Raw genomic sequence first — 115,343 nt, 5'->3', positions numbered from 1 at the left:
GAGATCGGCGAGCACCTCGCCACTTGCGGGGTTCTGAGAGGCGAAATCCGCGCGCGGCTCGGTCCAGGCGCCGTCAATGAAATGCCCGAAGGAGGCGCCGCGATCGACCAGCCAGGCCAGCGCCTCGGCGGCGCTTTCCGGGGCGGGTCCGTACTCCATGCTCTCGAAGATCTCGGGCACGTTCATTGGGAAACTCCTAACGAAGTGTGAATGCTGCGACACGCCTTGGGCCGCGAATCGGGGGTTAACGCCTTATTTTCATGGAAATCCCGGCGTCGGCTTTGTGTCGGCTTTCCGTCGGCACCGCGTCGGCGCTCCGTACGATTTCGGGCCGGGTTAACAGAGCGCGCGGTGCCCATCAGCCAAGCCCATGCCGGTAGCCCGCCGAGTAGCGCCCGGTGACGTGATGCTCCAATTGCCGCTCGATATCGCCCAGCAGGGAGGAGGCGCCGAAGCGGAAGAGGTCGGGCGAGAGCCAGCGCGTGCCCAGCTCTTCCTTGATCAGCGCCAGGTAGGTCAGCGCGTCCTTGGCCTTGGAGATCCCGCCCGCGGGCTTGTAGCCGATCCGGTAGCCGGTGCGGTCGTGGAAATCCCGCAGCGCGCGGATCATCACCAGGCTGACCGGCAGGGTGGCGTTGACGCTCTCCTTGCCGGTGGAGGTCTTGATGAAATCCGCCCCGCCCATCATGGCAACCAGGCTGGCGCGGGCGACGTTGCGCAAGCTGCCAAGTTCTCCGGTGGCGAGGATGGCCTTCATATGGGCCTCCCCGCAGGCGGCGCGCATGGCCTGGGTCTCGTCATAGAGTGCCTGCCAGTTGCCGGTCAGCACGTGGCGGCGCGAGATCACAATGTCGATCTCTTGCGCGCCGGCTTTGACCGAGGCCTCGATCTCTTTGAGGCGCAGCTCTAGCGGCGAGAGCCCGGCGGGAAAGCCGGTGGAGACCGCAGCCACAGGGATGCCCGAGCCCGCCAGCGCCTCGACCGCGGTTTCGACCATGTCATGGTAGACGCAGATCGCGCCGACGCTGATCTGATCCATCCCAAGCGCCTCTAGGATCTCGGCCCGCACGGGGGCACGCCCCTTGGCACAGAGCCGCCGCACCCGCTCCCAGGTGTCATCGCCCGACAGCGTGGTGAGGTCGATCATCGTGATCGCCTTCAAGAGCCAGGCGGCCTGGTGATCCTTCTTAACGCTGCGCCGCCCCGGCAGGGTCTTGGCGCGGCGCTCTATCGCCGAGGTGTTGGCTTGGGCCGACATCACCCAATCCAGATCGAGCGCGCAGCCGGGGCTGCGCGGCTCCTGCACCTGGGGAAGTTGGGTGGTTTGCGCGGGCGCGAGGGTCTGGGTTTCCATGCCGCCAGGGTCGCATGGGCCGACTTGGATTCGCAAGCGTTGCCAAAAGGAGCGGCTTCGCCGCGCAGGTTTGTGTCACGTCCTCGCCGACAAGCGGCTGCGGGCGCTCCGGGTTAGACGCGAGGCGACGCGTTTCAGCAGCGTTCGCGCCTGCCGCTGCGGTCGGGATGCGTATTTGGAACAAGGTGAAGCATGAAGCGTTCCTCCATTCATCTTGTTCCACAGCGGATCGCGAAAAACCCGCATTAGGTTTTGAAGCGAAACGCGGCAGAACCTGCTGATGTTGTGGGCGTTTTCTTTCAACTTGATGTCTCAAGTTAAAAGCGAAACGCTGTAAATACGCAATTCAGGGCTCTAAGCCTGACGCCGCGCGTCCCAGTCGTCCATCAGGCGCGCAAAGCCATCCGCCTCTGTCCCCTCCGCCAGCGCCCGGCGCATGATCTCGGCCTGGCTGAGCGGCGCCAGCCCGCCCACCGGCGGGTCGGTGTCGAGATTGGTGGGGTAGGCATAGCCCTCGGCGGTGGCGGCGATGGCGGCATGCGCTTGCGCCTCTGAGAGCCGGCCCGCCGCGAGCAGGGTCTGCAAGGGCTCGAGGAGCGCGCGCGCCATCGCACCCCGGTCCACCGTCTCGATGGGGCGCCCGAACGCCGAGGAGACCTGCAGCAGGTTCGCCAGCCGCAGGATGTCGCTTGAGACATTGTTGCCCGCGCCATGCATCAGCGCCGGGTTGAAGAACGCCGCGTCGCCCTTCTCCAGCGGCAGCTGCACGTGGTGCTGCGCGAAATACGCCTGGAACTCGGGCTTGTTGAAGGCGATGTAGCCCTCTGGGTAGCGCTGCGAGTAGGGCAGGTACAGGGTCGGCCCGCTCTTTAGCGGCATGTCCACATGCGCCACCGCGCCCTGCAGGGTCAGCGCTGGCGACAGCAGATGCGCGTGCACCGGCCAGCGCGATGCGTCCTCGCGCGTCATGAAGCCCAGGTGGTAGTCGCGATGCGCCGTCTGCGCGGTGCCGCCGGGGTTCACCCGGTTAACCTGCGCGGTGAACTGGTAGTTCGGACCCAGCCAGGCGGTGGATACCAGCTCTAGGCAGATGTTCCCGTAATAGAGCGCAAAGCCCTCGGGGTCCGCCAGGCAGTGCTTCTGCAGCGCGTTCCAGACCCGGTCATTGGCGCCGGGCTTGGCGAAGTGGTCACCGCCGCCCGCGCCGGACTGGCGCTCTTGCTCGATCATGCGCGTGAAGAGATCCGTGGCGCGGTCGAGTACCGAGAGGTCGTCATAGGCGCCCTTGATCACCACGATGCCCGGCCCCGCCAGGAAGGCGCGCGCCCATTCGCCCATCAGGGCCGCCTGCGCGGTCGCGTCCATCGCCCGGATCGCCGCCCCATCATAGATCAGCACGCTGCGGACCACCTCGGCCGCGTTCGGCCAGTCCGCGGGGTCGGTCGCGGCCGGGATCTGCGCGGCGAAGGCGTCGATGTCGCCCGCCTCCAGGTCGAACCAGTTGCTCTGGGTGGCGAAGGAATGCGGCGCTTTGTTCATGGTCTCTCTCCCTTGCTATGCAGCCTAGGCGCTGCGTGTGCGTTGGGGCAAGGGGGGCGGATTGAACCTTGCACGGGTGACGGAATTCGGCCCGTGCTTTGAGCCATGATGGAAATGCAATCACGAGCGGCCGCAGGGTTGGCGGCGCGGCGCGAGGGGCTGACGCGTTTGACGCAAGTCCTCGTTCGCGTCCCGGCCAGGACGGAACTGCTGCGAGATCCTGCGCGCGCGGCTCTGTCTGGCGCTTTCGACGGCCCGACCTCCCCGCGACGGTCGCATCTATGGGTGTGCAAGACATGGAGGACGGCGCCAAGGTTATGGTCCTGATTTGGCGGAACTTCTGGGGTGAGCGGCTAGGGGCATATTGGCCTGGAGCGGGCGTTGGAGACTTGCCGCCCCGGGCTTGACCCGGGGCCTCCACCTTGAACCGAGTACAACGCGGGCAGCGGCCGACCTGGAGGTCGCTTGCGCTTCAGTTCAATCAACTTCGACGTCTCTGGAAACCGAAACGTTCCAACGAGACGCGCGGTTGCAAAAGCGGCCTCCTGGGGGAGGTCGGCCGCTGCCCGAGGCAAGCTCGGGCGGTTGCTCTGCTTGGGTTCGGTTGCGTCTGGTGTCGGCAGGCGTTGTCAGGGCGGTGCGCGTGTTGGCAACGCCCACTCCAGCCCAAAACTGAGAGGCTGGTGAAACTGCGGCACAAGGCAATTCGTTCGACAAAAGCCGAAGATCTTTGGGAAATGTTAGCCGAATCGGCCGAATAATGGGCCCGGGTGGGCGCCGCGGCGCGCCTCGATAAACCTCAGTGTGGCACGAGCCGCCAGACCTGCTCGCGGCCTGCGCAGCGTTGTCCCAGGCGGCCCGATATGGCCTGATCCGCCAGCGGATCTACCTTGTGGGTTGCGCCGTAGAGATCCGTGATCTCGCTGCGGGGCACCGAGAAGGGCGGGCCGTCCATCATCGCCTGGTCATAGGCGAAGCTGATCAGAAGCTGCGGTGCGCGCTTGGTCAAGGCGACCATGTGGCTTGCGTAATCCGCCCGCATCCGTGGCGGCAGCGCCACCAGCGCGGCGCGGTCATAGACCGCGTCCACCGCGCCCAATGTGGTGGCATCCAAAGCGAAGATGTCGCCCTCAAAGATCTCGATGCCGGCCGCGTTGTATCTTTGCAGCGCGCCGTGCTGGGAGACCTCCTCGGCGCCGCCAAGCGCCGCCATCATCGCGGCAACGGCGATGGGGCTCAGCTCAGCGCCGACGACCGCAAACCCCTGGTCGCGCAGCCAGATTAGGTCCACCGATTTGCCGCAGAGCGGCACGAAAACGCGCGCGCCGGGCGCCAGGGCCAAGCTGGAGAGATGCGCCACCAGAAGGGGGTTCGGGGCTTCCTCATGGAAGCCCGTCCGGTCGTCACCCCATCGCGCGTGCCAGAAATCGTGTTCCATCGGTGTGGCCCCTGCTTGCACCGGCGATTTAGGGCCAATCGCGGCGGCCGCCAAGGGAGAATCTATGGCGGCGCGGCGGCGATTTTCGGCAGCAAAAGCTCGACCTCTGCGCCACCGCCCCGCAGGTTGCGCGCCGTTGCGGTGCCGCCGGATTGTTCGGCAAAGCCCTTGACCATTGACAGCCCCAGCCCCGAGCCCTTGCCCACTGGCTTTGTCGTAAAGAAGGGATCGAAGGCGTATTCCAGCGCCTCGTCCTCAAAGCCGGGGCCGTTATCCAGCACCGCGATGCCCACAAAGCCCGCGCGGTCACGCTGGTCGCGCCCGGTCGCGCTGCCCTCGATCAACCGCACGCGCAGCGCGATGCGGCCCACCCCGTTCATGGCGTCCGCCGCGTTGATCACCAGGTTCAGGAGCGCGCTTTGCAGAAACGCCCGGTCGGTGTCGATACGCGCGTTGCCGGCGCTGCTCTCGACGCTGAACTGGACCGAGGCGGGCATGGTGCGGCGCACCATCGTCTCGAGCTCCTGCGCGACGGTGATCGCGGCGAAGACCTCGCGCTGCATCGGGGCCTGGCGCGAGAACGTCAAGAGCTGCGAGGTCAGCGCCGTGGCCCGCTGTGCTGCGGTATGGGCGTCGCGGATCAGCTTGTCGCGCTCGCACGGGTCGGTCTCTTCGGCGTGCAGCTCCAAGTTGCCTAGGATCACCGTGAGGATGTTGTTGAAGTCATGCGCGATCCCGCCGGTCAGCCGCCCCACGGCATCCATCTTGTTGGCCTCACCCGCCCGCTGCCGCGCGGCCTCGATGGCCAGCAGGCTGGTACGCACGCTCCAAAGCGTCTTCAGATGGAAGGCCTGGATGCAGATGAAGGCGATGGCCACGGCCTGCTCGGTGGCGCTGGGGGCCGTGGCGCCGAAATAGATGGTCATCCAAAACCAGGTCAGCGGCACCTGCATCATCAGGATGTCCAGGACTTGCGCGTAAAGAAACCGGATCCGCCCGGACCAACCGAACATCACAGCGGCGATCAAATAGAGCAGCGCCGAGAATTGCAGCGCCGGGACGCCGGTGTTCCACATATAGATCGTCAGCACGATGCCGCAGATGATCTCGAGCGTGCTGCCGAGGATGACCAAGAGGTAGTTCCCTGGGGTCTGCGCGTTCGAAAACCGGCGCGCGGCGATGTAGTCCACAAGCACCGAGGCGGCGAACGCCACCCACCAGCGGATGTACCAGGGATCCGCAAGCACCTGGGCAAAGTAGCTAGAGGCCACCAGCAGCAAGACGATCCGGAACAGCCAGTCCAAGACGTGGCGTTGGCAGTGCCGTCTGAGAAACTCGCGCTCCTCTTCCAGCAGTTTATCCAGCCAGCCGCGCAACTTAAACACAACCTCGGCGTGGGGTCCCTCGACGGCCGCGCCTCCGCGACGCAGCGTTACGCTCTGTCTTAAACATGTTGATCAAATCTCGGTTCAAAATCGCACCTAACCCCTCAGGCCAATGCCTGCACCACTTACGCTACATACTACCTACACGCATATCGTGTTCTAATGCGATGAATAACCGCATGAGGGGCAAAGACTGCGCTGTGTTTTGCCTTGGCGCAAGGCCCGCCTGGGCCCGTGCCCTTTCAAACCAACGCCCGGCGCTGTAGCCTGCGCGCAGCAGATAATGGGAGAGGAGCTCACTGCCCAATGTTCACCCGACTGAAAATTTCCGTTGCCGCGATGGCCCTGGCCGCGACCGGCGCCGCCGCGCAGGACAGCATCACCATTGGGATGCAGCTTGAGCCGCCCAATCTGGACCCGACCGGGGGAGCGGCGGCCGCGATTGACGAGGTTGTCTATGCGAATCTGTTCGAGGGGCTGACGCGCTATCAGGCGGACGGCTCCATCGCGCCGGGCCTGGCCGAAAGCTGGACGGTCAGCGCCGACGGGCTGACCTATAGGTTCAACCTGCGCAGTGGCGTGACGTTTCACGACGGCACAGCCATGGATGCCCAGGACGTGAAATTCTCGCTCGACCGTGCCCGCGCCGAGGACAGCACCAACGCGCAGAAGGCGCTGTTTGCGGGCATCGCCGCGGTGAATGTCGTGGATGACACCACCGTCGAGGTGGTGCTGGGCGCGCCCAATGGCCAGTTCATCACCAACATGGCCTGGGGCGACGCCGTCATCGTGGCCCCCGAGAGCATCGAGACCGCCGCGACCGCGCCGGTGGGCACCGGCCCGTTCAAGCTGGGCCAATGGGTGCAGGGCGACCGCGTGGAGCTGGTCGAGAACCCCGACTATTGGGGCGACAAGCCCAGCCTGAAATCGGCGACCTTCAAGTTCATCTCCGACCCCAACGCGGCCTTCGCCGCGATGATGGCGGGCGATATCGACGCCTTCCCCGGCTACCCCGCGCCCGAGACTCTGATCCAATTCGAGGCCGACCCGCGCTTTCAGCTGCTGATCGGCTCGACTGAGGGCGAGACCATCCTGTCGACCAACAACAAGCGCGTCACCGACATCCGCGTGCGCAAGGCCATCGCCCATGCGATCAACCGCCAGGAAATCATCGACGGCGCGATGTTCGGCTACGGCACCCCGATTGGCACGCATTTCGCGCCGCATAACCCCGACTATGTCGACCTGACCGCGCAGTCCGCCTATGACCCCGACATGGCCAAGGCCCTGCTGGCCGAGGCGGGCGCGACGGACCTGACGCTGACGCTCAAGCTGCCGCCGCCCTCCTATGCGCGCCGCGGCGGCGAGATCGTCGCCGCACAGCTGCGCGCCGTGGGCATCGAGACCGAGATCTCCAACCTGGAATGGGCGCAGTGGCTGGAGCAGGTGTTCAAGGGTAAGGATTATGACCTGACCATCGTCAGCCATACCGAGCCGATGGATATCGGCATCTATGCCCGCCCGGAATACTACTTCCAGTACGACAAGCCCGAATTCCAGGCGCTGATGGTCGATCTGAACCTGGCGACGGAGCCCGCGAAACGCAGCGAGATCCTGGCCGCCGCGCAGAAGATGCTCGCCGATGACTACGTCAACGGTTACCTCTTCCAGCTTGCGCGCACCGGCGTGGCGGATGCCAAGATCCGGGGGCTGTGGCCGAACTCGCCCACCCAGGCGAATGACCTCACCGGGGTCAGCTGGGCCGAGTAAGGCTTGATCTAAATGTGCCCGCCGCCGCTGTCGCGTCGGCGGGCGCTCTTTTGAGCCCGTACTCGCCGCGCTGGACTTTGCAAAGCAAAGTCTCAGCGACGGCTGCGTGCGGGCGGTTGGCGCCCAGCCCCACCGGAGGCGCACAACATTCGGGGCCATCGCCGCATGCAATCGCGGCATCCGTATTTTTGGCCAAGAAGAAGAGCACAGCGCCTGGGTTGAACCGGCCGCGGGTTTTGCGGGCCTGCTTTGGATCGCGCCAGCCTTGCCGAACTCCTATCGCACCGCAGCGGCGCCCTCGGACAGGGCGGCGAGCTTGGCATAGGCGATCTCTGGGTCCACCGCGCCAAAGCCCGCGAAGGTCCCAAACCCGCAATCGGAGCCCGCGATCACGCGGTCGGCGCCGATGATTTCCGTAAATCTTTCAATGCGTTGCTGGACGACCTTTGGGTGCTCGACAAAGTTCGTCGTCGTGTCCACGACCCCCGGCACCAGCACCTTGTCATCGGGGATTTCGGCGCGGCGATCCCGAAACACCTCCCATTCATGGGCGTGGCGCGGGTTCGACGTCTCAAACAGCAGATAGCGCGCTTTGGTGGACATCAGCGTCGCGAACACCTTGTCCATGCCGATGTCGCAGCAATGCGGGCCTTCGTAATTGCCCCAGCAGATATGCACGCGCACCTTCTCGGCGGGCACATCCGCCAGCGCGTGGTTGAGCGCCTCGACATGCATATTGGCCACCGACACGAACTCATCATCCGACAAATCGGTAAACAACATATGACGCGACAGAGCGAGGTCGGGGCAATCAAGCTGCAGGTCCAGCCCCGCAGCCACGATCGTCTCGTATTCTGCCTTCATCGCGTCGGCCAGCGCGGCCAGGTAAGCCTCGCGGTTGGGGTAGTAATCGTTTTGCAAAAACAGAGAGATAACGCCGGGAGAGGCGGCGTTCATGAAGCCGCGTTCCAGCCCATGCTCGGCCATCGCCGCCTTGAGATTGGCGATGTCCTTTTCCAGCTCGCCCTGGCCCTTGGAGCGGACCTCGCCCACGCACATCGGGCGGGCATATTTGGGCGTGCCGCCGTCATTGGCTAAGCGCTTGAGAAAGCTGGGAAACATCTTGAGATCCGCCGGCGCGTTGCGGGGGCTGTCGCCGCCGAACCCGGTGTAGCGGTCCTTGACGTAAGTGGCGTAGCTGATCTTGGAGGTCTCGCCGTCCGAGACGATGTCGATCCCCGCATCCTTCTGTTTCCGCACGGTTTCCGACACGGCCGCGGTCATGGCCGCGTCGAACGCGGCCTGGTCGAACGGCTGCTCTCGCTCGCGGGCAAAGATGAAGTCCACCACCTCTTGGCTGCGGGGCAGGGAGCCTACATGCGTGGTCAAAACGCGGGTCATTTTGGGCCTCTTTCGTTCGGTCGGCAAAGTGTCGGCTTTTGGTCGGCCTTTTGTCGGGCACATGCGCTCATTTCGTCAGGCTCCGCCCGTCGAAGCGCCAGGGAATATCGCAGGCCCCGGTCTGGCAGGCCCCCGCCGTGCCGGAGGTCATCAGACCGGGTTGCCCGTTCGGCAGGGCCACAATCTGGAAGCCGATCGCCAGGATGCCCTCGGGGCGGCCGTAGCCGCGGGTGGATAGGAACAGGTCGATCAGGCAGTTCGCCGCGCCGCAATTCGGGCGCGGGCCAAAGCCGCCCTGGCAGGTGATGTCTCCCCAGTCGATGACGTAATCCCCGCGCCCGTCGCGGTCGAAATCGGCGACGCCCATCTGGCTGGTGTCGAATTGGTAGCTGCCGTTGCAGCCCTGGGAGAGGTACTGCTGCATCACTGGCGGCAAGCCCGCGGGGGGCGCGGTGGCCGGGGCGGCGGGCGCCACAGGTTGGGCCGCGGTTTGGTTGCGGTTCATATGCGCCGCCAGTCGCGGCGGCAGCGGGTGCCCCATCTCCAACCAGCGATAGATGCAGGGCGTCAGCCCCTCCGAGAGCGCCCGCGCCAGCCCGTCCGCGGCGTAGCGCCGGGCCGCGCCGGTGCCGCTGTCGATGGTGATCGAGGTGGCGTCGAAGAGCTCCAGCACGCCGGGGCCGTAGAACCGGGTCAGCCCGGTCCAGGCGCCGTAGAAGTCCGAATACTGCATCGCGGGCAGCGCGTGGCGCGCCCCATCCGTGGCCAGGCTCGGGCGCGGCAGGTCCGGCGACACGCCGAAGGGCGACAGAAAATCGGTCGAGAAGCTGATCGCCAGGTCATAGGGCGTGTCGGTGCGCAGCGATTCGTGGTCCCCGGTCTCCATCAGCGGGCGCCCCTGCGGCGAGGGCGCGGTGCAGCTGAGCGTCACGGCGCCGTCGGCGGTGAAGGCCGCGCCGTAGATCAGCGCGCCCGTGTCGGTGGTCCGCGACTGCCAGGTCTGCGCGGCGGCGGCATGGGCGGCTAGGACGAAGCCGAGCGCAAGGATAGCCTTTGGTATCGTGCCATCCTTTATCATGTCATCCCCTCCAGGTCGGGCCAGCGGGATCGCCGGTGCCGGTGACCCGATAGAGCCCCGCGTCGCCGGACATGGAGGGCAGCGCGGCATGGGCAAGCCCGGCGGGCACCGACATCGTATCCCCCGGGGCCAGCGTGTCCGAGCCGCCCGGCCATGTCACGCGCCAATGCCCGCGCACCGGCATCAGCACCGTGGGGCGGTCGCGGCTCTGGGGCGCGTCGCTGGCCGAGCCGCTTGTGATGAAATCCACCTCGAACCCCGGCCTGTCGCGCAAGAGCCCCGCCGCGCCGATGACCTTGCAGGGCGCGCGATCCGCCAGCGCCACCATGTCCCAGTAGCGGGCCACGTGGTTGGGCAGCACCTCGGCGGTGCTGGGCTCGGGCCGCTTGGCGAGCTCCCGGGGCGTCATCAGCGGCATGGGCGATACGCCCGGCGGCAGGGCTTCGCCCCTCTTGCTGTCATAGAGCTTGCCGGTCTCGGCCAGGATCAGGCCATGCGCGGCGGCGTCCTCGATCACCTGCGGCGCCCACATCACGCCGCCGCCAGCGTCGTCGCCGCCCAGGATCGCCATGACCATCCCGTAATCGCTGCCGATATTCTCGAACCCCCGGAAGATGCCCGTGGGGATGTTGAAGATGTCGCCGGGCTCCAGCGTGACCTCGCCCGCGTCGCCCCAGCGCCCCCAGAAGAAGCGCCAGCGGCCCGAGAGGACAAAGAACGCCTCTGCCGTGCGGTGGTCATGCAAGCTGTTGCGGCAGCGGGGCGGCTGGCCCGCGGCACCGATGTTGAATCCATGCGGGGTTGCGATGTGCACGTGCTGGTCGGGGCTCTCCGAGACCCCGCCGCCGATGACGGTGAAGTTCTCTTTATGGTCAGAGCCCGGCGTGTGGGCGTCGATGAAGGCGGTCCTGCAAGGGATCAGCGCGCCGTAGCGGACGATCTGCGGTGCCGTGTCCATTTCGTTCCTCCCGCCCCGGACCTGACCCGGGGCCTCAACGTCAATCCACCACGAGGTCCCGGTTCAAGTCCGGGACGGCGCGGTTGCGGCCCCTAGGAGCCGCCTAACAAGATCTGCTTCCACACCGCCGTCTCATCAAACAGCGTGAACTCTCGGCGCAGGCCCCAGGGGCCGAACTCGGCATGGGTGGCGCCCATCACGTAGACATCCGCGCCGGTGGGCGCGCCAAAGCTGCCCCAGCCGTCATGCGCCCCATGCAGCCCCCAGCGCAGCGCGGCGCGGGGCGGCATCAGGGGGTCCTCGCGGCCGATCTGGTGCTCGACGGTGAAGCGCGCATTGGGGAAGGAGGCCCGCAGCCCCATCCAGAACTCATCCGCGTCACCGGTCGAGAGCCCGGACACCCCGCCGGGGTATTCCAGCGCGCAGGCGCGGTCGTAAGCCTCTGGGATCGCGGCCATGTCCGCCCCCATGATCCGCGTCAGGATATCCGCCAGCCGTTGGCCCCATGGGTTGTCATTGCCGCGCCCCGTGTAGGGACCCGGCACGTCAATTGCGGGCGTAAATGGCCGCACGGCGGTCTCAGGCCCGCCCTCGCGGGCGATCAGGTCGGCGGCGTAGTCCCGTGGCTCCCAGCCAAGCTGCCGCACGATGGCGCCCTGGTCGCGGATCAGCCACTCGTCGTTGATCTGGCCCGCGATCGCGTGGCAGTCGGCGATGATGCGGTAGTCCAGCCGCGTGCCCGTGGCCTTGCCATAGACCCCGTCGCCCGAATGGGTGGCCGTGGAGTGGATGCGGTGCGACGACAGCATCCCCGCCTCGGGCGAGCCCGACCAGATCACGTCCTCGCCGTAGAGCGCCCGATCCGGGAACTCCGCCAGGGTCGCCATGGTCGCCGCGATCACGCCCTGGTTGCCCACCACCACCGAGTCCGGCGAGCGCACCAGGATGTCGGCTGCGTAATAGTCATGCAGGGTCGCGATGCCGCGCTCCTCCCAGATCTCCTTGGTGATCCCGATGATGTAGTCGGGGAAGTCCTTGAACTTGGGGTCAAAGCCCTTCATGGCTCGTATCCTTCCGGTATCCGGGCCGAGCCGCGCAGCACCAGCGGGCCGGGGATCATGGCGCGGCGCGGCGGGCTTGCGGGATCGTCGATCTGCGCCATCAGCGTCTCCACCGTGGCCGCGACCATGCGGTTGGCGGGCTGGCGCACCGTGGTGAGGTCATAGGCGGGCCAGGCGGCGGTCGGCACGTCGTCATAGCCCACAACGGACACGTCCCCCGGCACCGCGCGCCCCAGCTCGAACCGCAGCACGTCCATCACCGCGAAGGCCATGTGATCGTTGGCCACAAAGACCGCGTCGGGGGGATCGGGGCGCGAGAACATCTCGAGCGCCGCCGCCCGCGCGCTATCCATGTGGAAGTTGCCAACCGCGCGGGCGTGCAGCGCCACGCCCGCCGCCTGCAGCCCGGCCAGAAAGCCCAGTTCGCGGTCGCGCTGGGTCGAGGCGCCCTCCCAGCCCGCGATATAGCCGATGCGCGCATGCCCGCCCGCCAGCAGGAACTGCGCCACCTTCCGCCCCCCGGCGATGTTGTCAGAGGTCACCGCCGAGAGCGACGGGTCGTCCTGCGTCCGGTTGAACAGCACCACCGGCACCCCGGCGTTGCGGCAGCGCGTCAGCAGGTCCGAGGACAGCGCCACCGAGGCGGCGATGATCCCGTCCACCTGGTAGTCCAGGATCTCCTCCATCACCTGGTCGATGTTATCGGTCAGCGTGTTCGCCATGAAGACCAGCACGTGATAGCCCTGCGCCTGCAGGGCGTTGGAGAGCCGCTCCAGCGCGTCGGGGTAGAACTGGTTCTCCAGATAGGCCACCACCAGCCCGATCATGCGCGTGCGCCCCGAGACCATGGCGCGGGCCAGCGTGTTGGGGCGATAGCCCAGCTCGGCGGCGGCCGCGCGCACCTTCTGCACGGTCTTGGCGCTAGCAGACGCGCCGGGGGTGAAGACCCGGCTGACCGCGGATTGCGAGACCCCCGCGCGCAGGGCGACCTCGGCGGAGGTGATCTTGGCACTCATACCGGCACCTCCCTCGGGAAGGCCAATCCCAACGCATCGAACGCCGCTTGGCGCATCTGCATGGCCAGCGGGTCGTGGAAGAGGGGCAGGGCGCGTGTTCTGTTTTCGCCGTCTAGCCATCCCTCTTGCAGACGCCAGCCTTCGAAAAAGAGGCGATCCATCTGGGTCTTCGCATGGAAAATTAATCCCTTGAACTGGCCCTCACGGCTGACCGTGCGATCGAACTTTGCCTGCGCCGGGTGTTTTGCGATCAGATCGGCGTTGGCTTGTTCCTGCTGGGCGACCGAAGCATCGACTTTCTCCGCATCGATATCGGCCATATCGTGCATCGTCTCGACGACATCCTGCGGCATGGTATCCAAACATCGCTCAAGCCCGGATTGAAACCGAGCGTCTTCCTGGATGGACATCCCCCAGGCCCGCGGCTGCGCGCGCCAGAGCAAAAGCTCGGCCCGCGCGCTCCATGCCCCGTTCTCTACAAGCTCAAGCACCTCCAAGAGCGGCAAGTGCTCTGGCCTTACGAAGGCGTGTCCGGCACCATGCGCGGCCTGGATGTTTGGCTCGGGAGGGGCGGGCGGCGGCGGTGAGATGCGCTTGACTATAAGTTGGCCGTCGCGCGCGGGCGCAACGAAACGGGTGCCATCGCGTTGCCGGTATTCGATCTCGCGGCGCTGGGCGAGCACAGAGAGCACGACCCATGCAATGTCGTCCCAGCGCGGCCAAACCTTTGGATCACGCGCGGGTGTTCGCCGCGACGCCCCCCACTTCTGCAATGACGCATAGCCCAAACTCGCAAGCGCCATGCAACCGAACTGCCAGGCGGTCAGGGCTTGATCGTTCCAGCCATCTGGGTCCTGCTTCGGCAAAGCCTGCGTTAGATACTCTGCCGCGACCGGGCGCATATGTTGGGCGAATGCCGTCACAGCCCGGCCTCCTGTGCGATGGGCGCGATATGCCGCGCTTTGTTGAACTCGGCCATTCGGGCCAGCACGTCAACGCCGATCTGCGCGTAGAGGTCTAGCAGGTCCACCAGCACCCAATTCTCGCGGATCAGCCCGTCCTCCATGCGCCAGAAGTCCAGGCTGCGCAGCGTGACCTCCTGGCCGCTGGGCGCGATCCCCATCCAGCCGTCGCCAGTGATGGTCAGCCGCATGTTGGGCCAGCCGGTCTCGCAGACATACGCGCCCTGCGCCACCCAGTGGCTCATCAGATCGCCCATCGCGTCCAGCCTGCGGTCGGGCATGGCGCGCAGGAAGGGGATCTGGTGCCAGTGCCGGAAGCCCGCGACGCCGCGCCCGGTGCCGATGCCTGCGGGCCCGTACCAGTTGAACTTGGGGTGCCAGTGGCGCTCCAGCCGCATCACGGCGGGGTCCGGGTCGGCGGGGTGCTTGCACAAATCGGTGAGCATCGCGATGACATGGTTCATCGCCGCCGCGCCAGAGCCCCGCGGGGCCAGCCCGTCCTGGGTCATCGGCCCCGGCGTGCAGAGGTACGCGCCGAGCTGCGGCGCCATCGGCCAGGCGCGCGCCTGCATCATCAGCTCGGGGAGGTCCCAGATCGCCTGCATCTCGACCACGCGGTCGCCTTCGATGCGAAAGAACTCGTGATAGCGCATATGCGCCAGATGCCCGGTGGGCGGGATGCCGAGGAAGGGGGCCAGGAAGGTTCCCATATAATTGCCCATGCAACCGACCCAGTGCTGCTCCTCCGATGTGGTCCCCGCCAGCACGATCATGTCGCGGCGCTCCAGGTCGGGCAGGGCGGCCTCTAGCTTACTGAACACCTGTTCATAAAATACAGCCCCGCCCAGATCCCCGAAAGGATGGCACATATGCACCGCCGCATCGGGTGCCACCACCTGCAGCAGCGCCGCGGCCACGCCCTCGCCACGCGCCGCCGCCCGCTGAAACGGGGCAATCACATCGCGTATTTTCTCGGGGGTCATCTTCTTCGGTTCTCAAATATCCCGGGGAGGGTCTGGGAGGGGCAGAGCCCCTCCCAGTCGGTCGGATTTTGCGCATGCAAAATTCGAAACTAAGCTCATTCCGCCGCCTCGCCATAGGGCACGTTGCGCCCGCCATAGCGCCGCACGCGGATGTTGCACTGCTCGGCATGGCCCACGAAGCCCTCCAGCATGCAGAGCCGCGAGCCATAGGCGCCCATCTGGGCCGCCGCCGCGTCGGTCTCGATCCGCTGATAGCTGTGGGTTTTCAGGAACTTGCCGACCCAGAGCCCGCCCGTATAGCGCCCGGCCTTCTTGGTGGGCAGCGTGTGGTTGGTGCCGATCACCTTGTCGCCATTGGCCACGTTCGTCCGGGGCCCCAGGAACAGCGCGCCATAGCTCTGCATATGCTCCAGGAACCAGTCGTCGCGGTCGGTCATCACCTGCACATGCTCATAGGCCATCTCATTGGCGCGTTTTAGCATCTCGTCATAGGTCTCGCACAGCACCACGTCGCCATAGTCGCGCCAGGACGCCGCGGCGGTCTCGCGGGTGGGCAGGATCTGCAGGATGCGGTCGATCTCGGCCAGGGTCTCCTCGGCCAGCCTGGCGGAGTTGGTGATCAGGCAGGCGGGCGAGTTATAGCCGTGCTCGGCCTGGCCCAAAAGATCGGTGGCGCAGAGCTCGGCATCCACGCTCTCGTCGGCGATCACCATGGTCTCGGTGGGGCCCGCAAAGAGGTCGATCCCCACGCGCCCGTAAAGCTGGCGCTTGGCCTCGGCCACGAACGCATTGCCGGGGCCCACGAGCATATGCACGGGCTCGATGCTCTGCGTCCCCAGCGCCATCGCGCCCACCGCCTGGATGCCGCCGAGGCAATAGATCTCATGCGCGCCGCCCAGCTGCATCGCGGCCACGATGGCCGGGTGCGGCTTGCCCTCGACCGGGGGCGCGGAGGCGATGATGCGCGGCACCCCTGCCACCGAAGCGGTCAGCACCGACATATGCGCGCTGGCCACCATCGGGAACTTGCCGCCGGGCACATAGCAGCCGACGGATTGCACCGGGATATTCTTATGCCCCAGGATCACCCCCGGCTCGGTCTCGACCTCGATATCGGTCATCGAGGCGCGCTGGGCCTCGGCGAAGCGGCGGATCTGGCGCTGGGCGTATTTGATGTCCTCCATGTCGCGGGCCGAGACCTGGGACATGGCGGCCTCGATCTCGCCATCCGAGAGGCGGAAGGCCCCGGGCGCGTAGCCGTCGAATTTCTGGCTGAGGTCGCGCACCGCTTCATCGCCCCGGGCCTTGATATCGGCCAGGGTCGCCTCGACCACGCCGCGCACCTTGCTGTCCTCTTCGGCCTTCTCGGCCTCGGTTTTAGAGCGTTTCAGGTGTTCAATTGCCATGTTTTTCCTTTGTTGTGCCGTTCGCTCTTTGCGAGAACTGCCCGCCAGGGTTGGGCGAGCATTGTGTTGCCAAGCGAACCATCCTGCGCTCCGCGCGTTCGCGGTTCAAAAGGTCCCCCGGACCTTTTGTCGGCTTTGCCGAACCACCGATCACCCCTTCACAGCCCCCGCGGTTAGACCGCTAACGATCTGGCGCTGAAAGAACAGCACCAGGATGAAGAGCGGGATTATTGCCGATACCGCCGCCGCCACCGCGAACATCACATTGCCCTCGGTATAGGTCGTGCCCAGATAGGCGGCGATCTCGGGCACCATGGTGCGGTTGTTCTCGCTGAGCAGCATCGAGGTCACCGCGAAGTCGTTATAGGCCAGCAGGAACGAGAACAGCCCCGTGGTGATCACCCCCGGCCACATCACCGGGATGATCACGAAGCGGAAGGCCTGGAACTGCGTGCAGCCGTCCACCTTGGCGCTCTCGTCCAGCTCCTTGGGGATGCTCTGGAAGAACGAGTGCAGCATCCACAGCGTGAAGGGCTGGTTGATCGCCACCAGCACGATGATCGTGGTGGGCAGGATGCCCCAGACGTTCCATTCGAAGAACGGCAGCATGTAACCCGCCACCAGCGTGAGCGGCGGCATGGCCCGGAAGATCAGCGCCGCGATCAAAAGCCAGAACGTATAGCGATAGCCCGAGCGCGACAGCGCGTAGCCGCCCAGCGTGCCAATGGTCAGCGAGGTCAGCACCACGCAGAAGCAGATGATGAAGGTGTTGATGACGTTGCGCCAGAACTCCTGCTGCACCCAGGAGCCGTGATAGCCCGCGCCGGTGAAGGGGCGCCCGTATTCGGCCGTGGTGCGCTCGCCTGTCAGCGCATAGGTCCAATCGGCGATGGAGAAGAAATCAAGCTCGACCTTGAAGCTGCCCCAGGCCGTCCAGATGAACGGGAAGGCGGCGGCGACCAGCCAGGCCAGCGCGAAGGCATAGATCGTGACGCGCAGCCCCAGGGGGCGTCTCTGAGCGGCTCCCGCCATCTTACACCTTCCCCTTGAAGTCGCGCCAGCTGCGCACCAGCACCGGCGCCAGCAGGATCGCCACGCCAATGATCGTCATCACCGAGGTCGCCGAGGCCGAGGACAGCTGCCGCGTCTCGCCGCTGAGGTCGTTGTAGATGAACCACGAAAGCGTGTTGGCATGGGCCGAGGCGTTGAAGGCCACGACGGGCTCGAAGACCCGGAAGTTGTCCATCAGCTGGATCAGCGCCACGAAGGTCACCAGCGGCATCAGATGCGGCACCACCACATAGCGCACCTGCTGCCAGCGCGAGGCGCCGTCGATCCGGGCGGCCTCGATCTGGTCCTGCGGCAGGGTCTGCAGCCCCGCGTAGAAGATCACAAAGGCAAAGGGCGCCGCGTGCCAGATCCCCCAGATGATGATCGAGATCCACATCAGCGAGGTCGAGGCCTTGAGCGACAAATCAGGGTCGCCGGCCAGGTATTGCAGCGCCGAGCCCAGGATCCCGCGGCTGTCAAACATCCAAAACAGCACCAGCCCGCCGATCAGCGGCGTCACCACGAAGGGCAAGAGCGAGAAGAAGATCATCAGGCCGCGCAGCCGCGCGTGCAGCGCGTTCACCGCCAGCGCGATCATCAGCCCCAGGAGGATCACGAAGGGCGTGACAACGAAGGTGAAGACCAGCGTGAAGGCCATCGCGCGGTAGAATGGCAAATTATAGAGCCGGTCCCAGAAGTCCCCCCCGCCTGACGCGGTGGCCCAGATCTCGGCCACCTCCTGCACCGCCAGGTGCCCGCGGTCGAAATAGATGTCCAAACCGACGAACCGCCCCAGCGGCTGCGCGGCGCGCTTCTCTGCCGTTGCGGCGTGGTCCACGGTGGTCTCGGTGGTGCAGCCCACCAGGGGCGTGCAGGTCTCGACCTCTTTGAGCACCGCCTCGTGGGGGGCGAAGATCGACTGGGTCAGCACCGACACCATCGAGAAGCCGATGAAGAACAGCATCGCCAGGCCCGTGGGCAGGAAGAACCAGAAGAAGGTCGCGTGTTTCATTGCGCTCGCATCAGGTCAAAACGTGGATGAAGGGAGTAGGGTGGGCAATATTGCCCACCCTACCGCAGGCCTCGCAGGTCTTACTGCAAGAAGCCCTTTTCCTTGGCCGCGGCCACATAGGCCGCCTCGACATCCGCCAGGGTCTGCTCGGCGCTCTCCGAGCCGTTCATGAAGTCCGGCAGCTCGGCGCCCAGGGCGGTGTGCATCAGCCCCATATAGGGCAGCATCGGGTAGGCGATGGTGCCCATCTTGGCGGCCTCGAACACGCCCACGGCGGCCTCGGTCGGCTCGTAGCCGTCGATCAGCCACACCGCCTGGGTGCGCACGTCCTCATCGCTCATCAGGTCGGGCCGGATGCCGTTCATCAGCGCCACGAAGGTCGCCTCGGCCTCCGCGTCAGAGATGTTCTTGGCCACGGTCCAGCCGTCCCACCAGAGCGTGGAGGCCGGCGTCGTGCCGCCGCCCACGGTCATCGGGCCGGCCACGGCGTGGCCGTTCTTGACCTCTTCGGTGACGCCCTCGGCGGTGGTCTGCGTTGCGGCGCGCGAGCCCCACATGTTCAGCAACGCCACGTTGCCCGCGCGATACTCGGCGTTGGTCGCGTTACTGTCATGGGTCAGGAAGTCGGGGTTCATATAGCCCGAGAGCGCCTTCATCATGTTCAGCGTGTTCACGCCCGCCTCGGAGTTCACGCTGGGCTCGGCGGTGCCCGCCTTAAAATGCGCGCCGCCATAGCCCAGGAACATGTTGTTGAACTCCTGCGCGAGGTTCCAACCGGCTTTATAGGCGCCGCCGATGGGGTTCTCCATGATGCCCTTGGAGCGGATCATCTCGGCCGCCTCCAGCATCGCCTCGTAGCTCGCGGGCGGCGCGATGCCAAGATCCGCCAGGATGTCCTTGCGGTACATCAGGTGCTGGGCGTTGGCCATAAACGCCACGGCCATCACCTTGCCGTCGATGGTGATCAGCTGGTTCTTGGACAGCGCGCCGCCATGCTTGGCCACCAGATCATCCAGCGGGCGGATCACGTCCTCGTTCATCAGCGCCACGATGGAGGAGTTCGCGATGATCGCCGAGGTGTACTCCGCCGGGTCGCCCTGCATGCCGGGCACGTTGATCTTCTGGTGGTCCGCGGTGAGGTTCGTCGAGACCTCGCCGCCGCTGCATTTGGCAGCCTCGGCCCCCACGGTCTGGATCGCCGGGAACTCGTTGCCCACGATGGACACGCGCGCGCCAATCTCGCAGCCATGCCCGCCCGCAAGCGCGGTGGTGCTGGTGAGCGCAAGCATCGCGCCGGTCAGTGCAAATTTCTTCAGAAACATAAAATCCTCCCTGTTTCCGCTTCTTTGAGGATGCGCCTTGCAAGCCCGCACCCTGCTCTTATTCGGGGATCAATCCCCAATTCGCGCGCCCGTTTCGCCATCGAACAGGTGGCAAATCTCGGGTGGCACCGCGATCGAGACCATGTCTGCGATCTCGGCGCGGAACGACTTGTCGGCCTTGACACTTACCAGCGTGCCGGCGATGCGCACGGTGACGGCGGTGGCCTCGCCCAGAAGCTCCATGGTGTAGATCGGCGCGTTGATCTGGCCCTGGCCCTGGGTCGCCAGCGCGGCATCCTCGGCGCGAAAACCCAGCGTCGCTGGGCCGTCCGGCGCCCGCAGGCCCACGATCTCGACATGGGGGGCGGCGAAGGTGCCTTTCGCGATCCTGCCCTGCATCAGGTTCATCGCCGGGTTGCCGATGAACCCCGCCACAAAGGTGTTGGCCGGGCGGTCATAGATATCGGTCGGGCTGCCTACCTGCTGCACCACGCCCTGCTTCATCACCACCACGCGGTCGGCCAGGGTCATGGCCTCGATCTGGTCATGGGTGACATAGACCGTGGTCACGGCAAGCTCGTGGGAGAGGTTCTTGATCTGCGCCCGGGTCGAGACCCGCAGCTTGGCGTCGAGGTTTGACAGCGGCTCGTCCATTAGGAACACGTTGGGCTCGCGCACGATGGCGCGGGCCAGGGCCACGCGCTGGCGCTGACCGCCAGAGAGCTCGGCGGGCTTGCGGTGCAGGAAGTCGTCCAGCTCGACCATTGCCGAGGCCCGCCGCACCCGGTCGTCATGGCTGCTGGCGTCGATCCCGCGCACTTTGAGGGGGAAGCGGATGTTCTCGTAGACCGACATGTTGGGGTAGAGCGCGTAGCTTTGGAACACCATGGCCACGTCGCGGTCCTTGGGCTCGAGGTCGTTGACCACCTTGCCGTCGATCAGGATCTCGCCCTCGGAGGCGTCCTCGAGCCCCGCGATCATGCGCATCGTGGTGGTCTTGCCGCAGCCCGAGGGGCCCAGCAGCACCAGGAACTCCTGGTCCGCGATGGTCAGGTCGAACTTGTCGACCCCCACGAAGGAGCCCCAGCGTTTCGACAAGCTTCGCAGCTGGATCTCGGCCATCCGGTGCAATCCCCCCATGTGCCGGGTGTGGCCCCGGACTCAGTTTGCATGCGTATGCAAAAGGCTAGACTCAGCGCCCGGGATTTGGCAAGTCTTTTTTGCAAGCGTATGCAAAACGGTGGGCGCGCATGGGATTCCAAGCAGAAAAACAGGTGGTTCTGGACCATTACGCCGCCCTGGACGCGGGCGCGGACATGCCCGCCTGCGGGCCCGATCTGCTGTGGCGCGGCTTCCACCCGTTCGGCGAGATCATCGGCGCCGCGGCGGTCTCTGAGCAGGTGTGGCGGCCCATGCGGGCCGCGATCACCTCGCTACAGCGGCGTATGGACATCTTCTTTGCCGGGGAGAATTACCTGCCAGCGGGCGGGCGCTGGGTGGTGTCGATGGGCCACCTCATGGGGCTCTTCGACCGCCCCTGGCTGGGCCTAAAACCCACCGGTAAGATCGTGATGCTGCGCTACGCGGCCTTCCATCGGGTCGATGGCGGGCGCGTCGTGGAAGAGGCGATGTATTTCGACATTCCCCACCTGATGGTCCAGGCCGGGTACCGGCCGTTCCCCGGCCAGACCGCGCAGCACCTGGTCCAGCCTGGCCCGACGACACATGCCGGCCTGCTGCACGAGGATCGCGACCCGAAGGAGGGTCGCCGCACGCTGGCCGCGATTGAGGCGATGATCAACGACCTCGGCACCTGGCAGCTTGGCCTGCCGCTGGAGGAGGAGCTGCGCCGCACCTGGCACGAGGACATGCTCTGGTGGGGCCCCGAGGGCATCGGCGCGACCTACACCATCCCGCGCTACGCCCAGCAGCACTCCGCGCCCTTCCGCGCGGCCTTTTCAGAGCGCTCCTCCACCGGCCATATCGCGCGGCTGGCCGAGGGGCATTTCGGCGGCTTCTTCGGCTGGCCCAACTTCACCGCGCGGCTCACCGGGCCCTTCATGGGGCAGGAGCCGGACGGCAAGCTGGCGGAGTTCCGTGTGATCGACCTCTACCGGCGGCAGGGCGACAAGCTGGCCGAGAACTGGGTCGTCATCGATCTGCTGCATTTCTGGAAGCAGCACGGCTGGGACATTCTTGGGGAGGCAACGGGGACATGAGGATCGACGCGCATCACCACCTATGGGACTTAAGCGCGGTGGACTACCCCTGGCTGATGGAGCGCGGCGCGCGGCGCTTCTTTGGCGACCCGACGCCGATCCAGCGGGACTATCTGATCGAGGAGTTCCGGGCGGAGGCCGCGGCGCAGGGCTTTGCGGGCTCGGTGCATATCCAGGTCGGCGCGGCGGATGGCTGGGCCGAGGCACGGTGGGTGCAGGGCGTCGCCGACGCCAATCCCGATTGCCCCCTGGCGCAGGTGGTGTTCTGCGACCTGACCTCGGACGGTCTGAGCGCGCAGCTTGACCGCTTCCAAACGCTGGCTTCCGTGCGCGGCGTGCGCCAGATCCTGGGTCGCGCGCCGGGCGAGGATGCGGTGACGGGCACGAACGCGCTCTTGGCCGATCCCCGCTTTCTGGCGGGGGTGCAGGAGGCCGGTCGGCGGGGGCTGAGCTTTGATCTGCAACTGATCCCGGAATTGATGGCAAGGACAGCCCGGGTGCTGCAAGAGGCGCCCGGAACCCAGGTGGCGCTCTGCCATGCGGGTTCGCCGCATGATCGCAGCGCCGACGGGCTGGCCCGCTGGGCCGAGCAGCTCAAAGCGCTCTCGGCGCTGCCGCATGTGACCTGCAAGCTCTCAGGATTGGGCATGTTCCAGCACGACTGGACCCAGCAGGATTTCGCCCCCATCGTGGCGACCTGCCTGGAGCAGTTCGGGCCCGAGCGCTGCATGTTCGGATCGAACTTCCCCGTAGACAGCCTCTATTCCGACTATGCCGCGCTGGCGCGCGCCATGCGCGAGCTGGTTCCGCAAGCGGCGCATCAGCTGGTCTTTGGGGGCACCGCGCAGGGCTTTTACCGCCTGATTTAGATCGGCAATTTTGTGGCGCTCGGGTCACAAAACGTAACAAGCGGCAACCCGCGGTAACGATCCGCGCAAAAACGTGAACCTAAACGACGAACAATGTTTGTAATGCGACATTTTTTGTCGCAATAATTTGCTGAACGGTGGAGTGGGCAGGAAGCCAATGGACCGGACGGACACCAGTGACCCGAGTTACTTCCACAAGGTCGTGGACTGCCAATGGGCCTGCCCCGCGCACACACCCGTTCCTGAATACATCCGGCTGATCGCGCACGGGCAATATACCGAGGCCTTCATGATCAACTGGGAAAGCAACGTCTTCCCCGGCATCCTTGGGCGCACCTGCGATCGGCCCTGCGAGCCCGCCTGCCGCCGCGGCCGGATCGAGGAAAAGCCCGTCGCGATCTGCCGCCTCAAGCGCGTGGCCGCCGATAACCGCGGCGTGGTCGACCACCTGATGCCGCAGATCCCGGCGCAAAAGAACGGCAAGCGCGTGGCATTGATCGGGGCGGGGCCGGCCTCGCTGACCGTGGCGCGGGACCTGATGCCCCTTGGCTATGACGTCACGCTGATCGAGCGAGACCCCCAGGGCGGCGGGCTGATGCGAAAGAACATCCCCTCTTTCCGGCTGCCCGTGGCGGTGCTGGACGAGGAGGTCGGGCGGATCCTGGATTTCGGCGTGACCACGCGCTTTGGCGAGGAGATCACCAGCCTTAAGGCGGTGCTGGACGAGGGGTTCGACGCGGTGTTCGTGGGCACCGGCGCGCCGCGCGGCAAGGACCTGGCCCGGGTGCCGGGCCGCGCCGAGGCGGATGCGAACATCCATCTTGGCATCGACTTTCTGGCCTCGGTGGCCTTCAAACATGTCGAGCGCATCGGCAAGCGCGTGGTGGTGATCGGCGGCGGCAACACCGCGATGGATTGCTGCCGCACCGCGCTGCGGCTGGGCGCCGACAGCGTGACCGTCACCGTGCGCAGCCCGCGCGCCGATATGAAGGCCAGCGACTGGGAGATCGAGGACGCCGAGCGCGAGGGCATCCCCATCCTGGACAACCATTCGCCCAAGGAATTCGTCACCGAGAATGGCAGGCTCAAGGCGGTGGTCTTCGAGAAGATGCGCGCCGAGTATGTGGACGGGCGCCGCAAGCTGATCCCCACTGGCGCGCCCGACGTGGTGATCGAATGCGACGACGTGCTGATGGCGGTGGGGCAGGAAAACTCCTTTCCCTGGATCGAGCGCGACCTGGGCATCGCGTTCAACGAGTGGGAAGAGCCCGCCGTTGACAAAGAGACCTTCATGTCGACCCGCCCGGGCGTGTTCTTTGGCGGCGATGCGGCCTGGGGCCCCGAGAACATCATCTGGGCGGTGGCCCATGGCCACCAGGCGGCGATCTCCATCGATCTGCATTGCCAGGATCGCGATCTGCAAGATCGCCCCCCGCCGGAAACCAACCTGGTGAGCCAGAAGATGGGCATCCACGAATGGTCCTATGACAACGACATCTCGGACGAGGCGCGCAACCTGGTGCCGCATGCCGACCCGGCGCTGGCGCTGCGCGACCTGTCGATGGAGGTCGAGCTGGGCTTTGACGTGCAGCAGGCCTTGGACGAGGCGATGCGCTGCCTCAACTGCGACATCCAGACGGTCTTCACCGATGACAAATGCATCGAATGCGATGCCTGCATGGATATCTGCCCGGTCGACTGCATCAACTTCACCCAGAACGCCGAAGAGCCGGAGCTGCGCGACGGGCTGCGCGTGCCGGCGCTGAACCATGCCCAGGACCTCTACGTGTCGGGCGATCTGCCCACGGGGCGGGTGATGGTCAAGGACGAGGACGTCTGCCTGCATTGCGGGCTCTGCGCCGAGCGCTGCCCCACCGGCGCCTGGGACATGCAGAAGTTCCTTCTCAAAGAGGCCAAGGCGGCACCGATTGTGCCCGCGGACCCGCAGGAGCAGCCCTATGCCGCCGAGTGAGCCTGTCGTAAACGAGTTCGTCCTGAAATTCGGCACCGTGAACGGGTCGGGCTCGGCCAGCGCGAACCTGCTCTGCGCCAAGGCTTTGTTCCGGATGGGCATCCCGGTCAGTGCCAAGAACATCTTTCCCTCCAACATCCAGGGCCTGCCGACCTGGTACGAGATCCGCGCCTCGCAGGCCGGGCATACCGGGCGGCGCGAGGGCGTCGACGTGATGGTGGCGATGAACCCGCAGAGCTATAAGCGCGACAGCGCCGAGGTGCTGCCCGGCGGCATCCTGATCTACGATTCGACCTTCCCGCGCGACTTCGGCCGCGATGACATCCACGTGGTCGGCATCCCCATCGCGCGGATCGTGGCCAAGCACTGGACCGACACGCGCCAAAGGCAGCTGTTTAAGAACCTGCTTTACGTGGGCGCGCTCATTAGCCTGATTGGGCTGGATAACGAGGTGGTGGAGGCCTCAATTGAACAAGCGTTCAAATCCAAGCCCAAGCTGATCGCGCCCAACCTAAAGGCGCTGCATCTGGGGCGCGACTGGGTGGCGGAGAATGTCGACATGCGGGCGCGGGTGCGCGCCGCCAGGACCGACAAGACCGACGGCAAGATCATGATCACCGGCAACGAGGCCGCAGGGCTCGGCGCGGTCTATGCCGGGGCCACCGTGGCGACCTGGTACCCGATCACGCCCTCGACCTCGCTGGTGGAAAACTTCGAGCGCCACGCCGAAAGGTTCCGCCGCCGCGAGGATGGCACGCTGAATGCCGCGGTGATCCAGGCCGAGGATGAGCTGGCCGCCATTGGCATGGCGATCGGCGCCAGCTGGAACGGCGCGCGGTCCTTCACGGCGACCTCCGGGCCCGGGATCAGCCTGATGGAGGAGTTCATCGGGCTGGCATACTTTGCCGAGATCCCGCTGGTGCTGTTCAACGTGCAGCGCGGCGGGCCCTCGACGGGCATGCCCACGCGCACGCAGCAATCCGACATCCTGACCTGCGCCTATGCCAGCCATGGCGATACCGGGCATATCCTGCTGATGCCCTCTGACCCCAGCGAGTGCTTCACCATGGCAGTCGACGCGTTCGATTTCGCCGACCGCTACCAGACGCCGATCTTCGTGATGAGCGACCTGGACGTGGGGATGAATGACTGGGTGGTGGACGCGCTGGAATGGGACGACGCGCGGCGGCCGGACCGCGGCAAGGTGATGGATGCGGCGATGCTGGAGGAGGCGGAGTTCGCCCGCTACCGCGACGTGGATGGCGACGGCATCCCCTATCGCACCTATCCCGGCACGCATCCCGACAAGGGCGCCTATTTCACCCGCGGCACCTCGCATACCGATACCGGAGGCTATACCGAGGACGCGCGCATCCATGCCGAGATGTTGGACCGCATCAAGCGCAAGATAGACGGCGCGGCGGAGGCGCTGCCGCAGCCGGTCGTCTCTGAAGACGCCGCGACCCGGCTGGCGGTGGTGAGCTTCGGCGCGACCGACCTGGCGGTGCGCGAGGGGCTGGACCTGCTGGCGGGCGAGGGGCTGGCGATGAACCATATGCGGCTGCGCGCCTTCCCCTTTGCCAAGGCGGTCAAAGAGTTCGCGGACCGGCATGACTACCTCTTTGTGATCGAGCAGAACCGCGACAGCCAGATGCGGCACCTGCTGCTGGCCGAGGCCGAGATCGCCCATGAGAAACTCATCGCTTTGCCGAACATGGACGGGATGCCGCTGACGGCGGCCTGGGTGCGGCACGCGGTGCGCGAGGCGATGGGGCGGCTGGGGCTGCTCTCGGCGCGGATCTCGGCGGAGTAGGCGGGGTGCGGTCCTTGGACACAGGCGCAACGCCGATTTCTTTTAAAGAAATCGGACCGGAAGCTTTCAAAGCTTCCGGCGACGGGAGGCAAAGCTGGTAGACCCACATGACCCATATCCTTAAGCCCAAATTCCGCCACCCCAACCTGCCCAAGAATGGCGTCGGGTTGACGCGGCGCGACTATGAGGGCGTCGTCTCGACGCTCTGCGCGGGCTGCGGCCATGACAGCGTAACGGCGGCGATCATCGAGGCCTGCTTTGAGATGGAACTGCCGGCGCATCGGGTGGCGAAGATGTCGGGGATCGGCTGCTCGTCGAAGACGACGAATTACTTCCTGAACCGCAGCCACGGGTTCAACTCGGTGCATGGGCGGATGCCCTCGGTGACGACTGGTGCGAACCTGGCGAACCGCGGCCTGGTGTATCTGGGCGTCAGCGGGGATGGCGACACGGCCTCGATCGGGTTGGGGCAGTTCGCGCATGCGGTGCGGCGGCGGCTGAACATGCTCTATATCTGCGAGAATAACGGCACTTATGGGCTCACCAAGGGCCAGTTCTCGGCCACCAATGATCGCGCCAGCAAGAACCGCAAGGGGCTGGACTCGCCGTTTGACTCCATCGACCTGTGCAACGTGGCCATCGAGCTGGGGGCGGGTTTCGTGGCGCGGGCCTTCTCGGGGGACAAGGCGCAGCTGGTGCCGCTGATCATCGCCGGGCTGAAATATCGCGGCTTCGCGCTGATCGACGTGATCAGCCCCTGCGTGACCTTCAACAACCACACCAGCTCGACCAAGAGCTACGACTATGTGCGCGACCACAACCACATGGTGGGGCGGCTGGACCTGGTGCCGGAGGCGCGCGAGATCACCGCCGAGAGCGCCCCGGGCGTGACGCAGAACGTGACGATGCATGACGGCTCGCAGATGGCATTGTCGGCAGTGTCGGAGGATTACGACCCGACGGACCCCGAGACGGCGATGCCGGAGCTCGCGCGGTTCAAGCGCCAGGGCCGGGTGGCGACGGGGCTCTTGTATCTTGATGAGCGGCAAGAGGACCTGCACGACCTGATCGGCACGGCGCCGGGGCCGCTGAATGAGGTTCCCGCGGAGGAGCTCTGCCCTGGCTCGGACGCACTTGAGGCGATCAACGCGGCACATCGGTAGGTGGGTTCTGGTCTGAAGCGGGCATTGGTGCGCTGCAATTTTCTTGCAAGAAAATTGCGAAACTCTTCCAAGAGTTTCTTCAGCGCGCCCCGAAATGATCACTCGATCCGAACCTCCTATCGGCGCGCGGGCCCACTTTCCTTGGAAGGAAAGTGCAAATCTCTTGCAAGAGATTTGGCGCCCGAAAGCCCGCTTCAGGCCACCAGTTACCTCGCAGCCGTTAGTCCCGAACGCCTGCGAATTGCGCCTGCCAGCCTTCGCGTTCCTCATCGGTGATCTTGCGGAAGAGGTTCTCTGGCACAGAAAACCCATGCCCTGCGGGCAAGGCGTTCAGGGCGCTCTCCACATCCGTGGGCCAGGCGTCGTCACAGGCCATCGCGGTCCGCAGGGCCGCCGCGGCGTCCGGGACGAAGGGCGCCGACAAAACCGTGTAAAGGCGGATCAGGTTCAGCGACAGCCGCACGATGGCCGCTGCCCGCGCCGGGTCCTCCTTAAAGGCGGCCCAGGGCGCGGCGTCCTGTAGGTACTCGTTGCCCGCCGCCCACATGGCGCGCAGCTCGGTGGCGGCCTTGCGGATCTCGATGGCCTCCATGTGGCCCTGATAGGCCCCCAAGCGGCGCGTCAGCTCTGCCATCAGCGCGTCTTCTTGCGGGCCGTAGGCGCCGCCCTCTGGCACAGCCTCGCCAAATTTGGAGCGGCAGAACTTGGTGACCCGGCTCACAAAATTGCCCAGCACATCCGCCAGGTCCTTGTTCACCGAGGCTTGGAAGTTCTCCCAGGTGAACTCGCTGTCGGAGTTCTCTGGCGCGTGGCTCAACAGCCACCAGCGCCAGTAGTCGCTGGGCAGGATCTCCAGCGCCTGGTCCATGAACACGCCGCGCCCGCGCGAGGTCGAGAACTGCCCGCCATCATAGTTGAGGTAGTTGAAGGACTTGATGTAATCCACCAGCTTCCAGGGCTCGCCAGAGCCCAGGATCGTCACCGGGAAGCTCAGCGTATGAAAAGGCACGTTGTCCTTGCCCATGAACTGCACATAGCGCACATCCTCGGCGCCCTTGTCGGTGCGCCACCAGCGCGCCCAGTCCTCGCCCTTGCCCGCATCGACCCATTCCTGGGCGCAGGCGATGTATTCAATCGGCGCGTCGAACCAGACATAGAAGACCTTGCCCTCCATGCCCGGCCAGGGCGCGTCGCCCTTCTGCACGGGCACGCCCCAGTCCAGGTCGCGGGTGATACCGCGGTCCTGCAGCCCGTCGCCGTCGTTGAGCCATTTCTTGGCAATCGAGGTGGTCAGGATCGGCCAGCCCTCGCGGCTGTCAATCCACTCCTCTAGCCGGTCCTTCATAGTGGATTGCCGCAGATGCAGGTGCTTGGTCTCGCGCATCTCCAGATCCGTCGAGCCCGAGATCGTCGAGCGCGGGTTGATCAACTCCACCGGGTTCAGCTGCTTGGTGCAATTGTCGCATTGGTCGCCGCGGGCGCTCTCAAAGCCGCAATTGGGGCAGGTACCCTCGATATAGCGGTCGGGCAGGAACCGCCCATCCGCATGGGAATACATCTGCGTCTCGGAGACCTCGGCGATCAGCCCGGCCTCGTCCAAAACCCGCGCGAAATGCTGCGTCAGCTTGCGGTTCTGCGCGCTGGAGGAGCGCCCGAAATGGTCAAAGCTCAGCCGGAACCCGTCCGAGAGGTCCTTTTGCACCTGCCACATCTCGGCGCAATACTCGGCCACCGGTTTGCCCGCCTTTGCGGCGGCCAGCTCGGCGGGCGTGCCATGCTCGTCCGTGGCGCAGAGGAACATCACCTCATGCCCCCGGGCGCGCATGTAGCGGGCGTAGAGGTCGGCGGGCAGCTGCGAGCCCACCAGGTTGCCCAGATGCTTGATCCCGTTGATATAGGGGATCGCCGAGGTGATGAGGACCCGTGCCATGCCAGAATTCCTTTGCGGCGGTTGCGGCGCGTCTCTAGCGCAAGGGGCGGGAAGGGGCCAGGGGTGGTTTGTCCATCTCCGCACGCTTGGGTGGCTTGATCTTAATGTGTCGGCTTCGCCGACGCTGGTTAGCTGGGGTGCAGCCAGACGCGCGCCGGGCGGTTCGCACCGGGCCGGAGCGCGCGTCTCAATCCTCGCCGCCTTCGCGCAAGCGCTTCATCAGCCGCCCGATTAGGAAGCTAGTTCGCGGGGCATAGATATAGGGCGTGCGCTCGGTGGCCGTTGGACGCCTGCGCATCCGCAAAAGGCCAAAGACGATCAGCGCGACATGCCCGGCACCCACGAAGAGGAACAGCGCGCGGGGGCCGTAGGCCTCGATCAGGCTCGACGCGGCGAGCGGCGCCGCAATCGCCCCCAGCGCGAAGAACAAGAGCAGCGCGGCGCTGAGCTCCACGCGCTCGTCGCTGCCGGCGAAGTCATGCGCATGCGCGGTGGCGACCGAGTAGATCGGGACGGTCACGAAGCCAAAGAGCCCCGCCGAGAGCATCACCGACAACGTGCCCTGCGCGCTGGCACCTATCGTCACCGCCGAGGCCAGAATGGCCGCCACCGAGAGCCAAATCAGCACCCAGCGGCGGTCGTATTTGTCCGCCAGCCAGCCCGTGGGGATCTGCGCCAAGGCCCCGCCCAGCACGAAGGACGCCAAAAACCAGGCGATCTGCCCGACCTCCAGCCCGACCTCCTGGCCATAGATCGGCCCCACCATGCGGAAGGCGGCGCCGGTCAGGCCCGCCACCAGCACCCCCATCACCGCCAAGGGCGAGAGCCGCCAGGCCAGCGCCGGGCGCAGGCGCGGCGCGGTGGGGATCTCGGGCTGCTTCAGGCGGGTCAGCGTGAGCGGCAAGAGAGAGGCGCAGCACAAGAGCGCCAGCAGGTTGTAGGAGACGTAGCTGGCGGGCTCTAACACGCCGATCATAAGCTGCGCGGCCAGCGAGCCGCCCAGGTCCACCACCCGATAGGCGCCCATGGCGCGGCCCCGCGTCTCGTTGGTGACCTTGGCCTGCAGCCAGCTCTCCACCACCGTGTAGCAGCCCGCGATGCAGGCCCCGCTGGCCACGCGCATCAGCGCCCAGGCGATGGGGTCCACCACCAGCATATGCGCCAGCAGCCCGATGGCCCCCGCCGCGGTGAAGGCCGCGAAGGCGCGTGAGTGCCCGACGCTGCCCATCAGCCGCGGCGCCCACCAGCAGCCCACGAAGAAGCCCACGAAATGCGCCGATCCCAGCAGGCCGACCTGGGCCGTGCTGAACTCCAATTGCAGGCCCGAGAGCGCATCCAGCGGCCCCAAGCCACCAGAGGACATCTGCAAAAGCACAACCGAGAGAAAGAGCGCGGCGAAGGAAATCAGGAGGCGCATGGGACCGAATATGTGTAGCCTTGGGGTCTTATGCGCCTCTGGGGACGGTGCCGCCCGCCCAATTGCGACCGCGGGCGGCGAATTTGTTATGATCATTGGGCATAGATGAGCCTCATTTTATCTGAGGTGGTCTGGCTTCTCGCATCTCCGTGCCGGGGATCGGGACGCCGATGCGGGCGCCATGATGCGCGCGGCGGCGAAGGATGTGATTCCCTCTGTCCGCCAGGTGCGATAGACTGACCCAAAATCAGAGGCGCAGTATGAGCGTATGAGCAGGATTACCGCTATCCTTTGTTGCCTGATGGCCTGGGGGCTCTCGATGGCCGCCCACGCACAGGAGTTCACCGGCCTGGCGCGGGTGGATGCCGCGCGGTCCGGGGTGACGGATCTTCGCGCGGGCGCGGAGCTGCGCCTGGGGCTCAGCCAGCCCGTGCCGTTCCGCGCCTTCACCTTGGACAACCCGCGGCGCCTGGTGCTGGATTTCTCGGTCGTGGCTTGGCAGGGGTTTGACGCGGCGGGTTTTGACCGGTCCGTCGCGATCAGCGATATCCGCGTCGGCACTATCAGCGCGGGCTGGTCGCGCATGGTGGCGGCATTGGACGCGCCCATGAAGGTCGCCTCGGCCGAGCTGCGCACGACCGGCGCGGCGGAGCTTGTCGTCGCGTTGGAGGAGGTCAGCGCCGAGCAGTTCGCGGCGTCAGCCGGCGCGCCGCCCAGCGACAACTTTACCCTGCCGGAGCCCGCAGAGCTTGTCGCGCCGCGCGCGCGGCCCGGCGGTGAGCGCCCGGTTGTGGTGGTGCTCGACCCCGGTCACGGCGGGATTGACCCCGGCGCCGAGCGCGGCGAGGCCGTCGAGGCGGACCTGATGCTGCAATTCGCCCGCGAGCTGCGCGAGGCGCTGCTGCGCGCGGGGGGCTTTGAGGTGGTTCTGACGCGCGACGCGGATGTGTTCGTGCCGTTGGAGATGCGCCTATCCGTGGCCCGGTCGGCGCAGGCGGATGTGTTCCTTTCGCTGCACGCGGATGCCCTGGCGGAGGGGCGCGCCAGCGGTGCCACGATCTATACGCTGGCGGGGGAAGCCACTGACATCGCGTCAGAAAAGCTGGCCGAGCGCCATGACCGCGCGGAGCTTTTGGCGGGGGTGGACCTGTCGCAACAGGACGACGCGGTGGCCAAGCTGTTGATGGACCTGGCGCGCGCGGACACCTGGCCGCGCACCGACCGGCTGGCGGATGCTCTGGTGGAGGGGCTGCGGTCGAATGTTGGCGATCTGCACAAGCGGCCCCGGCAAAGCGCGGCGTTCTCGGTGCTGAAGGCGCCGGATGTACCGTCGGTGCTGATCGAGCTTGGGTTCATGTCATCGGAGCGCGACTTGGCGAACCTGCAGTCCCCGGAGTGGCGCGCCCGCGCGGCGCGCGGCATTCGGGACGCGCTGCGGGTCTGGGCGAAGGAGGACGCCGCGGAGGGCGAGCTGCTGCGGCAATAGGCCGGGCGGATCGGGCGGTCGGATGGTTCGGGCGGTTGCGGCGGGCGCGACGCGCCCAAGTTCATGGGGCGAAACGCCGCCGCGGGGCGGAGGGTTGCCGAAAATTTACGGCATCTTCATGATTCGTGCGGGAAAATGAACTTGGGTGGGTGCCCCCGGGGCGCCGCAAACCGCATCATCCGGCATCATTGCGCCGTCGCGCAAGCCACACTGTGTGCCCGTTGCAGTCTGGGTCCTCCGGCACGTAGCGCAGTTCTTCAAAGCCATGGGCGTCCAGCAGGGCGCGGTATTCCTCTGGGTCCAGGCTGGCGTGGAAGACCGGCTGTCCTGCGGCGTGTCCCATGACTTCGCCTTCCTTGTGCCCGGCGGTGAACATCAACGCAGCCCCGGGGGTCGTGTGGGCGGCGAAGACCGCGAACATGCCGCGTTGGTCCTCGGCGCAGAGGTGAAAGAACGAGTTCCAGGCCAGCACCGCATCAAAGCGCCGCCCCAGGGCTAGCGTGCGCATATCGTCTTGGATTGCCTCAGCGCCCGGAACATTCTGGGTAAAAAGCGCCACCATCGCGGCGGCGCCGTCGACGCCGGTCACCTGCGCGCGGCGGTCCATCAAGTAGCTTGCGATCGGGCGGCCCGAACCGCAGCCCAGATCCAGAACTCGGCGTGGCGGCGGGGCGATGGCCAGCATGCGGTCCAGCCAGGCGCGCTCGAACAGGCTCTTGCCGCGCTGCTTGTCGAAATCCGCGGCGACGCGGTCATAGGTGGAAAGGATATGCTCGGGGCCCATCTGTGACAGCTATGCAGGTTGCGCGGCCATCACAAGGCGCGGGTGCCGCCAACCGCACCGAAAGCGTGAATTCGCCTATGTTTAACGAAGTCTGATTTTGACCCTTCGCGCCGGGCGCTCTATAAGAGGGAAAGGCGTAAAAACGGGCCGAGCATGTTGCGTTTCATCCTGAACTTCTTCGGCGCGATCTTTAGCTTCGCGACCATCGGCGCATTCTTTGCGGCGGTGTTGGTCGGTGGCGTGCTGTGGACCTACAGCCAGGACCTGCCAAATACCGAGCAGCTGGCCCGCTACGCCCCGCCCACGATCAGCCGGATTTACTCGGGCGAGGGACGTCTGATGGACGAGTTCGCCCGCGAGCGGCGGCTCTACGCCCCGCCCGAAGAGATCCCGGACCTGGTAAAGCAGGCCTTCATCAGTGCCGAGGACAAGAATTTTTACACCCATAAGGGCTATGACCCCCGCGGCATGGCGGCGGCGGGGCTGGAGTTCTTGCGCGGCGGGCGCCTGCGCGGGGCCTCGACGATCACCCAGCAGGTGATGAAGAACTTCCTGCTGGATGGCTCGCGCCGGGCCGAGCGCAAGGTCAAAGAGATCATCCTGGCGGCCCGCGTGGAAAGCACGCTGAGCAAGGACGAGATCCTGACGCTTTACCTCAACGAGATCGACCTGGGCGTGCGCAGCTTTGGCGTGGCCGCCGCCGCGCAGAGCTATTTCAACAAGACGCTGGACGAGCTGACCATCGCCGAGGCGGCGTTCTTGGCGATCCACCCCAAGGCGCCCTATAGCTACAACCCCGCCAGCAATTACGATGAGGCGCTGAACCGCCGCAACAACCTGGTGCTGCGGGAGATGTTCGAGAACGGCTATGTCACCGCGGCGGAATACGAGACCGCGCGCAACACGCCGATCCGGACCGTGCAGATGGGCGAGGTCGAGAGCTTTAAGGCCGGGCTGCCCGCACGCGACTATTTCACCGACGAGATCCGCCGCCAGCTGAGCCAGGAATTCGGCGAAGAGGAGTTCTTTAACGGCGGGCTGTCGATTCGCGCCACGATGGACCCCGAGCTGCAGCGCGAAGCGGCGGTTGCCCTGCAGAAGGGGCTAGAGCGCTACGACCGCGATCTCAAGATCTGGCGCGGCACCGGCAAGACCATCGACCCCGCGCTGCTGGATGACGAGGCCGCCTGGCGCAAGGCGCTGGCCGAGACCCAGGTCGCGCGCGACATCCAGCTTAACGGCAAGTGGTTGCCCGCGGTCGTGCGTGACGTGGCCGCGCAAAGCCTGACCCTCGGCATAGAAGGCTGGCAGGAGGGCGACCCGGCCCCGGTGGTGCCCCGCAAGGACATCGCCTGGATGAAGGGCGATTTTTTTGACAATTTCGAGCCCGGCGATGTGGTTCACGTCCGCCATTTGACCGAAGACAGCAACGGCGCCTTCATCCGCTGGACGCTGCGGCAGGTGCCGCAAGTGCAGGGCGGGTTCATGGCCATGGATGTGCATACCGGGCGCGTGCTGGCGATGCAGGGCGGGTTCAGCTATCAGAACTCGGTGTTCAATCGGGCCACGCAGGCGCAGCGCCAGCCCGGCTCTTCCTTTAAGCCGTTCGTCTACGCCACGGCGCTCGATAGCGGTTTCTCGCCCGCCACGATCGTGATCGACGCGCCGATCGAGGTGGAGAGCAATGGCGCCATTTGGCGACCCAAAAACGCCTCGAACCAGTTCTACGGGCCAACGCCCCTGCGCACCGGCATCGAGCGCTCGCGGAACCTAATGACCGTGCGCCTGGCCGAGGAGATCGGCATGGACACCGTGGCGGGCTATGCCGAGCGCTTCGGGGTCTACGAGAACCTGCAGCCATTCCTGGCCAACGCGCTGGGCGCGCAAGAGACCACGCTGTTCAAGATGGTCGCGGCCTATGCGATGTTTGCCAATGGTGGCGAGCGGGTGGAGCCGACGCTTGTGGACCGGGTGCAGAACCGCTGGGGCGAGACGGTGTACCGCCATGACCAGCGCATCTGCGAGGATTGCCAATACGCCTCGCTGGAGCCGGGCATCGCGCCGCGTATTTCGTCGAACCGCGAGCGGGTGATGAATGCCGTCACCGCTTACCAGCTGACCTCGATGATGCAGGGCGTGGTGCAGCGCGGCACGGCGGCGGGCAAGGTCAGCCTGGACGTGCCGGTGGCGGGTAAAACCGGCACAACCAACGATGCCAAGGATGTCTGGTTCGTGGGCTTCACCAACAACATCGTGGCGGGCTGCTATATCGGCTATGATCGGCCGAAATCGCTGGGCCGCGGGGCATCGGGCGGCGGCATGTGCGGGCCGGTCTTCAACCAGTTCATGACGAAAGCCACCGCGAAATACGGCGGCGGCAAGTTCTCGGTGCCACGGGGCGGGCGGTTCATCAAGATCGACCGCTTCACCGGCGCGCGGCTGCCGAACGAGGCCAGCGGTCCGAATGTGGTGGCGGAGTATTTCCGCGACGGCGAGGAGCCGCTTTTCGGCATCGCCTTTGACGGGGGCTTTGCAATGGGGTCAAACCTTCCGCTCTTCGCGCCCGGCGATGGCGGCACGGACCAGCAGGTGCTTACCTCGGACGGTGATGTGGTTCTTATCCCGAAGAAGGCGGATTTCGGGTCGCTGAGCTCGGGCGGGTTGTACTAGTCCTCGTGGACACTGACCGGAATCTTCCGCGCCCCTTTGGGGTTTGAGGAATTTTCGCCCCGCTTGCGTTGTTTGAGCTTAAAATAGGCGGCTATTCCGGCGCTCAAATGCCATATCTGGACGAAGTTTCGACTGAAACCGAGACGTTCTGTTGAGTGTCCGCTTGCCCTAGGCGCAACCAAATCTCTTGCAAGAGATTTGCAATTTCCTTGGAAGGAAATTGGCGCCTGCGGCTATCGTTACGCCCACTTGCTCAGCTTGGAATGCGTTGCTATCAGGATCGCCTCAGCCGAGGGGGCCCATCATGCGCGCCGAGATCCAGAACACCGTCGATGCAATTCAGAACTCGCTGGAGCTTTTGCGCCAGCGCATGGATTTTGCCACGGCCCAGCACCGGCTGGAGGAATTCAACGCCCGCGTCGAGGACCCCACGCTATGGGACGATCCGGAGAAGGCGCAGAAGCTGATGCGCGACCGCCAGGCTCTGGTGGACCAGCTGGACACCGTCGCGGGCATCGAGCGCGACATGAACGACAATGCCGAACTGATCGAGCTGGGCGAGATGGAGGACGACCAGGACGTCATCGCCGAGGCCGAGGCCGCGCTGACGCGGCTGGCCGCCAAAGCCGCCAAAAAGGAAATCGAGGCGCTTCTGAACGGCGAGGCCGATGGCAATGACACGTTCCTAGAGATCAACTCTGGCGCCGGCGGCACCGAGAGCTGCGATTGGGCGTCGATGCTGGCGCGGATGTATGTGCGCTGGGCCGAGAAGAAGGGCTATAAGGTCGAGCTGCAGTCGGAAAGCGCCGGCGAGGAGGCCGGCATAAAATCCGCGGCCTACAAGATCTTTGGGCCCAACGCCTATGGCTGGCTGAAGTCGGAGAGCGGCGTGCATCGGTTGGTGCGGATCTCGCCCTATGACAGCTCCGCGCGGCGGCACACCTCCTTCAGCTCTGTGAAGGTCTATCCGGTGGTGGACGACAATATCGAGATCGAGGTGAACCCCTCCGATATCCGCATTGACACCTATCGCTCTAGTGGGGCCGGGGGGCAGCATGTGAACACCACCGACTCGGCGGTGCGCATCACCCACGCGCCCACCGGCATCGTGGTCACAAGCTCGGAGAAGTCCCAGCACCAGAACCGCGACATTGCGATGAAGGCGTTGAAATCGCGGCTTTACCAGATGGAACTGGACAAGCGTTCAGCGCTTGTAAACGAGGCGCATGAGAGCGCCGGGGACGCGGGCTGGGGCAATCAGATCCGGTCCTACGTGCTGCAGCCCTACCAGATGGTGAAGGACCTGCGCACCAACCATGAGACCTCTGACACCTCGGGCGTGCTGGACGGCGACCTGGATGCGTTCATGGCCGCCACGCTGGCGCTGGATGTCAGCGGCAAGAGCCGGGCCGAGGCCGCGGCGGACGACTAAGCCTCAAGCCAGCCGTTTCCAAAATATGTGCTTCCGCACGCTCTTTCTCTTGCAAGTCTCGCCGCGACGTTCTTTGCTATGCGTAGTATCTAACGCCCTGTGGCGCCTTGCGCATCTGGGAAGAGAAGAAGCGGAACGATGGAACTTCATGAGCTAACGGCGCGTGCGCTGTCTGAGAGGATCGCGGCGGGGGACGCGTCCTGTGTCGAGGTGATGCGCGCCACGCTGGACCGGATCGGGGCCGTCAATGACGCCGTGAACGCCATCGTCTCGCTGCGCGACGCGGACGCGTTGATGGCCGAGGCGGCGGCGGCCGATGCCGCGCCGCGCACGGGCTGGCTGCACGGGATTCCAATTGCGGTCAAGGATCTGGTTGCCACAAAGGGTCTGCGCACCACCAAGGGCTCGCCTTTCTTCGCCGACCACGTCCCGGACGAGGACGACCTGCTGGCCGCGCGCCTGCGCCAGGCCGGGGCGATCATCATCGGCAAGACCAACACGCCGGAGTTCGGGCTGGGGTCCAACACGTTCAACCCGGTGCATGGGCGCACCTCGAACCCCTACGACCCGGAGCGCAGCTGCGGCGGGTCCTCTGGCGGTGCCGCGGTGGCCCTGGCCTGCCGCATGCTGGCCGTGGCCGACGGCTCTGACATGATGGGCAGCCTGCGCAACCCGGCGGCCTGGAACAACGTCTACGGGATGCGCCCCAGCATAGGCGTGGTACCCAATCACCCCGGGGGCGAGATGTTCCTGCACCCGCTCTCCACGCTCGGCCCGATGGCGCGCGATCCGATGGATCTGGCGCTTCTTCTCAGCAGCCTGGCCGGGCCGGACAGGCGCACGCCGGACGGGGCGGCCTTCGATGCCGCCCGCGTGGAGCCCGCGGATCTGTCGGGCATGCGCATCGGCTGGCTCGGCTCTTGGGGCGGGGCCTATGCCTATGAGGACGGCATCGAGGCCATGGCCGAGGCAGGCTGTGCCGTCCTGGAGGATTTAGGCGCCGTGGTCGAGCCCCTTGCCCCGCCATTCCCCAGCGAGGCGCTTTGGCAGGCCTGGTGCGTGCTGCGATCCTGGTCGCAGAGCGCCGGGCTCAAGCCGCTTTGGGATGACGCGTCCAAGCGGGACAACTTCAAGGCCGCGGCGCAGTGGGAGATCGAGACCGGGCTGGCGCTGAGCGCCTACGAGGTGCATCGCGCGTCCGAGATCGCCTCTGACTGGTACCGTCGCGCCGCGGAGCTGTTCGGGACCTATGACGCCCTGGTGCTGCCGACCACCCAGGTCTGGCCGTTCCCGCACGCGGTCGAGTACCCGACCGAGATCGCCGGTCGCGCCATGGACACCTATCACCGCTGGATGGAGGTCACGATTCCGGTGGGCCTTATCGGGCTGCCCGCGATCAGCCTGCCGGTGGGGTTCGGCGCGGCGGGGCTGCCCATGGGGATGCAACTTTTCGGCCCGCGCGGCTCGGACGCGCGGCTTTTGTCGATGGCCATGTCCTATCACGCGGCCACGGACTGGCCCGGCGCGCGGGCGCCGGTGCTCTGAGGGCGTTATTGCTGCGAAAATTCGGTCAAAATTAACCGAATCGGCGGAACAATGAGACCGGGAGGGCGGGCCCGCGGGGGCCGCTACTGCGCGGGAGGTTGGCGCCCGGGCAGGGTCACCAGGCAGAGCGCTGCGGCGAGCGCGGCGCAGCCCGCGGCGATCCATGAAATCGTGACAAGCCCTGCTGTGCTGGCAAGGACCTCCGACGGCGGCGCGCTGTGTTGCGCGAAACTCGCGGTGCCTCCTGCCGAGTGATAGCGGCTTGCCGCCAAGCTCCCCAGGGCGGCGATGGAGATCAGGCCGCCGATCCGCGACACCGCGTTGTTGATCCCCGAGGCCGTGCCGGAATGTTGCTCGTCTATTGCGGTCATCACGGTCGCCGATAGCGGGGCCGCAACAAATGACATGCCAAAGCCTATCCCAATCATCGCGGGCAACACCCCCCACCAGAAATCGAGGCGCGGCGCCACCGCGCCCAACAGGAAGAAACTGATCGCAACTATGCTCATGCCAAAGCCCAAGACCAGCCGCGGCCCATAGCGTTCGGCCAGCCCACTGGTGCGCCGCGACAGCAGGCCGACAAAGACCGACAGCGGCGCCAGGGCAAGGCTCGCGGTGATCTCGGTCAATCCCCAGGCGCCAACCAGGACCACCGGCAGGAAGAAGATCACGCCGATGAAGCCCAGCCAATGGAGGAAGATGGCCAGATTAACCACCGCAAAGGTGCGATCGCGAAACAGGCCAAGGTCCAGCATCGGGGCGGAAATGCGGGCCTCGACCCAGACGAAGAGGGCCAGGATCGCGGCACCCGCGATGCAGGGGGCCAGGCGGATCTCGCCGCCGCCCTCCGCGCCGGTCAGACCAAAGGCCAGAAGCCCAAGGCCAATGACCGCAAGCGCGGCCCCGATAAAGTCGATCTGCTCGCCTGGGCGACCCGCGTCGCGCTCTATCGCGCGCCACAAGAGCCACAGCGCAATGGCAGCGAAGGGCAGGTTGATGGCGAAGATCCAGCGCCACATCTCGGCACCGCCAAAGGTCAGCGCCAGACCGCCGATGATCGGCCCCAGCGCGGTCGAGACCGAGGCCGCCGCCGCCCAGGTGCCGATCGCGCGCGCGCGTTCTGCGCGCGGATAGGCGCGTGCCACGATCGCCATCGACCCAGGCACCATAAGTGCGGCTCCAATGCCCTGGAAGAAGCGCGCCGCGACAAGGAACTCTGGGCTCGGCGCGAAGGCGCAGGCCATCGAGGCCAGAACGAAACCCACGATCCCAAGACTGAACATCCGCGCCAGGCCGAAGCGGTCGCCAAACGCGCCGCCGACCAGAATGAACGCGCTGAGCGTCAGCATATAGGCGTTCGAGATCCATTGCGCCTGGGGCAGCGAGGCCCCCAAAGTATCGCGCATGGATGGGATCGCGATGGCGATCACCGTGCTGTCAATGAACCCCATGGCCGAGGCCAGCACGGCTGCGATCAGGACCAAGTGCCGGCGGTCCGCGCGGCAGAAGTTTGGGACAAAAACAGGCGCCGGCCCCGTTGAGGACGGCGCCCGCGCGTCAATTGGCTCTGACAATACCTATTGCGCTGCGGTTTGGGGCGCGGTGGCGGAAGCGTTGGCCGGTGCTGCAGGCTTGCTCGCCGCGGGGGCGGCGGCCTTGGCCTTGTCCTTGCCCGCCAGCGGGTCGTCCTGGCGCTGCACGGAGCCTTCGAAATGGGCGCCGGATTCGATCGCGATGGTCTTGTGGATGATATCGCCCTCGACGCGCGCGGAGGAGGTCAAGCGGACCTTCAGGCCGCGGACCCGGCCAATCACGCGGCCGTTCACGACGATATCGTCGGCCACGACCTCGCCCTTGATGGTGGCGCCTTCGCCGACGGTCAGCAGATGGGCGCGGATGTCGCCCTCGACCGTGCCCTCGACCTGGATATCGCCAGTCGTCTTAAGGTTGCCAGTGATCGTAAGATCCGCCGAGAGCATGGACGCGGGCGGTTTCGGCTTTGGCGCCGAGCTCGTCATGTCCACCGCGGGGCGCGCGGGGGCCGCCTCTGCCGGGGTCGCTTCGGGTTTGTCGTCTGCTTTCGGGCCGGGCTCGTTGATTCTGCTTTTAGAAAACATCTCTCGCTGCCTTGATGTAAGTCATCGGGTTGACGGGTTTTCCGCCCACACGGACTTCATAGTGGAGGTGGGTGCCGGTTGAACGGCCAGAATTCCCCATATCACCGATCCGGTCCCCGCGCGAGACCCTTTGGCCTACTTTTACGCGAATTTTCGCCAAGTGGGCATAGCGCGTCTCGATCCCAAACTCGTGCTGGATCTTAATCAGGCGGCCATAACCCGAGGACCAATCGGCCTTTGTCACCACGCCATCGGCGGTTGCATAGATCGGCGAGCCATGAGCCGCCGCAAAGTCGGTCCCGTTATGCATCCGGCCCCAACGCGGCCCAAAACCGCTGGTAAAGCGGTATGCGCCCTTCACGGGCAGGGCGAATGGGGTCTTTTGCAGCGCGATGCGATACAGGTTCATCCGGTCCATTTTGCCCAGGATGCCGTTCGCCCGGCGCTCGTCCAGGCCTGGCTCTTCGCCCTTGGTCGAGAACTTCAGCGGCGTCAGCGGTCCGCCCTGTCCGGAGTAACCGCGGCGAATTGCCTCAAGTATCGAATTCGAGTTCAATCCGGCCCGCGCAAAGATATCGTCCAGCGGTTCGATGGAAACGCTCACCGCGTCCTCAAGCTGGCTAAAGATCGCGTCGTTGCGCTCTTCGGCCAGGCGCCTGTCGAGCAGCATGTCATCGACGGTCAGCGTGGCCTCGGCGGCAAGGGCGGCCATGGCGTCGCGCTCTTCGGCGGCGAGGTTCAGCGCGTCGGTTAGGAAATCAAGCGTTGCGGTGGTGTCTTTGGAGCTGGCGGCGCGCGCCACTTCGACGGCGCCGTCGGCCAGGGCCTCTGCCTCGGCCATTTCGGCCCGGGCGACATCGCGTTCCTTTACGGTGCGGCGCAGCGTGGACTGGATCACGTTGATCCCGGTTTCCAGCTCCTTCAGGCGCTCCTCGGAGGCCAAAAGCGCGGACTGCATAACCGAGATCTGGTCGAGCGCCGTCGAAAACCGCTCTTGCGCCTTGCGGGCCTCAAGAGCGCGGGCATCGCGTTCCTGGCTGAGCGTGTTTAGACGGTTCTCGTAGAGAATTTGTTCACGGGCGGCTTGATCGCGAAGCGACCCGGAGCCGATGGAATCCATAAGAAGGATCGCCGTTGCGATGATGGACCATCCGACGAAAACAGCGCTTCCCGTCCAGGCAAAGGCCTGGGTCCAAGCGCTGAGCCGTATGAACTTTGTATCATCATCCGAGCGTAGGAAGACCCGCTGCTCGGGAAACGCACGCTGAACATACGCATTCACGTACTTACCAATTCGAGACATACTGCGACGCGTCCCCGTTTCCCCAATCGATCCGGCGCACGCCCTTCCCCAAACGGGTCGACACCTTCCGCTGGTGCTTAGCTGTTAGGTCTTTATGCTGCAAGAAGTTTGCGCAAATGCTCGAAAATGCACGCCAATTTGGCTTTGCGTGGGCGAAAAATTGCCGAGCGTTGCGCGAATGCACGGGTGCGCGCGGCTGGCCGCTAGAGCGCGCGCGCGGCCTCAAGCACCGCGTCGACATGGCCGGGCACCCGTACCTTGCGCCAGATCTGGGCAATGTTGCCGGCCCCGTCGATGAGGTAAGTTGCGCGCTCTATGCCCATATATTTCTTGCCATACATGGCCTTCTCGACCCAGGTTCCGTCGCGCTCGCAGACGTCGCTATCGGCGTCGCTGACCAGGGCCACCGACAGGCCGTGCTTGTCGCGGAACTTTTCGTGCTTGGCCACCGTATCCTTGCTGACGCCAATGACGGTCGCGCCCGCGGCATCGAACGCCTCGGCCATCTCGGTAAAGCCGATTGCCTCTTTCGTGCAACCTGGCGTGTCGTCTTTGGGATAGAAATAAAGTACCACCTTCTTGGGGCGCTGCTCTGAAAGCGTCAGGGTCCCGCCGCCGTCGCGGGGTAGGGTGAAATCGGGCGCGGGCTGGCCAGTCTCGAGCATGGGGCGATCCTCCTTGAACGCGTTTGGTCCAGGTTCTAGGGCATGAGGGTGAAATGAAAAAGGCAGTTTTGGCAAGGTAGATGAGCGGCGAGACGGACACAGACCCCATTCCCAAAAAGCGCCGCCGCAAGGGCAGGCGTCTTGTGTGGGCGTTGGTGGTGGTGGCGCTGCTGATCGGGGCGCCGCTTGCCGGGCTCAGCTTATTCGGCGCCAAGTTCACAGCCCCGCAATGGCTTTCGGATCGGGTGGCGGCGCGGCTGAACGCCGAGATCGGCGTGGGCCGACTGGATCTGGGCACGGTGGAGTTCGTCTTTGACCGGCGCATCGTGCCGCGCATTCAGATGCGGCATGTCGGCCTTTTTGACCAGAACGGCACCGAGGTGGCGCAAGTCAACCAGGTGACCGCGCGGCTGTCGCCCTCTGAACTGCTCGGTGGTGTGGCCAAGATGGACTCGATTGAGGTGGCCGGCGCGGTGATCACGGTGCGGCGCGGCGCCGATGGCGCAATCAACCTATCCTTTGGCGCCGGGGCGGGCACGCAGGGCGACCTGGCCAGCGTCTTGGACGCGATGGATCAGGCTTTTAGCGTCGCGCCGCTGGCCTCGCTGAAGGAGGTGCGCGCCGAAGAGCTTACAATCAGCCTGGAAGACGCGCGCAGCGGCGGGCATTGGCAGGTCACCGGCGGCCAGATCTTATTGCAGCACAACGCCGATAGCCTGGACGTGACCGTCTCGGCCGAGGTCTTTAATGGCACCGAGGATCTTGCCAGCACGGTGATTGGTTTCAGGACCGAGAAAGGCTCTGCCCGCGCGACGCTGACGGCCACGTTCGAGGACGCCGCCGCCGCCGATATCGCCGCGCAATCGCCGGTGCTGGCATTCCTAGAGGTCTTGGACGCGCCGATCTCGGGGGCGCTGCGCACATCCTTCGGCGAAGATGGCAAGATCGAGGATCTTGCGGGCACGCTCAACATCGGCGCGGGCGCTCTGCAGCCTTCGCCGGATACGCCCCCCATCGCGTTTGACTTCGGCCAGGCCTATGTGGATTACGATCCCGACACCGAGACCTTGGCCTTCACAGAGCTCTCCTTCCAAAGCGAGGCCGCAAGCGTCACCGCCGAGGGCACGGCCTTGCTGCAAGGCGTCGCCACCGGCTGGCCCGAGGCCCTGATCGGGCAGTTTCGGGTCTCGCAGCTAGAGCTGCAACCGCAGGACTTTCTGGCCGAGCCCATGTCATTCGACCGCGGGGCCTTTGATTTCCGGCTGCGGCTGGATCCGTTCTCGGTGGATATCGGCCAGGTGTCGCTGGGCCCGCCCGAGCGGCGGCTGCTGACCTCGGGGCGTATCCGCACCGATGACCAGGGCTGGCGGATGGCTCTGGATCTGAACCTCAACGAGATGTCGCTGGAGCGCATCCTTGGGCTTTGGCCCGTGGCCCTTGCGCCGGGGGCGCGCCGCTGGGTCGACAAGAACGTGTTGGCCGGGGACATCACCGATCTGGCCGCCGCGCTGCGCATTGGCACGGAACGCGAGCCCCTTCTGTCGCTGAGCTTTCTCTACGATGATGCGCTGATCAAGGCGGTCGACTTCCTGCCGCCGATCAAGGGCGCCGCTGGCTATGCCAGCCTAGACGCCAACAGCTTCACCATCGTGGCCGAGCGCGGCACGCTCACGGCGCCGAATGGCGGCGAGGTGGATGTTGCGGGCACGGTCTTTCGGATCGGGGATGTCGGACCCGGCGTGAACCGCGCCGAGGTCACTATCCGAACGGAAAGCAGCATCCCCGCGGCGCTGTCGCTGATCGACCAAGAGCCGCTGCGCCTGATGGAACGGGCCGGGTTTGGTGTCGATATCGCTGAGGGTCGCGCCATCGTCGACGCGGCCCTAGAGTTTGACCTGGTCAATGACCTGGCCCTGAAGGACATCGCCTATAACGTGACGGGCAAGCTGCGCGAGGTGTCCTCTGACACGCTTATTCCCGAGCGCGTGGTGCGGGCACAAGAGCTGGATTTCCGCGCTGATCGCGAGGGCTTAGAGATCACCGGCGCGGCCACCCTGGACGGTCTGCCCGCATCTGGCACCTGGACGCAAAAGTTCGGCACCGGGAGCCAGGGGAGCTCCCGAGTGGAGGGGACGGTGGAGCTTAGCCAAGCCTTCCTCGATACGTTCAATATTGCGCTTCCGCCCGGGTCGATCTCTGGGCAGGGCGTGGCGCAGATCGCGTTGGAATTTGTCGATGACGCGCCGCCCGAATTCGCGTTGTCCTCGGACCTCAACCAGGTGCGGTTGCGGCTGTCGGCGCTGAACTGGTCGAAGCCGCGCAATCAGACTGGCCAGCTTGAGATCTCTGGTCGGCTGGGGGACGTGCCGCGCATTGACCGGCTGGAAATCAACACGCCGGGGCTTTCGGCGCGCGGGGTCATCGACCTTACCGAGAGCGGCGGGCTGGCCAGGGCGCAGTTCGACCGGGTGCGCGTGGGCACATGGCTGGATGGGCCGGTGACCCTAACCGGGCGGGGCGGCAACCGTGCCCCCGCCGTGGCGGTGACGGGCGGCCGGATCGACCTGCGCACCGCCGAGATCGGCGGCGGCGAGGGGGCTGACGAGGGCGGACCGCTGTCGATGACGCTGGACCGGCTGACCATATCAGAGGGCATCACGCTGACGGGTTTCCGCGGTGACTTTAAGCCCGGGCGCGGGATGGATGGCAGATTTTCGGCGCGCGTAAACGGCGCCGCGCCGATCCGGGGCACGGTGGTGCCAACACCCGCGGGGGCCGCGATCCGCATCATCAGCGACCAGGCGGGCGCAACGCTGGCCGCCGCTGGCATTTTGCGCAACGCGCGCGGTGGCGCGATGGACCTCACGCTCAACCCCAGTCGCATTGCGGGGGTCTATGATGGCCGTTTGAGCATCAAGAACACGCGGATTATTGAGGCCCCTGCGATGACGGAGCTTTTGAACGCGATCTCTATTGTGGGGCTCTTGGACCAGTTGAACTCCGGCGGGATCGGGCTGTCTGATGTCGAGGCAGAGTTCCGCCTTAGCCCCGAGCGGCTGGTCCTTTATGGCTCCAGCGCGGTTGGGCCTTCGATTGGGGTGTCCCTGGACGGGACGTATGATCTAAAGAATGACCGGCTGGACATGCAGGGCGTCATCTCGCCGGTCTATTTCCTGAACGGGATCGGCCAGATATTCTCGCGCGGGCGGGACGGGCTGTTTGGGTTTAACTTCCGCCTGCGCGGGGTGGCCGAGAACCCCTCGGTCAGCGTAAACCCGCTTTCAATCCTGACCCCCGGTGCGTTCCGCGACATCTTCCGGAGGCCACCGCCCACGCCGTCGCAATAGGCCCGGCTTTCTTGGGCGCGCGCGGTTGTGATCGCCCTGGCGCTTTGGTCTCGCCATCTCCAAAATGAAGAGAACAATGCGCCGGGATTTCCGAATGCGACACTTATCGTCGGTTCTCGTGCATCCATCACCTGTGCGCCGCGCCATGCTGGGGCCAACCAAGGAGACGCCCCAATGAGCGATGCGAGCCCACGCCGCCGCCGATCAGGCGGCCGCGCCGGAAACACCCGCCGCACCAGCCCCGATGTGATCCGCCAGATGCCGTGGCGGGTGCCGTTGAACCCCGATCGCCCGACCGAGCCGCTGGACGAGGAGGGCGTGGAGCGCATGCATAACGCCTCGATGCGGATCCTCGAAGAGATCGGCATCGAATTCCTCAACGAAGAGGCCTTGGAGATCTTCCAAGAGGCGGGCTGCAAAGTCGAGGGCACCAATGTGCGCATGGGGCGCGATTGGGTGATGGAGATGGTGGGCAAGGCCCCGTCAGAGTTCACGCTGACGCCCCGCAACCCCGACCGCACGATCACGGTGGGCGGTAAGCACATTCTATTCGGCAACGTCTCCTCGCCGCCGAACTACTGGTCGCTGGAGACCGGCAAGACCACCGGCACGCGGGCGCAATGCGCCGACCTTCTTAAGCTGACGCAGTATTTCAACTGCATCCATTTCGCGGGGGGCTACCCGGTGGAGCCCGTCGACATCCACGCCTCTGTGCGCCACCTGGACGTGCTCTATGACAAGCTTACGCTGACCGATAAGACCATGCACGCCTACTCGCTGGGCAAGGAGCGGGTCGAGGACGTGCTGGAGATGGTGCGCATCGCGGGCGGGCATTCCGAGGAGGAGTTCGCCGCCAGCCCCAAGATGTACACCAACATCAACTCCACCTCGCCCTTAAAGCATGATATCCCGATGATCGACGGCTGCTTGCGCTGCATCCGCAAAGGGCAGGCCGTGGTGGTGACGCCCTTCACCCTGGCAGGGGCGATGGCGCCGGTGACCATGGCGGGCGCGGTGGCGCAATCGCTGGCCGAGGCGCTGTCGGCCATCGCCTTGTTCCAATACGTCCGCCCCGGCTGCGCCTGCGTGATTGGCACGTTTACCAGCAATGTGGACATGAAGTCCGGCGCGCCCGCCTTTGGTACTCCGGAATACATGCGCGCCACGCAGATGACCGGGCAGATGGGGCGCTATTACGGGCTGCCGATCCGCTCCTCCGGGGTGTGTGCCGCGAATGTGCCGGACGGGCAGGCGATGTGGGAGACCTCCAACAGCCTCTGGGCCTCGGTGCAGTCGGGCACCAATATGATCTACCACGCGGCGGGCTGGCTGGAGGGCGGGCTGATCGCGAGCCCTGAGAAATTCGTCATGGACTGCGAGGTCCTGCAGATGATGCAGCGCTATATGGAGCCCGCGACCTGGTCCACCGAGCCCGAGGACCTGGCGGTTGATGCGATCCAAGAGGTCGGCCCGAACGGGCATTTCTTCGGCTGCCAGCACACGCAGGACCGTTACGAGACCGCGTTCTACGAGCCGTTTGTTAGCGATTGGCGCAACTACGAGGCCTTTGATCTGGCCGGGAATGTCTGGACCGCCGAGCGCGCGGGCAAGCTCGCCAAAGAGATCCTGGCCAGCTTTGAGGCGCCCGCGATGGATGACGGGATCCGCCAGGAGCTTGCGGAGTTCGTGGAGCGGCGCAAAGCCGAGGGCGGCGCGCCGACGGATTTCTGAACATTCTGGGCGTGTAGGTCCGTGCTGGGACGCCGGGAAACAAACGTATCGGAAGCGGGCCCGCTGTTTGGGCTATGCGCGCCCGGCCTCGGCGCTCAACAGCAGCGGGTCGATCCCCATAGAGCCCAGGGCGGCAACCCATTTGCCGTTATCATCATCGCCGAAGACGATCTCGGGGCTGGCCTCGCATGTCAGCCAGCCATTGCTGTGGATCTCGTCCTCTAGCTGACCCGGCCCCCAGCCGGCGTAGCCAAGCGCCAGGATGCGCCGCTCTGGCCCGCCGCCTTTCGCCATGTCCTCTAGGATGTCCAGCGTGGCGGTCATGCCAAAGCGCGCGTCGATGCGCAGCGTGTTGTCGTCGGTGCGGTAGTCGTTTGAATGCAGCACAAAGCCGCGCCCATGCTCTACCGGCCCGCCGTAATGGACCATCGTCTCGCGCTCCTTGTCGCCGCGCGGGATCTTGAGCTGCTTGAGCAGGTCGGTCATCTTCAGCCCCGGGGCGGGCTTGTTGATGATCAGCCCCATCGCGCCGTCCTCGGAATGCGCGCATAAATAGATCACGCTCTTTTCAAAGCGCGGGTCGCCCATACCGGGCATCGCCACCAGCAGGTGGCCACTAAGATCGACGGAATCGGAACACTCGGACATGGCCCTAACGTAACGGAGGAATCGCGCCGTTGCACGCGGTGTGCGATTTACCACACGGGTTCGTGCATCGCTGGTTTGTGATTTCCGCTTTATGGCGGGCTCGTTAAAAGGAAGCATATGAAAACTCTCCTCTCCACCGTGCTCGCCATCCTGCTGCTGATCGCCCCACCGGTTCAGGCCGGATACCATGGCATGACTGTTGACGATGTCGCGGATTTCGAGATCCTGCCGGGGTGGCGCACCAAGGACGGCACGCGCATGACGGCGCTGCGGATCACCCTGGCGCCTGGCTGGAAGACCTATTGGCGGGCGCCGGGCGAGGCGGGTATCCCGCCGCGCTTTGACTGGGCGGGCTCTGAGAACCTCGCCTCGGTGCGGTTCTTCTGGCCGGCGCCGGATGTGTTCGAGCAGAACGGCATGCGCTCGGTGGGCTACGCGCGCGAGCCGGTGCTGCCGATTGAGCTGACGCCAAAGCGCGCGGGGCAGGCGATTGCGCTGCGCGCGGATGTCGAGATCGGCGTCTGCGAGGATGTCTGCATCCCGGTGAACATGCGCATCGCGGCGGACCTAGAGGGCGCGGGCGCCAGCGACGCGCGCATCCGCGCGGCGCTGAACGCCCGCCCCGAGACCGCGCGCGAGGCGGGCGCGGTGCAGGTGCGCTGCCGGATCGACGCAATCGAGGACGGTCTGCGGGTGACCGCCTCGGTGCAGATGCCGGCGCTTGGCCCCGGCGAGGTGACGGTGTTTGAGCTGCCCGACCAGACGATTTGGATCGCCGAGGCGCAGACCAGCCGGGACGGCGGGATCCTGACCGCGACGACCGAGATGGTCCCGGCCAATAATCGCCCCTTTTCCTTGGATCGCAGCCAGGTCCGCATCACCGTTCTGGCCGCGGGTCGGGGCGTCGATCTGCAAGGCTGCAAGGGCTAGAGCCGCTCACTCGGCGTGGGACATGCGACTTTTTCTTGCCGCTGCTTCCGGCCTGTCTTGAATTGTTCTAGAGAGCGCGCATGAAGCTCTCGGAATTCGACTTTGACCTGCCTGAGGACCTGATCGCGACGCGGCCCGCCCGCCCGCGCAGCTCGGCACGTCTTTTGGTCGCGGGTCCCAGCGCGCTGCAGGACAGCCGCGTCTCGGCGCTGCCGCAGTTCCTGCTGCCGGGCGACCGCCTGGTCCTGAACAACACCAAGGTGCTGCCCGCCCGGCTGACCGGCGCGCGCCACCGCGATAGCGCGCAAGGGGCGGTGTCGGCCAGGATCGAGGCCACCCTAATAGAGCCCACAGCCGGCGGCCATTGGCGCGCGCTGCTCAAGCCGCTCAAGAAGGTGCGCGACGGCGAGATCATCGATTTCGGCGCCGATCTGCATGCCAAGCTGCTGCGGCGCATGGATGGCATCGCGGAGCTTTCGTTCAATCTTACGGGCGCGGCGTTTGACGCCGCACTTGCCAAGGCGGGCGCGATGCCCTTGCCGCCTTACATCGCCGCCAAGCGGGCCGCGGATGAGGCCGACAGGCACGATTACCAAACCGTCTGGGCCGAAAAGACCGGCGCGGTCGCGGCGCCGACCGCGTCGCTGCATTTCGACGACGCGCTGCTGGCTGAGATCGCCGCCCGCGGCGTCAGCTTTACCCATGTGACGCTGCATGTCGGCGCCGGCACCTTCCTGCCGGTGAAGTCCGACGACGTGACCGATCACAAGATGCACGCCGAATGGGGCGAGATCAGCGAGGCCGCGGCGCAAGAGATCAACGAGACCCGCGCCCAGGGCGGGCGGATCATCCCCGTGGGCACCACCGCGTTGCGGCTGATCGAGACCGCGGCCCGTTCGAACGGCACCGTGCGGCCCTGGATGGGGGACACGGATATCTTCATCCGGCCCGGCTATCAGTTCAATGCCGCGGACGCGTTGATGACGAATTTCCACCTGCCCAAATCCACGCTCTTGATGCTGGTCTCGGCGCTGATGGGGCGTGAGCGGATGCTTGCCATCTACGCCCATGCCATCGCCGAGCGGTATCGCTTTTTCTCTTACGGGGACGCATCACTTTTGCTACCGGGGGCGTTGAAGCGACACGGTTGAGTCGCGCAATTGATAGCGCTCGTCGCGGATCCAGTTCACTAGAGTAAAAAAACACCCGCAAGGAGATGCGGCGATGCTAAAGGTCTTGGGCAATTCCTGGGCGCTGCTCCTGGGCATGGGGTTGCTGATGGTTGGCAACGGGGTGCAGGCGACGCTGATGGGCGTGCGCGGCGCGATGGAGAATTTCTCGACCTTCGAGCTGTCCATCATCACCTCGGCCTATTTCGCGGGATTCCTTTTTGGCTCGCGCCTGACGCCAGAGCTGATCCGGCGCGTGGGCCATGTGCGGGTTTTTGCGGCGCTGGCCTCGTTCATCTCGGCGGCGTTGGTGATGTTCCCGGTGGTGGCGGATCCGTGGTTCTGGACGGCGCTGCGGGTGATCATCGGGTTCGGCTTTTCGGGCGTCTATGTCACGGCGGAGAGCTGGCTGAACAACGCCGCGACCAATGAGACCCGGGGCCAGACGCTGTCGGCCTATATGGTCGTGCAGATGCTGGGGATCGTGTCGGGCCAGGTCATTCTGGGCTATGGCGACCCCTCGGGTTTTGTCTTGTTCATCATCCCGTCGGTGCTGGTCTCGATCAGCTTTGCGCCGATCCTTTTGTCGGTCTCGCCCACGCCGGCCTTTGACAACACGCACCGGATGTCGCTGCGCGAGCTGTTCGCGGCCTCGCCGCTCAGCTTTGTGTCGATGGTGCTGCTGGGGGGCATCTTTGCGGCGCTGTTTGGGATGGGCTCGGTCTATGCGTCGATGATCGGGCTGAGCGTGGGGCAGGTCTCGACCTTCATCGCGGTGATCTTCTTTGGGCCGATGGTGATGCAGTATCCAATCGGGTGGTTGAGCGACCGCATGGACCGGCGGCAGTTGATCTTTGGCATGGGGCTGTTGGGCGGGCTGGCCGCGACGGTGGGCTTTGTCAGCGGCACGTCATTCCCGCTGCTTTTGACGCTTGGGTTCTTGATGGGGGCGACGGCGAACCCGCTGTATTCGCTGCTGCTGGCCTATCTGAACGACTACCTGGACCCGGATGACATGGCGGCGGCCTCGGGCGGGCTGGTGTTCATCAACGGGCTGGGGGCGATCACCGGGCCGGTGATCACGGGCTGGTTGATGGGGGTGATCGGGCCGCATGGGTTCTGGCTTTTCATCGCGATCTTGATGTTCTCGATCGCCAGCTACTCGCTTTACCGGATGACGCAGCGTGCGGCGACCCCGGTCGACGAGACCAGCGCCTATGTGTCGGTCATGCCCACGGCGTCCCCTGTTGCGGTGGGGGCGGCGCAGGAATGGGCCATCGACCAGGCGGAGGATGTGGACAACACTTCGGATCAAGTATCGAATCAGTGACTTGTCTGGATGTAAAAATAATGTAACGCTGGCCCTAGCCCTGGGGTTCGGGCCGTGTTTCCGATGGGGCACGGCGACAATGTGGGTGAGGAGATAAGGGTATGGCAGGCCCTGACGAGATACTAAATTTCTGGCTCGACGAGATTGGCGAGGCCGGATGGTACAAGGGTGGCGACGCGCTCGACGCCGAAATTTGCGACAGGTTCGAGGACGATTGGAACCGCGTCATGACGGGGGCCAATTCGCTTTGGCTGACATACCCGACCGGGACGCTGGCCTATATCGTGCTGACCGATCAGTTCTCGCGCAATATGTTCCGCGGCACGGGCAAGGCCTTTGCCAGCGACAAGGTGGCCCGCGCGGCGGCGAAGGCGGCGATCTATCGCGGCTGGGACATGCAGATCGACGGGATGGCGCGGCAGTTCTTTTACATGCCCTTGATGCATTCGGAATGCCTCAGCGACCAAGAGCGCTGCGTGCGGCTGATGAAAGAGCGGATGCCGGATGGCGGCGCGGCCAACCTAGAGCACGCGCGGGCGCATCGCGAAGAGATCCGGCTATTCGGTCGCTTTCCGGCGCGCAACGAGGCCCTGGGGCGGTCGAACACCGGACCGGAAACGGAGTTTCTGGCGGATGGCGGCTACCGTAAGGCGCTAGAGATCGTTCGCGCGGCATAAGAACGCCTTAGGCTTGGGGCTGCTTGGACAGCGTCTTTTGAAGCGCCTTAAAGTCGAGCTGGCGAAAGGTCTGGGGCCACTGCTCGCGCTCTTCGGGCGACATCCCATTATACGTGTCAAGCACGCGCCGCGCGCGGTCTAGGACGCCGTTTTGCGCCTGCGCGACCATGTCCGAGACGCCGACCTTCTCCAGGAATTCCGCGTATGCGGCCCTATAGCGGTCCAACGCCGGCGCGGGCGGCTGAAACGTGTTGGTGAATCTCATCTTGGGCAGCTGGTAGCCGACTCGGTTGGTCTTGAATGTCGCGCGCAGGTCCGAGGGGCGACCGCGATCCAGGATGGCCAAGTATTCGGCCTGGCTCCGAAACATGCGGTGCGCAATAAAGGCAGGGTCTAGCTGAGAAAAAAATCGTCGGCGCGGAAGGGCTGGCGCCAAGTCAGTTTCCGGCCATTGCCGTTCCAAATTTTCGTAAACGGCCAGAGCGGTCTGACCCCATGGGGGTTGAAGTCCTTGACTGTGATCTTCGAACGGAAGGCTGATTTTACGAGACGGTCTGGATATCCAACCAGTTCAGGGCAAAGCGTGGCCGCGAAGGGCTCCAGGTCGCTGATCAGGTTAAGCCAGCCGAATGCCGCAATTGCGGGGTGCCCGGCGGCGGCGATGACCTGTTGAATGGGCGTCTCTATGTCTGTTGGGACCCAAAACTCGTCCACATCCAAGAACATCGTGTAATCGCCGCGCTTAGCTTTGCGCGCAATCCGCTTGCGGGCGGCTTTCAAGATCGCGAGTTGGATATCAAAACCAACGCGATGCTGACGGTCAATTGCGTCCGCGTTGTATACGGTCAGCTCTGGGACGTGGCTCGCGATGGTGCGCGCGATCTCCTCGGACTGGTCCTGGGAGCGGTTTATGTGGAGCTCGATCCGCGAAACCCCGAAATACAGGTGATGAAATATCCATTCGGGCAGGTAGGCGGCTTCGTTTCTGGCGGCGGTCACCAGAACGACCTGAGGGGTGTCGGCGCGGCGCTTGTCTTTTAGTGGCATACCAACACGTTTGATCTTGAGGCGAAAAAGGTTGGTCAGGCCCTAGCACAAGGGTTAGGCTGGGTCACGCGCCGACGGGGCGGAACGGCAAAGAAAAGCCATGCGGTATACGCATTGCGGCAATTCGCCTAGTGCCGTTGAGCGCGGCGTGGATATAGTTTAACGTTAAACTAGTTTGGATCGTGTGAGATTGGGAGGATACCATGGCCGCCAAGAAATTCGATATGATCGTGATCGGCGCAGGCCCCGGGGGCTATGTGGCTGCGATCCGGGGCGCGCAGCTAGGGCTGAGCGTTGCCATCGTCGAGCGCGAGCATATGGGCGGCATCTGCCTGAACTGGGGCTGCATCCCGACCAAGGCCATGCTGCGCTCGTCCGAGGTGTTCCACCTGATGCACCGCGCCAAGGAGTTCGGGCTGAAGGCCGACGGTATCGGCTATGACCTGGACGCGGTGGTGGCGCGGTCGCGCTCGGTGGCCAAGCAGCTGAATGGCGGCGTGGCGCATCTGATGAAAAAGAACAAAGTCACGACCTTCATGGGCGAGGCGTCGCTGCCCGCCAAGGGCAAGGTCTTGGTCAAGACCGACAAGGGCTCTGAAGAGCTAACCGCCCAGGCCATCGTGCTGGCCACCGGCGCCCGGGCGCGCGAGCTTCCGGGGCTGGAGGCCGACGGCGATCTGGTCTGGACCTACAAGCACGCGCTGACCCCAACGCGCATGCCTGGCAAGCTGTTGGTGATCGGCTCTGGCGCCATCGGGATCGAATTCGCCAGCTTCTACAACACCTTGGGCGCCGACACGACCGTGGTCGAGGTGATGGACCGGGTGCTGCCGGTGGAGGATGCCGAGATCAGCGCCTTCGCCAAGAAGGCCTTTACCAAGCAGGGCATGAAGATCATGGAGAAATCCATGGTCAAGCAGCTCGACCGCGCGAAAGGCAAGGTCACCGCCCATATCGAGACCGGTGGCAAGACCGAGAAGATGGAGTTCGACACGGTGATCTCTGCGGTGGGCATCGTCGGCAATACCGAGGGGCTGGGCCTGGAGGCCCTGGGCGCCAAGATCGACCGCACCCATGTGGTAACGGACGCCTATTGCCGCACCGGGGTCGAGGGGCTCTATGCCATTGGCGACATCGCGGGCGCGCCCTGGCTGGCGCATAAGGCCAGCCATGAGGGGGTCATGGTGGCCGAGCTGATCGCGGGCAAGAACAACGTGCATCCCGTCAAGCCAGAGAGCATCGCCGGCTGCACCTATTGCCACCCCCAGGTCGCCTCTGTGGGCTTCACCGAGGCCGCCGCCAAGGAGAAGGGCTATGACGTCAAGGTCGGGCGTTTTCCCTTTATTGGCAACGGCAAGGCCATCGCGCTGGGCGAGCCCGAGGGCATGGTCAAGACGGTGTTTGACGCCAAGACCGGCGAGCTTTTGGGCGCGCATATGATAGGCGCCGAGGTGACCGAGCTGATCCAGGGCTATGTGGTGGGTCGCCAGCTGGAGACCACCGAGGAGGACCTGATGGAGACGGTTTTCCCGCACCCGACGCTCAGCGAGATGATGCATGAGAGCGTGCTGGATGCCTTCGACCGGGTGGTCCACATCTAGGCTTGGCGCGGCGGGGGTTAACCATACCTTAATGGCGCGAGTCCCCTCTCAGGCGCGAATCAGAGGTTAACCCCTTATTTTATTGCTGATTCAGGTGTCGGACTTTTGTCGGCATAGTGTCGGACTTCCGTCGGGCAGGGTGCCCGATATGGGCGTGGTTAACAGAGCGCGCGCAGGGCGTAGGCGCGGTGCCTGCCGGCCCAATGTCAGCGCTGAGGCACCGGGCCAGGCCCCGGGTCAGGCCCCGGTTTAGGCCCCAGGTTAGGCCTGTGGCGCGGAGCGTGGGGCCAACCGGTTGGCCAATTTTTCGCCCTTCAAACGGCCAAGAGCGCAGGCGCGCATTGAAAGCGCGGCCCCGACCGGTCTAGAATTTCATAGATTGAATGGAGGAATTGATATGATCCGAATTTTTGTCATCTGCGTTGCGCTGACACTCTCTGGCCCGGCCGCTGCTCAGCAGGTCCTGACCGAATACTACGCCTTGCTGAGCCCCACCGATATGCGCAACTCGCGCGGGGTCCGGCTGACCGATTTATGCGCCATCGTGCAGCAGGATCGGGCGAATTTTCACCGCTTTGGGCTGGCGGATGACATCGACGATTGGGACCCGATCTTTTCCAGCCGGGAGGCCCGTGCGGCCATCTCGGGGCGCTGCGTGGTGCAGCGCGGCTTTCAGTATATCCCCAACGATCTGGCGCGCGGCATTGCGCGCTATGTCTATGTCCGGGTGTTCGGGCAGGGCGGGCGGATCACGCAGGTCTTTGTCACCGAGGGCGCCGGTTAAGCAAACGCTGTTAAAAGGAGCGCCTTCGGCGCGCTCTTTTGCCCCGTGCTCGCCTCCGGCTCCGCGCGGGCGGGGTTGGGCGCATCGTGACGCAAAAAAGAACCGTCAGGTGATGCCGCGCGCGAGCTGCCGGAACAGCTCCAGCGTTTCGATATTCACCTGGCCGTCGCCCGCGCGGAACCCCGTGTCGGCGGCGGTCTGCACGATGACGACCCGAGCCGGGCGGTTGATGTAGATATACTGCCCATAGATGCCAATGGCGAAGAACTCGCCCGCAACAGCGCTGGGGGGCAGCCACCACTGCATCCCATATCCCAGCGCGCCATTCGGCGTGGCCGCGGTTTCAGGGTCGGGCGGCGGCGCGGATTGCGCGGTGCTGCGCGCCACCCAGCCCGCCGACACCACCTGGTTGCCGTTCCACGCGCCCTCTTGCAGCATCATCTGCCCGATGCGCGCGTAGTCCCGCGCCGATAGGTTCAGCCCGCCCAGCACGAAGGGCTCGTCATGGTCATCGCAGAGCATGAAGCCAGGATGCTCGAACCCGATGGGGTGGATAATATGCTCTGACAGAAGGTCCATCATCCGCGCGCCCGTCAGCGCTCGGATCGTCATGCCGATCACATGCGTGTCCACCGAGACGTAATGCGAGTAGGTGCCGGGCTGCCAGCGCCGCCCCAGCGTGGCCGCAAACCCGTCGATCGAGCCGCCCACCCCGATCACCCGCCCCAGCCGGTTGATGTCGGAATGGTAATCCATGTAGTCCTCGTTGAACGCCACCCCGCTGGTCATGTTCAGCACCTGGCGCAGCGTCACGCCGTCATAGCCGCTGCCCTGCAGGCCGGGGACGTGGTCGGAGACGGAATGCTCCAACGCCTCTGGCGCGATCAGCCCCTTGTCGATCAGCGCGCCCAGAAGGATCGACAGCACGGACTTATTCATCGACCACGAGATATTCGGGTCGCTGGGCCGGGTGCCCTGGAAATAGGCCTCGTGCCGGATCGCGCCGTCCTTGAGCACGATCAGCGACTTAAGATTGCGGTCCCTGATGTGATCGCCCAGGCTGCGCGGCTGGTCGCTGATCGTGAAGTGCTGCGGGATCCGGCCGAAGGCCTCGGGCAGGGGGCTGGGCTCGGCGCGCGGGAAGGGGAGCGTGTTGAAGAGCTTGTCGAGATTGGAGAAGTTCCAGACGATCTTGCCGGGGTCAAACAGCGTGTTGACCCGCGCCAGCCGCCTTATGCCGTGCAGGTCCAGCCGAATGGCGCGCGCCGCCAGGATGCGGGCCGTGTCCAGAAGTGCCGAGAGTTGCATGCGGGCCTGCTCCTTGCTTTTTGAACAGATGTTCAGATCTTTCCCGCCCGCGCAAGCCGCATGCGCTTGACCTTGCCGCGACCAGGGCAGACGGTCCGCCCATGACGCAGCGAGAGAACACGGATTGGCGCCTGGTCTGGTTGATCTGGGCCGCGGGGCTGGGCATGGCCGCGCAATACGGCAAGATCAGCGTGATCTTTGGCCGCCTGCCAGAGGTCTACCCGAGCGCGGGCGCGGCGCTGGGTTTCGCGGTGTCGCTGGTGGGCTTCGTCGGCATCCTGCTGGGCGTGGCCGCCGGGCTGTTGGTGGCGCGGGTGGGCTTTCGCCGCGCGCTGCTGGCGGGGCTGATCGGCGGCGGGGCGCTGTCGATGCTGCAGGCGCTCTGGCCGCCCCTGCCGGTGTTCCTGGGGCTGCGCCTTCTGGAAGGCGCGACCCATCTGGCGATGGTGGTGGCCGCGCCCACGCTGATCGCCGAGGTGACCGCGCCGCGCGACCAGGGCCGGGCGCTGACGCTTTGGGGCAGCTTCTTTGGGGTGGCCTTCGCGGTGCTGGTCTGGGGCGGGCTGCCCTTGGCCCAAGCCCATGGGCTGGGCGCGCTGATGGCGGCGCATGGGCTTTACATGTGGCTGATGGCGGGGCTCTTGTGGTTCGTGCTGCCCACGGTGGTGCAGGCGCCGCGGGGGGTGAGCGTCGCCGAGCTTGCCCGCGCGCATGGCCAGATCTATCGCTCGCCAAGCATCGGCGCCCCGGCGGCGGGCTGGCTGTTCTACACGTTCTGCTTCGTCAGCACGCTGACGCTGGTGCCGCCCTACCTGGCGCCGGAGTGGCGGGCGCTGACCATCGGGGCGATGCCGCTTTTGTCGATTGTGTCCTCGCTGACGCTGGGGGCCTGGGCGCTGCGCCGCCTCAGCGCGGTGTCGGTGGTCGTGGCGGGGTTCCTGGCCAGCGCGGGCTGCGTGATGGCGTTGCTGGTCTGGCCCGGCGCGCCCTGGGCGGCGATGGGTTTGGGGGCGTCGCTTGGGCTGGTGCAGGGGGCGAGCTTTGCCGCGGTGCCGCAGCTTAACGCCCGGACCGAGGACCGGGCGCTGGCCAATGGCGGGCTGGCGCAGATGGGCAACCTGGGCAACACAATCGGCACGCCGGTGGTGTTGGGTGTCATTGCCGTTGCGGGCTATGCGGGCTTTATGAGCGCGGTGCTTGCGATGCTTTTGTGCGGCGCGGGGGCGCATATGGTGCTGGCGCGGCTTAGGTCTCCGCGCCGCTGACGGCGGCGGCGATGCCGCTGGAGCTTAAGGCTAGGCTCCACATGCATTTGCACTGCACAGCGGTCGCGAACCGATCAACGTGGAACGCTTGGCTGCGTGGCGTCACACAGGACGCGGCGGCGGAACTTGGGCCTTTGTGAGGGCCCCCAAAGGCCTCCAGAAATTATCCACAGAAAACTTGCCGATTTCCCGGTGACGGGCGGTCAATGTTCTGGTAATGTTCCTATTGTGCCATTGTGTTTCGCGCCCGCAGAGTTATCTCTTTCAGGGTCCATCTGGGAGTTCCCATGCCTGAGTTAAAAAAGATCGAGGTGCGCGGTGCGCGCGAGCATAACCTCAAGGGCATCGATGTGGATATCCCGCGCGATGAGCTGGTGGTGATCACCGGGCTTTCGGGCTCGGGGAAATCCTCGCTGGCCTTCGACACGATCTATGCCGAGGGGCAGCGGCGCTATGTGGAATCGCTCAGCGCCTATGCGCGGCAGTTCCTGGATATGATGGAAAAGCCGGATGTGGATCACATCTCGGGGCTGTCGCCCGCGATCTCCATCGAGCAGAAGACCACCAGCAAGAACCCGCGCTCCACCGTCGGCACGGTGACCGAGATCTACGATTATATGCGCCTGCTCTTCGCGCGGGTCGGCACGCCCTACAGCCCCACCACGGGCCAGCCCATCGAGGCGCAGCAGGTCCAGGACATGGTCGACCGGATCATGGAGATGGAGGAGGGCACGCGCGGCTATCTGCTGGCGCCCATCGTGCGCGACCGCAAGGGCGAGTACCGCAAGGAGTTCCTGGAGCTGCGCAAGCAGGGCTTCCAGCGGGTGAAGGTGGACGGCGCGTTCCATGACCTGGACGACCCGCCGAAGCTGGACAAGAAGTTCCGCCATGACATCGACGTGGTGGTCGACCGGCTGGTGGTGAAGGAGGGGATCGAAACGCGCCTGGCCGACAGCCTACGCACCGCCTTGGACCTGGCCGATGGGATCGCCATTCTGGAAACCGCGCCGAAGGATGCAGAGCCGGAGCGGATAACCTTCTCTGAGAATTTCGCCTGCCCGGTCAGCGGCTTCACCATCCCCGAGATCGAGCCGCGGCTGTTCTCTTTTAACGCCCCCTTTGGCGCCTGCCCGGAATGCGACGGGCTGGGGGTCGAGCTGTTCTTTGACGAGCGCCTGGTGGTGCCCGACCAGGGGATCACGCTGGCCAATGGCGCGCTGGCCCCCTGGCGCAAGGGCAAGTCGCCCTATTTCCTGCAGACCATCGAAAGCATCGCCCGCAATTACGAGTTCGACAAGAACCTCAAATGGAAGGACCTGCCGGCCCATGTGCAGCAGGTCTTCCTTTATGGCTCGGGCGACGAGGAGATCCAGTTCCGCTATGACGAGGGCGGGCGGGTCTATCAGGTCTCGCGGCCGTTTGAGGGCGTGATCCCGAACATGGAGCGGCGCTATCGCGAGACCGACAGCAACTGGATCCGCGAGGAGTTCGAGCGCTACCAGAACAACCGCCATTGCGGGGCCTGCGACGGGTATCGCCTGCGCGAAGAGGCGCTGGCGGTCAAGATCGGCCCGCCAGAGCAGCTCTTGCATGTCGGCCAGGTCGTGCAGATGTCGATCCGCGAGGCGTATGACTGGTGCGAGAAGGTGCCCGCCAGCCTGACCAAGCAGAAGAACGAGATCGCCCGCGCGATCCTCAAGGAGATCCGCGAGCGGCTGGGCTTTCTGAATAATGTGGGGCTTGAATACCTGACTTTGTCCCGCAATGCCGGGACCTTGAGCGGCGGCGAGAGCCAGCGCATCCGCCTGGCCAGCCAGATCGGCAGCGGGCTGACCGGCGTGCTTTATGTGCTGGACGAGCCCTCCATCGGGCTGCACCAGCGCGACAATGACCGCCTGCTTGGCACGCTGAAGAACCTGCGCGACCAGGGCAACACCGTGATCGTGGTCGAGCATGACGAGGAGGCGATCCGCGAGGCGGATTACGTCTTTGACATCGGCCCCGGCGCGGGGGTGCATGGCGGCCAGATCGTGGCCCATGGCACGCCCGCCGAGATCGCCGCCCATCCCGACAGCGTCACCGGCGCCTACCTGACCGGCGCGCGCGAGATCGCCGTGCCCGCCACCCGGCGCAAGGGCAACAAGAAGAAGCTCAAGGTGGTGGGCGCCACCGGCAACAACCTGCGGGACGTCACCGTGGACTTCCCGCTGGGCAAGTTCGTCTGCGTCACCGGCGTCAGCGGCGGCGGCAAGTCCACGCTGACCATCGAGACGCTGTTCAAGACCGCCAGCATGCGCCTGAACGGCGCGCGCCAGACGCCCGCGCCCTGCGAGACCATCAAGGGGCTGGAGCATCTTGACAAGGTCATCGACATCGACCAGCGCCCCATCGGGCGCACGCCGCGCTCGAACCCGGCCACCTATACCGGGGCCTTCACGCCGATCCGCGACTGGTTCGCCGGTCTGCCCGAGGCCAAGACCCGCGGCTACAAGCCCGGGCGCTTCAGCTTCAACGTCAAGGGCGGGCGCTGCGAGGCCTGCCAGGGCGACGGCGTGATCAAGATCGAGATGCATTTCCTGCCCGACGTCTACGTCACCTGCGAGACCTGCCAGGGCAAGCGCTATAACCGCGAGACGCTGGAGGTGAAGTTCAAGGGGCACTCCATCGCCGACGTGCTGGACATGACCGTCGAGGACGCGCGCAGCTTCTTCAAGGCGGTGCCGTCGATCCGCGACAAGATGGAGGCGCTGCACCGGGTCGGGCTGGGCTATATCAAGGTCGGCCAGCAGGCCACGACCCTGTCAGGCGGAGAGGCGCAGCGGGTGAAGCTGTCAAAGGAGCTGTCGAAACGCTCCACCGGGCGGACATTGTACATCCTCGACGAGCCCACCACGGGGCTGCATTTCGAGGACGTGCGCAAGCTTCTGGAGGTGCTGCACGAGCTGGTCGAGCAGGGCAACACCGTGATCGTGATCGAGCATAACCTGGATGTGATTAAGACCGCCGACTGGATCATCGATATCGGCCCCGAGGGCGGTGACGGCGGCGGGCAGATCGTGGCCGAGGGCACGCCCGAGCAGGTCGCCGAGAACCCCGCCAGCCATACCGGACGCTACCTCAAGCCGATGCTTGAGACCGCCAAGGCACGGGTCGCGGCGGAATAGCCAGCCGCTGCGCCTAGGCGACCTTTAGGTCCAACCCGCTTGCGGCGGGCTCCACCAATGGGCGCCCATTCTTAGTATGCGTGGCGATCAGCGCCTCGGCCTCGCGCCGCTTTAGGAAGCGGAACCGCGACGTGGCCCATTCAAGCCCATGCCGCTCGGTCGCCTTGGTCAAGGCGCGGCGCTTCATCGGGCTGAGGCTGCGCAGGGTCATCTTGCCCAGATAGAGGCTTTCGCTTTGCAGGCCGCAGGCGGAAATCGCCGAATGCTCTGCCAGCAGGAAATGCACATATTCCACCGAGTGCTCTGGTATCACGTGGCGGATGCCGGGCAGGCCCACCAGGAACCGGGCCGCGACCATCACGTTCGGCGTGCCAAAGCGGCGCAGCGCGATGCGCGAGTTCAGCATCACCCGGTGGTCGGGGCTGAGCAGCAGCGACCGAAGCGGCACGCCGGGGCCAAGGCTGCCGGCTGGGATCAGGACCGGTTGCATGCGCGGGAAGGTCTCTAGCATCTGCCGGCAAACCCGCCGTTGCGACGTCCAAAGCACCTCGCGCAGCGCGCCGTCGACCGTGGGCAGGCGCATGCCGATCTCGACCTCGCCCGCCGGGATCGGACCGAACTCGGTGTCGATCGGCACGCCGGATTCAAAACACGTTACGAAGGTCGTGTAGTCCAGCGCATTGGCCCGGGTTGGGTTGCTCTCGGAGATAACGGTCAGCTCGGTGCCCGGCGGCGGGATGTTGCCCTGCCATACGACAGCCTGCGTCGTCGATGGGTTGAGGTTGTTGCTAAAGATCACGCCCGACATGACGTAGGTGACGCCTTCGCCATCCTCGAAGGTGATGGTGTAGTTCGGCGTGAGGGGCGTGCCCGCGGCGTAGGTTGTGCCGCCAAAGGTCACGCCGGCGTCCAGGACCTGGTCGCCCTCGGCCTCGTCCCAATCCGCATCCGTTGGGTCGTTGATGTTCACGATCTGACTGCCGCCGCCGCCGAGCCATATCAGCGTGTCATCGGGGTTCAGATTTGACAGAAACGTGCCGTCTTCGTTCGGCACAGTGCTGAGGTTCGATAGTTCGAACAGAAGTACCTGATATACTGCCATTTTTCCCGGACCAACGCGGACCTGATGCCGGGTTGGTCAGCCTTCTGCTGATATTTTTCGAACAATTGGTTTCAAATTCGGGCAATAAAGCGGGTGAATTGCGGAATTGTCGTGTATCTGGCACCGATTGCGTCGGGCCATTAACCAAAGATGCCGGGCCAATGCCAAGTTTTTGACCCTTGAGGCCCGCCGCCAGATGCAGCGATTCAGGTCCTTAGGAGTGCGCTATAAGGCAGCGAACAGGCGCGGTTCCGTGCCAGAAAGCGCCGAAGTTGGTCGATAGGCGCCGCGTTACTCCGCGGCGCGCATCGCCAAGCGCTTTAACAGCGCTTCGTCGCTTTCGTCTTCGGCATTCGAATCACCGGCAAGGGCGGGCTCATCTTCGAGGAACTCTTCGCCCACAGGGCCCGCCTCTGACGCGTTGATGGCCTCGCCAAACCCCCAGATCAGCTCTGGCGAATTGACGCGCTTAGCCTCGCGCCCCAGCGCGTGGTCCTGCCCGATACGGCTGGATTTTGGCATCACAAGCCGCGTGCCGGTGCGCACCGCGCCATAGGCCGCGGCCCCGAACCAGACCCGCAAGGCCAGCATCGACGGCGTGAAGATCAGCGTCAGCACCGTGGCCACGCCCAGGCCGAACACCACCGCCGTGGCCAGCGATTTCCACCAGAGCGCGGTGGGCGAGTCGATCGAGTAGCCGCCGCCGATGAAATCCACCGAGAGGCCGAACATCATCGGCGCCAGACCCGCCATGGTGGTGATCGTGGTCAGCAGGACCGGGCGGATGCGCACCTCTGCGGTGCGGATGATCGCCTCGATCCGCGGCATGTATTTGGAGTATTCCTGGTAGGTGTCGATCAGCACAATGTTGTTGTTCACCACGATCCCCGCGAGCGCGACGATCCCTGTGCCGGTCATGATGATCGAGAAGGGTTGCTGCATCACCATCATGCCGATCAGCACTCCGGTGGTTGACAGCACCACCGCCAGCAGCACCAGCACCGAGTTGTAGAACGAGTTGAACTGCGCCAGCAGGATGATGAACATCAACCCCAGCGCGCCGATGAAGGCGCGGCCCAGGAAGGCCTGGCTTTCGGCCTCGTCCTCGGCGTCGCCGGTCCATTCGTATTCGATGGAGGCGGGCAGGGGGCTTTCTTCGGCCTCAAGCCATGCCGTCAGCACCTCGATGCGTTCATTCGGGTTGATGACCACCGTGCGCAGCTCGGCGCCGTTTGGCGCAGAGGCGGTCTCGGTGACCAACCGGAACTGGCCCTCGTTGCCCACGATCTCGTAATTGCCGGTCTCGCCCGCGTCGATCTGCTCGTCGGTGAGCTGCTCTAGAACGGCCACGGCGACGGTGTCGGAGTTCCCGTCGGCATCGGCCTCGGTGTCATAGACCGCCTTCACCAGATTGTCGCCCACGCCGGCCTTCACGTCATAGAAGCGCTTCTGCCCGATCCGGCTGATATTGCCGAACTTGGCCACAGGCTTGCGCGAGATGAAGTTGGACATCGGGATCAGCCCGTCGTCGGTGCGTACCTTGAGGGTGTCCAGCGTGGCCAGCACGCGGTCCTGCTCTGGCAGGCGCACGCGGATCTCGATCTCGTCGTCAGAGTTGATCGGCGTGTAGGTGTCCAAGAGAAGCCCGCGCGTCACAAGCTGCACCATGCCGCCCACGATGGCCACGTCGGCGCCGTAGCGCCCGGCCTTTTCGACATCGACGTTGATCTCCCAGTCGATGCCGGGCAGGGGGGTGCTGTCCTCGACATCCACCAGGCCTGGCGTCGCGTCGAAGCGCGCGCGCGCGATGTCCGCCGCGGCGCGCAGATCGCCCCAATCGTCGCCCTTCAGCCGCAGATGCACCGGCTTGGCCGAGGCCGGGCCGACGCCGAGATTGAGGATCTCTGTCTGGATGCCGGGGATCTGGTCGAGCTGCGCCTGTATCTGCTCGAGCACGAAGTTACCGCTATACTCGGGGTCGATCTCTTCGACCTCGAAGGGGATCAGCCCCAAGAGGCGCGTCTGTTGCACGACGCGGGGGCGGTCCTCCCAGCGCACCAGCTCCAGCTGGATCTGCCCGATCGTGTCCAAGGGCCCCGAGGCGCCGCCGGTATTGGCGTTCAGCCCGCCCGCGCCCGCAAAGGCAAAGGCGTTGTCGATGCCCGTGATGCCCAGGATCGCCTGCTCGGCCTGGTTCACCAGCGCGTCCTTCTCGGCAATCGAGAGGTTGCCGCGGGCCTGCACAAAGACGATGCCCTGCTCTGGCTCGGTGGAGACAAAGAACTCCACGCCATAGTTATTCTCGGAGAACAGGCTGAACGTCGCGACGACCACAAAGCCCACGCCGATGATCGACACCACCGGCATGATCGGGTTGCCCGCGATGAACTTGATGAAATAGCCGAAGGGCTTGCGGCGGTAGCCGGATTTGATCGTCTTGGCCTCGCGCTCGATCTTCACCGAGCCCAGCGTGATCGAGGCCAGGATCGCGCCCGTCAAGAAGATCAGCGCGGCCACCAGCATCTCGGACATCGTCGCGCCGCGCAGGAGCGCGATCGCCCCGACATACATCACCGCCCAGCTGATCGGCACCAGCAAGGCGCGGACCACCCAGGAGCAGCTCCGCCGCAGCCATTGCGAGGCGTTCTCGAACGCGCGGCTCATCCGGCCCGCGACCCCGCCCATCACCGGCAGGTAGATCAGCGCCACGATCAGCGAGGCCGAGAGCACGAAGATCAGCGTCACCGGCAGCATGCCCATGAATTCGCCCGGCACGCCCGGCCAGAACAGCATCGGCAGGAAGGCACAAAGCGTCGTCGCCGTGGAGGACACAATGGGCCAGAACATCCGCTTGGCCGCCTCCAGATAAGCGGTCATCGGGCCAGAGCCCTCGCGGATGCGCCGGTCGGCGTATTCCACCACCACGATGGCGCCGTCCACCAGCATGCCCACCGCCAGGATCAGCCCGAACATCACGATGTTGCTGATCGCCACGCCCATCACGGCCAGGAAGGCGAAACACAGCATGAAAGAGGTCGGGATCGCGAAGCCCACCAGCAGTGCCGAGCGCGTGCCAAGGGCGGCCAGGACCACGATCATCACCAGCGCAATCGCGGTCAGCACCGAGCCCTCAAGCTGGCTGACCATCGAGCCCACGGTGATGGACTGGTCGTTCGACGTGCCCACGGTGATGGCCTGCTGCAGCTCTATGGGCCAAGAGGCGCGCTCGGCCTCGACCTCGGCCTGCACCAGGGTCGAGGTGTCAATGATGTTGAAGCCCTTGCGCTTGACCACCTGCAGCGCCACGGTTTTCTCGCCGTTAAAGCGCGCCGTGCCGACGCGGTCCTCGAAGGTCAGGCGGATATCGGCCAGATCGCCCAGGGTCACCACGCTGTCGCCGTTGACCTTGACGGGCAGGTTGTAGACGTCCTGCGGCTCGTCAAAGCTGGACGGGATCTTGACCGAGAACGCACCCGAGGCACTGTCGACCTCGCCCGCCGCGATCAGCTGGTTGTTGTTCACCACCACGTTGATCAGGTCACCGGCGGTGACGTTGTAAGCCTCCAGCCGCAGCGGGTCGATCACCACCTCTAGCATCTCATCGCGCTGGCCGGTCAGCGCGGCCTCCAGCACCGGATCCAGGCTCTCAAGTCTGTCCTGCAAGTCCTTGGCGACGTTCAGCAAAGTGCGCTCTGGCAGCGCGCCAGAGAGGTTCACGATGATGATCGGGAACTCGGAAAAGTTGATCTCGTCAATGGTGTATTGCTCGGCCCCTTCCGGGAACTCGGCCTCGGCCTTGCTCATCCGGTCGCGGACCTCGGCGATGGTGGCCTGCTTGTCCCAGCCGAACTCGAACTCCAGCACGATATTGGCATAGCCCTCCACCGCGGTGGCCGTCATCTTGTCGAGCCCGTCTAGGTCGGCAAGCTCGGTCTCCATCGGCTTGACCAAGAGCTTCTCGCTATCCTCGGCAGAGATGCCGGGGAAGGGCAGCGAGACCACCAGCGCCGGGATGTCGATATCCGGCTCGCCCTCTTTGGGCAGCACCGTGTAGGAGAACACCCCCGCCGCCAGCGACAGCAGGATGAACGCGATGACCATGCGGGCACGCCCGCCGGCCCAATCGACGAGGCCGTTCATCGGCTGGCCCCCTCCCTATAGGTGGGCGTTATGGCGACGCCCTCCGTCACGTATTCCTGGCCCACCACGATGATGCTCGCCGCCTGGGCCAAACCACTTACATAGAGCCCCTCCGGGGCGTCGCGCAGGATCTCCACCGTGGCAAAGCCGGTGATGTCCTTGTCCTCGACCGTGCGCACGCCAAGCGCGCCCGCATCATTCAGCGTCAGCGCCGATTGCGGCACCAGATGCGCCAGCTTGCCCTCGGATTGGATCACGATCTCGGCGGTCTGGCCGTCGCGGATCGAGAAGTCATCATTCGGCACGGTCACCTCAACGCGGAAGGTGCGCGTGGCCTGGTCGGCGGCGCGCGACAGGAACGTCACCTGGCCCACGACCTCGCTGCCAGAGGCCAGCCGCGCGCCCGCAAGCGCGCCCAGCTTGACGCTGTCCACCTGGGTCTCGGGCACAAAGCCCACCAGCTTGATCGGGTCGAGCTGGATGATCGTGGCGCAGAGCCCGCCGGGCTGCAGCAGCGCGCCAAGCTCGGCGGTGTCCGATTCCAGCAGGCCCGCGAAGGGGGCCCGCACCTCGAGCCGCTCGATATCCACCTCGGCAGAGGCCACGCCCGCATTCGCCGACTGGATCCCGGCCTGGGCGCCCTCGACGCCGGATTTGGCGGCCTCGATGCCCGCATTCGCGGTCTCGATCTGGCTGAGCGCCGAGATCACGCCCGCATCGGCGCTCTCGACGCCGGATTTGGCGGCCTCGATGCCGGCCTTGGCGGTCTCGACCTGGCTCTTGGCGCTTTCTACGGCGGCCTTGGCGCTTTCGACCTGACCGATGGCGGATTGCACGGCGGCCTTGGCGCCCTCAAGCTGGCCCTTGGCGGATTGCACGGCGGCCTTGGCGCTTTCCACGTCGCCCTTGGCGGCCTGCACCACGGCCTTGGCGCCCTCGACCTGGCCGCGCGCGGCGACCACGGTGGCCTTGGCGCTCTCGATCTGGCCCTTGGCGGTCTCAACAGAGGCCTTGGCGCTTTCCACCGAACCCTGGGCGCTGATCACCGCGGCCTTGGCGCTTTCGACCTGGCCTTTGGCGGTCTGCACGGCGGCCTTGGCGCTTTCGACCGAGCCGCGCGCGTTCACAACAGAGGCCTTGGCGCTTTCAAGCTGGCCCTTGGCGGCCTCCACGCTGGCCTTGGCGCTTTCGACCTGGCCGTCGGCGTTGACGACGCCTGCCTTGGCGCTCTCAATCTGGCCCTTGGCGGTCTGGACGCTGGCCTTGGCGCTCTCAACGCGGGACATGGCGGTTTGGACCCCGGCGCGGGCGCTCTCTAGCCCGGTCTTGGAGGCCTGAACCCCAGCGACCGCGGATTGCAGGCTGGCCTCGGCGCTGGCAACGCGGGTCTCGGCGGCAAAGCCGCCCTCGGCCAGTCTTGTCGCGGCATTCGCATTGATGCGGGCCTCGTTCAGGCGGGCCTCGGCCTCGAGCACTCGCGCCTCGGCTTCCGGCAGCCGCGCCTTGGCTTCTTCCAACGCGGCTTCGGCGGCGGGGACGGAGGCCACGGCCTCGGCCAGACGCGCCTCGGCGGCGGGGATTTGGGCCAGCGCCTCGGCGCGGCGCGCGACCGCGGTTGGGATCGCGGCCCGCGCCTCTACCAGGCGCGCCTCGGCGGCAGGGACGTTCGCCAGCGCCTCGGCAAGCCGGGCCTCGGCGGTGGGGATCGACGCCATTGCTTCGCGCAGGCGGGCCTCTGCCGCGGGGATCTGAGCGCGCGATTCGCTGAGCCGCGCCTCGGCGGTTGGGATCGAAGAGCCCGCCTCGGACAGGCGGGCCTCGGCGGCGGGGATCTGCGCCAGCGCCTCGGTCAGGCGGGCCTTGGCGGTTGGAATCGAAGCCTCGGCCTCGACCAGGCGCGCCTCGGATGTTGGGATGCGGGCCATCGCCTCTGTCAGGCCAGCCTCAGCGGTTGGGATCTGCGCGCGGGCCTCTAAAAGGCGGGCCTCGGCGGTGGGGATACCGGCCATGGCCTCGGCCAGGCGGGCCTGGGCGGCGGGCACGTTCGCCTTTGCCTCGCTCAAACGCGCGCGAGCCTCGGGGACGCGGGCGCGGGCCTCGGCCACGCGGGCCTCGGCGGCGGGCAGGGTGGCCAGCGCCTCGGCTAAACGCGCGCGGGCCTCGGGCAGGCGCGACTTTGCCTCGCCAAGCCGGGCCGTGGCCTCGGCCAGGGAAACCTGGCTTGTTCCGGGGTCAATCGAGCACAACAGGTCGCCGGCGGCCACGGTGGCGCCCTTGCGCAGGGGCTCGGAGATCACCGTGCCGCTGGTCTCGGCAAGCACGTCGACCTGGCGCGCGGCCTCGGTCTGGCCGCGCACAAGCACGACCTGCTCGATGGTCTCGGCGTTGGATTGGATGGCGACGACCGACACGCGGTCCACCGCAGGGGGCTCTGGTGCGGCCTCGGGGGTCTCGGTGGGGTCCCCGCCCGCGGCAAAGGCCACCACGGCCTCGCGTTCGAACACCATCAAATACAGGGTGGCAGAGACCAGCACCGCCGTCATAATCGAGAAAAACCGCATCCTGGACCTCTCAACCCGTTCTGGGACGTAGCGTAAATCTATCCGGCGGACATATGCGCTTACTCCTCAGTCACAAGGGGCAATAGCCGGAAAACTCACGCTGCAATACGCTAAACTGTTCAGTTCAGTTTAAACTTTTCTGAAATTGGCCGCAAGGCACGGCTTGCCGCAGGCCAGGCCCGCCCTTGGCAAGGGGAATTGCTTGCGTGTAAGAGGGTGAAAACCCAGCTCGGAGAATGTCGTTGAGCGAGACCGACAGCTTTATCGAAGAAGTCAGCGAAGAGGTGCGCCGCGAGCGCCTGTTCGGTTATATGCGGCGCTACGGCTGGATCGCCATCTTGGCCGTCGTGGTGCTGGTCGCAGGGGCGGCCTATAACGAGTACCGCAAGGCGCAGGACCGGGCGGCCGCGCAGGCGCGCGGCGATGCCATCCTGGCAGCGCTAGAGGCCGAGGCCGGCGCCGCGCGTTTGGACATCCTGCAAGGCGTCGAAGACGCGGATGCCGCGGCCCCGATCGTGTCCATGCTGGCGGCCTCCGAGGCGCTGGCGGCCGACGATCCCGCCGCCGCCGCCGCCGCGCTGGAGGCCATCATCAACGACGCCTCCCACGCGCAGCTGTACCGCGACCTGGCGACGCTCAAGCACGCCATCCTGACGGCGGGCAGCACCGAGCCGGACGCGCGCATCTCGGCCCTGGCCAACCTGACGCGCCCCGGCGGCGCCTTTCGCACCCTGGCCGAGGAGCAGATCGCCATCGCCGAGGTTCAGAAGGGCGACAGCGCCGCGGCGATCACGCGCCTGCAGGCGCTGGTCAGCGACATCGAGGCGACCGAGGGCTTGCGCCTGCGCGCACGGCAGTTGATTGTGGCCCTGGGGGGCACGCTGGAGCCGTCGTGAACGCGGCAGCATGGCACGGCGGTAGAGTTATATGTTAGACCGGGGCGATCCGGTGCAGGTGGGGAGCGGCAGCGACAATGGAACGCATGAGGGTGAATAGGGCCGGCGTGGGTCTTTCCTTGGCCTTGGCCAGCGCGCTGCTCCTGGCGGGATGCAGCGATGACGTCGTGATCCTTGAGGGCGAGCGCCTTTCGGTGCGCGCGCCCAACTCCGCGCCCTCGGTGCAGACGCTGTCATCCTTGGATGGTGCGCTGCCAGAGATCGACATCTCCTTCACCCCGCCCGCGACCAGCAGCGGCGACGCCTGGACGCATCCCGGCGGCAGCGCCACGCATCTCTCGGAGAACCCGGCGCTCAGTGCGGCACCGTCGCTGATCTGGACGGCCAATATCGGCCAGGGCAACAGCCGCAAGCACCGCATTACCGGCGACCCTGTGGTCGCGGATGGGCGCGTCTTCACGCTGGACAGCCAGTCGCGGCTGACCGCGGTCTCCACCGCGGGCGCGCAGCTTTGGTCGGCCAGTCTTGTGCCGCCGGAGGAGCGCGAGCAGGACGCCTCGGGCGGCGGCGTTGCCACCGCGGACGGCGCGGTCTTCGCGACCACGGGCTTTGGCGAGGTTGTGGCGCTGGAGGCCGCAACTGGCCGCGAGCTTTGGCGGCAGAACCTCGACGCGCCGGCAACCGCCGCGCCGACCGTGGCGGGCGGGCTTGTCTACGCCGTTGGGCGCGACAACCGGGCCTGGGCGATCGACGCCGAGACCGGGCGCGTGAAGTGGCAGATCCCCGGCACGCCGGACGTCTCTGGCATTGTGGGCGGAGCCGCGCCCGCGGTGACCGAGCGTGTGGCGATCTTCCCGTTCGGCTCGGGCGAGCTGGTGGCCGCGCTGCGCCAAGGCGGGGTGCGGCTTTGGGGCTCGGCGGTCTCTGGCAGGCGTAAGGGGCGCGCCTACGCGCTGATCACGGATATCGCCGCCGACCCGGTGGTCTCGGGCGACGTCATTTACACCGGCAACCAGTCGGGCCGGGCCGTGGCGCTTAGCCTGCATTCGGGCGAGCGGATCTGGACCGCACGGGACGGCGCGCTGGGCTCGATCTCGGTGGCGGGCGGCTCTGTGTTCTTCATCTCGGACCAATCGGAGCTGGTGCGGCTCTCCGCCGAGACCGGCGAGAAGATCTGGGGCACCGAGCTGCCCTTCCTGAAGCGCGAGCGCGCGCGCCGGGCCAAGGCGATCTTTGCCCATTACGGCCCGCTTCTGGCCGGGGACCGGCTTTGGGTGGCCTCCGATAATGGCAACCTGACCGCCTATGACCCCGAGACCGGCGCCGAGCTGAGCACGACCGCGATCCCGGGCGGCGCGGCCAGCGGTATGGCCGTGGCCAGCGGCACGCTCTACGTGCTGTCGGGGCGCGGTCAATTGCACGCTTTCCGTTAGGAAAAAAGCGCGTTATAAGCCGCGTCTTGCGCCGCATGGGCGCGATGTCTCGAGGCTCTCATGTCGTTCACTCTCGCCATTGTGGGGCGCCCCAATGTGGGCAAGTCCACGCTGTTCAACCGCCTTGTTGGCAAGCGCCTGGCGCTGGTCGATGACCAGCCGGGCGTGACGCGCGACCTGCGCGAGGGCGCGGCCCGCCTGGTCGACCTGCGCTTTACGGTGATCGACACGGCCGGGCTCGAGGAGGCCACCGACGAGAGCCTGCAGGGCCGGATGCGTGCGCTGACCGAGCGCGCGGTGGATATGGCCGACATCTGCCTGTTCCTGGTGGACGCCCGCGCCGGCGTGCTGCCCGCGGACCAGGTCTTTGCCGACATCCTGCGCCGCCGGGCGCGCCACGTGATCGTGGGCGCCAACAAGGTCGAGGGCGCCGCGGCCGAGGCGGGCGTGCTGGACGCCTATGGGCTGGGGCTGGGCGAGCCCCTGCGGATCTCGGCTGAGCATGGCGAGGGGATGACCGACCTCTACACCGCGCTCCTGCCCATCATCGAGACGCTGACCCCGGTGGATGACGAGCCCGAAACGGATGTGGATGCCGAGGAGGACCCGCAAGGGCCGATGAAGCCGCTCCAGATCGCCGTTGTGGGGCGCCCCAATGCGGGTAAGTCCACGCTGATCAACAAGATCCTCGGCGAGGACCGCCTGCTGACCGGCCCCGAGGCCGGGATCACCCGCGACGCCATCTCGGTCACCGCCGAATGGGGCGGGCGCGAGATGCGCATCTTTGACACCGCGGGCATGCGCAAGAAGGCGCGCGTGCAGGAAAAGCTCGAGAAGCTCTCGGTCTCAGACGGGCTGCGCGCGGTGAAGTTCGCCGAGGTGGTGGTGGTTCTGCTGGACGCCGCGATCCCCTTTGAGCAGCAGGACCTGCGCATCGCCGACCTGGCCGAGCGCGAGGGCCGCGCCGTGGTGGTCGCGGTCAACAAGTGGGACGCCGAGGACAACAAGCAGGCCAAGCTGAACGAGCTGCGCGAGGCCTTCGAGCGGCTCCTGCCGCAGCTGCGCGGCGCGCCTCTTGTCACCGTGTCGGCGCTGACCGGGCGCGGGCTGGACCGCCTGCAGGCGGCGGTGCTGAAGGCGCATGAGGTCTGGAACCGCCGCGTGGCGACGGCGCGGTTGAACCAATGGCTGACCGGCATGCTGGAGGCGCACCCGCCCCCCGCACCCGGCGGGCGGCGCATCAAGATGCGCTACATGACCCAGGCCAAGACCCGCCCGCCTGGCTTCGTTGTGATGTGCAGCCACCCCGACAAGGTGCCGGAAAGCTACTCGCGTTACCTCGTCAACGGGTTGCGCGAGGATTTCGACATGCCCGGCACGCCGATCCGGCTGACCGTGCGCGGGCAGGGCGACAAGAACCCCTACAAGAACCGCAAGAAATCGACGCCCTCGCGCCTGCGGAAACATCTGGGGAAGGGCCGCGCGGACGAGTGACAAGCGGTCGCCTGCTTTTGGCCTGACGCGGGCATTGGTGCGCCGCAATTTTCTTGCAAGAAAATTGCGAAACTCTTCCAAGAGTTTCTTCAGCGCGCCCCGAAATGATCGCTCTATTCCACCCTCTTACCGGCGCGCGCGCCCACTTTCCTTGGAAGGAAAGTGCAAATCTCTTGCAAGAGATTTGGCCCGTCCAAACGCCCGCTTCAGGCCAACCTTAGATACCGCCCCTTCGCGCCGACTATGAGCAATGAGCACTGCACTGGAGCTCAAAAGAGCCGAACGCATGCCACGGGCGATGCGTTACAACCGGCGGCCCCACAGGTCGTACTCCCCGGCCTCGTCCACCTCCACGGTGAGGATGTCCCCAGGGGCCAGCCCCTCGATCGCCTCATCAATGAAGAGGTTCCCGTCGATCTCCGGGGCGTCCGCCGTGGTGCGGCAGGTGGCGGCGTCTTCGTCCACCTCATCGACGATCACCTGCAGGCGCTGGCCCACCTTGGCGGCAAGCTTGGCCTCCGAGATCGCCTGCGCCTTGGCCATGAACCGATCCCAGCGGTCTTGCTTGATCTCGTCCAGGACGTGATCGGGCAGCGCGTTGGACCGCGCCCCCGCCACGTCCTCGTATTGAAAGCAGCCCACGCGGTCCAGCTGGGCCTCGTCCAGCCAGTCCAGCAGCACCTGGAACTCGGCCTCGGTCTCGCCGGGGTAGCCCACGATGAAGGTCGAGCGCAGCGCGATCTCGGGGCAGATGGCGCGCCACTCGGCGATGCGCTCCAGTGTTTTCTCAGCCGCCGCGGGGCGGGCCATGCGGCGCAGCACCCCCGGGTCGGCGTGCTGGAAGGGGATGTCGAGATAGGGCAGGATCTTGCCCTCGGCCATCAGCGGCACGACCTCAGCCACATGCGGGTAGGGATAGACATAGTGCAGTCGCACCCAGACGCCCAGCTCTCCTAAGGCCTCGGCCAGGGGCACGAACGGGGTCTTGTGGTCGCGGTCCTTTAGATCCGTCCCATAGGCAGAGGTGTCCTGGCTGATCACCAACAGTTCCTTCACCCCGGCCTCGACCAGCCGCTGCGCCTCCCGCAGCACCGCCGCCTGCGGGCGCGAGACCAGCCGGCCGCGCATATCGGGGATGATGCAGAACTTGCACTTGTGGTTGCAGCCCTCTGAAATCTTTAGGTAACTATAGTGCCTTGGGGTCAGGCTGACGCCGCTGGCCGGCAAGAGGTCCACGAAAGGGTCCGGGCTGGGCGGCACGGCGGCATGCACCGCGTCCAGAACCTGCTCGTATTGATGCGGGCCGGTCACCGCCAGCACCTGGGGATGCGCGCCGGTGATGTATTCAGGCTCCGCGCCCAGGCACCCGGTCACGATCACCCGCCCGTTCTCGGCGATGGCCTCACCGATGGCGCCCAGGCTTTCCGCCTTGGCCGAATCCAAGAACCCGCAGGTGTTCACCACCACCGCGTCCGCGCCCTGGTAGTCCGGCGAGATGCCATAGCCCTCGGCGCGCAGCCGCGTCAGGATGCGCTCGCTGTCGACCAGCGCCTTGGGGCAGCCAAGCGAGACCATGCCGATGGTGGGCTGGTCCTCTCTGCGGGCGGCGCCGGATGTGGTACCTGCGTCGCGCGGGACGCGCGCATTAGCCAAGTCGGGGCGAAGATCGGGTGGGTTCTGCGACATGGGGCCCGCTATAGGGGCCCTGCGGCCCAAGGGGAAGGACCGACATGAAACGGATGCTGCTGATCTGCTTGCTGATGGCCGCCTGCGGGCGCGGCGCGCCCGAGCCGACAGTGGCGCAGGAGTTCAACCCGCCGCTCTACCCCGGCGAGAGCCAGGCCACGCGCGCGCTGGTCAATAAATGGGCCGACCATTACGACATCCCGTGCAGCCTGCTGCACCGGGTGATCCAACGCGAGAGCGACTACCGCGCCGGGGCCCGCAACGGGCCCTACTGGGGGATGATGCAGATCCTGCCAGAGACCGCACGCGGGATCGGGTTCCAGGGCGCGAACGCGAACCTGCTGGATGCGGATACCAACCTGGAATGGGGGACGAAGTACCTGCGCGGCGCCTGGTTGTTGTCCTATGGTGACGAAGCTGCGGCGGTGGGCTGGTATGCGCGCGGCTATTACTACGAGGCGCGCAACCGCTGCATGCTGGTGGCTACCGCGCTGCGCGACCGGGAGGTGCGCAAGCACTGCCCGAATGGCTCGGCGGGGTTGTGATTGGCTCGCTTTTTTGTCGGCTTGGGTTGTCTGGCATCGATTGCGCGGGGTTGGTTGCTTATGGCCTGGAGCGGGTATTAGAACCCGCCGCCCCGGACTTGACTCGGGGCCTCCCCCTTGAACCAAGCGCAACGCGGGCAGCAGCCGACCTGGAGGTCGCTTGCGCATCATCTCCGCATGTCGTCCGGTTCTGATAAACGCAATCGTTTCATTGGTATGCGACGTTGCAAAAGCGGCCTCCTGGGGGAGGTCGGCCGCTGCCCGAGGCAAGCTCGGGCGGTTGCATTGCTAGGATTCTGTAGTGTCTGGTGTCGGCAAGCGCTGTCAGGGTCGTGCATGTTGGCAACGCCCGCTCCAGGCCAAACACTGCGGCTTCCCAGAGCGCTCTCGCATTGTTTCCTTGTGACGCCGCCAATCCGCGCTATCCTAACCAAAACAGCGGCGGAGTGAGCAGAATGCGCTGGATTTTTAGGATTGTGACTGCGGTTGTCTTCGTTGCGGCGCTGGCCGTGGGGGCGCTGTTTTTGTTGCCCGCGGAGCGGATCGCCGGGCTTGTCTCCGACCAGTTCAAGGCCGCCACGGGCCGCGACCTGACCATCGCTGGCGACATCCGCCCCACGCTCTTGCCGGAGCTTGGCATCTCCACCGGCGCGGTTTCGATCGCCAATGCGGATTGGGGGCAGGGCGGCCCGTTGCTGCAGGCCGAGGGGCTGACGGTCGGGGTGGATTGGGGCGCACTCTTTGGCGGGGCGATCCAGGTGACGCGGGTCCAGGCCGAGGCGCCGCGGATCACTCTGGAGGTCGCAAAGGACGGGCGCGGCAATTGGGCGCTCGCGCAGAGCGCCGACGAGGCGAGCACCGGTGCCCCCAGCGCCACGGGCAGCGAGGCAAGCGTTCCGGCGCTCTCGCTCGACAAGGCGGTGATATCCGGCGGGCGGGTTGTGTTCATCGATCATGCGTCAGGCGTGACGACCGAGCTGAGAGACATTGATGCGACGGCCAGTTTGCCCGCCTTTGACGGCCCGGCCACGGTATCGCTGCGCGCGGTCATGAACGGGCAGGCTTTCTTGGCCGAGGCGCGCCTGGCGTCGCTGTCTGGGTTCCTTACAGGCGGCGCGGTGGGCACCGAGCTGCAGGCCAAGGTCGGTGGGGCGTCCCTCGACTTTGACGGCGCCTCTGGTCTGAGCCCATTGGCCGCGGGCGGGCGCATAAACGCGGATCTTGCGGATCAGGGCGCGCTCTTTGCGCTGATCGGCGCGGCGGCCCCAGATCTGCCGCGCGGCTTGGGCCAAAAGATCTCGGTTGAGGGTGACATGACCTTTACCGAAGACAAGATCACGCTGCGGGACGCGGCGGTCGCGCTGGATCACAACCTGCTGGTGGGGGCGGCCGATGTCGCGCTTGGCGGGCGTCCGCATGTTACCGCGCAGCTGTCGGCGGCGGCCTTGGATTTCTCGGCCCTGGCAGGCGCGGAGGATGCGGGTGCCGCGGCGGAGCGCGCCGCGGCAGAGGGCGCCGCGACGGCGAGCGCAGGCTGGCCCACGGACCGGATCGATGTCAGCGCGCTGCAATCGGTGGATGCCGATGTGGTGCTTGCCGCCGAAAGTATCGACCTGGGGCGGGCGACGCTTGGGCGCACCAGCATCCGCACGGCGCTGTCCGATGGGCGGGCTGTGACCACGATCCGCGAGCTTGCGGCCTATGGCGGCGCGGTCTCCGGGAGCATGGTCGTCAACAGCCGCGGCGGACTCTCGGCGCGCGCGAATCTGCAGGCGGCCGGCATCGCGATGCAGCCTTTGCTGCAGGAGATGGCGGGCTATGACCGGGTGCTGGCAAGTGGCGATCTGACGCTGAACGTGCTGGCGGTCGGCGATGATATGGCCACGCTGATGCGCTCGCTGTCCGGGGACGGCGCGCTCAGCCTGGGGCAGGGGGAGCTGCGCGGGCTGGACCTTGTGGGGATGCTGCGCAACCTGGATGCGTCCTATGTGGGTGAGGGCGCGCGCACCATCTTTGACGCCATGACAGGCAGCTTCACATTAGAGGGCGGCGTTCTTCGCAACGAGGACCTGGTGCTGAGCGCGCCGCTCTTGATCGCCAAGGGCGCGGGCGTGGTCGATATCGGCGCAATGGGGCAGGAATACCGCCTGGTGCCCGCCCTTCTGGAGGGGCAGGGCAATGGCGGGCTGCGCGTGCCGCTCTTGATCAGCGGAACCTGGGCGGATCCCAAGTTCCGGCTGGATCTGGAGGCCCTGGCCGAGCAGGAGCTGGCCGACGAGGTCGAGGCAGTGAAGGCGCAGGCCGAAACCGTCGTGACCGACCGCATCAATGAGGAGCTGGGCACGAACCTTGAGGGCTTGAATGACGCCGACGAGGTGCTCAAAGAGGACCTGCGCAACCGCGCTGAGAAAGAGCTTGAGGACGCGGCGGGCGGGTTGCTGCGCGGATTGCTGGGCGGGGACTAAGCGGCGCGCGATCGGTCGGGTTGGCCTGGAGCGGACATTGGTTCGCGGCAATTTTCTTGCAAGAAAATTGCGAAACTCTTGAAAGAGTTTCTCTCCCGCGCCCCGAATGGATCCTCTATGCGCAACCTCTCGCCAGCCGCGGACCCAACTTTCCTTTGAAGGAAAGTGCAAATCTCTTGCAAGAGATTTGGCCCGTCCAAACGCCCGCTCCAGGCCAAAACCATAGCTGTCGCTTGGGCAATATCTGTAAGCTGCCGTCTTTCCGCGCCGAAGATCGCCGTCTAGCGGCGCCGGTCGCGGCGCGAGGACATCGGTTGGAACGCCACGCCGACATGGGCCTCGCAATAGGGCTTGCCCGGTTGCACCGAGAGTCCGCAGAACCAGAAGTCATCCGTCGCGGGGTCGCCGATCGGCCATTTGCAGGTGCGCTCGGTCAGCTCCATCAGGCTGATCTTCTTGGCCTTCTTCTCGACCTCGCGGACCGAGGCCAGCGCCTCGGGGCTGATCTCGTTGGCGGAGGGCTGCGGCGGCAGGGGCTGGCCCGCGGGGATGATCGCCTTGCGCGTGATGGGCGTCACCGTGGCGGGCTTTTCCTCGGCGGCGGGCTTTGCCGCCTCGGGTTCGGGCTTGGCCGGTTCCGCCTTGGCCTCGCGCTCTTTCGCGGGCGCCTCCTTTTCCGACCCGGCGCTGGCCGTGGTCGTGGCCCGGTTGGACAGGCCCAGCCGATGCACCTTGCCGATCACCGCGTTGCGGGTCACGCCGCCCAGCTCCTTGGCGATCTGGCTGGCGGACTGGCCGTCATTCCACATGGTTTTAAGGAGTTCTACGCGCTCATCGGTCCAGGACATGGGTTTTCCTTGCTCGGGGTCGGCTCAGTGTTGGCCAAGGCCGCTTTATTTAGGCGTGCTGCGGGGCTTAGTCTAGCCCTGATGTTCCCTTCGTCGCAACGGGGCGCAGCGCCGCAGGGCGCGCGGCGCGGGCCTCGCGCCAGGCCAGCAGGAGCGCCCCCGCGATGATGACCCCGGCGCCCGTCCAGGACACCGCGTCCGGCAGCACGTCAAAGAACAGCGCGTCATAGAGGGTTGCGAAAACCAGCGTGCCATAGCTGAAGGGGACGATCAGGCTGGCCTCGGCGCGGGACATGGCGTTCACATACATCGCCTGCGCCGTGGCCATCACGATGCCGATGCCAGCCATCGCCGCCCATTGGGCGGCCGTGGGGCTCTGCCAGACGAAGGACACCGCGATGCTGGCCAGCGTCAGCCCGATGGCGTTGTTGACCAGCAGGATCTGGAAGGCGCCCTCGCGCGAGGACAGCAGCTTTACGCAAATGATCTCGGCCCCAAAGAACATCGCCGAACCCAGCGCCAGCAGCGCGGCGGGTTGGAAGGTCCCCGGCCCGGGGCGCAGCAGGATCAAGGCGCCCACAAGCGCGATGCCCGCGGCAAGCCAGCGATAGGGCCCGACCCGCTCGCCCAGGAACGGTATGGCCAGGGCCATCGCGAAAACCGGGTTGAGAAAGGTCAGCGCGGTAGCGTCGCTCACCGGGATAAAGGCGACGGAAGCGAACATGCAGGTCACCCCGACCCAGCCAAAGCTCGCGCGCATTAGGTGCAGGCGCAGCCTGGGGCGCTCGAAGCGCGGGCGCATGACCGCGGCGACCATGCTGATCGCCAGAAACGCGAAGAGGAACCGCGCGTGGCTCACCTGGAACGCGGGCAATGCCGGGCCCAGCACGTCGCTTTGCAGCGCCTTGGCCAGGATCATGGTGCCCCCGATGAACACGGTGGCCAGCAGCATGAAGGCGATCGCGCCTGGGATGTTCGGTTGCGGCGGCGGCATGAGAGGCGGTCCCTGGGTGGATGTGTCCGGGCGTCGCGAAGCGGCCCGGACCTGCGCGCGACCATACTCTCTCTGCGCGGGCGGACCAGCCCGAATTGCGGCGAGACACGGCCTCGGCCCCGCAAATGGCGGGCGCTGGCGCGCGACAGCGCCCGCCTCAGATTGCTGATGCAAGTGCATGGCGGGGCGCTATAGTATAGACAGCACCGCCGCCGCGAGGAGACGCCAGATGCAGACGCCAGAAGACTTCACCAAGTTCTACTATAAGAAGGTCGGGCTCGGCGAGGGCTGCGGCTGCGCCGAACGCGTCATCGACATGCACGAGTTTGACCGCGCCGGGGGCATCAACATCGGTCACGCGCCGCGGGTCGGTTTGCTGCGCCGAATCTGGCGGGTGCTGACCCGGCGCGCTTAAGGGCCCCTGCGGATCGAGCCGCCGATGACGCCTGCCGGGGGCCAATAAATAGCGCGCCATCACGTCGCGCGAGAATCGCCCGGGCGTTGGTTGACCCTTAACCATTGCAGGGGTAAGCGTGGTCCCGCAAGCAACGCCATGCGGCCAGCGCGTAAGGAGCCTTTCGGTGCAATCACTCGCTTCTGATTACCTCCCGATCCTTGTATTCCTGGCGCTCGCCGTGGGCCTGGGCCTGATTCTGATCCTCGCGGCGGCCGTCGTTGCGGTGCGCAACCCGGACCCCGAGAAGGTGTCCGCCTACGAATGCGGCTTCAACGCCTTCGACGACGCGCGGATGAAGTTCGACGTGCGCTTCTACCTGGTCTCGATCCTGTTCATCATCTTCGACCTAGAGGTGGCGTTCCTGTTCCCCTGGGCGGTGGCGTTCAAGGATGTCGGGCTGGTGGGTTTCTGGTCGATGATGGTCTTCCTGGCGGTGCTGACCGTAGGCTTCGCCTATGAATGGAAGAAGGGCGCGCTTGAGTGGGAGTGACGCCCCGGCGCACGCCCCAATTCGCCCATAAAAACGCCCCTTTGTTTGGTTAACCTGCCCCTGAACTAGTTTTCAGGAGGGTTATCCTCATGTCACTCGATGTTCTATTTTACCGGATTTTCCGCAATCGGCGCATGATTGTGCTTGGCGTGCTTCTGCCGGTGCTCGTCGTATGTCTTGCCAATTCGATGTCGGATCACAGTCATCCGATTCTGATGGGGCTGGCGATCCTGATCCCGGCCGCGCACGCGATCCGATATCCGAATGTGGCGGGCGAGACGATCAATGTATCTTTGACCCTTAGCGTCTGCCTTGCGCTGGCGGCGACGATATCGCCAGAGCTGTCGCTCGCCGCGGTCTTGTCCCGCGTGTTCTGGCTGTTTGTGGCGGCATTCCTTGTCTTCATGGCACTGACGATTTTCATGCCATTCTTGTACCTTTTTGGCGCAGAGACACCCGTGGCCACGCGGACTGTCGCGACCTCAAAGCTTGATCCAGCGGCGCTGCGGAACGCGATCACCTATTATCCAGGGCGCGAGGACGCCCGGGTGACCTGCGGACCCGCAGACGAGAAGGGCATCTTTGACGTCGAAACCCGATTGTTGGTCGACAAAATGGATTTTGGTTGCGATGTGACGGACGAGGATCAGCCGCAAGAAGACGAGGATATCGGCCCTGAAGATGCAAGAATCTTCAACGATATGCGCGAGGGGCTCCTGCGCACCCAAATGAAAGCGATGGTTTTTAGCAGCTCTGACGAGCATCATGAGGTCTTCGTGATCGCCGGTGAAGGCGAGGAGGTCATCGCTGTGCGCCACGAGTTCCAGGCCCTTAAGCGCGGCGGGACAAAGGTCATCTACCAAGAGCAGGGGGATGTGGTGCCGCGGCAAATGCTGCTTTCGATGTGGCTTAGCGACTACGTCGCGGATTATTTGACCGACGAGATCGATCGTGCCGAGGGGCGCTCCTCTCGGGCCAATCGCGCCTTTGCGAACAGCCAGATGATCGTCGATATCGCAAGGTTGATGATGCCAGGACGGCGGGGCGGTGGACCGGAAGCGCCCGCGACCAGCGACGCGGGCTGAGACGCGCGCGCGGCAGCGCGGCTTGATATTTCTGTTTTGCGTTAAGCCTTCCGCAAGCTGAATGCGCCAAACGAGGCGGACGGTGTGCGGTTTGGTCCGTTGACCCTCTCGGCGCCGCGCGATAGACCGAGCCAAGAACCCGCCATGTCGACGATGGGATGCACCATGACCGTTGCCACGAACCTCCATCAAGCTGGTCCCGATCGCGAGGCGGCGATGCCCGCGATCAATCAAGAGCTTCAGGACAAGGGGTTCTTGCTGACCTCCACCGAGGACATCATCAACTGGGCCCGCACCGGGTCGCTGCACTGGATGACCTTTGGCCTGGCCTGCTGCGCGGTGGAGATGATCCATGTGGCCATGCCGCGCTATGATGTGGAGCGTTTCGGCACCGCCCCGCGCGCCTCGCCCCGTCAGTCTGACCTGATGATCGTGGCCGGCACCCTGACCAACAAGATGGCGCCCGCGCTGCGCAAGGTCTACGACCAAATGCCGGAGCCGCGCTATGTGATCTCGATGGGCTCCTGCGCCAATGGCGGGGGGTACTATCACTACAGCTACTCGGTGGTGCGCGGCTGCGACCGCGTCGTGCCGGTGGACATCTATGTGCCCGGCTGCCCGCCGACGGCAGAGGCGCTGCTTTACGGCATCCTGCAGCTGCAGCGCAAGATTCGCCGCACCGGCACGCTGGTCCGCTAGGCCAAGTTAGATTTGCGAGGAAACATGTCCGACGCCCTGAACGAGCTTGGAGCCCATATCGAAGCCAAACGGCCCGATTGCGTGCTGTCCTGGGCGGTGACCCTGGGCGAGCTGACGGTAGAGATCTCGCCGTCCTCACTGGTCTCCTTCACCGAGTTCCTCAAGACCGACCCGCGCTGCAAGTTCTCGTCGCTGGTGGACATCACCGGGGTCGACCACCCGGCGCGCGCGGCGCGGTTCGACGTGGTCTACCACTATCTCTCGATGTACCAGAACCACCGCATCCGGGTGAAATGCGCCCTGCGCGAGGACGAGATGCTGGCCTCGATCACCGAGATCCACGCCTCGGCCAACTGGTTCGAGCGCGAGGTCTATGACATGTTCGGCGTGCTCTTCACCGGCCACCCGGACCTGCGGCGCATCCTGACGGATTATGGCTTCCGCGGCTATCCTTTGCGCAAGGACTTCCCCACCACGGGCTATACCGAGGTGCGCTATGACGAGGCGCAAAAGCGCGTCGTCTACGAGCCGGTGAACCTGGTGCAGGAGTACCGGCAGTTTGACTTCATGAGCCCCTGGGAGGGGGCGGAGTACATCCTGCCTGGTGACGAAAAAGAAGCCGCAAGCTAGGTGCCGAGCTGGGCCTATATGATCCTTGCGGTGCTGACCGTTATCCCGTTCTGGATCATTTTGCCCAAGTTCCGCCTGCCATCCTGGTGCACCATCTTCTCGCTGACGCCCTTCACGGTGATCCCGCTTTTGTGGGTGATGGCCCTCCGCGACCGCGTGAAAATCCCGGGGCTTGAGAGGTGAGCACGCCCACGCTGATGTTCTGCACTGGTGCGACCAAGGCCGGGACCTCCTGGCTGCACCGCTACATCTCCAACCACCCGGAATGCCACATGCGCGGCATCAAGGAGCTGCACTATTTTGACGCGCTGGAGTTCCAGGACTGGAAGACCTGGATAAAGATGGTGGCGGGGCGCCGCGACACGGCGCTGCGCGAGGCCGAGCGCGCCAAGAGCGAGGCGCAGCTGATAAACAAGCGCCGGGTGGCGCATGACGCACAGGCCTGGCTGGATGTGCTGGAGCGGCGCGCGCAGGATGACGACGCCTATATGGCCTACCTCACCGAGGGGCTGTCTGAGCAGCGCTTGGTTGGGGATTTCACGCCGGCCTATGGGCTCTTGCCGCAACGCGGGCTGCGCCACATGGCCAAGCTGGTGCCGGATGTGCGCTTTGTCTACCTGCTGCGCGACCCGGTGCAGCGGCTGTGGAGCCACGCGCGCATGATCGCCGGGCGCCGCGCCGAGACGCCGGACGAGATCCCCGGGCGCGCGGTCAACATCGTCAAGCGGACCCTGCGCGGCAAAGAGGAAGAGATCGAGAAGCGCTCTGACTACATCCGGCCGCTCAAGCGCCTGCGCGCCGCGGTGGATGAAAGCCAGATCCACATCGCCTATTACGAAGAGCTGTTTAACCGCGACGCGATTGCCGAGCTCTCGAAGTTCCTTGGGATCAGCCACGCCTGGGCGGATTTCGACAAGCGCATCCTTGAGAGCCCCAAGGCCGAGATGGAGCCGGGGCAATGGGAAGCGGTGCGCGAATTCCTGGCCCCGCAATATGACGGCGTGCGCGAGATGCTGGGCCGCGTGCCTGATCTTTGGGACAAAAATCCCGGCTAGCGGCCCGGCGATGCGTTGGCGCCAAAATTCATGGGCCAACCCGCCATTTAAACCGAATTTTCATAACCTTAACGGTAAGCCTTGCTCAGTGTGCACACCGGCGACGTGGGCCGGCGCGCCGCAAGATTAAGTGCGTGCCCGCGGCGTTTTGGGGGATGCACTCGCCCGAAAATGTCGCTAAACCCGTGGCGAGCCAGCTGAGAGATGCGAGTTATGGACGGACAGTTTACCGACGCCCTGACCGGCGAGCAGAAAATCCGCAACTTTAACATCAACTTCGGTCCGCAGCACCCCGCCGCGCACGGCGTTCTGCGCCTGGTGCTGGAGCTGGACGGCGAGATCGTCGAGCGTTGCGACCCGCATATCGGCCTGCTGCATCGCGGCACCGAGAAGCTGATGGAAAGCCGCACCTACCTGCAGAATCTGCCCTATCTCGACCGGCTGGATTACGTGGCGCCGATGAACCAAGAGCACGCCTGGTGCTTGGCGATCGAGAAGCTGACCGGCACCGAGGTGCCGCGCCGGGCCTCGCTGATCCGGGTGCTTTATTCCGAGATCGGGCGCATCCTGAACCATATCCTGAACGTGACCACGCAGGCGATGGATGTGGGCGCGCTGACCCCGCCGCTTTGGGGGTTCGAGCAGCGCGAATTGCTGATGGAGTTCTACGAGCGCGCCTGCGGTGCGCGCCTGCACGCGGCCTATTTTCGGCCGGGCGGGGTGCATCAGGACCTGCCGCCCGAGCTGATCGACGATATCGACCGCTGGGCGGATCAATTCCCCGAGACGCTCTCTGATATTGACGGGCTCTTGACCGAGAACCGGATCTTTAAGCAGCGCAACGCCGATATCGGCATCGTGTCCGAACAGGACATCCTCGATTGGGGCTTCTCTGGCGTGATGGTGCGCGGGTCGGGCCTGGCCTGGGATCTGCGGCGCTCGCAGCCCTATGAATGCTATGACGAGTTCGAGTTCGGCATCCCCGTGGGCAAGAATGGCGACTGCTATGACCGCTACTTGGTGCGAATGCAGGAGATGCGCGAGAGCCTGAAGATCATCAAGCAGGCCTGCGAGAAGCTGCGCAACGAGCCCGGCGATATTCTGGCCCGCGGCAAGATCACGCCGCCAAGCCGTGGGGATATGAAGACCTCGATGGAGGCTTTGATCCACCACTTCAAGCTTTATACCGAGGGCTTCCACGTCCCCGCCGGAGAGGTCTATGCCGCCGTCGAGGCGCCCAAGGGCGAGTTCGGCGTCTACATGGTCTCGGATGGCAGCAACAAGCCGTATCGCGCCAAGCTGCGCGCACCGGGCTTTTTGCACCTGCAGGCGATGGACTATGTCGCGGGCGGGCACCAATTGGCCGACGTCGCCGCGATAATCGGCACGATGGATGTCGTGTTTGGCGAGATCGACCGTTGATCATCGTGGCACCGACGCAAAACCGACGTAATACCGACGTGATACCGACGTCGCAAAAAGGGGTCTAATCCGCTATGCTCCGCCGCTTGCATCCCGAACAGCCCGACGGCTTCGCCTTCACGCCCGACAACCAGAAATGGGCCGAGGCGCAGATCACCAAATACCCGTCAGGGCGGCAGGCCTCGGCGATTATTCCGCTCCTGTGGCGCGCCCAAGAGCAAGAGGGCTGGCTGTCCCGCGTCGCGATCGAGCATGTCTGCGACATGCTGGATATGGCGCATATCCGTGGGCTCGAGGTCGCGACATTCTACTTTATGTTCCAGCTGCAACCTATTGGTTCTGTGGCGAATATCCAGATATGCGGTACCACGTCCTGCATGATCTGCGGGGCCGAAGATCTCGTGGCCGTCTGCAAGGAAAAGATCGCGCCAAAGCCGCATCAGCTTTCCGCGGATGGCAAGTTCACCTGGGAAGAGGTCGAGTGTTTGGGGGCCTGCGCCAACGCGCCCATGGCGCAAATCGGCAAGGACTATTACGAGGACCTTACAACGGCGCGCTTTGCCGAGATCGTTGATGAGCTTGCCGATGGTAAAGTGCCCACGCCGGGGCCGCAGAACGGGCGCTACGCCTCGGAACCCGTGACCGGCCTGACCAGCTTGTCCGGCTACGAAGAAACCGGACACACCAAAATGAATGCCTCGGTGCAGCTGGCCAGCGATATCGGGGACACCATAAAGCGCATTGACGGCACCGAAGTGCCGCTTTTGGCGCCCTGGCAAGGCAAGAGCGCGGGCAAATCTTCGGGCGCCAAAGCGAAGACGCCCAAAAGGGCGGATGAGCAGACCGCGCCGAAGAAAGCCAAACCTGCCGCCAAGGCGGAAGAGCCGCCCAAAAAAGCGGCAAAACCTGCCGTGACGTCATCTGCTAAGGCAGAGGAACCCAGCGCCGAGGAACTTGCATCGAAAAAGCCCGCCGCGCTGGACGCCCCAAAGGGTGGCAAGGCCGACGATCTCAAGAAGATCAAGGGGATCGGCCAAGGTCTTGAGAAGTCTCTGAATGAGAACGGAATTTTCCACTACGACCAGATCGCCAAATGGACCGCGGATGAGGTGCTCTGGGCCGACTATGGGCTTGCGAGATTCAAGGGCCGCGCCACGCGCGATACCTGGGTTGAGCAGGCGAAACTCCTGGCCGCTGGGGAGGAGACAGAGTTCTCCAAACGCGCTAAGTATTAACCGTGATTAATCGAACGGAATAATACGGGGGAACTAAACCATGTCGACAGGGGAGAACAATTGGTCGCTTGGCCGGATCTTGGTGATCTCGGCCGCCGTCGGCGGTGTCGTGCTGCTGCTCTTTCTCATTGCGCTGGGTTTCAAATTCTTTGGCGCTTTGATCTGGGGCATCATCGTCGGCGTTATCGTCTTCTTAATTCTATGGCTGAATTTTGGTGGCCCGGAGGACGTCGAGATCGGTCACAGCGGCGCGACCACTGGCGGCACATCGGGTGCGGCATCAAATGCCAGCGCTGCATCCAATGCGGCGTCCAATGATGTCGGTGATGAACCCGCCTCGACTACCGAGAGCGCGGCAACCTCAGAAGAAAGCGCTGCTGAAGACGACGCGGCCACATCGACTGCAAGCGATTGCGCTGCAAGCGAGGCGGGTTCCAGCGAGACTTCAGGGTCTGTTGTGGCACCCTCTAAGGCCCTGCCAGGTCAGGAAGATTTGGCCGCGCGCAAGGGAAGCTGGAAGTACGAGGCAAACGCATCGGACAGCGGGTCCGGTGACAGCACTGACGCCGCCAATGACACAAGCGCGGAGGTCGCGACGGCAGCGCCAAGCACAGGCGATGGAGACAGCGGCGATGGCGCAGAGGCGGAGCCGGAACTCTTCTCCTCGGCACCGGCGGATGCGGATGATCTAAAGTCGATCAAGGGCGTCGGCCCCGCGCTGGAGAAAACGCTGAACGAGCTCGGGATCTACAAGTTCGCGCAGATCGCGACCTGGGGCGGCGCAGAGATCGCTTGGGTCGATGCGCGGCTGAAATTCAAGGGCCGGATCACCCGTGACGATTGGGTGGAACAGGCCAAAACACTGTCGGCGGGCGGCGAGACAGAGTTCTCGCAGCGCGTGGACAAGGGTGGGGTCTATTGAGGGCTGAATGACGACGGAAGCCTCGGATCGAGATAAGGCGCTGGCGCGGCAAGGACGGCTTGTCGCGCTGGTGATCGCAGCCACAATGGTGCTCTGGATCGGGGCGCAGTGGCTGGGAAGCGCGATGGGCTGGCAGTCCCGTTTCGCGTTCCTGTTCGATCTGGCGGCGTTGGCGGCGTTCTTTTGGGCTCTCGTGGTGACATATCAGATCTGGCGGAAGCGCCGGGAGACATGAGGACGACACATGCTGAGCGATAGCGACCGCATTTTTACCAACCTCTACGGGATGCACGACCGCACCCTGTCCGGCGCCAAGGCGCGCGGGCATTGGGACGGCACCGCGGGTCTGATTAAGAAGGGCCGCAACTGGATCATTGACGAGATGAAGGCTAGCGGGCTGCGCGGCCGCGGCGGCGCGGGTTTCCCCACCGGCTTGAAGTGGTCCTTCATGCCCAAGGAGAGCGACGGGCGCCCGGCCTACCTTGTGGTGAACGCCGACGAATCCGAACCCGGCACCTGCAAGGACCGCGAGATCATGCGGCACGACCCGCACACGCTGATCGAGGGCTGCCTGATCGCCAGCTTCGCGATGAATGCCAACGCCTGCTATATCTACATCCGCGGTGAGTATATCCGCGAGAAAGAGGCGCTGCAAAACGCGATTGATGAGGCCTACGAGGCGGGCCTCTTGGGCAAGAACGCCGCCAAATCGGGCTGGGATTTCGACCTTTACCTGCATCACGGCGCCGGGGCTTACATTTGCGGCGAAGAAACCGCGCTGCTTGAAAGCCTTGAGGGCAAGAAGGGCATGCCGCGCATGAAGCCGCCCTTCCCGGCGGGGGCCGGTCTTTACGGCTGCCCTACCACGGTGAACAATGTGGAATCCATCGCCGTTGTGCCCACTATCCTGCGCCGCGGCGCAGAATGGTTCGCGGGCTTCGGTCGCGCCAACAACACCGGCACCAAGCTTTTTGCGATATCCGGCCATGTCAACGCGCCCTGCGTTGTGGAAGAGGAGATGTCGATCTCCTTTGAGGAACTGATCGACCGGCATTGCGGCGGCATCCGCGGCGGCTGGGACAACCTCAAGGCGGTGATCCCCGGCGGGTCCTCTGTGCCTTGCCTGCCCGGCAAGATCATGAAGGAAGAGTGCATCATGGACTTCGACTGGCTGCGCGAGCAGCGCTCGGGTCTGGGCACGGCGGCGGTGATCGTGATGGACCAGTCGACCGATATTATTAAGGCGATTTGGCGGCTCTCGGCGTTCTATAAGCACGAGAGCTGCGGCCAGTGCACGCCCTGCCGCGAGGGCACGGGCTGGATGATGCGCGTGATGGACCGCCTGGTGAAGGGCGACGCGGAGCCCGAAGAAATCGACATGCTGCTGGACGTGACCAAGCAGGTGGAGGGACACACGATCTGCGCGCTGGGAGACGCCGCGGCCTGGCCGATCCAGGGCCTGATCCGGCACTTCCGCGACGAGATCGAGGACCGCATCAAGGCCAAGCGAACGGGCCGAGCAAGCGCAGTGGCGGCGGAGTAATCCAGCCAGACGACCGGTGCTGGCCGAGAGCGGGTGCTGGAAAGCCGCCGCCCCGGACTTGATCCGGGGCCTCTCCCTTGACCCAAGCGCAACCCGGGCAGCGGCCGACCTGGAGGTCGCCTGCGCAGCGGTTCAGTCTCGCGAGTGTTCTTCTAAAACGCCTGCGTTCCAATGGGTTGCGACGTCGCAAAAGCGGCCTCCTGGGGGAGGTCGGCCGCTGCCCGAGGCAAGCTCGGGCGGTTGCATTGTGTGGGTTCCGCTGCGTCTGGTGTCGGCAAGCGTTGCCAGGACGGGGCGCCAGATTTCCGACGCCCGCTCCCAAGCCACAGGCCGCCGACCGCGCCAAGCGACCGCAGGTTTCGCGCCGCTCCACGAGCGGCGCCGTCGCTTGGCATAGTCGCATTGGACATCACCGCTGCAATCTGCCAAAACCCCAGCCAACGCAGCGACGGACGACCCTTATGACCCGGCTTTTCCTCATCGGCCTACTGACACTCAGCCTCGCCTCCTGTGGCGTGGCGCGCAATATCGGCAACACCGTGGGCGTCGGGCAGGGTGCGTCCAAGCGCACAACCGTCGAAGGGAATGGCACCCGATTTCGGGCCCGCGCGAATGTGCAAAGCGGTGATCGGCGGGCGGTGACAATCACGGTCACCCCTGTGGCGGCCGACCCGGACGGCGCGAAAGAGGCGGGGCGCTATCAGGCGACGCGGTATTGCCTGCTGACCTATGGCGGGTCCGACACCGAATGGACGATCGGCCCCGACCAACCCATCGAGGAACTGCCGGTGGAGAACGACACGCTGACCCTTGAAGGCCGCTGCACCCAGAAGTGACCGCCATGAAGCAGCCGGAGGGTCACCACCTGGCGCAGTTCAACTGGGCGACGCTGCGCTACGACGTCAAGGACCCGCGCGTCGCCGAGTTCACGCGCAACATTGCGCGCATGAACGCGCTCGCCGAGCGCATCCCGGGCTTCATCTGGCGGCATTTGGACGATCCAAAGCAACTCCGGCGCCTGGCCCATACCGGCACCTTCAAGCGCACCCCGCGCTTTACCACCACGCTTTCGGTCTGGCGCGATTTCGAAGCGCTAGAGACCTTTGCCTTTAAGACGATCCACAAGCGATTCTATGACAAACGCGCCGAGTGGTTCGAGCCGCATGAGGGCGCCTACCACGTGCTGTGGTGGGTCCCAGAGGGGCACCGGCCGACGATCCCCGAGGCGGTGGAGCGGGCCGAGCATCTGCTTTCGCAGGGCGACACTGCCGCGGCTTTCGGATGGCGCTATTTGTCAGGGTAGTTTCTCGGCTGCAAGACTCCTGCTATGGTTGACGCAAGCTACGGAGGAGTGACCCAAATGACATCAGCAACGGCTCCGTCGGGCGGCATGTACCGCACCATCATGGCCTATGGCAGTGTGATTGGCGGGGTTCTGGGAGCACTGCTCGCGGCTTGCTTGGTGTATTGGTACTGCCTGCCGGGCGCGTTACTGGGCCCTGAGCCGGGCGGCGGTTTCGGCATGGCCCTGCTCGAGATTTTGGTGTTCCTTCTCAACCTCTTGGCACTGTTTTTGGCGTTGGTCGTGGGCGCGGTACTTGGCGGCATGCTGGGCGCGGCCCTGGCGCCGCTGGTGAACATCGCGGCGGTTCTGGCGCTGCTCTTTGCGCTTTGGCACGCAATTTTGTGGCTTGCGGGCGTGATCAACAATTGCGCCGGCGGCTGGGCCTGCTGACGGCTCTCATTCGATCAAAGACGCGCGAGAATCAGCCGATTCCGCCGCGCCGCGCTTGAACTTGGCCGAGAATCACGGCTTTGCTAGCGCTGCCCGCAGCACCCATGACGACGAAAGCGACGAGTATGACCATTTTTCGTGTTGCCGGCCTTGCGGCTGCGGCTAGCCTGGCGTTGCCGGCCTTAGCGCAGGGCCTTCCCCCGATCACTCAGAATGACCGCATTATGGGCGAGCTTGTCGCCGGCGAGGTCGGCTACCAGATCCAAAAGCACTGCCCCGACATTCGGATGCGCCGACTTCGCGCGCTGGGCAAGCTGAACCGCCTGGCGGATTACGCGCGCGACCAGGGGTATTCTGACAAGGATTTCGACGCGCTCAGCAAGGATCCCGAGGCGCGCGCGCTGCGCGACGGGCGCGTGGACGCCTATCTAAATGCGCAAGGTGTGACGAAAGGCGACGTCGATAGCTACTGCCAATTGGGCTATCGCGAGATCGAAGCGAAAACCTTCGTGGGGCGCCTGCTGCGCTAGCACTAGCGCCCCCAACAAGCGTACGAGGAGGGCACCGGTGAGCCAAAGCGTTGTGGCGCCTAAGGTCGGGAGTTTGCTGGCCGCATCCCTCCTGACCGCCTGCGCTCTGCCGCGCCCGCCCTACGACGGCACCACCAAAGAGACGCCTATTGCGTTGGGTGGTAGTAATCTGGTCACGGTTTTCGTCTATCCCCGCACTGCGCCGCAAGGGGTCGCCCAACAGGCGGCTCTTGCAAAGAAGCGGCCCTGCTGCGAAAGAGCGTTTGGAACACGCATGGTTAGAATAACCAAGGCACAAGACGGCAGCTTTGCCGTGCCGCATGAATGGGAAATCGAAGGGACCTGCGGATGAGCGACCTGCGCAAGATCAGCATCGACGGCCAAGAGCTTGAAGTCGATGGGGCGATGACCTTAATCCAGGCCTGCGAGCAGGCCGGCGTCGAGGTGCCGCGTTTCTGCTATCACGAAAGGCTGTCCATCGCCGGCAATTGCCGCATGTGCCTGGTCGAGGTCGTCGGGGGACCGCCAAAGCCCGCCGCGAGCTGCGCGATGCAGGTGCGCGACCTGCGCCCCGGGCCCGAAGGGCAGGCGCCGCAGGTGAAAACCAACTCGCCTATGGTCAAGAAGGCCCGCGAAGGCGTGATGGAGTTCCTTCTGATCAATCACCCGCTTGACTGCCCGATCTGCGATCAGGGCGGCGAATGCGACTTGCAGGACCAGGCGATGGCCTACGGCGTGGACTTCAGCCGCTTCCGCGAGCCGAAACGCGCGGTGGACGATTTCGATCTGGGGCCGCTTGTGGGCACGCAGATGACCCGCTGCATCTCTTGCACGCGCTGTGTGCGCTTCACCACAGAGGTCGCGGGGCTGACCACTATGGGCCAGACCGGCCGCGGCGAGGATTCAGAGATCACCGCCTATCTGGGCGAGACGCTGGATTCGAACCTGCAGGGCAATATCATCGACCTCTGTCCGGTTGGGGCCCTGACGTCCAAGCCCTATGCCTTCACCGCGCGCCCCTGGGAGCTGACCAAGACCGAATCCGTGGACGTGATGGACGCGCTTGGGTCTAATATCCGCGTGGACTGCAAGGGCCGTGAGGTCATGCGCTTTCTGCCGCGCAACCATGACGGCGTGAACGAGGAATGGATCTCGGACAAGACGCGCTTTGTGTGGGACGGGCTGCGACGCCAGCGCCTTGATCGGCCTTACATTCGCGAGAATGACAAGCTGCGCCCGGCCACATGGCCCGAGGCGCTTGGCAAGGCCGCCGAGGCGCTGAATGGCGCGTCCAAGATCGCGGGTCTGGTGGGCGATCTGGCCTCGGTAGAGGCCGCTTATGCGCTGAAAGAACTCGTTGAGGGCAAAGGCGGCGCGGTCGAGTGCCGCACCGATGGCGCCAAGCTGCCCGCGGGCAACCGCTCGGGCTATGTCGGCACAGCCACGATCGAGGATATCGACGATGCGCAGCGGATCTTGCTGATCGGCACCAACCCGCGCGATGAGGCGCCGGTGCTGAACGCGCGAATCCGCAAGGCCTGGCTGAAAGGCGCGCGCGTCGCGCTTTTGGGTGAGGCTGTCGATCTGACATATGACTATGCGCATTACGGCTCGGACCGGGCGGCGCTGGCAGACCTGGCAAAGCAGGACCATTCGGACAAGCATGACGTTCCGGGCGTAATCGTGCTGGGCCAGGGCGCGATCACCGGCGCCGACGGTGCCGCTGTTTTGGCCACCGCCATGCAGCTGGCCGAGGCCGCGCAGGTTAAGCTGTTGATATTGCATACCGCCGCGGGACGCGTGGGCGCGATGGACGCGGGCTGTGTGACCGAGGGCGGCGTCGAGGTCGCGCTGGACGGCGCGGATGTGGTCTATGCGCTGGGCGCGGACGAGATGGACATCCCCGCCGGCCCGACCGTGATTTACCAGGGCAGCCACGGCGACCGCGGTGCGCATCGGGCGGATATCATCCTGCCCGCCGCGGCCTATACCGAAGAGCAGGGGCTCTTTGTGAACACCGAAGGCCGCCCTCAACTGGCCTTGCGCGCAAGCTTCCCGCCTGGTGAGGCGAAGGAAAACTGGGCCATTCTGCGCGCACTTAGCGCCGAATTGGGGGCCGCGCTGCCCTATGACAGCCTCGCGCAGCTGCGGCAAAAGCTTGTGGGCGACGTCCCGCATTTGGCGCAGATCGACCAAGTGCCCGAAAACGCGTGGCAGCCGCTGCCCGCGGGCGCTTTGGGCGATGGCGCGTTTACCGCCGCCGTGCAGGATTTCTACCTCACCAATCCCATCGCGCGAGCCTCCAGCCTTATGGCCGAGCTCAGCGCGAACGCGCATGCGCGTTCGCAATCGGCCATCGCCGCGGAGTAGGGGATTGTCCTGCCGGAACGGGGCATTGGGTGCGCTGCTGGGGCTGACGGTTCTTGCGGCGTGCTCGGAGTCTTCCCCAGAGACGCAAGCCGAAACGCCGGCCCAAACGCTGTTCAATCTAGAGAGCGCGGCGATTCAGGCGCGGCTTGATGCCGCGCCGGAGTATCTCGGCATAGAAACTCGGCTGCTTGATGGGGATTTGGTAAGCTTTCTAGTGCAGATGAGAGATGCGCGTTCTGAAAGGGACGTGGCGGATTATGCGGAATGCGCCGCGGCGCGGTACGCGCTTATCCGAGGCTACGGATTCGCGCGACATGTGCGCACAAATGTGGTTGAAGAGGCTGGTCTTTGGCGGGCAGATGCGGTTTACACCATCTCACCTGCGCTGCCGCAGGGGCTGAGCACGATCGACGCCGAAGTGAAGGTGGCGAATTGCACAGAAACGGGGATACCCACGGTATGAGGACCCATGGCTGAATTCTTTCAAACCGGCCTAGGCATTGGCATCATCATCGCGGCGCAGTGCCTGTTGGTCATCGGCTTCGTGATGATCTCGCTGCTCTTTTTGGTATATGGCGACCGCAAGATCTGGGCCGCGGTCCAGATGCGCCGCGGGCCCAACGTGGTCGGCGCCTGGGGGCTGCTGCAAACTGTGGCCGACGCGCTGAAATACGTCGTCAAAGAGATCGTGATCCCGGCGGGCGCGGACCGCACCGTGTTCATGCTGGCGCCGCTGCTGTCCTTCGTTCTGGCGATGATCGCCTGGGCGGTAATTCCGTTTAATGACAAGTGGGTGCTGGCCGATATTAATGTCGCCGTGCTCTATGTCTTCGCCATTGGATCGCTTGAGGTCTACGGCGTGATCATGGGCGGCTGGGCATCGAATTCGAAATACCCGTTCCTGGGAAGCCTGCGTTCGGCGGCGCAGATGATCTCTTACGAGGTATCTATCGGCTTCATCATCATCGGTGTGATCATCACCACAGGCTCGCTGAATTTTGGCGACATCGTGCGCGCGCAGGACGGCGCCTATGGGTTGTTCTCGTGGTACTGGCTGCCGCATCTGCCCATGGTGGTGCTGTTCTTCGTCTCGGCGCTGGCAGAGACGAACCGCCCGCCATTTGACCTGCCAGAGGCGGAATCAGAGCTCGTTGCGGGGTACCAGGTCGAGTACTCTTCGACCCCGTTCCTGCTGTTCATGGCGGGCGAGTACATCGCGATCTTCCTGATGTGCGCGTTGACATCGCTGCTGTTCTTCGGCGGTTGGCTAAGCCCGGTGCCGTTCCTGCCCGACAGCCCGCTTTGGCTGGTGGCGAAGATGGCGTTCTTCTTCTTCCTCTTCGCGATGGTGAAGGCGATCGTGCCACGCTACCGCTACGACCAGCTCATGCGCCTGGGCTGGAAGGTGTTCCTGCCGCTGTCGCTGGCCTGGGTGGTGATCGTGGCTTTCTTTGCGCAATTCGGAGCGTTCGGCGGTGCTTATGCCCGCTGGGCCGTGGGAGGCTGATATGACCCAGATCGATTGGACCCGCGCCGGTAAGTACTTCTTGCTGATGGACTTCCTTAAGGGCTTCCAGCTTGGGCTGAAGTACTTCTTTGCGCCCAAGGCCACGGTGAACTATCCGCACGAAAAAGGCCCGCTTAGCCCGCGATTTAGGGGCGAGCACGCGCTGCGCCGCTATCCCAATGGTGAAGAACGCTGCATTGCCTGCAAGCTTTGCGAGGCGATCTGCCCGGCCCAGGCAATCACCATCGACGCCGAGCCGCGCGAGGATGGCTCGCGCCGCACAACGCGCTATGACATCGACATGACCAAGTGCATCTATTGCGGCTTCTGCCAGGAGGCCTGCCCGGTGGATGCCATCGTCGAGGGCCCGAATTTCGAGTTCGCGACCGAGACGCGCGAAGAGCTCTATTACAACAAGGATAAGCTCTTGGAAAACGGTGAGCGCTGGGAGGCCGAAATCGCGCGGAACCTGGAACTTGACGCGCCCTATCGCTGAGAGCACCTGAACATGAGCCGCCGCCAACATATCCTCATGACTGCACTCGGGGCCGCGATCTTCGCGGGGCCGGGCATGGCTGCGAACGCGGCCGGGCCCGCGGATGCTGGGTGGAACGCCGGTCGCGCGGCGCTCTTTGCCGATGTCTGCATGGGCGCTGCGCCGGATTTCAACAGTTTCGACGCCAAGGCAAGATCGGCCGGGTTGGTCGAGACCGAAAGTGGTTGGACCGACGGCGCGGATAATGTGATGAATGTGGTCGCGCATGACGGCTTTTGCAGCTGCCTGATGGCGGTCGCCGCCCCAGAACCGGAGGCGATGACCAACTCGCTGTTCGAGCGCCTGCTTACGGATTTCGGCGACGGCTTTAAGGGCGCCGAGGACGGGCTCGCCGCCGTCGCGCCCTTCGACCGCGACGGTGTGGAGGTTGTCGCGATCATCGAGCCGCGCAAGGTGCAAGGCGCGTCCTGGATCTTGGCTCGGGCCACGGTCGTGGGCGCCTGTGGCAACGCCGAGGTGTCCCAATGAGCGACCAAAACCCCTTTGAGGCCATGATGCGCGCCGGCCAGGACTGGGCCAAGGCGATGGGCCCGGCGCTGGAGGCATTCTCGCCCGAGGCTTTAGAAAAGCTCTGGCCGACCATGCCCAAGGAGATGATGGAAGCCTTCATGGGCAAAGGCTTAAACCCAGAGGGGCTGGACGCTAAGACCCGGCTGCTATTGACCCTGCAGGGACTGACGATTCAGGGCGCCATAGCGGAGCCGCAGATGCGCCTCACGATGCGCCACGCGCTTGAGGCGGGGGCCACGGAGCAAGAAATCAATGAAACAATTGCACTGGCCGGGCTGTTCGGCGGCGCGCCCGCGATGACCAAAGCAATGCAGATTTTCGCCAATGTCCAAGACGGACAGGAGGGTGAGGCATGACGTTTGCCGACTTCACATTCTACGTGTTTTCGACGCTGACTCTAATCGGGGGCTTCTTCACCGTGGTAAGCCGCAATCCGGTGCATTCGGTGCTGTGGTTGATCCTGTCCTTTCTGTCCTCGGCGGGGCTGTTTGTTCTGCTGGGCGCAGAGTTCGTCGCCATGCTGCTGATCATTGTCTATGTCGGCGCGGTGGCGGTGCTGTTCCTTTTCGTGGTGATGATGCTGGATGTCGACTTTGCCGAGTTGAAGGCGGAGATGGCCAAGTACATGCCGCTGGCGTTGCTCATTGGCGTGGTGCTGTTGATGGAGCTGGGGCTGGTTTTCGGCACCTGGACCGCCAGCGATGGTGCCGAGGCCGCGCGCGCCGCGGTGACGCCCACAGACGTGCATAATACGGCGGCGTTGGGGCAGTTGCTTTATGACGACTACATCCTTTTGTTCCAGCTCGCCGGGCTGATCCTGCTGGTGGCGATGATCGGGGCCATCGTGCTGACGATCCGGCACCGCAGCGACATCAAACGCCAGGACATCTTGGCCCAGATCTATCGCGACCCTGCCAAGGCCATGGAGGTGCGCGACGTGAAACCGGGGCAGGGGCTCTAACATGGGGCAGAGCATGGGCCTTTTGGCGCCGCTCCTGCCGCTTCTGGGCGTCTTGGCCCTTGTGATCACCGCCGTTCGTAGACGGCGCGAAAAGAAAAAGAGGTTCGAGGGACGAAATGGTCGGACTTGAGCATTACCTGACGGTCGCCGCGGCGCTGTTTGTGATCGGCATCTTCGGGATCTTCCTGAACCGTAAGAACGTGATCATCCTCTTGATGTCCATCGAGCTGATCCTGTTGGCCGTGAACATCAACTTGGTGGCGTTCTCCAGCTTCCTGGGCGACCTGGTGGGGCAGATCTTTACCTTGTTCGTGCTAACGGTCGCGGCGGCAGAGGCCGCCATCGGCCTGGCGATCCTCGTCTGTTTCTTCCGCAACCGTGGCACTATCGACGTCGAAGACGTCAACGTGATGAAAGGCTAAAGGCTTATGGAAACCACCATACTTTTTGCCCCGCTCGTTGGCGCGCTGATCTGCGGATTTGGCTGGCGCATGCTGGGCGAGCATGCCGCGCAATGGGTCGCAACGGGCCTGTTGTTCCTGGCCTGTCTGCTCAGCTGGATCGTGTTCCTCGGCCATGACGGCGTGACCGAGCAGATCACGATCATGCGCTTTGTGGAATCCGGCACGCTCAGCACGGATTGGTCGATCCGGCTGGACCGGCTGACCGCGATCATGCTGGTGGTGATCACCACGGTCTCGGCGCTCGTGCACCTATACTCGTTTGGCTACATGGCCCATGATGAGAATTTCGATGACGCCAAGGAAAGCTATCGCCCGCGCTTCTTCGCATATCTGAGCTTTTTTACCTTCGCCATGCTGGCGTTGGTGACCTCGGACAACCTGGTGCAGATGTTCTTCGGCTGGGAGGGCGTGGGCGTCGCCTCATACCTGCTGATCGGGTTCTACTTCCGCAAGCCAAGCGCGAATGCCGCGGCGATCAAGGCCTTTGTGGTCAACAGGGTGGGCGATTTCGGATTTGCATTGGGGATATTCGGTCTCTTCATGCTCACGGATTCGATCAGCTTCGACGTGATCTTTGAGAAGGCGCCAGAGCTGGCGCAGATGACGATCCCGTTCCTCTGGCAGGAATGGAACGCGGCGAACTTGCTGGCATTCCTGCTGTTTGTGGGCGCGATGGGCAAGTCGGCGCAGCTGATCCTGCACACCTGGCTGCCAGACGCGATGGAGGGGCCGACGCCGGTGTCGGCGCTGATCCACGCGGCAACCATGGTGACCGCGGGCGTGTTCCTGGTTTGCCGCATGTCGCCCCTGATGGAATTCGCGCCGGGCGCCACGCAGTTCATCGTGTTTCTGGGCGCAACGACGGCTTTCTTTGCCGCCACTGTCGGCTTGGTGCAGAACGACATCAAACGCGTGATCGCCTATTCGACCTGCTCGCAGCTGGGCTATATGTTCGTGGCCGCGGGGGTCGGCGTCTACTCGGCGGCGATGTTCCACCTCTTCACCCACGCTTTCTTTAAGGCGATGCTGTTTCTGGGCGCGGGCTCGGTCATCCATGCGATGCATCACGAGCAGGACATGCGTAACTATGGCAACCTGCGCCACAAGATCCCCTATACGTTCTGGGCGATGATGATCGGCACGCTGGCGATCACCGGCGTGGGCATCCCGCTGACCTATGTCGGGTTTGCTGGGTTCTTCTCTAAGGATGCGATCATCGAGAGCGCTTTCGCCGCGGGCAGCGGGGTTGGCACATATGCGTTCATCCTTCTGGTGATCGCGGCTCTTTTCACCAGTTTCTACTCTTGGCGGTTGATGTTCATGACGTTCTACGGTGAGGCGCGCGGCGATAAGCATACCCATGACCACGCCCATGAGAGCCCGATGACCATGCTGGTGCCGTTGGGCGTGCTGGCGCTTGGCGCGGTGTTCGCGGGTATGATCTGGTTGAAGCCGTTCTTTGGCGACACCGCGGATGTGAATAAGTTCTTCGGGGTGCCCTACCACGCTGAAGAGAAGCATGCCGGCGTGACCGGCGACACGATGCTCTTGGGCGCGGGTGGTGAGGACGGCCATGCCGAAGAGGCGGCGCATGGCGACGAGGTCGCAGGCTGGACGCCAGGCGGCGGCGCGATCTATGCGCATCCCAGCAACCACGTGCTGCATGACGCGCATTACGTGCCGGTTTGGGTGAAGGTCTCGCCCTTTGTTGCGATGCTGATTGGGTTCGGTTTTGCTTGGCTGTTCTACATTCGCGCGCCGCATCTGCCCGGGCAGTTGGCGGCGAACCAGCGGCACCTGTATCAGTTCCTGCTGAACAAATGGTACTTTGACGAGCTCTACGACTATATCTTCACGCGGCCGGCCAAGGCGATTGGCGGCTTTCTGTGGCGGCGCGGGGATGGCAACGTCATCGACGGCTTCCTGAACGGGATGGCCCTGGGCGTTGTGCCCTTCTTCACCCGCTGGGCCGGTCGATTGCAGTCGGGTTACATATTCACTTACGCCTTCATGATGGTGATCGGGATTGTGCTCCTGGTCTCCTGGATGACGCTGGCGGGGAACTGAGATCATGGACAACATCCTCTCCATCATCACCTTCCTGCCGCTGGTGGCGGCGGCAATCCTAGCGTTGTTTCTGCGCGGCGACGATGCGGCGGCACAGAACAATGCCAAATGGCTGGCGCTTATTGCGACCTCTGTGACGTTCTTGATCTCGCTGTTCTTGATTGCGCAGTTTGACCCGGCTGACACGGGCTTTCAGTTCGTTGAGGAACGCGACTGGCTCTTGGGCTTGAAGTACAAGATGGGCGTCGACGGGATCTCGATCCTATTTGTCATGCTCACGACCTTCCTGATGCCGATCACGATCCTGTCCTGCTGGGGCGTGACGGATCGGGTGAAGGAATACATGATCGCCTTCCTGGCGCTTGAAACATTGATGCTGGGCGTGTTCTGCGCGCTCGACATGATCCTGTTCTACCTCTTCTTCGAGGGCGGATTGATCCCGATGTTCTTGATCATCGGCATCTGGGGCGGCGCGAACCGGATCTACGCGGCGTTCAAGTTCTTCCTCTATACCTTCATCGGTTCGGTGCTGATGCTGGTGGCGATGATCGCGATGTATATGGACGCGGGCACCACCGACATCCCGACGCTATTGACGCATAACTTTGGCACTGAGAGCTTCCACCTCTTGGGCATTCACGTGGTCGGCGGCATGCAGACGCTCTTGTGGGTGGCGTTTTTTGCCAGCTTTGCGGTGAAGATGCCGATGTGGCCGGTGCATACCTGGCTGCCGGACGCGCATGTTCAAGCGCCGACGGCGGGTTCGGTCGTGCTGGCAGCGATCCTGCTGAAGATGGGCGGTTACGGGTTCTTGCGGTTCAGCCTGCCGATGTTCCCGGTGGCTTCTGATCTGCTGGCGCCGCTCGTGCTGTGGATGAGCGCGATTGCCATTGTCTACACCTCGCTGGTGGCATTGGCGCAGGAGGATATGAAAAAGCTGATCGCTTATTCCTCCGTGGCGCATATGGGCTATGTGACGGCGGGGATATTCGCGGCGAATCAACAGGGTATAGACGGCGCGATCTTTCAGATGATCAGCCACGGCTTTATCTCGGGCGCGCTCTTTCTGTGCGTGGGGGTGATCTATGACCGGATGCACACGCGCGAGATTGATGCATATGGTGGCCTGGTGAACCGCATGCCGGCCTATGCTTTGATCTTCATGCTGTTCACGATGGCCAATGTGGGGCTGCCGGGCACGTCCGGCTTCGTCGGCGAGTTTCTGACCCTTATGGGGATATTCCAGGTGAATACCTGGGTCGCGGCCTTCGCCACCACCGGGGTTATCCTGTCGGCGGCCTACGCGCTGTGGCTTTACCGAAGGGTAGTGATGGGCGAGCTGATCAAGGAAAGCCTAAAATCGATCACGGATATGACCCCGCGAGAGCGGTTCATCTTTGCGCCCTTGGTCGTGATGACGATCCTATTGGGGGTCTATCCCAGCCTGGTGACGGATGTGATCGGGCCCTCGGTTGCGGCCTTGATCGCAGAGCATCAAACGGCGCTGGCCGAGTATCCAGGCGCCTTGACCCAAATCGTTGAGAGCACGGGGCACTGACATGACCAATGTTGATTTTCAGATCGTGCTGCCGGAGGTGATCCTCTGCCTCTTCGCGATGGCGGCGCTGATGTTCGGCGTCTACACCGGCAAGGACAAGACCGCGCCGTTGATAAACTGGATGACGGCGGGGGTCTTCGTATTGCTCGCCTTGATCATCGGGATCAATGGCGCCGGTTCCAACGAAGCCTTCGGCGGGATGTTCGTCGACGATGGGTTCTCGCGTTTTGCAAAGGTGGTGATCTTGATCTCCGCCGCCGCGATCCTGGTGATGTCCGAGCGCTACATGCAGAAGGCTGGGCTGCTGCGGTTTGAGTACCCGCTTCTGATCGCGCTGGCGGTCGTGGGCATGATGGTGATGGTCTCAGCCGGCGACCTGATCGCGCTTTACATGGGGCTGGAGCTGCAGTCGCTGGCGCTTTATGTCGTCGCCTCTTTGCGCCGAGATAGCGTGCGATCGACCGAGGCGGGTCTGAAGTATTTTGTTCTGGGGGCGTTGTCTTCCGGGCTGCTGCTTTACGGCGCTTCGTTGACCTACGGGTTTGCGGGCACAACGATGTTCTCTGGCATCGTGACGGCGGCGACGGACGGGCATGTCTCGATCGGGCTACTGTTTGGCCTGGTCTTCATCCTGGCCGGTCTGGCGTTTAAGGTCTCGGCGGCCCCGTTCCATATGTGGACGCCGGACGTCTACGAGGGCTCGCCAACGCCGGTGACGGCCTTTTTCGCGACGGCGCCAAAGATGGCGGCGATGGGGCTGTTCGCCCGCGTTATGCATGACGCCTTCGGCAATGTGACGGCAGATTGGAGCCAGGTCGTGGCCTTTCTCAGTGTTGCATCGATGTTCTTGGGCGCGGTGGCCGCGATTGGTCAGCGCGACATCAAGCGGCTCATGGCCTATTCGTCGATTGCGCATATGGGCTTTGCGCTGATGGGGCTGGCCTCGGGGACTGAGTTCGGCGTGCAGGCGATGCTGGTCTATATGGCGATCTATGTGACCATGAATGTCGGCACGTTTGCGTTTATTCTGTCGATGGAGCGCGATGGGCAGGTGGTCACTGATATCTCGGCCCTGAACCAGCTCTCAAAGCAGCAGCCGCTCAAGGCGCTGGCCCTGTTGGTGCTGATGTTTAGCCTGGCGGGTGTGCCGCCCTTGGTGGGCTTCTTTGGCAAGTTCTACGTGCTGCAAGCGGCGGTGCAGGCGGATATGGCTTGGCTGGCGGTAGCCGGAGTGATCGCGTCGGTGATTGGCGCGTTCTATTACCTGCGGATCGTGTATTTCATGTATTTCGGCGAGGAGACGGACGGGCTGGACGGCGCCAGCAACCCGGCGGAATGGGCACTTTTGATGGTGTCGGCGGCGATCATGGTCTTTGGGGTGGTGAACCTCTTTGGCATTGAGGGCCCGGCGATGGCGGCTGCGGCGGCCCTTGTCCAGTAGCGATTGGCCCCACGGCTATGCACGGATCGTCTTAGAGGAGACCGATTCGACCAACGCAGAGGCGGCCCGCCGGGCCGCGAGCCTTGCCGGGCCGGCTTGGATCCTGGCGCATCGCCAGACCGAAGCGCGCGGGCGCCGGGGCCGCCCCTGGGAAAGCCCCACGGGAAATTTTGCCGCCACGCTGGTGCTGCACCCCACCGAACCGCCCGAGCAAGTCGCGTTGCGCAGCTTCGTCGCCGCACTGGCGTTGCACGAGGCCTGCGTGGCCGTGACCGGGCGCCCAGAGGGTTTTAGCCTCAAATGGCCCAATGATGTGCTGCTGAACGGTGGCAAGCTTGCGGGGATTTTGCTGGAGTCGCTGGGGCAGGGCCCACGGCTGGACCACCTGGCGATTGGAATCGGGGTCAACTTGGCGCAGGCCCCTCAGGTCGAGGACCCCAAGGCGCTGCGTCCGGTGGCGTTGGCCGAGACGGGGGCCGTCGTTGCGCCGGAGGAGTTCCTCAACCATCTCGCCAGCGCATACGCGGCCTGGGAGATACGCTTCACAGGTTTTGGATTTGCGCCGATCCGCGAGGCTTGGCTGGCCCGCGCCGCCCGCCTGGGCGACACAATAACGGCGCGCACCATGCGCGAAGAGACCACCGGGACCTTCGAGACGGTGGACAATTCCGGCGCTTTGGTCTTATCCACACCGAAGGGCCGCGTGGCGATCCAGGCGGCGGACGTGTTTTTCTAAAGGCTTTCCAATGCTGCTTTGCATCGATACGGGCAACACCAACACGGTCTTCTCGATCTGGGACGGCGCGCGGTTCCTGGCGACCTGGCGCGCCTCGACCGAGCATCAGCGCACGGCGGATCAGTATTATGTCTGGCTGTCGACGTTGATGAAGGCCAATGACCTCACGAATGTAATGATCGACGAGGTGGTGATTTCGTCGACGGTGCCGCGGGTGGTGTTCAACCTCCGGGTCCTGTGCGCGAACTACTTTGACTGCCGCCCGTTGGTGGTCGGCAAGCCGGAATGCATGCTGCCGGTGCCCTACCGGGTGGAGGCGGGCACGCGCCCCGGCCCCGACCGGCTGGCGAATGCGGCGGCGGCCTTCGACCGGCACGGCGGCAACGTGGTGGTGGTGGATTTTGGCACGGCCACGAATTTCGACGTGGTGGGCGCGGACGGGGCCTATGTCGGCGGGGTGATCGCGCCGGGGGTGAATCTTAGCCTGGAGGCGCTGCACGCGGGCGCCGCGGCGCTGCCGCATGTCGACATCTCGCAACCGGAGAAGGTGATCGGCGAGAACACCGTGGCCTGCATCCAGTCGGGCGTGTTCTGGGGCTACACCGGCCTGATCGAGGGGATGACCCGCCGCATCAAGGACGAATACGGCGCGCCGATGAAGGTGATCGGCACGGGCGGGTTGGCGCCGCTCTTTGCCCAGGGCGAGGCGTTGTTCGACACGATCGAGCACGATCTAACGATGCACGGGCTGACCGTCATCCACCAATATAATAAGGAAAATGCGTGAGCAGTGAACGGCTGATCTATCTCCCACTCGGCGGGTCCGGGGAAGTGGGGATGAATTGTTATGTCTATGGTTACGGGCCCGAGAACAACGAGCGTTTGATTGTTGTGGACCTTGGGGTGACCTTCCCGGACATGGACACAACGCCGGGGGTGGACTTGATCCTGCCGGAAATCTCGTGGCTCGAGGCACGGCGCGACCGGATCGACGGGATATTCATCACGCATGGGCACGAGGACCATATCGGCGCGCTGGGGCATCTGTGGGCGCGGCTGAAAGCGCCGGTCTATGCGCGCGCCTTCACGGCGCATCTGGGGCGCATGAAGCTGGAAGAGCAGGGCCATTCCGGCGAGGTGATCAAGACGCGCGGCGCTTGGCCCGAGCAGCGGCAAACCGGCCCATTCAACGTGGGGTTCTTGCCAGTCTCGCATTCCATACCCGAAAGCTCTGGCTTGGTGATCGACACGCCCGCGGGACGGGTTGTGCATACGGGCGACTTCAAGCTGGATCGCTCGCCCGGCGTGGGCGAGCCCTATGATCCCGCTCTTTGGGCGGAGGTCGCGCGGCCTGGCATCCATGCCTTGGTTTGCGATTCGACGAATGTGCAGTCGCTGCACGAGGGCCGCAGCGAATCCAGCGTCGGCCCGGAAATTGAACGCCTGGTCAGTTCTGCCAAGGGCGCGGTAGCGGCGACCACTTTTGCCTCCAACGTGGCGCGGGTGAAAACCTTGGCCGAGGCGGGCACCCGCGCTGGCCGCTCGGTGGTTCTGCTGGGGCGCGCGATGCGGCGCATGATCACCGCGGCGATTGAGACCGGAGTGCTGACGGATTTCCCCCAAGTGGTCAGCCCCGAGGACGCGCAGCAAATCCCGCGCGAGAACCTGATGCTTCTGACAACGGGGAGCCAAGGCGAGCGTCGCGCGGCGACGGCGCAGCTCAGCCGTGGCAAGTTTCTGGGCCTGCAGCTTAAAGAGGGTGATCTGTTCCTATTCTCGTCAAAGACGATCCCTGGGAATGAGAGCTCGGTTCTAAGGATCATTAACAATTTCAGCGAGATGGGCGTGGACGTCGTGGATGATAGCTCGGGGCTGTATCACGTCTCGGGGCATGCGAACCGTCCGGATCTTTTGGCCGTGCATGAGGTGCTGGACCCAAAAATGGTGATCCCGATGCATGGCGAGCACCGGATGCTGCGGGCGCATGCCGTGCTGGCTGAGAATGGCGGGCGCGCGGCGATCATCGCGCCAAACGGCAAGATGCTGGACCTAACCGGCGACGTGCCGCAGGTGGCGGACTATGTCGAGACCGGGCGCGACTATCTGGACGGCGATGTTCGGATCGGCGCGTTGGACGGGATCGTACGCGACCGGATCCGCATGGCCCTAAACGGGCATGTGTTGGTCAATGTGGTCCTGGACGAGGACGACGAGCTGCTTGGCGACCCGTGGTGCGAGACGATGGGGCTGGCCGGGACCGGTCGGTCGAATGCGCCCGTTGTGGATGTCCTGGAGCATGACTTGGGCCAGGCCATCGCGCGTGCGGGGCAAAAAACCGTCGCTGATGACGCCGCGATGGAGGATCTGGCCAAGAAAACGGTGCGCAGATCCGCGCAGGAAGAGATCGGTAAGAAGCCCGAAGTGACGGTCATCATCTCTCGGCTGTCATGATCCAGAATCTGCGAGGATAGGCGCTCCAACAGGGCCCGAACCACAATGATGCCATAGTTTCGCCGGATTTCTGCGAAACAATGGCATCATTCGGTGTGAGAGGCCTGTATGCGTATCCCAAAGTTCCTTGGTTCTATTATTGTTTGCGTGGCAATCTACCCGTTGGTCTTGCTTGGCGTATGGGCTCTGGTGTGGCTGGGCGTCGTCGCGACAAATCTAGAGATGCCAACGGACACGATGCCTCTGGTCTACGGGTTGTGTTTTGCTGTCCTAACGGTCGCTCTGATCGACCTTTTGGGCTACGTAAGCGTGATCATGGGACTGGTGGCCATCGCAAATCTGATCGAATACGCGCAAATCGTGGTGCCTGGACGCAGCGCCTCTGCGATTGACTTTATCGCGGGCCTTGCGGGCATCATTGTCGCCGCGCTGCTTGTGTGGGCCGCGCGAACGCTTTTGTCCCGAGGCGATCACAGCGGGCCGGAATTGAGCATGAGCGCGGACGCAGAGCAGCGGATCTAGCCCCGCCCTTTGATCCTGACGTCGAGCTGTGAAAAGAACGCCTCGACCTTCACGCGGGCGCGATCTGGGTGCCGAAAGCTGATCCCAACACGGCCATCGCGCTGCCATCGCAAGAGCGCCTCGAACACGCCGACATCCTCGATCTCGATGCATTGCACGCTTTCAAGCTGCTGTGGAGCGGCGTCGACATCATAGCTGAGGCAGGCACCATCATAGGACAGGTCCAGCACATGGCCGCTGATCGGTGCTGGGAACGCGTCAAGCTGGCAGGGCAGGTGCAACGGTGCACGTTGGTTGCTAAACCACGGTTCGATTGCCGACATCACCAGATCCCCAACCTCATTACGACCAACATCCGCGCACGGAGCGCGGCACAGCTGCTGCGCCTCGCGCGGCACGAGACTTTTAGGCCGAAAACGTTACCGATTGGTTTTCGCGCGCCTGTCTAGGACGTGCGGCGCTCGTCAAAGCTCATCGCGATAAACGAGGGCATATGCTCGCCCATCCCAACAACCGTCCCTGCCTTGTGCCCGCGATCGTCGCGTTCCTTACCACGCCCGCGCGAGCGGCTGCGGCTTTCGCGCTTTGGCTTGTCCTCGCGGACCTCTGGCTTTGGCGCCTCGACCGGGGCGGAGGTGGCGGTGGCGGCGGCAGGTGCTGCCGATTGCGCCGGGTTGTCGATGCGTGGGATCGCTTTCGCGATCAGCTTTTCCACCGCGTCCAGCGCCTTTTCGTCGCGCGGCTCGCAGATCATGATGGCCTTGCCCTCGCGGCCCGCCCGACCGGTGCGGCCGATACGGTGCACGTAGTCCTCGGGGTGGCCTGGGACATCAAAGTTGAACACGTGGCTGACAGAGGGCACGTCCAGCCCGCGCGCCGCCACATCTGAGGCCACAAGCAGCTTGAGCGACTTGTCGCGGAAGGCGTCCAGGGTGCGCGTGCGCTGCGATTGGTCGAGATCACCGTGGATGGGCTCGGCGTTAAAGCCGTATTTCTTCAAGGACTTGGCGACGATGTCCACATCCGTCTTGCGGTTGCAGAAGATGATCGCGTTGGTGCAGGTTTCGCCCTCGGCCTCGATGACCGCGCGCAGCGTCTTGCGCTTCTCGGATGCGGCGCGGTCGCGCCGCGATCCCTTGAACATCACAACAGCCTGTTCGATCGTCTCTGATGCCGTCGCCTGGCGGGCGACCTCGATCTTGACGGGATTCGATAGGAAGGTGTTGGTGATCCGCTCGATCTCTGGCGCCATGGTGGCCGAAAAGAACAGCGTCTGCCGCGTGAAGGGCGTCAGGCTAAAGATACGCTCGATATCGGGGATGAACCCCATGTCCAGCATTCGGTCAGCCTCGTCCACGACCATGACCTGCACGCCGGTCAGCAACAGCTTACCGCGCTCGAAATGGTCAAGCAGGCGGCCCGGTGTCGCAATTAGCACGTCCACGCCCTTGTCGATCAGGAGGTCCTGTTCCTTGAACGAGACCCCGCCGATCAGCAAAGCCTTGGTCAGCTTGACGTTCTGGGCATAGGTGTCGAAGTTCTCGGCCACCTGCGCGGCAAGCTCACGCGTGGGGCAAAGCACCAGCGAGCGCGGCATCCGCGCGCGGGCGCGCCCCCGGGCCAGCATGGTGATCATCGGCAATGTGAAGGACGCAGTCTTGCCGGTGCCGGTCTGCGCGATTCCCAACACGTCCTTGCCCTCAAGCGCGGGAGGGATAGCGCCCTCTTGGATCGGTGTTGGCGTTTCGTACCCGGCCTCGGTAACGGCGCGGAGTACTTTGGGGCTTAGCCCCAAGTCTGAAAAAGAAGTCATAAGTGCCTTTCGGTTCGGCGGCTCAGTGGATGGCCGCTAAACCAGCGCGGCCCGGCGGACCGCATTGCCCACCTTCATCTCAAGGGTGACCTAGGGGATTGGCCGGGTTCGGTCAAGCCCTGCATACGGTCGCGATTCACATACTGTCGCCAAAACAGGTACAATCGCCACAATAACTGGGGATTACGGCGCAGGTTTCCACAGTCGTAATATTCCCAACCTCTCGCCTTATAGCCGGCACAACTTTGCATTTGATTAACCACGCACAAAGCGGGAGACTACCCATGGAATTTGTTCCATATCTGATCCCGGGCGCTGCCACGATGGCCGTGCTCGGTATGGTTTATTTGATTTTCGTGTTCTGGGTCAGACGCCCGGGGCGCCGCGCGGATCTAGAGGCGCGTGGCGGACAGGATCTAGGCGAGCTTTAGGTCCGTCCCGAAGACCGTATCGATAGCACCCGTCGCGGCTGCCGCGGCGGGTGTCTGATTTTTGTGGTCCTAGTTTGCCGCGACCACCGCGGCGTCGATCATGCGATAGGCCTGATAGGTGGTCGGGTCGTCGATCAGCTCTAACTGCCCGCGGATATGCAGCTTTGAGAACTCGGCCATATCCTTCATGGGCTTCTTCAAGGTGACCTCTAGCGAGGGCCCATACCCGCCGTTGCCACAAAACGGGCAGTCGGCGGGGTCGGGCACCAGCAGGAAGAACTCGATATAGGCCTGCGCCTGGATGGGGACGTAAAAGCCGGCGATGTCGAAGTTCCTCGATTCGGCTGCGGCCAGCACATCCGCCGAGAAACTCTTTTTGGCCTGCCAGATATCCCCGTCCAGCTCTTCGGTGATCGTCACGCCTTGCAGGACCTGCCAGTTGCGCATGGCATCTGCATGAGCCGTCGAAGCCAGAAGGCTAGTGATTATGGCCAGCGTGGCCGTGGCTATCCGCATCCGCTGCCTCCACTTCGACGTGCACATCCAGGTGGAGATCATCGCCGAACTCGAGCTCTAATTCAAACTCGTCCCCTTCAGATAGGGCCTTTGCGACGTCATGCAACTCGATAAAGAGCCCGCCGGGGGCCAGTTCCATCTCGGAACCCGCAGGCACGGGCAGTTCCTCGATCTCGGTCTCGTCGCCAGTGCTGGGGTCAATCGCCATGAGATGGGCCTCTTTTGCGATCTCGGTCTCGGCCCCCATAAGAACGACCTCGGTGGCGCGGTTATTCTCAATCTCAAGGTAGACCGCAACATGGTCGTCGTCGGTGGCGTTGGTCCAGGCATGCAGGATGCGCAGGCCGTCCGCTTCGGAGAGGTGGTCTGAGTGTTCGTCATCGGCCGCCAGAACGGGTGCGGCGGCAGTCGACAACAGGAAGGCGGCAAGCACGGTGAGGCGCATGTTTAGGGCTCCAACTGGTATGTTATATTGTAACGGTTCCATCGCTTGGATGCCAGGAAACCGATTGCACCGCAAGGGGCGGCGCGGCCCGCGCTTAAAGCAGCAGCCGTCCGCCGTCCGCAAGCTGCCGGCTCAAGGCCCGGATCGCGCCGGGAGAGTTAAACGGCACGTTGTGGCCCAGCCGGTCGTCGCCTGCGAAGCGCCCGACATCAATGAATTGGATGCCGCGCGCGCTGAGCGCCTCGTTCTGGGTGACCACGCCCAGGCGCTGAGCCTCGCCGGTGATGAACGACGACAGGCGCAGCGCACGGTCCCCGGGCGCCGAGACCACGAAGAACGGGTCGGGCAGCGGCCGGATGGGCGCGATCTGGCGCTCAAAGACCTGCGCGTCGATATCTGGCGAGATCAGGTAGAGCTCGTCGATATGATGCGCCGGATCGCCTGGCGACTTCAAAGCCATGGACCGCATAACCTCCATCGACAGGAACGTGCCCATGGAATGCGCCGCCAGCACGATCTTGCGCCCGGTGCGGCGGCGGACCTCGCGGATCAAATTCTCTAACCCGTCGCGGGCGAACAGCACCGAGTCGCGGTCGTAGACATAACCAAGCAGCTGGCCGCTTGACGGCCAGGCGAAGGCAATCGTGGGGAAGGGGACCAGGTAGTCGGTCTTCAGCTGCGCCAGGCGCAGCCCCGCCTGCTGGATGTTGGTGTTGTAGCCATGCACAAAGATCGCCACGCGATCCTTTTCACCGGGGCCGCTGTCCAGGGCCCTCAGAAACCCGCCCAAGTCGTGTTCCTCGGCGCCCACCAGGGCGAAATGTTTCTCTGGGTCGGGATGGGGCGCGGTCTCGATTTTGCCGGGCGTGTGGCCGGGCGGGATAGAGATGTCGGCCTCAAAGTACCGCGTGCGGTTGACCCTCGGGTTGCCAAAGTTCCGAAAGGTCTCCAGATCGCCATGCTGGGTCGCAACATAGATGCGCTGGATCTTGGCGTTCGGCGGGGCGGCCTGGATCTCTGGCGGCGGAAGCGAGCGGCTGCAGGCGGTGAGGGCGGCGGCACTGGTACCAAGCAGGAAGTTACGGCGGTGCATATTGCGCCCTTCAGTTGATGCAATTTCGGTATCATCGCTCCAGGCTGCTGAGAATTCAACTCCCGCATCAAGAATTCCGCGCCAAGTGTTAAGTTTAGGATGGTAGTTCCGGGCAGGGCTTGCAAACCTGCCTGGAACGCAACGCGAAGACCGGGACCACACCAATGTTCGATTTCTCCTCGAAACTATCCGCCGCAGCAACCGGCCAGGCCAAGCCCTATGGCGGGTTGCCGCCCTATCATTTCGTGGGAGGCAATATCGACGAGCCGACCGTGCCGGTCGAGGCGCTGGCCGACGCCGTGGCCAAGACGCTGCGCGCGCAAGGGCACGCGATGGGAAAATACGGCATGGACAGCGGCAGCCAAGGGCACCTGCCGCTGCGGGAACGCGTGGCCGAGATGCTGGAGGGCCGTGCGCAGATGCGCGTGGATCCGGGCGAGGTGCTGATGACCTCGGGCTCGCTGCAGGCCATGGAATTGGTGAATAGGGCGCTGCTGGATCGCGGCGACGTGGTGCTGGTGGAGGCCGCGAACTATGCTGGCGCGCTGAACAGACTGGGTGCGTTGGGCGTCGACTATGTGGGCATCGACCTGGACGCGGACGGGATGCGGATGGACGCGCTTGAGGCGGCGCTTGCGGATCTTGCTGCGCAGGGCCGCAAGCCCAAGTTCATCTACACGATCCCCACGGTGCAGAACCCGACCGGCTCGGTCATGCCCATTGCGCGGCGGCGCGAGATGCTGGCCCTGGCGGCGCGGTTCGACGTGCCGATCTTTGAGGATGATTGCTACGCTGACCTGGTCTTTTCCGGAGAGCGCCCGCCCGCGCTGCATGCGCTGGATACGGAGGGGCGGGTGATCTATTGCGGCACGTTCTCCAAGACCATCGCGCCCGCGCTGCGCCTAGGTTTTTTGGTGGCGCCCTGGCCGTTGATGGGGCGGATCCTGCCTTTGAAGACGGATGCGGGCAGCGGCGCGCTCGAGCAGTTGGTGATGGCGGAGTTCCTGCCCGATGCGTTTGACGTCCATGTCTCGAATCTCCTGCCGATGCTGCAGGAAAAGGCGGACGCCCTTTGCGCCGCGCTGGACGAGCATTTCGGGGCCGCCGCTGAATATGAGCGACCTGTCGGCGGGATCTACCTTTGGGTCACCCTGCCGCAGCAGGTGAACACTGACCGGCTGTTCCAGGTCGCTTTGGCCCAGGGCGTCGAGATCAACCCGGGCTCGCAATGGTCCGTGGATGGCGCGGCCAACCGGCACCGGATGCGGCTGTGCTTTGGGCACCCCTCGATCGAGACCATCCAGGCGGGCGTCGCGAAACTGGCCAAAGCGTGTTTTGAGGAGTTCGGTGTGCCCGAGCGGGGTGGCAACCTGGCGCGGTGACGGTTCTTTTGCTGGCCATAAGCGACGCGGCGACAGGGGCTCTTCTCGGTTGGGCGAGATAGCCCGGTCGCTTCAGAGAGGCGGTACACATTCCAGTGGACCTGGGGCAGAGTGGTCGCATTCATCAGTGCAGGACGCCCGCCATGACCGACTTCACCATCGCCTCATTCAACGTTAAGAACCTGATCGGACCGGACCAGGAATACTACACTTTCGAAAAATACACCCCGGAGGAGCATGCTTGGAAAGAGGACTGGCTGGCCGAGCAGCTTCTGAGCCTCTCGGCGGATATCGTCTGTTTTCAGGAGATCTTTGACGAGGCGCCCCTGCAGGCCGTGATCGACGAGACGGACGCACGCGGGGCGGAGTTGAACGACGCCGTGGTGCCCGACCGCTCCAAGAAGTACCGCAAGAAGGCGATCTTCAAGAAGCTGAAATATGAGAGCTACGGGCGGGAAGGGCTGGCCTTTGCGCGCAACGCCAATGATGGCGAGCCGGGCCATCGCAGGCCCGGGGTGGCCACGCTTAGCCGCTTTGGGTTCGAGGGCGCGCCGGAGGTCATTCAAGAGCTGGAGGTGCCGCTGGAGATCCCCTTCCAAGAGTTGGGCGGCGCTGACGGCGGGTCCTACAGGATCAGCCGCCTGTCCCGCCCCATCCTCAAGACGCGCATCCCCGTGGGCGGGCAGGTGATCAGCGTCTTCAACTGCCACCTGAAGTCCAAGCTGGGCGAGTTCATCAAGCCCGAGCGCGCGCCCTTCGCCTCCGAGGTCGACCTGACCAAGTACAACGCCCATGGGCGGATGCTGGGCAGCCTGCGCGCGGCGCTGCGGCGCATGGCCGAGGCTTATGTGCTGCGCGGGTTGATCCTGGACGAGCTGGACCGTGGCCGGCCGGTGTTGGTGCTGGGCGACATGAACGATGGCGAGCATGCCGTCTCCACCGAGATCATCACCGGCGAGACCCCGTTTAAGAATTATTCATGGATGCGGCGGCACGACGCGCAGCGCGCCAATGACCGCTACTCGCGCCAGGAGGCCGAGCAGATCCGTGAGGATATCGAGCGGGTGCGGCTGCACTCGGCAGAGAAGATGTTCGTGCGCCGCTCGGCCCGCGACATGGTTTATACTGCCGCCTTTGGGGGCAATTTCGAGAGCATCGACCAGATCTTCATGTCACGGCATTTCCACCCCGAATACGCGGATCGCGTGGGTGAGATGGAGTATTTCAGCGTGCTGAATGACCACCTGACCGATGGCTCGCATCCCGAGGCGCCCTATAACAAGCTGGCCTCTGACCACGGGCAGATCATGGCGCATATGCGGCTGCGTGATGTGGAGGAATAGGCGCGGGTTTGGAGCTGGAGCAGGCGTTTGGGCGCGCCAAATCTCTTGCAAGAGATTTGCACTTTCCTTCCAAGGAAAGTTGGGCCCGCAGGTCGGCAAGCGGTTGTGCATGAAGGTTTAATTCGGGGCGCGGTAAAGAAACTCTTTCAAGAGTTTCGCAATTTTCTTGCAAGAAAATTGTGTCGCGCCAAGGTCTGATGTCGGCCAAAAGCTGCCCGCCATTTAGGGGCCAACGTGTATGATTTGTCGCGGCGTCCGCGGCCACGATTCCTGCATGCACGATTGACGCCTGTTTCGTCTTCCGGCATCGTATTAGCGACGAATGCGCCAGGGGGATGAACGGCCTATGGATGGCTCGGGCAAACGAGAGGCCGAGGATATGGCGCCGGATCGCCCTGTATTCGACCATCCCGCTGCGGCCGCTCTGCGGCGCGTGGGCGTAGTGGACGTGGGCTCGAACTCTGTCCGCCTGGTGATCTTTGACGGCGCGGCGCGCAGCCCGCACTATTTTTACAACGAAAAGATCATGGCCGCGCTGGGCGCGGGCACTGCTGAGACGGGGCGGCTCAACCCCGAGGGGCGCACGCGCGCGCTTTCGGCGATCCGCCGCTTCCAGCTTTTGGCGAAGGGGTTCGGCATCGCGCAGCTCACCGCGGTGGCCACGGCGGCCGTGCGTGAAGCCGTAGACGGGCCGGAGTTCTGCGCTGATGTGCTGCGCGACACCGGTCTCAAGATCCAGGTCATTGACGGCCCGGAAGAGGCGCGACTGTCTGCGCAAGGCGTGCTGCTGGGCTGGCCGGATGCCAGCGGATATGTCTGCGATATCGGCGGCTCGTCGATGGAGCTGGCCGAAGTGTCGCAAGGCGCGGTGGGCGCGCGCGAAACCTCGTCGCTGGGACCGCTGCGCCTGCAGGCGATCCGCGGGCGTAAGCGCCGCCGCGCCCATATTCGCGAGACCGTCGAGGCCATGGTGGCCAAGATGGGACAGCAGGACCGGCTCTATCTGGTGGGGGGCTCCTGGCGCGCCATCGCCCGGCTGGACATGGAGCGGCGCGGCTACCCGCTGCATGTGATGCACGAATACCGTAT

The 115,343-nt window shown here is 64.7% G+C and carries 100 protein-coding genes (2 of these 100 running past the window's edge); 61 read left to right on the top strand and 39 right to left on the bottom strand.

Going from position 1 to position 115,343, the window contains the following annotated elements:
* From AIOL_RS14200 to AIOL_RS14180, 5 genes are all read right to left on the bottom strand, one after another.
* On the bottom strand, positions 1-186 hold the 5' portion of the coding sequence (locus AIOL_RS14200; RefSeq protein WP_049643586.1) for an aldehyde dehydrogenase family protein. It extends 2,136 nt beyond the left edge of the window; the window shows 186 of its 2,322 coding nt (coding positions 1-186); its start codon is at positions 184-186; its stop codon lies off the left edge, out of view.
* Between the two features lie 172 nt (positions 187-358).
* Complete coding sequence (gene deoC / locus AIOL_RS14195; RefSeq protein WP_049643585.1) at positions 359-1,354, bottom strand: deoxyribose-phosphate aldolase; 996 nt, start codon at positions 1,352-1,354, stop codon at positions 359-361.
* Between the two features lie 354 nt (positions 1,355-1,708).
* Positions 1,709-2,893: a phytanoyl-CoA dioxygenase family protein gene (locus tag AIOL_RS14190; protein WP_049643584.1), complete on the bottom strand. Its 1,185-nt coding sequence runs from the start codon at positions 2,891-2,893 to the stop codon at positions 1,709-1,711.
* A gap of 799 nt (positions 2,894-3,692) precedes the next feature.
* A complete protein-coding gene (gene tmpT / locus AIOL_RS14185) occupies positions 3,693-4,331 on the bottom strand; it encodes a thiopurine S-methyltransferase (protein ID WP_049643583.1) in 639 nt (212 codons plus the stop codon).
* Positions 4,332-4,393: 62 nt separating this feature from the next.
* A complete protein-coding gene (locus tag AIOL_RS14180; protein WP_049643582.1) occupies positions 4,394-5,716 on the bottom strand; it encodes a sensor histidine kinase in 1,323 nt (440 codons plus the stop codon).
* Between the two features lie 306 nt (positions 5,717-6,022).
* Between AIOL_RS14180 and AIOL_RS14175 the strand changes: the two genes are divergently transcribed.
* Complete coding sequence (locus AIOL_RS14175) at positions 6,023-7,486, top strand: ABC transporter substrate-binding protein (RefSeq protein ID WP_049643581.1); 1,464 nt, start codon at positions 6,023-6,025, stop codon at positions 7,484-7,486.
* A gap of 276 nt (positions 7,487-7,762) precedes the next feature.
* Here AIOL_RS14175 and AIOL_RS14170 read toward each other — a convergent pair whose 3' ends face one another.
* The 12 genes from AIOL_RS14170 to AIOL_RS14115 all read right to left on the bottom strand — a co-directional run bounded on the left by AIOL_RS14170 (position 7,763) and on the right by AIOL_RS14115 (position 20,857).
* Positions 7,763-8,887: a cobalamin-independent methionine synthase II family protein gene (locus AIOL_RS14170; RefSeq protein ID WP_049643580.1), complete on the bottom strand. Its 1,125-nt coding sequence runs from the start codon at positions 8,885-8,887 to the stop codon at positions 7,763-7,765.
* A 67-nt stretch (positions 8,888-8,954) separates the two neighbouring features.
* Positions 8,955-9,965 carry a hypothetical protein gene (locus AIOL_RS14165; RefSeq protein ID WP_049643579.1) on the bottom strand — a complete coding sequence of 337 codons (1,011 nt, stop codon included), beginning with the start codon at positions 9,963-9,965 and terminating at the stop codon, positions 8,955-8,957.
* Between the two features lies 1 nt (position 9,966).
* The gene (locus AIOL_RS14160; RefSeq protein WP_049643578.1) at positions 9,967-10,923 is read right to left on the bottom strand and encodes a cupin domain-containing protein; all 957 of its coding nucleotides are present in this window, start codon (positions 10,921-10,923) and stop codon (positions 9,967-9,969) included.
* A 92-nt stretch (positions 10,924-11,015) separates the two neighbouring features.
* Entirely contained in the window at positions 11,016-11,984 is a 969-nt protein-coding gene (locus AIOL_RS14155) for a nuclear transport factor 2 family protein (protein WP_049643577.1), read from the bottom strand.
* A complete protein-coding gene (locus AIOL_RS14150; protein ID WP_049643576.1) occupies positions 11,981-13,000 on the bottom strand; it encodes a LacI family DNA-binding transcriptional regulator in 1,020 nt (339 codons plus the stop codon). Before AIOL_RS14150 ends, AIOL_RS14155 begins: the two co-directional genes overlap by 4 nt.
* Positions 12,997-13,923, bottom strand: a complete 927-nt coding sequence (locus AIOL_RS14145) for a hypothetical protein (protein ID WP_049643575.1) — start codon at positions 13,921-13,923, stop codon at positions 12,997-12,999. The genes AIOL_RS14150 and AIOL_RS14145 overlap by 4 nt, the downstream gene beginning before the upstream one ends.
* Positions 13,920-14,945, bottom strand: coding sequence for an ester cyclase (locus tag AIOL_RS14140; RefSeq protein WP_082152594.1), 1,026 nt, complete (start codon positions 14,943-14,945; stop codon positions 13,920-13,922). The genes AIOL_RS14145 and AIOL_RS14140 overlap by 4 nt, the downstream gene beginning before the upstream one ends.
* 95 nt (positions 14,946-15,040) lie before the next feature.
* Positions 15,041-16,351, bottom strand: coding sequence for a histidinol dehydrogenase (gene hisD / locus AIOL_RS14135; RefSeq protein ID WP_049643574.1), 1,311 nt, complete (start codon positions 16,349-16,351; stop codon positions 15,041-15,043).
* Between the two features lie 150 nt (positions 16,352-16,501).
* Positions 16,502-17,383, bottom strand: a complete 882-nt coding sequence (locus tag AIOL_RS14130) for a carbohydrate ABC transporter permease (RefSeq protein WP_049643573.1) — start codon at positions 17,381-17,383, stop codon at positions 16,502-16,504.
* 1 nt (position 17,384) lies between these two features.
* The gene (locus AIOL_RS14125; protein ID WP_049643572.1) at positions 17,385-18,413 is read right to left on the bottom strand and encodes a carbohydrate ABC transporter permease; all 1,029 of its coding nucleotides are present in this window, start codon (positions 18,411-18,413) and stop codon (positions 17,385-17,387) included.
* Between the two features lie 80 nt (positions 18,414-18,493).
* On the bottom strand, positions 18,494-19,735 hold the full coding sequence (locus AIOL_RS14120; protein ID WP_049643571.1) for an ABC transporter substrate-binding protein: 1,242 nt from the start codon (positions 19,733-19,735) through the stop codon (positions 18,494-18,496).
* Between the two features lie 69 nt (positions 19,736-19,804).
* Positions 19,805-20,857 carry an ABC transporter ATP-binding protein gene (locus AIOL_RS14115; protein ID WP_049643570.1) on the bottom strand — a complete coding sequence of 351 codons (1,053 nt, stop codon included), beginning with the start codon at positions 20,855-20,857 and terminating at the stop codon, positions 19,805-19,807.
* Positions 20,858-20,985: 128 nt separating this feature from the next.
* Here AIOL_RS14115 and AIOL_RS14110 point away from each other — a divergent pair, with 128 nt between their 5' ends.
* From AIOL_RS14110 to AIOL_RS14090, 5 genes are all read left to right on the top strand, one after another.
* Positions 20,986-21,954: a nuclear transport factor 2 family protein gene (locus tag AIOL_RS14110; RefSeq protein WP_049643569.1), complete on the top strand. Its 969-nt coding sequence runs from the start codon at positions 20,986-20,988 to the stop codon at positions 21,952-21,954.
* Positions 21,951-22,823, top strand: a complete 873-nt coding sequence (locus AIOL_RS14105; RefSeq protein ID WP_049643568.1) for an amidohydrolase family protein — start codon at positions 21,951-21,953, stop codon at positions 22,821-22,823. Before AIOL_RS14110 ends, AIOL_RS14105 begins: the two co-directional genes overlap by 4 nt.
* 157 nt (positions 22,824-22,980) lie before the next feature.
* Positions 22,981-24,795, top strand: coding sequence for an FAD-dependent oxidoreductase (locus AIOL_RS14100; protein ID WP_049643567.1), 1,815 nt, complete (start codon positions 22,981-22,983; stop codon positions 24,793-24,795).
* The gene (locus tag AIOL_RS14095) at positions 24,782-26,608 is read left to right on the top strand and encodes a 2-oxoacid:acceptor oxidoreductase subunit alpha (RefSeq protein WP_049643566.1); all 1,827 of its coding nucleotides are present in this window, start codon (positions 24,782-24,784) and stop codon (positions 26,606-26,608) included. The genes AIOL_RS14100 and AIOL_RS14095 overlap by 14 nt, the downstream gene beginning before the upstream one ends.
* Before the next feature lie 107 nt (positions 26,609-26,715).
* Positions 26,716-27,771 (top strand): 2-oxoacid:ferredoxin oxidoreductase subunit beta, encoded by a 1,056-nt coding sequence (locus tag AIOL_RS14090; RefSeq protein ID WP_049643565.1) that lies wholly within the window; start codon positions 26,716-26,718, stop codon positions 27,769-27,771.
* Positions 27,772-27,991: 220 nt separating this feature from the next.
* Here AIOL_RS14090 and metG read toward each other — a convergent pair whose 3' ends face one another.
* Together metG and AIOL_RS14080 are read right to left on the bottom strand one after the other, a co-directional pair.
* Positions 27,992-29,701, bottom strand: coding sequence for a methionine--tRNA ligase (gene metG / locus AIOL_RS14085; protein WP_049643564.1), 1,710 nt, complete (start codon positions 29,699-29,701; stop codon positions 27,992-27,994).
* A gap of 187 nt (positions 29,702-29,888) precedes the next feature.
* Positions 29,889-31,118 carry an MFS transporter gene (locus tag AIOL_RS14080; RefSeq protein WP_049643563.1) on the bottom strand — a complete coding sequence of 410 codons (1,230 nt, stop codon included), beginning with the start codon at positions 31,116-31,118 and terminating at the stop codon, positions 29,889-29,891.
* Positions 31,119-31,386: 268 nt separating this feature from the next.
* Between AIOL_RS14080 and AIOL_RS14075 the strand changes: the two genes are divergently transcribed.
* On the top strand, positions 31,387-32,604 hold the full coding sequence (locus AIOL_RS14075; protein WP_049643562.1) for an N-acetylmuramoyl-L-alanine amidase: 1,218 nt from the start codon (positions 31,387-31,389) through the stop codon (positions 32,602-32,604).
* 175 nt (positions 32,605-32,779) lie between these two features.
* Here the strand turns inward: AIOL_RS14075 and AIOL_RS14070 are convergent, their stop codons facing one another.
* On the bottom strand, positions 32,780-33,388 hold the full coding sequence (locus AIOL_RS14070) for a class I SAM-dependent methyltransferase (RefSeq protein WP_049643561.1): 609 nt from the start codon (positions 33,386-33,388) through the stop codon (positions 32,780-32,782).
* Between the two features lie 153 nt (positions 33,389-33,541).
* Here AIOL_RS14070 and AIOL_RS14065 point away from each other — a divergent pair, with 153 nt between their 5' ends.
* The 3 genes from AIOL_RS14065 to AIOL_RS14055 all read left to right on the top strand — a co-directional run bounded on the left by AIOL_RS14065 (position 33,542) and on the right by AIOL_RS14055 (position 39,035).
* Entirely contained in the window at positions 33,542-36,058 is a 2,517-nt protein-coding gene (locus tag AIOL_RS14065; RefSeq protein WP_049643560.1) for a penicillin-binding protein 1A, read from the top strand.
* A gap of 304 nt (positions 36,059-36,362) precedes the next feature.
* The gene (gene prfB / locus AIOL_RS14060; RefSeq protein ID WP_049643559.1) at positions 36,363-37,490 is read left to right on the top strand and encodes a peptide chain release factor 2; all 1,128 of its coding nucleotides are present in this window, start codon (positions 36,363-36,365) and stop codon (positions 37,488-37,490) included.
* Between the two features lie 138 nt (positions 37,491-37,628).
* Positions 37,629-39,035 (top strand): amidase, encoded by a 1,407-nt coding sequence (locus AIOL_RS14055; RefSeq protein WP_049643558.1) that lies wholly within the window; start codon positions 37,629-37,631, stop codon positions 39,033-39,035.
* Positions 39,036-39,118: 83 nt separating this feature from the next.
* Here the strand turns inward: AIOL_RS14055 and AIOL_RS14050 are convergent, their stop codons facing one another.
* The 4 genes from AIOL_RS14050 to AIOL_RS14035 all read right to left on the bottom strand — a co-directional run bounded on the left by AIOL_RS14050 (position 39,119) and on the right by AIOL_RS14035 (position 43,120).
* Positions 39,119-40,519, bottom strand: coding sequence for an MFS transporter (locus AIOL_RS14050; protein WP_053101286.1), 1,401 nt, complete (start codon positions 40,517-40,519; stop codon positions 39,119-39,121).
* A gap of 93 nt (positions 40,520-40,612) precedes the next feature.
* A complete protein-coding gene (locus AIOL_RS14045; protein WP_049643557.1) occupies positions 40,613-41,152 on the bottom strand; it encodes a bactofilin family protein in 540 nt (179 codons plus the stop codon).
* Positions 41,142-42,455, bottom strand: coding sequence for a M23 family metallopeptidase (locus tag AIOL_RS14040; protein WP_082152592.1), 1,314 nt, complete (start codon positions 42,453-42,455; stop codon positions 41,142-41,144). The genes AIOL_RS14045 and AIOL_RS14040 overlap by 11 nt, the downstream gene beginning before the upstream one ends.
* Before the next feature lie 203 nt (positions 42,456-42,658).
* The gene (locus AIOL_RS14035; RefSeq protein ID WP_049643555.1) at positions 42,659-43,120 is read right to left on the bottom strand and encodes a peroxiredoxin; all 462 of its coding nucleotides are present in this window, start codon (positions 43,118-43,120) and stop codon (positions 42,659-42,661) included.
* Positions 43,121-43,200: 80 nt separating this feature from the next.
* Here AIOL_RS14035 and AIOL_RS14030 point away from each other — a divergent pair, with 80 nt between their 5' ends.
* Both AIOL_RS14030 and AIOL_RS14025 read left to right on the top strand, forming a co-directional pair.
* On the top strand, positions 43,201-46,467 hold the full coding sequence (locus AIOL_RS14030) for a hypothetical protein (RefSeq protein WP_049643554.1): 3,267 nt from the start codon (positions 43,201-43,203) through the stop codon (positions 46,465-46,467).
* A gap of 174 nt (positions 46,468-46,641) precedes the next feature.
* Positions 46,642-48,198 (top strand): trimethylamine methyltransferase family protein, encoded by a 1,557-nt coding sequence (locus AIOL_RS14025; protein ID WP_049643553.1) that lies wholly within the window; start codon positions 46,642-46,644, stop codon positions 48,196-48,198.
* Positions 48,199-48,270: 72 nt separating this feature from the next.
* On the opposite strand, the gene AIOL_RS14020 is transcribed toward AIOL_RS14025, so the two are convergent.
* Positions 48,271-48,846 carry a YqgE/AlgH family protein gene (locus AIOL_RS14020; RefSeq protein WP_049643552.1) on the bottom strand — a complete coding sequence of 192 codons (576 nt, stop codon included), beginning with the start codon at positions 48,844-48,846 and terminating at the stop codon, positions 48,271-48,273.
* A 117-nt stretch (positions 48,847-48,963) separates the two neighbouring features.
* Here AIOL_RS14020 and AIOL_RS14015 point away from each other — a divergent pair, with 117 nt between their 5' ends.
* The 4 genes from AIOL_RS14015 to AIOL_RS14000 all read left to right on the top strand — a co-directional run bounded on the left by AIOL_RS14015 (position 48,964) and on the right by AIOL_RS14000 (position 52,952).
* On the top strand, positions 48,964-49,776 hold the full coding sequence (locus tag AIOL_RS14015; RefSeq protein ID WP_053101285.1) for a protein-disulfide reductase DsbD domain-containing protein: 813 nt from the start codon (positions 48,964-48,966) through the stop codon (positions 49,774-49,776).
* Positions 49,777-49,856: 80 nt separating this feature from the next.
* A complete protein-coding gene (gene queA / locus AIOL_RS14010) occupies positions 49,857-50,927 on the top strand; it encodes a tRNA preQ1(34) S-adenosylmethionine ribosyltransferase-isomerase QueA (RefSeq protein WP_049643551.1) in 1,071 nt (356 codons plus the stop codon).
* 73 nt (positions 50,928-51,000) lie between these two features.
* Positions 51,001-52,275 carry an MFS transporter gene (locus AIOL_RS14005; RefSeq protein WP_049643550.1) on the top strand — a complete coding sequence of 425 codons (1,275 nt, stop codon included), beginning with the start codon at positions 51,001-51,003 and terminating at the stop codon, positions 52,273-52,275.
* Between the two features lie 101 nt (positions 52,276-52,376).
* Positions 52,377-52,952, top strand: coding sequence for a DUF924 family protein (locus AIOL_RS14000; RefSeq protein WP_049643549.1), 576 nt, complete (start codon positions 52,377-52,379; stop codon positions 52,950-52,952).
* Between the two features lie 7 nt (positions 52,953-52,959).
* Here the strand turns inward: AIOL_RS14000 and AIOL_RS13995 are convergent, their stop codons facing one another.
* Together AIOL_RS13995 and AIOL_RS13990 are read right to left on the bottom strand one after the other, a co-directional pair.
* Entirely contained in the window at positions 52,960-53,322 is a 363-nt protein-coding gene (locus AIOL_RS13995; protein WP_049643548.1) for a hypothetical protein, read from the bottom strand.
* 23 nt (positions 53,323-53,345) lie between these two features.
* Positions 53,346-53,999 (bottom strand): glycosyltransferase family 2 protein, encoded by a 654-nt coding sequence (locus AIOL_RS13990; RefSeq protein ID WP_049643547.1) that lies wholly within the window; start codon positions 53,997-53,999, stop codon positions 53,346-53,348.
* 203 nt (positions 54,000-54,202) lie between these two features.
* Here AIOL_RS13990 and lpdA point away from each other — a divergent pair, with 203 nt between their 5' ends.
* Both lpdA and AIOL_RS13980 read left to right on the top strand, forming a co-directional pair.
* Entirely contained in the window at positions 54,203-55,600 is a 1,398-nt protein-coding gene (lpdA, locus tag AIOL_RS13985; protein ID WP_049643546.1) for a dihydrolipoyl dehydrogenase, read from the top strand.
* Positions 55,601-55,997: 397 nt separating this feature from the next.
* Entirely contained in the window at positions 55,998-56,384 is a 387-nt protein-coding gene (locus AIOL_RS13980; protein WP_049643545.1) for a hypothetical protein, read from the top strand.
* A 105-nt stretch (positions 56,385-56,489) separates the two neighbouring features.
* On the opposite strand, the gene AIOL_RS13975 is transcribed toward AIOL_RS13980, so the two are convergent.
* Complete coding sequence (locus tag AIOL_RS13975; RefSeq protein WP_049643544.1) at positions 56,490-57,692, bottom strand: serine hydrolase domain-containing protein; 1,203 nt, start codon at positions 57,690-57,692, stop codon at positions 56,490-56,492.
* Positions 57,693-57,793: 101 nt separating this feature from the next.
* Between AIOL_RS13975 and AIOL_RS13970 the strand changes: the two genes are divergently transcribed.
* Positions 57,794-58,957: an MFS transporter gene (locus AIOL_RS13970; RefSeq protein WP_049643543.1), complete on the top strand. Its 1,164-nt coding sequence runs from the start codon at positions 57,794-57,796 to the stop codon at positions 58,955-58,957.
* 287 nt (positions 58,958-59,244) lie between these two features.
* The gene (gene uvrA / locus AIOL_RS13965) at positions 59,245-62,121 is read left to right on the top strand and encodes an excinuclease ABC subunit UvrA (protein ID WP_049643542.1); all 2,877 of its coding nucleotides are present in this window, start codon (positions 59,245-59,247) and stop codon (positions 62,119-62,121) included.
* 13 nt (positions 62,122-62,134) lie between these two features.
* On the opposite strand, the gene AIOL_RS13960 is transcribed toward uvrA, so the two are convergent.
* The 3 genes from AIOL_RS13960 to AIOL_RS25945 all read right to left on the bottom strand — a co-directional run bounded on the left by AIOL_RS13960 (position 62,135) and on the right by AIOL_RS25945 (position 69,924).
* Positions 62,135-63,223 (bottom strand): Hint domain-containing protein, encoded by a 1,089-nt coding sequence (locus AIOL_RS13960; protein ID WP_082152591.1) that lies wholly within the window; start codon positions 63,221-63,223, stop codon positions 62,135-62,137.
* A gap of 291 nt (positions 63,224-63,514) precedes the next feature.
* A complete protein-coding gene (locus AIOL_RS13955) occupies positions 63,515-67,363 on the bottom strand; it encodes an efflux RND transporter permease subunit (RefSeq protein WP_082152590.1) in 3,849 nt (1,282 codons plus the stop codon).
* Entirely contained in the window at positions 67,360-69,924 is a 2,565-nt protein-coding gene (locus tag AIOL_RS25945; RefSeq protein WP_049643540.1) for an efflux RND transporter periplasmic adaptor subunit, read from the bottom strand. The genes AIOL_RS13955 and AIOL_RS25945 overlap by 4 nt, the downstream gene beginning before the upstream one ends.
* A gap of 242 nt (positions 69,925-70,166) precedes the next feature.
* Between AIOL_RS25945 and AIOL_RS13945 the strand changes: the two genes are divergently transcribed.
* The 3 genes from AIOL_RS13945 to der all read left to right on the top strand — a co-directional run bounded on the left by AIOL_RS13945 (position 70,167) and on the right by der (position 73,747).
* On the top strand, positions 70,167-70,820 hold the full coding sequence (locus tag AIOL_RS13945) for a tetratricopeptide repeat protein (RefSeq protein ID WP_049645453.1): 654 nt from the start codon (positions 70,167-70,169) through the stop codon (positions 70,818-70,820).
* 77 nt (positions 70,821-70,897) lie between these two features.
* Complete coding sequence (locus AIOL_RS13940) at positions 70,898-72,253, top strand: PQQ-like beta-propeller repeat protein (protein WP_082152589.1); 1,356 nt, start codon at positions 70,898-70,900, stop codon at positions 72,251-72,253.
* 60 nt (positions 72,254-72,313) lie between these two features.
* Positions 72,314-73,747, top strand: coding sequence for a ribosome biogenesis GTPase Der (der, locus tag AIOL_RS13935; protein ID WP_049643538.1), 1,434 nt, complete (start codon positions 72,314-72,316; stop codon positions 73,745-73,747).
* 303 nt (positions 73,748-74,050) lie between these two features.
* On the opposite strand, the gene rimO is transcribed toward der, so the two are convergent.
* The gene (gene rimO, locus AIOL_RS13930; protein ID WP_049643537.1) at positions 74,051-75,433 is read right to left on the bottom strand and encodes a 30S ribosomal protein S12 methylthiotransferase RimO; all 1,383 of its coding nucleotides are present in this window, start codon (positions 75,431-75,433) and stop codon (positions 74,051-74,053) included.
* A gap of 44 nt (positions 75,434-75,477) precedes the next feature.
* Between rimO and AIOL_RS13925 the strand changes: the two genes are divergently transcribed.
* Together AIOL_RS13925 and AIOL_RS13920 are read left to right on the top strand one after the other, a co-directional pair.
* Positions 75,478-75,978 carry a transglycosylase SLT domain-containing protein gene (locus AIOL_RS13925; RefSeq protein ID WP_049643536.1) on the top strand — a complete coding sequence of 167 codons (501 nt, stop codon included), beginning with the start codon at positions 75,478-75,480 and terminating at the stop codon, positions 75,976-75,978.
* A 455-nt stretch (positions 75,979-76,433) separates the two neighbouring features.
* Entirely contained in the window at positions 76,434-78,443 is a 2,010-nt protein-coding gene (locus tag AIOL_RS13920) for an AsmA family protein (protein WP_049643535.1), read from the top strand.
* A 281-nt stretch (positions 78,444-78,724) separates the two neighbouring features.
* Here AIOL_RS13920 and AIOL_RS13915 read toward each other — a convergent pair whose 3' ends face one another.
* Both AIOL_RS13915 and AIOL_RS13910 read right to left on the bottom strand, forming a co-directional pair.
* Positions 78,725-79,291, bottom strand: a complete 567-nt coding sequence (locus AIOL_RS13915) for a GcrA family cell cycle regulator (protein ID WP_049643534.1) — start codon at positions 79,289-79,291, stop codon at positions 78,725-78,727.
* 67 nt (positions 79,292-79,358) lie between these two features.
* The gene (locus tag AIOL_RS13910) at positions 79,359-80,285 is read right to left on the bottom strand and encodes a DMT family transporter (protein ID WP_049643533.1); all 927 of its coding nucleotides are present in this window, start codon (positions 80,283-80,285) and stop codon (positions 79,359-79,361) included.
* A gap of 229 nt (positions 80,286-80,514) precedes the next feature.
* Here AIOL_RS13910 and AIOL_RS13905 point away from each other — a divergent pair, with 229 nt between their 5' ends.
* The 32 genes from AIOL_RS13905 (at position 80,515) to AIOL_RS13755 (ending at position 107,231) form a co-directional block, all read left to right on the top strand.
* On the top strand, positions 80,515-80,700 hold the full coding sequence (locus tag AIOL_RS13905; protein ID WP_049643532.1) for a hypothetical protein: 186 nt from the start codon (positions 80,515-80,517) through the stop codon (positions 80,698-80,700).
* Between the two features lie 166 nt (positions 80,701-80,866).
* Positions 80,867-81,232 carry an NADH-quinone oxidoreductase subunit A gene (locus tag AIOL_RS13900; RefSeq protein WP_049643531.1) on the top strand — a complete coding sequence of 122 codons (366 nt, stop codon included), beginning with the start codon at positions 80,867-80,869 and terminating at the stop codon, positions 81,230-81,232.
* Between the two features lie 89 nt (positions 81,233-81,321).
* On the top strand, positions 81,322-82,317 hold the full coding sequence (locus AIOL_RS13895; protein WP_160314488.1) for a hypothetical protein: 996 nt from the start codon (positions 81,322-81,324) through the stop codon (positions 82,315-82,317).
* 165 nt (positions 82,318-82,482) lie between these two features.
* Positions 82,483-83,016, top strand: a complete 534-nt coding sequence (locus AIOL_RS13890; protein WP_049643529.1) for a NuoB/complex I 20 kDa subunit family protein — start codon at positions 82,483-82,485, stop codon at positions 83,014-83,016.
* A 24-nt stretch (positions 83,017-83,040) separates the two neighbouring features.
* The gene (locus AIOL_RS13885) at positions 83,041-83,646 is read left to right on the top strand and encodes an NADH-quinone oxidoreductase subunit C (protein WP_049643528.1); all 606 of its coding nucleotides are present in this window, start codon (positions 83,041-83,043) and stop codon (positions 83,644-83,646) included.
* Positions 83,647-83,829 carry a hypothetical protein gene (locus AIOL_RS13880; RefSeq protein ID WP_152912532.1) on the top strand — a complete coding sequence of 61 codons (183 nt, stop codon included), beginning with the start codon at positions 83,647-83,649 and terminating at the stop codon, positions 83,827-83,829.
* The gene (locus tag AIOL_RS13875) at positions 83,826-84,701 is read left to right on the top strand and encodes a sulfotransferase (protein ID WP_049643527.1); all 876 of its coding nucleotides are present in this window, start codon (positions 83,826-83,828) and stop codon (positions 84,699-84,701) included. The genes AIOL_RS13880 and AIOL_RS13875 overlap by 4 nt, the downstream gene beginning before the upstream one ends.
* Positions 84,702-84,914: 213 nt before the next feature.
* Positions 84,915-86,123, top strand: coding sequence for an NADH-quinone oxidoreductase subunit D (locus AIOL_RS13870; protein WP_049643526.1), 1,209 nt, complete (start codon positions 84,915-84,917; stop codon positions 86,121-86,123).
* A gap of 74 nt (positions 86,124-86,197) precedes the next feature.
* Positions 86,198-87,358 carry an NADH-quinone oxidoreductase subunit E gene (locus tag AIOL_RS13865; protein WP_049643525.1) on the top strand — a complete coding sequence of 387 codons (1,161 nt, stop codon included), beginning with the start codon at positions 86,198-86,200 and terminating at the stop codon, positions 87,356-87,358.
* Between the two features lie 40 nt (positions 87,359-87,398).
* A complete protein-coding gene (locus tag AIOL_RS23975) occupies positions 87,399-88,280 on the top strand; it encodes a hypothetical protein (protein ID WP_053101283.1) in 882 nt (293 codons plus the stop codon).
* Positions 88,281-88,287: 7 nt separating this feature from the next.
* Complete coding sequence (locus AIOL_RS13855; protein ID WP_049643524.1) at positions 88,288-88,515, top strand: DUF5337 domain-containing protein; 228 nt, start codon at positions 88,288-88,290, stop codon at positions 88,513-88,515.
* A gap of 9 nt (positions 88,516-88,524) precedes the next feature.
* Positions 88,525-89,823 carry an NADH-quinone oxidoreductase subunit NuoF gene (nuoF, locus tag AIOL_RS13850; RefSeq protein WP_049643523.1) on the top strand — a complete coding sequence of 433 codons (1,299 nt, stop codon included), beginning with the start codon at positions 88,525-88,527 and terminating at the stop codon, positions 89,821-89,823.
* 461 nt (positions 89,824-90,284) lie between these two features.
* Positions 90,285-90,659: a hypothetical protein gene (locus tag AIOL_RS13845; RefSeq protein WP_049643522.1), complete on the top strand. Its 375-nt coding sequence runs from the start codon at positions 90,285-90,287 to the stop codon at positions 90,657-90,659.
* A 5-nt stretch (positions 90,660-90,664) separates the two neighbouring features.
* Complete coding sequence (locus AIOL_RS13840; RefSeq protein ID WP_152912531.1) at positions 90,665-91,126, top strand: DUF3291 domain-containing protein; 462 nt, start codon at positions 90,665-90,667, stop codon at positions 91,124-91,126.
* A gap of 57 nt (positions 91,127-91,183) precedes the next feature.
* The gene (locus AIOL_RS13835) at positions 91,184-91,558 is read left to right on the top strand and encodes a hypothetical protein (RefSeq protein ID WP_152912530.1); all 375 of its coding nucleotides are present in this window, start codon (positions 91,184-91,186) and stop codon (positions 91,556-91,558) included.
* A gap of 104 nt (positions 91,559-91,662) precedes the next feature.
* Positions 91,663-92,088: a DUF5333 family protein gene (locus AIOL_RS13830; RefSeq protein WP_326973114.1), complete on the top strand. Its 426-nt coding sequence runs from the start codon at positions 91,663-91,665 to the stop codon at positions 92,086-92,088.
* 37 nt (positions 92,089-92,125) lie between these two features.
* Positions 92,126-92,440 carry a hypothetical protein gene (locus tag AIOL_RS25085; RefSeq protein WP_152912529.1) on the top strand — a complete coding sequence of 105 codons (315 nt, stop codon included), beginning with the start codon at positions 92,126-92,128 and terminating at the stop codon, positions 92,438-92,440.
* Positions 92,437-94,458 carry an NADH-quinone oxidoreductase subunit NuoG gene (nuoG, locus tag AIOL_RS13825; RefSeq protein WP_049643518.1) on the top strand — a complete coding sequence of 674 codons (2,022 nt, stop codon included), beginning with the start codon at positions 92,437-92,439 and terminating at the stop codon, positions 94,456-94,458. The genes AIOL_RS25085 and nuoG overlap by 4 nt, the downstream gene beginning before the upstream one ends.
* A 109-nt stretch (positions 94,459-94,567) precedes the next feature.
* Positions 94,568-94,921 carry a hypothetical protein gene (locus AIOL_RS13820; protein WP_049645450.1) on the top strand — a complete coding sequence of 118 codons (354 nt, stop codon included), beginning with the start codon at positions 94,568-94,570 and terminating at the stop codon, positions 94,919-94,921.
* 6 nt (positions 94,922-94,927) lie between these two features.
* Positions 94,928-95,965 carry an NADH-quinone oxidoreductase subunit NuoH gene (gene nuoH, locus AIOL_RS13815; RefSeq protein WP_049643517.1) on the top strand — a complete coding sequence of 346 codons (1,038 nt, stop codon included), beginning with the start codon at positions 94,928-94,930 and terminating at the stop codon, positions 95,963-95,965.
* A 1-nt stretch (position 95,966) separates the two neighbouring features.
* A complete protein-coding gene (gene nuoI, locus AIOL_RS13810; RefSeq protein ID WP_049643516.1) occupies positions 95,967-96,461 on the top strand; it encodes an NADH-quinone oxidoreductase subunit NuoI in 495 nt (164 codons plus the stop codon).
* A 12-nt stretch (positions 96,462-96,473) separates the two neighbouring features.
* Entirely contained in the window at positions 96,474-96,989 is a 516-nt protein-coding gene (locus AIOL_RS13805; protein WP_049643515.1) for a hypothetical protein, read from the top strand.
* Positions 96,986-97,387: a carboxymuconolactone decarboxylase family protein gene (locus AIOL_RS13800; protein ID WP_049643514.1), complete on the top strand. Its 402-nt coding sequence runs from the start codon at positions 96,986-96,988 to the stop codon at positions 97,385-97,387. Before AIOL_RS13805 ends, AIOL_RS13800 begins: the two co-directional genes overlap by 4 nt.
* Positions 97,384-97,992, top strand: coding sequence for an NADH-quinone oxidoreductase subunit J (locus tag AIOL_RS13795; protein WP_049643513.1), 609 nt, complete (start codon positions 97,384-97,386; stop codon positions 97,990-97,992). Before AIOL_RS13800 ends, AIOL_RS13795 begins: the two co-directional genes overlap by 4 nt.
* 116 nt (positions 97,993-98,108) lie before the next feature.
* Positions 98,109-98,414 (top strand): NADH-quinone oxidoreductase subunit NuoK, encoded by a 306-nt coding sequence (gene nuoK, locus AIOL_RS13790; RefSeq protein ID WP_049643512.1) that lies wholly within the window; start codon positions 98,109-98,111, stop codon positions 98,412-98,414.
* 6 nt (positions 98,415-98,420) lie between these two features.
* A complete protein-coding gene (nuoL, locus tag AIOL_RS13785; RefSeq protein WP_049643511.1) occupies positions 98,421-100,523 on the top strand; it encodes an NADH-quinone oxidoreductase subunit L in 2,103 nt (700 codons plus the stop codon).
* Positions 100,524-100,527: 4 nt separating this feature from the next.
* Positions 100,528-102,081 carry an NADH-quinone oxidoreductase subunit M gene (locus tag AIOL_RS13780; protein ID WP_049643510.1) on the top strand — a complete coding sequence of 518 codons (1,554 nt, stop codon included), beginning with the start codon at positions 100,528-100,530 and terminating at the stop codon, positions 102,079-102,081.
* 1 nt (position 102,082) lies between these two features.
* Positions 102,083-103,522 (top strand): NADH-quinone oxidoreductase subunit NuoN, encoded by a 1,440-nt coding sequence (gene nuoN, locus AIOL_RS13775; protein ID WP_049643509.1) that lies wholly within the window; start codon positions 102,083-102,085, stop codon positions 103,520-103,522.
* Positions 103,512-104,258 carry a biotin--[acetyl-CoA-carboxylase] ligase gene (locus AIOL_RS13770; protein ID WP_049643508.1) on the top strand — a complete coding sequence of 249 codons (747 nt, stop codon included), beginning with the start codon at positions 103,512-103,514 and terminating at the stop codon, positions 104,256-104,258. The genes nuoN and AIOL_RS13770 overlap by 11 nt, the downstream gene beginning before the upstream one ends.
* Before the next feature lie 10 nt (positions 104,259-104,268).
* The gene (locus AIOL_RS13765) at positions 104,269-105,045 is read left to right on the top strand and encodes a type III pantothenate kinase (protein ID WP_049643507.1); all 777 of its coding nucleotides are present in this window, start codon (positions 104,269-104,271) and stop codon (positions 105,043-105,045) included.
* Positions 105,042-106,709 carry a ribonuclease J gene (locus AIOL_RS13760; RefSeq protein ID WP_049643506.1) on the top strand — a complete coding sequence of 556 codons (1,668 nt, stop codon included), beginning with the start codon at positions 105,042-105,044 and terminating at the stop codon, positions 106,707-106,709. Before AIOL_RS13765 ends, AIOL_RS13760 begins: the two co-directional genes overlap by 4 nt.
* 147 nt (positions 106,710-106,856) lie before the next feature.
* Positions 106,857-107,231: a hypothetical protein gene (locus tag AIOL_RS13755; RefSeq protein ID WP_152912528.1), complete on the top strand. Its 375-nt coding sequence runs from the start codon at positions 106,857-106,859 to the stop codon at positions 107,229-107,231.
* Here the strand turns inward: AIOL_RS13755 and AIOL_RS13750 are convergent.
* Together AIOL_RS13750 and AIOL_RS13745 are read right to left on the bottom strand one after the other, a co-directional pair.
* Positions 107,228-107,554, bottom strand: coding sequence for a PilZ domain-containing protein (locus AIOL_RS13750; RefSeq protein ID WP_152912527.1), 327 nt, complete (start codon positions 107,552-107,554; stop codon positions 107,228-107,230). The genes AIOL_RS13755 and AIOL_RS13750 overlap by 4 nt on opposite strands.
* A gap of 122 nt (positions 107,555-107,676) precedes the next feature.
* Positions 107,677-109,044: a DEAD/DEAH box helicase gene (locus AIOL_RS13745; RefSeq protein ID WP_049643503.1), complete on the bottom strand. Its 1,368-nt coding sequence runs from the start codon at positions 109,042-109,044 to the stop codon at positions 107,677-107,679.
* Between the two features lie 284 nt (positions 109,045-109,328).
* Between AIOL_RS13745 and AIOL_RS25530 the strand changes: the two genes are divergently transcribed.
* Positions 109,329-109,475 (top strand): hypothetical protein, encoded by a 147-nt coding sequence (locus tag AIOL_RS25530; protein WP_160314486.1) that lies wholly within the window; start codon positions 109,329-109,331, stop codon positions 109,473-109,475.
* A 69-nt stretch (positions 109,476-109,544) separates the two neighbouring features.
* On the opposite strand, the gene AIOL_RS13740 is transcribed toward AIOL_RS25530, so the two are convergent.
* The 3 genes from AIOL_RS13740 to AIOL_RS13730 form a co-directional block, all read right to left on the bottom strand.
* A complete protein-coding gene (locus tag AIOL_RS13740) occupies positions 109,545-109,922 on the bottom strand; it encodes a hypothetical protein (RefSeq protein ID WP_049643502.1) in 378 nt (125 codons plus the stop codon).
* 31 nt (positions 109,923-109,953) lie between these two features.
* Positions 109,954-110,436 (bottom strand): copper chaperone PCu(A)C, encoded by a 483-nt coding sequence (locus AIOL_RS13735; RefSeq protein WP_049643501.1) that lies wholly within the window; start codon positions 110,434-110,436, stop codon positions 109,954-109,956.
* 94 nt (positions 110,437-110,530) lie between these two features.
* The gene (locus tag AIOL_RS13730) at positions 110,531-111,529 is read right to left on the bottom strand and encodes an alpha/beta hydrolase (protein ID WP_049643500.1); all 999 of its coding nucleotides are present in this window, start codon (positions 111,527-111,529) and stop codon (positions 110,531-110,533) included.
* 164 nt (positions 111,530-111,693) lie between these two features.
* Here AIOL_RS13730 and AIOL_RS13725 point away from each other — a divergent pair, with 164 nt between their 5' ends.
* The 3 genes from AIOL_RS13725 to AIOL_RS13715 all read left to right on the top strand — a co-directional run.
* On the top strand, positions 111,694-112,911 hold the full coding sequence (locus AIOL_RS13725; RefSeq protein ID WP_049645449.1) for an aminotransferase-like domain-containing protein: 1,218 nt from the start codon (positions 111,694-111,696) through the stop codon (positions 112,909-112,911).
* A 143-nt stretch (positions 112,912-113,054) separates the two neighbouring features.
* On the top strand, positions 113,055-114,254 hold the full coding sequence (locus tag AIOL_RS13720; protein WP_049643499.1) for an endonuclease/exonuclease/phosphatase family protein: 1,200 nt from the start codon (positions 113,055-113,057) through the stop codon (positions 114,252-114,254).
* Positions 114,255-114,600: 346 nt separating this feature from the next.
* On the top strand, positions 114,601-115,343 hold the 5' portion of the coding sequence (locus AIOL_RS13715; protein ID WP_049643498.1) for a Ppx/GppA family phosphatase. The gene runs 808 nt beyond the window's last position; 743 of the gene's 1,551 nt are visible here — the first part of the coding sequence; the start codon lies at positions 114,601-114,603; its stop codon lies beyond the right edge, outside the window.

The organism is Candidatus Rhodobacter oscarellae (assembly GCF_001078595.1).
In the GTDB taxonomy this organism is placed as follows: Bacteria; Pseudomonadota; Alphaproteobacteria; order Rhodobacterales; family Rhodobacteraceae; genus Rhodobacter_B; species Rhodobacter_B oscarellae.
Note: the sequence above shows the minus strand (reverse complement) of the source record. Positions and strands in the feature narration are given on the sequence as shown.

Bases quoted from the DNA above. Each gene is read 5' to 3' on its own strand.
- deoC (WP_049643585.1), bottom strand. From the start codon at position 1,354: ATGGAAACCCAGACCCTCGCGCCCGCGCAAACCACCCAACTTCCCCAG.
- AIOL_RS14190 (WP_049643584.1), bottom strand. From the start codon at position 2,893: ATGAACAAAGCGCCGCATTCCTTCGCCACCCAGAGCAACTGGTTCGAC.
- tmpT (WP_049643583.1), bottom strand. From the start codon at position 4,331: ATGGAACACGATTTCTGGCACGCGCGATGGGGTGACGACCGGACGGGC.
- AIOL_RS14175 (WP_049643581.1), top strand. From the start codon at position 6,023: ATGTTCACCCGACTGAAAATTTCCGTTGCCGCGATGGCCCTGGCCGCG.
- AIOL_RS14170 (WP_049643580.1), bottom strand. From the start codon at position 8,887: ATGACCCGCGTTTTGACCACGCATGTAGGCTCCCTGCCCCGCAGCCAA.
- AIOL_RS14165 (WP_049643579.1), bottom strand. From the start codon at position 9,965: ATGATAAAGGATGGCACGATACCAAAGGCTATCCTTGCGCTCGGCTTC.
- AIOL_RS14160 (WP_049643578.1), bottom strand. From the start codon at position 10,923: ATGGACACGGCACCGCAGATCGTCCGCTACGGCGCGCTGATCCCTTGC.
- AIOL_RS14155 (WP_049643577.1), bottom strand. From the start codon at position 11,984: ATGAAGGGCTTTGACCCCAAGTTCAAGGACTTCCCCGACTACATCATC.
- AIOL_RS14150 (WP_049643576.1), bottom strand. From the start codon at position 13,000: ATGAGTGCCAAGATCACCTCCGCCGAGGTCGCCCTGCGCGCGGGGGTC.
- AIOL_RS14140 (WP_082152594.1), bottom strand. From the start codon at position 14,945: ATGACCCCCGAGAAAATACGCGATGTGATTGCCCCGTTTCAGCGGGCG.
- hisD (WP_049643574.1), bottom strand. From the start codon at position 16,351: ATGGCAATTGAACACCTGAAACGCTCTAAAACCGAGGCCGAGAAGGCC.
- AIOL_RS14130 (WP_049643573.1), bottom strand. From the start codon at position 17,383: ATGGCGGGAGCCGCTCAGAGACGCCCCCTGGGGCTGCGCGTCACGATC.
- AIOL_RS14125 (WP_049643572.1), bottom strand. From the start codon at position 18,413: ATGAAACACGCGACCTTCTTCTGGTTCTTCCTGCCCACGGGCCTGGCG.
- AIOL_RS14120 (WP_049643571.1), bottom strand. From the start codon at position 19,735: ATGTTTCTGAAGAAATTTGCACTGACCGGCGCGATGCTTGCGCTCACC.
- AIOL_RS14115 (WP_049643570.1), bottom strand. From the start codon at position 20,857: ATGGCCGAGATCCAGCTGCGAAGCTTGTCGAAACGCTGGGGCTCCTTC.
- AIOL_RS14110 (WP_049643569.1), top strand. From the start codon at position 20,986: ATGGGATTCCAAGCAGAAAAACAGGTGGTTCTGGACCATTACGCCGCC.
- AIOL_RS14105 (WP_049643568.1), top strand. From the start codon at position 21,951: ATGAGGATCGACGCGCATCACCACCTATGGGACTTAAGCGCGGTGGAC.
- AIOL_RS14100 (WP_049643567.1), top strand. From the start codon at position 22,981: ATGGACCGGACGGACACCAGTGACCCGAGTTACTTCCACAAGGTCGTG.
- AIOL_RS14095 (WP_049643566.1), top strand. From the start codon at position 24,782: ATGCCGCCGAGTGAGCCTGTCGTAAACGAGTTCGTCCTGAAATTCGGC.
- AIOL_RS14090 (WP_049643565.1), top strand. From the start codon at position 26,716: ATGACCCATATCCTTAAGCCCAAATTCCGCCACCCCAACCTGCCCAAG.
- metG (WP_049643564.1), bottom strand. From the start codon at position 29,701: ATGGCACGGGTCCTCATCACCTCGGCGATCCCCTATATCAACGGGATC.
- AIOL_RS14080 (WP_049643563.1), bottom strand. From the start codon at position 31,118: ATGCGCCTCCTGATTTCCTTCGCCGCGCTCTTTCTCTCGGTTGTGCTT.
- AIOL_RS14075 (WP_049643562.1), top strand. From the start codon at position 31,387: ATGAGCAGGATTACCGCTATCCTTTGTTGCCTGATGGCCTGGGGGCTC.
- AIOL_RS14070 (WP_049643561.1), bottom strand. From the start codon at position 33,388: ATGGGCCCCGAGCATATCCTTTCCACCTATGACCGCGTCGCCGCGGAT.
- AIOL_RS14065 (WP_049643560.1), top strand. From the start codon at position 33,542: ATGTTGCGTTTCATCCTGAACTTCTTCGGCGCGATCTTTAGCTTCGCG.
- prfB (WP_049643559.1), top strand. From the start codon at position 36,363: ATGCGCGCCGAGATCCAGAACACCGTCGATGCAATTCAGAACTCGCTG.
- AIOL_RS14055 (WP_049643558.1), top strand. From the start codon at position 37,629: ATGGAACTTCATGAGCTAACGGCGCGTGCGCTGTCTGAGAGGATCGCG.
- AIOL_RS14045 (WP_049643557.1), bottom strand. From the start codon at position 41,152: ATGTTTTCTAAAAGCAGAATCAACGAGCCCGGCCCGAAAGCAGACGAC.
- AIOL_RS14040 (WP_082152592.1), bottom strand. From the start codon at position 42,455: ATGTCTCGAATTGGTAAGTACGTGAATGCGTATGTTCAGCGTGCGTTT.
- AIOL_RS14035 (WP_049643555.1), bottom strand. From the start codon at position 43,120: ATGCTCGAGACTGGCCAGCCCGCGCCCGATTTCACCCTACCCCGCGAC.
- AIOL_RS14030 (WP_049643554.1), top strand. From the start codon at position 43,201: ATGAGCGGCGAGACGGACACAGACCCCATTCCCAAAAAGCGCCGCCGC.
- AIOL_RS14025 (WP_049643553.1), top strand. From the start codon at position 46,642: ATGAGCGATGCGAGCCCACGCCGCCGCCGATCAGGCGGCCGCGCCGGA.
- AIOL_RS14020 (WP_049643552.1), bottom strand. From the start codon at position 48,846: ATGTCCGAGTGTTCCGATTCCGTCGATCTTAGTGGCCACCTGCTGGTG.
- AIOL_RS14015 (WP_053101285.1), top strand. From the start codon at position 48,964: ATGAAAACTCTCCTCTCCACCGTGCTCGCCATCCTGCTGCTGATCGCC.
- queA (WP_049643551.1), top strand. From the start codon at position 49,857: ATGAAGCTCTCGGAATTCGACTTTGACCTGCCTGAGGACCTGATCGCG.
- AIOL_RS14005 (WP_049643550.1), top strand. From the start codon at position 51,001: ATGCTAAAGGTCTTGGGCAATTCCTGGGCGCTGCTCCTGGGCATGGGG.
- AIOL_RS14000 (WP_049643549.1), top strand. From the start codon at position 52,377: ATGGCAGGCCCTGACGAGATACTAAATTTCTGGCTCGACGAGATTGGC.
- AIOL_RS13995 (WP_049643548.1), bottom strand. From the start codon at position 53,322: ATGTTTCGGAGCCAGGCCGAATACTTGGCCATCCTGGATCGCGGTCGC.
- AIOL_RS13990 (WP_049643547.1), bottom strand. From the start codon at position 53,999: ATGCCACTAAAAGACAAGCGCCGCGCCGACACCCCTCAGGTCGTTCTG.
- lpdA (WP_049643546.1), top strand. From the start codon at position 54,203: ATGGCCGCCAAGAAATTCGATATGATCGTGATCGGCGCAGGCCCCGGG.
- AIOL_RS13980 (WP_049643545.1), top strand. From the start codon at position 55,998: ATGATCCGAATTTTTGTCATCTGCGTTGCGCTGACACTCTCTGGCCCG.
- AIOL_RS13975 (WP_049643544.1), bottom strand. From the start codon at position 57,692: ATGCAACTCTCGGCACTTCTGGACACGGCCCGCATCCTGGCGGCGCGC.
- AIOL_RS13970 (WP_049643543.1), top strand. From the start codon at position 57,794: ATGACGCAGCGAGAGAACACGGATTGGCGCCTGGTCTGGTTGATCTGG.
- uvrA (WP_049643542.1), top strand. From the start codon at position 59,245: ATGCCTGAGTTAAAAAAGATCGAGGTGCGCGGTGCGCGCGAGCATAAC.
- AIOL_RS13960 (WP_082152591.1), bottom strand. From the start codon at position 63,223: ATGGCAGTATATCAGGTACTTCTGTTCGAACTATCGAACCTCAGCACT.
- AIOL_RS13955 (WP_082152590.1), bottom strand. From the start codon at position 67,363: ATGAACGGCCTCGTCGATTGGGCCGGCGGGCGTGCCCGCATGGTCATC.
- AIOL_RS25945 (WP_049643540.1), bottom strand. From the start codon at position 69,924: ATGCGGTTTTTCTCGATTATGACGGCGGTGCTGGTCTCTGCCACCCTG.
- AIOL_RS13940 (WP_082152589.1), top strand. From the start codon at position 70,898: ATGGAACGCATGAGGGTGAATAGGGCCGGCGTGGGTCTTTCCTTGGCC.
- der (WP_049643538.1), top strand. From the start codon at position 72,314: ATGTCGTTCACTCTCGCCATTGTGGGGCGCCCCAATGTGGGCAAGTCC.
- rimO (WP_049643537.1), bottom strand. From the start codon at position 75,433: ATGTCGCAGAACCCACCCGATCTTCGCCCCGACTTGGCTAATGCGCGC.
- AIOL_RS13925 (WP_049643536.1), top strand. From the start codon at position 75,478: ATGAAACGGATGCTGCTGATCTGCTTGCTGATGGCCGCCTGCGGGCGC.
- AIOL_RS13920 (WP_049643535.1), top strand. From the start codon at position 76,434: ATGCGCTGGATTTTTAGGATTGTGACTGCGGTTGTCTTCGTTGCGGCG.
- AIOL_RS13915 (WP_049643534.1), bottom strand. From the start codon at position 79,291: ATGTCCTGGACCGATGAGCGCGTAGAACTCCTTAAAACCATGTGGAAT.
- AIOL_RS13910 (WP_049643533.1), bottom strand. From the start codon at position 80,285: ATGCCGCCGCCGCAACCGAACATCCCAGGCGCGATCGCCTTCATGCTG.
- AIOL_RS13905 (WP_049643532.1), top strand. From the start codon at position 80,515: ATGCAGACGCCAGAAGACTTCACCAAGTTCTACTATAAGAAGGTCGGG.
- AIOL_RS13895 (WP_160314488.1), top strand. From the start codon at position 81,322: ATGTCACTCGATGTTCTATTTTACCGGATTTTCCGCAATCGGCGCATG.
- AIOL_RS13890 (WP_049643529.1), top strand. From the start codon at position 82,483: ATGACCGTTGCCACGAACCTCCATCAAGCTGGTCCCGATCGCGAGGCG.
- AIOL_RS13885 (WP_049643528.1), top strand. From the start codon at position 83,041: ATGTCCGACGCCCTGAACGAGCTTGGAGCCCATATCGAAGCCAAACGG.
- AIOL_RS13870 (WP_049643526.1), top strand. From the start codon at position 84,915: ATGGACGGACAGTTTACCGACGCCCTGACCGGCGAGCAGAAAATCCGC.
- AIOL_RS13865 (WP_049643525.1), top strand. From the start codon at position 86,198: ATGCTCCGCCGCTTGCATCCCGAACAGCCCGACGGCTTCGCCTTCACG.
- AIOL_RS23975 (WP_053101283.1), top strand. From the start codon at position 87,399: ATGTCGACAGGGGAGAACAATTGGTCGCTTGGCCGGATCTTGGTGATC.
- AIOL_RS13855 (WP_049643524.1), top strand. From the start codon at position 88,288: ATGACGACGGAAGCCTCGGATCGAGATAAGGCGCTGGCGCGGCAAGGA.
- nuoF (WP_049643523.1), top strand. From the start codon at position 88,525: ATGCTGAGCGATAGCGACCGCATTTTTACCAACCTCTACGGGATGCAC.
- AIOL_RS13845 (WP_049643522.1), top strand. From the start codon at position 90,285: ATGACCCGGCTTTTCCTCATCGGCCTACTGACACTCAGCCTCGCCTCC.
- AIOL_RS13840 (WP_152912531.1), top strand. From the start codon at position 90,665: ATGAAGCAGCCGGAGGGTCACCACCTGGCGCAGTTCAACTGGGCGACG.
- AIOL_RS13835 (WP_152912530.1), top strand. From the start codon at position 91,184: ATGACATCAGCAACGGCTCCGTCGGGCGGCATGTACCGCACCATCATG.
- AIOL_RS13830 (WP_326973114.1), top strand. From the start codon at position 91,663: ATGACGACGAAAGCGACGAGTATGACCATTTTTCGTGTTGCCGGCCTT.
- nuoG (WP_049643518.1), top strand. From the start codon at position 92,437: ATGAGCGACCTGCGCAAGATCAGCATCGACGGCCAAGAGCTTGAAGTC.
- nuoH (WP_049643517.1), top strand. From the start codon at position 94,928: ATGGCTGAATTCTTTCAAACCGGCCTAGGCATTGGCATCATCATCGCG.
- nuoI (WP_049643516.1), top strand. From the start codon at position 95,967: ATGACCCAGATCGATTGGACCCGCGCCGGTAAGTACTTCTTGCTGATG.
- AIOL_RS13805 (WP_049643515.1), top strand. From the start codon at position 96,474: ATGAGCCGCCGCCAACATATCCTCATGACTGCACTCGGGGCCGCGATC.
- AIOL_RS13800 (WP_049643514.1), top strand. From the start codon at position 96,986: ATGAGCGACCAAAACCCCTTTGAGGCCATGATGCGCGCCGGCCAGGAC.
- AIOL_RS13795 (WP_049643513.1), top strand. From the start codon at position 97,384: ATGACGTTTGCCGACTTCACATTCTACGTGTTTTCGACGCTGACTCTA.
- nuoK (WP_049643512.1), top strand. From the start codon at position 98,109: ATGGTCGGACTTGAGCATTACCTGACGGTCGCCGCGGCGCTGTTTGTG.
- nuoL (WP_049643511.1), top strand. From the start codon at position 98,421: ATGGAAACCACCATACTTTTTGCCCCGCTCGTTGGCGCGCTGATCTGC.
- AIOL_RS13780 (WP_049643510.1), top strand. From the start codon at position 100,528: ATGGACAACATCCTCTCCATCATCACCTTCCTGCCGCTGGTGGCGGCG.
- nuoN (WP_049643509.1), top strand. From the start codon at position 102,083: ATGACCAATGTTGATTTTCAGATCGTGCTGCCGGAGGTGATCCTCTGC.
- AIOL_RS13765 (WP_049643507.1), top strand. From the start codon at position 104,269: ATGCTGCTTTGCATCGATACGGGCAACACCAACACGGTCTTCTCGATC.
- AIOL_RS13750 (WP_152912527.1), bottom strand. From the start codon at position 107,554: ATGTCGGCAATCGAACCGTGGTTTAGCAACCAACGTGCACCGTTGCAC.
- AIOL_RS13745 (WP_049643503.1), bottom strand. From the start codon at position 109,044: ATGACTTCTTTTTCAGACTTGGGGCTAAGCCCCAAAGTACTCCGCGCC.
- AIOL_RS25530 (WP_160314486.1), top strand. From the start codon at position 109,329: ATGGAATTTGTTCCATATCTGATCCCGGGCGCTGCCACGATGGCCGTG.
- AIOL_RS13740 (WP_049643502.1), bottom strand. From the start codon at position 109,922: ATGCGCAACTGGCAGGTCCTGCAAGGCGTGACGATCACCGAAGAGCTG.
- AIOL_RS13735 (WP_049643501.1), bottom strand. From the start codon at position 110,436: ATGCGCCTCACCGTGCTTGCCGCCTTCCTGTTGTCGACTGCCGCCGCA.
- AIOL_RS13730 (WP_049643500.1), bottom strand. From the start codon at position 111,529: ATGCACCGCCGTAACTTCCTGCTTGGTACCAGTGCCGCCGCCCTCACC.
- AIOL_RS13725 (WP_049645449.1), top strand. From the start codon at position 111,694: ATGTTCGATTTCTCCTCGAAACTATCCGCCGCAGCAACCGGCCAGGCC.
- AIOL_RS13720 (WP_049643499.1), top strand. From the start codon at position 113,055: ATGACCGACTTCACCATCGCCTCATTCAACGTTAAGAACCTGATCGGA.